Source organism: Vibrio sp. Vb1026, from assembly GCF_033338745.1.
In the GTDB taxonomy this organism is placed as follows: domain Bacteria; phylum Pseudomonadota; class Gammaproteobacteria; order Enterobacterales; family Vibrionaceae; genus Vibrio; species Vibrio alginolyticus.
Genome location: NZ_JAWOTH010000012.1, coordinates 1 through 115,343 on the forward strand (window position 1 = coordinate 1; position 115,343 = coordinate 115,343).

At 43.7% G+C, this 115,343-nt stretch carries 112 protein-coding genes (1 of these 112 running past the window's edge); 47 read left to right on the forward strand and 65 right to left on the reverse strand.

Annotated elements, in window-relative coordinates; genetic code table 11:
* A partial coding sequence (locus R7E47_RS16665) for a cadherin-like domain-containing protein (RefSeq protein ID WP_318084675.1) occupies positions 1–1,766 on the reverse strand: 1,766 nt, incomplete at its 3' end.
* Between the two features lie 400 nt (positions 1,767–2,166).
* Between R7E47_RS16665 and R7E47_RS16670 the strand changes: the two genes are divergently transcribed.
* The 6 genes from R7E47_RS16670 to R7E47_RS16695 all read left to right on the forward strand — a co-directional run bounded on the left by R7E47_RS16670 (position 2,167) and on the right by R7E47_RS16695 (position 8,366).
* Positions 2,167–3,477 (forward strand): TolC family outer membrane protein, encoded by a 1,311-nt coding sequence (locus R7E47_RS16670; RefSeq protein ID WP_017821962.1) that lies wholly within the window; start codon positions 2,167–2,169, stop codon positions 3,475–3,477.
* Between the two features lie 2 nt (positions 3,478–3,479).
* Positions 3,480–4,094 (forward strand): OmpA family protein, encoded by a 615-nt coding sequence (locus tag R7E47_RS16675; protein ID WP_005377354.1) that lies wholly within the window; start codon positions 3,480–3,482, stop codon positions 4,092–4,094.
* Positions 4,095–4,269: 175 nt separating this feature from the next.
* Complete coding sequence (locus R7E47_RS16680) at positions 4,270–4,623, forward strand: DUF2750 domain-containing protein (protein WP_005377352.1); 354 nt, start codon at positions 4,270–4,272, stop codon at positions 4,621–4,623.
* A 187-nt stretch (positions 4,624–4,810) separates the two neighbouring features.
* Positions 4,811–6,781 (forward strand): diguanylate cyclase, encoded by a 1,971-nt coding sequence (locus tag R7E47_RS16685; protein ID WP_258483978.1) that lies wholly within the window; start codon positions 4,811–4,813, stop codon positions 6,779–6,781.
* Between the two features lie 87 nt (positions 6,782–6,868).
* On the forward strand, positions 6,869–7,567 hold the full coding sequence (locus R7E47_RS16690) for an IclR family transcriptional regulator (RefSeq protein ID WP_017635969.1): 699 nt from the start codon (positions 6,869–6,871) through the stop codon (positions 7,565–7,567).
* Positions 7,568–7,673: 106 nt separating this feature from the next.
* Complete coding sequence (locus R7E47_RS16695; protein WP_258483977.1) at positions 7,674–8,366, forward strand: SDR family oxidoreductase; 693 nt, start codon at positions 7,674–7,676, stop codon at positions 8,364–8,366.
* Positions 8,367–8,564: 198 nt separating this feature from the next.
* Here R7E47_RS16695 and dkgB read toward each other — a convergent pair whose 3' ends face one another.
* Complete coding sequence (gene dkgB, locus R7E47_RS16700; protein ID WP_258483976.1) at positions 8,565–9,365, reverse strand: 2,5-didehydrogluconate reductase DkgB; 801 nt, start codon at positions 9,363–9,365, stop codon at positions 8,565–8,567.
* A 112-nt stretch (positions 9,366–9,477) separates the two neighbouring features.
* On the opposite strand from dkgB, the gene R7E47_RS16705 reads away from it, so the two are divergent.
* Together R7E47_RS16705 and R7E47_RS16710 are read left to right on the forward strand one after the other, a co-directional pair.
* Positions 9,478–10,383 (forward strand): LysR family transcriptional regulator, encoded by a 906-nt coding sequence (locus tag R7E47_RS16705; protein WP_225474023.1) that lies wholly within the window; start codon positions 9,478–9,480, stop codon positions 10,381–10,383.
* Between the two features lie 132 nt (positions 10,384–10,515).
* On the forward strand, positions 10,516–11,421 hold the full coding sequence (locus tag R7E47_RS16710) for a TIGR03571 family LLM class oxidoreductase (RefSeq protein ID WP_318084679.1): 906 nt from the start codon (positions 10,516–10,518) through the stop codon (positions 11,419–11,421).
* Positions 11,422–11,536: 115 nt separating this feature from the next.
* Here the strand turns inward: R7E47_RS16710 and R7E47_RS16715 are convergent, their stop codons facing one another.
* Entirely contained in the window at positions 11,537–12,421 is an 885-nt protein-coding gene (locus R7E47_RS16715) for a LysR family transcriptional regulator (protein WP_033906135.1), read from the reverse strand.
* Positions 12,422–12,580: 159 nt separating this feature from the next.
* Here R7E47_RS16715 and R7E47_RS16720 point away from each other — a divergent pair, with 159 nt between their 5' ends.
* From R7E47_RS16720 to R7E47_RS16730, 3 genes are all read left to right on the forward strand, one after another.
* Positions 12,581–13,762, forward strand: coding sequence for an MFS transporter (locus tag R7E47_RS16720; RefSeq protein ID WP_176310984.1), 1,182 nt, complete (start codon positions 12,581–12,583; stop codon positions 13,760–13,762).
* Between the two features lie 143 nt (positions 13,763–13,905).
* Positions 13,906–14,427, forward strand: a complete 522-nt coding sequence (locus R7E47_RS16725; RefSeq protein ID WP_258483980.1) for a TetR/AcrR family transcriptional regulator — start codon at positions 13,906–13,908, stop codon at positions 14,425–14,427.
* Positions 14,424–15,473, forward strand: coding sequence for an alcohol dehydrogenase family protein (locus R7E47_RS16730; RefSeq protein WP_258483974.1), 1,050 nt, complete (start codon positions 14,424–14,426; stop codon positions 15,471–15,473). The genes R7E47_RS16725 and R7E47_RS16730 overlap by 4 nt, the downstream gene beginning before the upstream one ends.
* A gap of 205 nt (positions 15,474–15,678) precedes the next feature.
* On the opposite strand, the gene R7E47_RS16735 is transcribed toward R7E47_RS16730, so the two are convergent.
* A complete protein-coding gene (locus tag R7E47_RS16735) occupies positions 15,679–16,590 on the reverse strand; it encodes a GlxA family transcriptional regulator (protein WP_033906137.1) in 912 nt (303 codons plus the stop codon).
* Positions 16,591–16,704: 114 nt separating this feature from the next.
* On the opposite strand from R7E47_RS16735, the gene R7E47_RS16740 reads away from it, so the two are divergent.
* Positions 16,705–17,223, forward strand: coding sequence for a cysteine hydrolase family protein (locus R7E47_RS16740; protein ID WP_033906138.1), 519 nt, complete (start codon positions 16,705–16,707; stop codon positions 17,221–17,223).
* Positions 17,224–17,343: 120 nt separating this feature from the next.
* On the forward strand, positions 17,344–18,105 hold the full coding sequence (locus R7E47_RS16745; protein WP_086046774.1) for a transporter substrate-binding domain-containing protein: 762 nt from the start codon (positions 17,344–17,346) through the stop codon (positions 18,103–18,105).
* Between the two features lie 98 nt (positions 18,106–18,203).
* Here R7E47_RS16745 and R7E47_RS16750 read toward each other — a convergent pair whose 3' ends face one another.
* Entirely contained in the window at positions 18,204–19,277 is a 1,074-nt protein-coding gene (locus R7E47_RS16750; RefSeq protein ID WP_240354742.1) for a permease, read from the reverse strand.
* A gap of 346 nt (positions 19,278–19,623) precedes the next feature.
* Here R7E47_RS16750 and R7E47_RS16755 point away from each other — a divergent pair, with 346 nt between their 5' ends.
* On the forward strand, positions 19,624–20,616 hold the full coding sequence (locus R7E47_RS16755) for a zinc-binding dehydrogenase (RefSeq protein ID WP_017635220.1): 993 nt from the start codon (positions 19,624–19,626) through the stop codon (positions 20,614–20,616).
* 151 nt (positions 20,617–20,767) lie between these two features.
* Here R7E47_RS16755 and R7E47_RS16760 read toward each other — a convergent pair whose 3' ends face one another.
* The 4 genes from R7E47_RS16760 to R7E47_RS16775 all read right to left on the reverse strand — a co-directional run bounded on the left by R7E47_RS16760 (position 20,768) and on the right by R7E47_RS16775 (position 24,566).
* The gene (locus tag R7E47_RS16760; protein ID WP_053307045.1) at positions 20,768–21,670 is read right to left on the reverse strand and encodes a homocysteine S-methyltransferase family protein; all 903 of its coding nucleotides are present in this window, start codon (positions 21,668–21,670) and stop codon (positions 20,768–20,770) included.
* A 275-nt stretch (positions 21,671–21,945) separates the two neighbouring features.
* On the reverse strand, positions 21,946–22,680 hold the full coding sequence (locus R7E47_RS16765) for an amino acid ABC transporter ATP-binding protein (RefSeq protein ID WP_005377326.1): 735 nt from the start codon (positions 22,678–22,680) through the stop codon (positions 21,946–21,948).
* Positions 22,681–22,694: 14 nt separating this feature from the next.
* On the reverse strand, positions 22,695–23,642 hold the full coding sequence (locus tag R7E47_RS16770; protein WP_149192494.1) for an amino acid ABC transporter permease: 948 nt from the start codon (positions 23,640–23,642) through the stop codon (positions 22,695–22,697).
* Positions 23,643–23,777: 135 nt separating this feature from the next.
* Positions 23,778–24,566 (reverse strand): transporter substrate-binding domain-containing protein, encoded by a 789-nt coding sequence (locus R7E47_RS16775; protein ID WP_005377324.1) that lies wholly within the window; start codon positions 24,564–24,566, stop codon positions 23,778–23,780.
* Positions 24,567–25,027: 461 nt separating this feature from the next.
* Here R7E47_RS16775 and R7E47_RS16780 point away from each other — a divergent pair, with 461 nt between their 5' ends.
* Complete coding sequence (locus tag R7E47_RS16780) at positions 25,028–25,372, forward strand: DUF3316 domain-containing protein (RefSeq protein WP_005377323.1); 345 nt, start codon at positions 25,028–25,030, stop codon at positions 25,370–25,372.
* A gap of 610 nt (positions 25,373–25,982) precedes the next feature.
* Here the strand turns inward: R7E47_RS16780 and R7E47_RS16785 are convergent.
* Complete coding sequence (locus R7E47_RS16785) at positions 25,983–26,957, reverse strand: porin (RefSeq protein ID WP_025768142.1); 975 nt, start codon at positions 26,955–26,957, stop codon at positions 25,983–25,985.
* A gap of 140 nt (positions 26,958–27,097) precedes the next feature.
* Positions 27,098–28,021, reverse strand: coding sequence for a LysR family transcriptional regulator (locus R7E47_RS16790; RefSeq protein ID WP_005377321.1), 924 nt, complete (start codon positions 28,019–28,021; stop codon positions 27,098–27,100).
* A 378-nt stretch (positions 28,022–28,399) separates the two neighbouring features.
* Between R7E47_RS16790 and R7E47_RS16795 the strand changes: the two genes are divergently transcribed.
* The 3 genes from R7E47_RS16795 (at position 28,400) to R7E47_RS16805 (ending at position 33,797) form a co-directional block, all read left to right on the forward strand.
* Positions 28,400–29,569 (forward strand): efflux RND transporter periplasmic adaptor subunit, encoded by a 1,170-nt coding sequence (locus R7E47_RS16795; RefSeq protein ID WP_005377315.1) that lies wholly within the window; start codon positions 28,400–28,402, stop codon positions 29,567–29,569.
* Positions 29,570–29,581: 12 nt separating this feature from the next.
* Positions 29,582–32,722 (forward strand): efflux RND transporter permease subunit, encoded by a 3,141-nt coding sequence (locus tag R7E47_RS16800; RefSeq protein ID WP_005377311.1) that lies wholly within the window; start codon positions 29,582–29,584, stop codon positions 32,720–32,722.
* 145 nt (positions 32,723–32,867) lie between these two features.
* Positions 32,868–33,797 carry a LysR family transcriptional regulator gene (locus R7E47_RS16805; RefSeq protein WP_033906145.1) on the forward strand — a complete coding sequence of 310 codons (930 nt, stop codon included), beginning with the start codon at positions 32,868–32,870 and terminating at the stop codon, positions 33,795–33,797.
* A gap of 1,232 nt (positions 33,798–35,029) precedes the next feature.
* Here the strand turns inward: R7E47_RS16805 and R7E47_RS16810 are convergent.
* Complete coding sequence (locus R7E47_RS16810) at positions 35,030–35,929, reverse strand: LysR family transcriptional regulator (RefSeq protein WP_033906147.1); 900 nt, start codon at positions 35,927–35,929, stop codon at positions 35,030–35,032.
* 112 nt (positions 35,930–36,041) lie between these two features.
* Here R7E47_RS16810 and eamB point away from each other — a divergent pair, with 112 nt between their 5' ends.
* The 3 genes from eamB (at position 36,042) to queC (ending at position 37,997) form a co-directional block, all read left to right on the forward strand.
* A complete protein-coding gene (gene eamB / locus R7E47_RS16815) occupies positions 36,042–36,626 on the forward strand; it encodes a cysteine/O-acetylserine transporter (protein ID WP_005388201.1) in 585 nt (194 codons plus the stop codon).
* A 308-nt stretch (positions 36,627–36,934) separates the two neighbouring features.
* Positions 36,935–37,273, forward strand: a complete 339-nt coding sequence (locus R7E47_RS16820; RefSeq protein ID WP_005388200.1) for a helix-turn-helix domain-containing protein — start codon at positions 36,935–36,937, stop codon at positions 37,271–37,273.
* 67 nt (positions 37,274–37,340) lie between these two features.
* Positions 37,341–37,997 carry a 7-cyano-7-deazaguanine synthase QueC gene (queC, locus tag R7E47_RS16825; RefSeq protein WP_005377298.1) on the forward strand — a complete coding sequence of 219 codons (657 nt, stop codon included), beginning with the start codon at positions 37,341–37,343 and terminating at the stop codon, positions 37,995–37,997.
* Positions 37,998–38,306: 309 nt separating this feature from the next.
* Here the strand turns inward: queC and queE are convergent, their stop codons facing one another.
* Complete coding sequence (gene queE, locus R7E47_RS16830) at positions 38,307–38,957, reverse strand: 7-carboxy-7-deazaguanine synthase QueE (RefSeq protein ID WP_005377296.1); 651 nt, start codon at positions 38,955–38,957, stop codon at positions 38,307–38,309.
* Between the two features lie 216 nt (positions 38,958–39,173).
* Here queE and R7E47_RS16835 point away from each other — a divergent pair, with 216 nt between their 5' ends.
* Positions 39,174–39,983 carry a Cof-type HAD-IIB family hydrolase gene (locus tag R7E47_RS16835; protein WP_017821691.1) on the forward strand — a complete coding sequence of 270 codons (810 nt, stop codon included), beginning with the start codon at positions 39,174–39,176 and terminating at the stop codon, positions 39,981–39,983.
* 160 nt (positions 39,984–40,143) lie between these two features.
* Here R7E47_RS16835 and R7E47_RS16840 read toward each other — a convergent pair whose 3' ends face one another.
* From R7E47_RS16840 to R7E47_RS16885, 10 genes are all read right to left on the reverse strand, one after another.
* Entirely contained in the window at positions 40,144–41,589 is a 1,446-nt protein-coding gene (locus R7E47_RS16840) for a bifunctional NUDIX hydrolase/phosphatase PAP2 family protein (RefSeq protein ID WP_033906149.1), read from the reverse strand.
* A gap of 385 nt (positions 41,590–41,974) precedes the next feature.
* Positions 41,975–43,306, reverse strand: coding sequence for a trypsin-like serine protease (locus R7E47_RS16845; RefSeq protein WP_031781180.1), 1,332 nt, complete (start codon positions 43,304–43,306; stop codon positions 41,975–41,977).
* Between the two features lie 191 nt (positions 43,307–43,497).
* On the reverse strand, positions 43,498–43,977 hold the full coding sequence (locus R7E47_RS16850; RefSeq protein ID WP_005377290.1) for a GNAT family N-acetyltransferase: 480 nt from the start codon (positions 43,975–43,977) through the stop codon (positions 43,498–43,500).
* 189 nt (positions 43,978–44,166) lie between these two features.
* The gene (locus R7E47_RS16855) at positions 44,167–46,044 is read right to left on the reverse strand and encodes a propionyl-CoA synthetase (protein WP_033906150.1); all 1,878 of its coding nucleotides are present in this window, start codon (positions 46,042–46,044) and stop codon (positions 44,167–44,169) included.
* Between the two features lie 77 nt (positions 46,045–46,121).
* On the reverse strand, positions 46,122–47,318 hold the full coding sequence (gene prpF / locus R7E47_RS16860; RefSeq protein WP_005377286.1) for a 2-methylaconitate cis-trans isomerase PrpF: 1,197 nt from the start codon (positions 47,316–47,318) through the stop codon (positions 46,122–46,124).
* A 9-nt stretch (positions 47,319–47,327) separates the two neighbouring features.
* Positions 47,328–49,919 carry a Fe/S-dependent 2-methylisocitrate dehydratase AcnD gene (acnD, locus tag R7E47_RS16865; RefSeq protein WP_017633775.1) on the reverse strand — a complete coding sequence of 864 codons (2,592 nt, stop codon included), beginning with the start codon at positions 49,917–49,919 and terminating at the stop codon, positions 47,328–47,330.
* A gap of 156 nt (positions 49,920–50,075) precedes the next feature.
* Positions 50,076–51,218 (reverse strand): 2-methylcitrate synthase, encoded by a 1,143-nt coding sequence (gene prpC / locus R7E47_RS16870; RefSeq protein WP_005377283.1) that lies wholly within the window; start codon positions 51,216–51,218, stop codon positions 50,076–50,078.
* 132 nt (positions 51,219–51,350) lie between these two features.
* Positions 51,351–52,247 carry a methylisocitrate lyase gene (gene prpB / locus R7E47_RS16875; protein WP_115386020.1) on the reverse strand — a complete coding sequence of 299 codons (897 nt, stop codon included), beginning with the start codon at positions 52,245–52,247 and terminating at the stop codon, positions 51,351–51,353.
* A gap of 12 nt (positions 52,248–52,259) precedes the next feature.
* Positions 52,260–52,973: a GntR family transcriptional regulator gene (locus R7E47_RS16880; RefSeq protein WP_005377279.1), complete on the reverse strand. Its 714-nt coding sequence runs from the start codon at positions 52,971–52,973 to the stop codon at positions 52,260–52,262.
* A gap of 264 nt (positions 52,974–53,237) precedes the next feature.
* Positions 53,238–53,636 (reverse strand): GFA family protein, encoded by a 399-nt coding sequence (locus tag R7E47_RS16885; protein WP_053304399.1) that lies wholly within the window; start codon positions 53,634–53,636, stop codon positions 53,238–53,240.
* A gap of 266 nt (positions 53,637–53,902) precedes the next feature.
* Here R7E47_RS16885 and R7E47_RS16890 point away from each other — a divergent pair, with 266 nt between their 5' ends.
* The 5 genes from R7E47_RS16890 (at position 53,903) to R7E47_RS16910 (ending at position 58,800) form a co-directional block, all read left to right on the forward strand.
* Positions 53,903–54,874: a tripartite tricarboxylate transporter substrate binding protein gene (locus R7E47_RS16890; RefSeq protein WP_005388181.1), complete on the forward strand. Its 972-nt coding sequence runs from the start codon at positions 53,903–53,905 to the stop codon at positions 54,872–54,874.
* Positions 54,875–55,112: 238 nt separating this feature from the next.
* Positions 55,113–55,607, forward strand: a complete 495-nt coding sequence (locus R7E47_RS16895) for a tripartite tricarboxylate transporter TctB family protein (RefSeq protein ID WP_005388179.1) — start codon at positions 55,113–55,115, stop codon at positions 55,605–55,607.
* A gap of 19 nt (positions 55,608–55,626) precedes the next feature.
* Positions 55,627–57,153 (forward strand): tripartite tricarboxylate transporter permease, encoded by a 1,527-nt coding sequence (locus tag R7E47_RS16900; RefSeq protein ID WP_005388177.1) that lies wholly within the window; start codon positions 55,627–55,629, stop codon positions 57,151–57,153.
* 279 nt (positions 57,154–57,432) lie between these two features.
* Positions 57,433–57,948 carry an adenylate kinase gene (locus R7E47_RS16905; protein ID WP_017633773.1) on the forward strand — a complete coding sequence of 172 codons (516 nt, stop codon included), beginning with the start codon at positions 57,433–57,435 and terminating at the stop codon, positions 57,946–57,948.
* 81 nt (positions 57,949–58,029) lie between these two features.
* Positions 58,030–58,800, forward strand: coding sequence for a sulfite exporter TauE/SafE family protein (locus R7E47_RS16910; RefSeq protein WP_017633772.1), 771 nt, complete (start codon positions 58,030–58,032; stop codon positions 58,798–58,800).
* A 293-nt stretch (positions 58,801–59,093) separates the two neighbouring features.
* Here R7E47_RS16910 and R7E47_RS16915 read toward each other — a convergent pair whose 3' ends face one another.
* From R7E47_RS16915 to sctW, 14 genes are all read right to left on the reverse strand, one after another.
* Positions 59,094–60,065, reverse strand: a complete 972-nt coding sequence (locus R7E47_RS16915; RefSeq protein ID WP_005388171.1) for a TAXI family TRAP transporter solute-binding subunit — start codon at positions 60,063–60,065, stop codon at positions 59,094–59,096.
* A 259-nt stretch (positions 60,066–60,324) separates the two neighbouring features.
* Positions 60,325–60,690, reverse strand: coding sequence for a hypothetical protein (locus tag R7E47_RS16920; RefSeq protein ID WP_017821699.1), 366 nt, complete (start codon positions 60,688–60,690; stop codon positions 60,325–60,327).
* Positions 60,691–61,043: 353 nt separating this feature from the next.
* Complete coding sequence (gene vopD / locus R7E47_RS16925) at positions 61,044–62,048, reverse strand: type III secretion system translocon subunit VopD (RefSeq protein WP_005377262.1); 1,005 nt, start codon at positions 62,046–62,048, stop codon at positions 61,044–61,046.
* Between the two features lie 10 nt (positions 62,049–62,058).
* Positions 62,059–63,258, reverse strand: a complete 1,200-nt coding sequence (gene vopB, locus R7E47_RS16930; RefSeq protein ID WP_005377260.1) for a type III secretion system translocon subunit VopB — start codon at positions 63,256–63,258, stop codon at positions 62,059–62,061.
* A gap of 7 nt (positions 63,259–63,265) precedes the next feature.
* Positions 63,266–63,751, reverse strand: coding sequence for a SycD/LcrH family type III secretion system chaperone VcrH (gene vcrH, locus R7E47_RS16935; RefSeq protein WP_005377258.1), 486 nt, complete (start codon positions 63,749–63,751; stop codon positions 63,266–63,268).
* Positions 63,752–63,763: 12 nt separating this feature from the next.
* Positions 63,764–65,587, reverse strand: coding sequence for a virulence-associated V antigen (locus R7E47_RS16940; protein WP_318084688.1), 1,824 nt, complete (start codon positions 65,585–65,587; stop codon positions 63,764–63,766).
* A 10-nt stretch (positions 65,588–65,597) separates the two neighbouring features.
* Positions 65,598–65,882 carry an LcrG family type III secretion system chaperone gene (locus R7E47_RS16945; protein ID WP_005377254.1) on the reverse strand — a complete coding sequence of 95 codons (285 nt, stop codon included), beginning with the start codon at positions 65,880–65,882 and terminating at the stop codon, positions 65,598–65,600.
* Between the two features lie 60 nt (positions 65,883–65,942).
* A complete protein-coding gene (locus tag R7E47_RS16950) occupies positions 65,943–66,356 on the reverse strand; it encodes an LcrR family type III secretion system chaperone (protein WP_005377252.1) in 414 nt (137 codons plus the stop codon).
* A complete protein-coding gene (gene vcrD / locus R7E47_RS16955; RefSeq protein WP_086013853.1) occupies positions 66,356–68,482 on the reverse strand; it encodes a SctV family type III secretion system export apparatus subunit VcrD in 2,127 nt (708 codons plus the stop codon). Before vcrD ends, R7E47_RS16950 begins: the two co-directional genes overlap by 1 nt.
* On the reverse strand, positions 68,466–68,807 hold the full coding sequence (gene vscY / locus R7E47_RS16960; RefSeq protein ID WP_005377248.1) for a type III secretion system chaperone VscY: 342 nt from the start codon (positions 68,805–68,807) through the stop codon (positions 68,466–68,468). Before vscY ends, vcrD begins: the two co-directional genes overlap by 17 nt.
* 5 nt (positions 68,808–68,812) lie before the next feature.
* Positions 68,813–69,190 carry a type III secretion system protein VscX gene (gene vscX, locus R7E47_RS16965; RefSeq protein WP_005377246.1) on the reverse strand — a complete coding sequence of 126 codons (378 nt, stop codon included), beginning with the start codon at positions 69,188–69,190 and terminating at the stop codon, positions 68,813–68,815.
* Entirely contained in the window at positions 69,187–69,561 is a 375-nt protein-coding gene (gene sycN / locus R7E47_RS16970) for a type III secretion chaperone SycN (protein ID WP_005377240.1), read from the reverse strand. The genes vscX and sycN overlap by 4 nt, the downstream gene beginning before the upstream one ends.
* Entirely contained in the window at positions 69,548–69,832 is a 285-nt protein-coding gene (locus R7E47_RS16975; protein WP_005377239.1) for a TyeA family type III secretion system gatekeeper subunit, read from the reverse strand. The genes sycN and R7E47_RS16975 overlap by 14 nt, the downstream gene beginning before the upstream one ends.
* A complete protein-coding gene (sctW, locus tag R7E47_RS16980; RefSeq protein WP_017821331.1) occupies positions 69,813–70,706 on the reverse strand; it encodes a type III secretion system gatekeeper subunit SctW in 894 nt (297 codons plus the stop codon). Before sctW ends, R7E47_RS16975 begins: the two co-directional genes overlap by 20 nt.
* A gap of 185 nt (positions 70,707–70,891) precedes the next feature.
* On the opposite strand from sctW, the gene vscN reads away from it, so the two are divergent.
* The 10 genes from vscN to R7E47_RS17030 all read left to right on the forward strand — a co-directional run bounded on the left by vscN (position 70,892) and on the right by R7E47_RS17030 (position 79,454).
* On the forward strand, positions 70,892–72,214 hold the full coding sequence (gene vscN, locus R7E47_RS16985; protein WP_318084690.1) for a SctN family type III secretion system ATPase VscN: 1,323 nt from the start codon (positions 70,892–70,894) through the stop codon (positions 72,212–72,214).
* Positions 72,211–72,672 carry a type III secretion protein gene (locus tag R7E47_RS16990; RefSeq protein ID WP_065274573.1) on the forward strand — a complete coding sequence of 154 codons (462 nt, stop codon included), beginning with the start codon at positions 72,211–72,213 and terminating at the stop codon, positions 72,670–72,672. The genes vscN and R7E47_RS16990 overlap by 4 nt, the downstream gene beginning before the upstream one ends.
* A gap of 9 nt (positions 72,673–72,681) precedes the next feature.
* On the forward strand, positions 72,682–73,893 hold the full coding sequence (locus R7E47_RS16995) for a type III secretion system needle length determinant (protein WP_318084693.1): 1,212 nt from the start codon (positions 72,682–72,684) through the stop codon (positions 73,891–73,893).
* Positions 73,890–74,858, forward strand: coding sequence for a SctQ family type III secretion system cytoplasmic ring protein VscQ (gene vscQ, locus R7E47_RS17000; protein WP_017634547.1), 969 nt, complete (start codon positions 73,890–73,892; stop codon positions 74,856–74,858). Before R7E47_RS16995 ends, vscQ begins: the two co-directional genes overlap by 4 nt.
* Complete coding sequence (gene vscR / locus R7E47_RS17005; protein WP_077281529.1) at positions 74,855–75,505, forward strand: SctR family type III secretion system export apparatus subunit VscR; 651 nt, start codon at positions 74,855–74,857, stop codon at positions 75,503–75,505. Before vscQ ends, vscR begins: the two co-directional genes overlap by 4 nt.
* A gap of 13 nt (positions 75,506–75,518) precedes the next feature.
* Complete coding sequence (vscS, locus tag R7E47_RS17010; protein ID WP_005377227.1) at positions 75,519–75,785, forward strand: SctS family type III secretion system export apparatus subunit VscS; 267 nt, start codon at positions 75,519–75,521, stop codon at positions 75,783–75,785.
* On the forward strand, positions 75,782–76,567 hold the full coding sequence (sctT, locus tag R7E47_RS17015) for a type III secretion system export apparatus subunit SctT (protein ID WP_171346037.1): 786 nt from the start codon (positions 75,782–75,784) through the stop codon (positions 76,565–76,567). Before vscS ends, sctT begins: the two co-directional genes overlap by 4 nt.
* Positions 76,568–76,582: 15 nt before the next feature.
* Positions 76,583–77,632 carry a SctU family type III secretion system export apparatus subunit VscU gene (gene vscU, locus R7E47_RS17020; RefSeq protein ID WP_005387129.1) on the forward strand — a complete coding sequence of 350 codons (1,050 nt, stop codon included), beginning with the start codon at positions 76,583–76,585 and terminating at the stop codon, positions 77,630–77,632.
* A gap of 102 nt (positions 77,633–77,734) precedes the next feature.
* Entirely contained in the window at positions 77,735–78,445 is a 711-nt protein-coding gene (locus R7E47_RS17025; RefSeq protein WP_021707757.1) for a helix-turn-helix domain-containing protein, read from the forward strand.
* Positions 78,446–78,551: 106 nt separating this feature from the next.
* A complete protein-coding gene (locus tag R7E47_RS17030) occupies positions 78,552–79,454 on the forward strand; it encodes a DMT family transporter (protein WP_411913451.1) in 903 nt (300 codons plus the stop codon).
* A gap of 89 nt (positions 79,455–79,543) precedes the next feature.
* Here the strand turns inward: R7E47_RS17030 and R7E47_RS17035 are convergent, their stop codons facing one another.
* From R7E47_RS17035 to R7E47_RS17130, 20 genes are all read right to left on the reverse strand, one after another.
* Entirely contained in the window at positions 79,544–81,022 is a 1,479-nt protein-coding gene (locus R7E47_RS17035) for a CesT family type III secretion system chaperone (protein ID WP_318084699.1), read from the reverse strand.
* Between the two features lie 9 nt (positions 81,023–81,031).
* Complete coding sequence (locus R7E47_RS17040) at positions 81,032–81,490, reverse strand: CesT family type III secretion system chaperone (RefSeq protein ID WP_318084701.1); 459 nt, start codon at positions 81,488–81,490, stop codon at positions 81,032–81,034.
* A gap of 230 nt (positions 81,491–81,720) precedes the next feature.
* The gene (vopR, locus tag R7E47_RS17045; protein WP_318084703.1) at positions 81,721–82,698 is read right to left on the reverse strand and encodes a type III secretion system effector VopR; all 978 of its coding nucleotides are present in this window, start codon (positions 82,696–82,698) and stop codon (positions 81,721–81,723) included.
* Between the two features lie 10 nt (positions 82,699–82,708).
* Positions 82,709–83,155 carry a type III secretion system chaperone gene (locus R7E47_RS17050; protein WP_054576980.1) on the reverse strand — a complete coding sequence of 149 codons (447 nt, stop codon included), beginning with the start codon at positions 83,153–83,155 and terminating at the stop codon, positions 82,709–82,711.
* Between the two features lie 255 nt (positions 83,156–83,410).
* Positions 83,411–84,574, reverse strand: coding sequence for a VopS family T3SS effector adenosine monophosphate-protein transferase (locus R7E47_RS17055; protein ID WP_318084705.1), 1,164 nt, complete (start codon positions 84,572–84,574; stop codon positions 83,411–83,413).
* 3 nt (positions 84,575–84,577) lie between these two features.
* On the reverse strand, positions 84,578–85,009 hold the full coding sequence (locus tag R7E47_RS17060; protein WP_005377206.1) for a type III secretion system chaperone: 432 nt from the start codon (positions 85,007–85,009) through the stop codon (positions 84,578–84,580).
* A 184-nt stretch (positions 85,010–85,193) separates the two neighbouring features.
* Positions 85,194–85,832, reverse strand: coding sequence for an HrpE/YscL family type III secretion apparatus protein (locus tag R7E47_RS17065; protein ID WP_005387146.1), 639 nt, complete (start codon positions 85,830–85,832; stop codon positions 85,194–85,196).
* The gene (vscK, locus tag R7E47_RS17070; RefSeq protein WP_054728547.1) at positions 85,811–86,476 is read right to left on the reverse strand and encodes a SctK family type III secretion system sorting platform protein VscK; all 666 of its coding nucleotides are present in this window, start codon (positions 86,474–86,476) and stop codon (positions 85,811–85,813) included. The genes R7E47_RS17065 and vscK overlap by 22 nt, the downstream gene beginning before the upstream one ends.
* Complete coding sequence (gene sctJ / locus R7E47_RS17075) at positions 86,469–87,215, reverse strand: type III secretion system inner membrane ring lipoprotein SctJ (RefSeq protein WP_086012989.1); 747 nt, start codon at positions 87,213–87,215, stop codon at positions 86,469–86,471. Before sctJ ends, vscK begins: the two co-directional genes overlap by 8 nt.
* Positions 87,215–87,559 carry a type III secretion system inner rod subunit SctI gene (sctI, locus tag R7E47_RS17080; protein WP_005387149.1) on the reverse strand — a complete coding sequence of 115 codons (345 nt, stop codon included), beginning with the start codon at positions 87,557–87,559 and terminating at the stop codon, positions 87,215–87,217. Before sctI ends, sctJ begins: the two co-directional genes overlap by 1 nt.
* A gap of 8 nt (positions 87,560–87,567) precedes the next feature.
* Positions 87,568–88,203, reverse strand: a complete 636-nt coding sequence (locus tag R7E47_RS17085; protein ID WP_017821342.1) for a YopR family T3SS polymerization control protein — start codon at positions 88,201–88,203, stop codon at positions 87,568–87,570.
* The gene (locus R7E47_RS17090; RefSeq protein WP_005377200.1) at positions 88,200–88,559 is read right to left on the reverse strand and encodes a YscG family type III secretion system chaperone; all 360 of its coding nucleotides are present in this window, start codon (positions 88,557–88,559) and stop codon (positions 88,200–88,202) included. The genes R7E47_RS17085 and R7E47_RS17090 overlap by 4 nt, the downstream gene beginning before the upstream one ends.
* Positions 88,560–88,562: 3 nt before the next feature.
* Positions 88,563–88,811 carry a type III secretion system needle filament subunit SctF gene (gene sctF, locus R7E47_RS17095; RefSeq protein ID WP_005377199.1) on the reverse strand — a complete coding sequence of 83 codons (249 nt, stop codon included), beginning with the start codon at positions 88,809–88,811 and terminating at the stop codon, positions 88,563–88,565.
* An 18-nt stretch (positions 88,812–88,829) separates the two neighbouring features.
* Positions 88,830–89,033, reverse strand: a complete 204-nt coding sequence (locus tag R7E47_RS17100) for an EscE/YscE/SsaE family type III secretion system needle protein co-chaperone (protein ID WP_005377198.1) — start codon at positions 89,031–89,033, stop codon at positions 88,830–88,832.
* Positions 89,020–90,321, reverse strand: coding sequence for a type III secretion system inner membrane ring subunit SctD (gene sctD, locus R7E47_RS17105; protein ID WP_017821344.1), 1,302 nt, complete (start codon positions 90,319–90,321; stop codon positions 89,020–89,022). Before sctD ends, R7E47_RS17100 begins: the two co-directional genes overlap by 14 nt.
* A 5-nt stretch (positions 90,322–90,326) precedes the next feature.
* Complete coding sequence (sctC, locus tag R7E47_RS17110) at positions 90,327–92,201, reverse strand: type III secretion system outer membrane ring subunit SctC (RefSeq protein WP_242542084.1); 1,875 nt, start codon at positions 92,199–92,201, stop codon at positions 90,327–90,329.
* Positions 92,198–92,626 (reverse strand): YscB family type III secretion system chaperone, encoded by a 429-nt coding sequence (locus tag R7E47_RS17115; RefSeq protein ID WP_017821346.1) that lies wholly within the window; start codon positions 92,624–92,626, stop codon positions 92,198–92,200. The genes sctC and R7E47_RS17115 overlap by 4 nt, the downstream gene beginning before the upstream one ends.
* A gap of 12 nt (positions 92,627–92,638) precedes the next feature.
* Positions 92,639–93,619 (reverse strand): T3SS regulon anti-activator ExsD domain-containing protein, encoded by a 981-nt coding sequence (locus tag R7E47_RS17120; RefSeq protein ID WP_318084708.1) that lies wholly within the window; start codon positions 93,617–93,619, stop codon positions 92,639–92,641.
* A 148-nt stretch (positions 93,620–93,767) separates the two neighbouring features.
* Positions 93,768–94,628: an AraC family transcriptional regulator gene (locus R7E47_RS17125; protein ID WP_005377191.1), complete on the reverse strand. Its 861-nt coding sequence runs from the start codon at positions 94,626–94,628 to the stop codon at positions 93,768–93,770.
* Between the two features lie 609 nt (positions 94,629–95,237).
* Positions 95,238–95,651, reverse strand: coding sequence for a YscW family type III secretion system pilotin (locus R7E47_RS17130; RefSeq protein WP_318084710.1), 414 nt, complete (start codon positions 95,649–95,651; stop codon positions 95,238–95,240).
* A gap of 388 nt (positions 95,652–96,039) precedes the next feature.
* Between R7E47_RS17130 and exsC the strand changes: the two genes are divergently transcribed.
* Both exsC and exsE2 read left to right on the forward strand, forming a co-directional pair.
* Complete coding sequence (gene exsC / locus R7E47_RS17135; RefSeq protein ID WP_005377174.1) at positions 96,040–96,486, forward strand: type III secretion system regulatory chaperone ExsC; 447 nt, start codon at positions 96,040–96,042, stop codon at positions 96,484–96,486.
* 8 nt (positions 96,487–96,494) lie between these two features.
* Positions 96,495–96,800, forward strand: coding sequence for a T3SS regulon translocated regulator ExsE2 (exsE2, locus tag R7E47_RS17140; RefSeq protein ID WP_005377171.1), 306 nt, complete (start codon positions 96,495–96,497; stop codon positions 96,798–96,800).
* Between the two features lie 126 nt (positions 96,801–96,926).
* Here exsE2 and R7E47_RS17145 read toward each other — a convergent pair whose 3' ends face one another.
* Positions 96,927–98,447 (reverse strand): aldehyde dehydrogenase family protein, encoded by a 1,521-nt coding sequence (locus R7E47_RS17145; RefSeq protein ID WP_005377169.1) that lies wholly within the window; start codon positions 98,445–98,447, stop codon positions 96,927–96,929.
* 239 nt (positions 98,448–98,686) lie between these two features.
* Between R7E47_RS17145 and R7E47_RS17150 the strand changes: the two genes are divergently transcribed.
* On the forward strand, positions 98,687–100,453 hold the full coding sequence (locus R7E47_RS17150; protein WP_258657490.1) for a sigma-54-dependent Fis family transcriptional regulator: 1,767 nt from the start codon (positions 98,687–98,689) through the stop codon (positions 100,451–100,453).
* Positions 100,454–100,514: 61 nt separating this feature from the next.
* On the opposite strand, the gene R7E47_RS17155 is transcribed toward R7E47_RS17150, so the two are convergent.
* The gene (locus R7E47_RS17155) at positions 100,515–100,652 is read right to left on the reverse strand and encodes a hypothetical protein (RefSeq protein WP_005377165.1); all 138 of its coding nucleotides are present in this window, start codon (positions 100,650–100,652) and stop codon (positions 100,515–100,517) included.
* A 577-nt stretch (positions 100,653–101,229) separates the two neighbouring features.
* Here R7E47_RS17155 and R7E47_RS17160 point away from each other — a divergent pair.
* Entirely contained in the window at positions 101,230–101,433 is a 204-nt protein-coding gene (locus R7E47_RS17160; RefSeq protein ID WP_318084712.1) for a hypothetical protein, read from the forward strand.
* 10 nt (positions 101,434–101,443) lie between these two features.
* Here the strand turns inward: R7E47_RS17160 and R7E47_RS17165 are convergent, their stop codons facing one another.
* The 4 genes from R7E47_RS17165 to zwf form a co-directional block, all read right to left on the reverse strand.
* A complete protein-coding gene (locus R7E47_RS17165) occupies positions 101,444–101,971 on the reverse strand; it encodes a hypothetical protein (RefSeq protein ID WP_033906174.1) in 528 nt (175 codons plus the stop codon).
* A 226-nt stretch (positions 101,972–102,197) separates the two neighbouring features.
* Positions 102,198–103,646, reverse strand: a complete 1,449-nt coding sequence (gene gnd / locus R7E47_RS17170) for a decarboxylating NADP(+)-dependent phosphogluconate dehydrogenase (RefSeq protein ID WP_005377160.1) — start codon at positions 103,644–103,646, stop codon at positions 102,198–102,200.
* Positions 103,647–103,684: 38 nt separating this feature from the next.
* On the reverse strand, positions 103,685–104,401 hold the full coding sequence (pgl, locus tag R7E47_RS17175; protein WP_005387158.1) for a 6-phosphogluconolactonase: 717 nt from the start codon (positions 104,399–104,401) through the stop codon (positions 103,685–103,687).
* On the reverse strand, positions 104,398–105,900 hold the full coding sequence (gene zwf, locus R7E47_RS17180; protein ID WP_017634563.1) for a glucose-6-phosphate dehydrogenase: 1,503 nt from the start codon (positions 105,898–105,900) through the stop codon (positions 104,398–104,400). Before zwf ends, pgl begins: the two co-directional genes overlap by 4 nt.
* A gap of 537 nt (positions 105,901–106,437) precedes the next feature.
* Here zwf and R7E47_RS17185 point away from each other — a divergent pair.
* Positions 106,438–107,403: a helix-turn-helix domain-containing protein gene (locus tag R7E47_RS17185; RefSeq protein WP_033906176.1), complete on the forward strand. Its 966-nt coding sequence runs from the start codon at positions 106,438–106,440 to the stop codon at positions 107,401–107,403.
* A gap of 99 nt (positions 107,404–107,502) precedes the next feature.
* Positions 107,503–109,638, forward strand: coding sequence for a TonB-dependent siderophore receptor (locus R7E47_RS17190; protein ID WP_318084714.1), 2,136 nt, complete (start codon positions 107,503–107,505; stop codon positions 109,636–109,638).
* Positions 109,639–109,729: 91 nt separating this feature from the next.
* Here R7E47_RS17190 and R7E47_RS17195 read toward each other — a convergent pair whose 3' ends face one another.
* Complete coding sequence (locus R7E47_RS17195; RefSeq protein WP_005377133.1) at positions 109,730–110,416, reverse strand: response regulator; 687 nt, start codon at positions 110,414–110,416, stop codon at positions 109,730–109,732.
* Entirely contained in the window at positions 110,413–112,032 is a 1,620-nt protein-coding gene (locus R7E47_RS17200; RefSeq protein WP_017634566.1) for a sensor histidine kinase, read from the reverse strand. Before R7E47_RS17200 ends, R7E47_RS17195 begins: the two co-directional genes overlap by 4 nt.
* Before the next feature lie 476 nt (positions 112,033–112,508).
* Here R7E47_RS17200 and R7E47_RS17205 point away from each other — a divergent pair, with 476 nt between their 5' ends.
* The 4 genes from R7E47_RS17205 to R7E47_RS17220 all read left to right on the forward strand — a co-directional run.
* Positions 112,509–112,736, forward strand: a complete 228-nt coding sequence (locus R7E47_RS17205) for a hypothetical protein (protein WP_005377125.1) — start codon at positions 112,509–112,511, stop codon at positions 112,734–112,736.
* A 130-nt stretch (positions 112,737–112,866) separates the two neighbouring features.
* Positions 112,867–114,282, forward strand: a complete 1,416-nt coding sequence (locus R7E47_RS17210; RefSeq protein WP_318084716.1) for a TolC family protein — start codon at positions 112,867–112,869, stop codon at positions 114,280–114,282.
* A gap of 3 nt (positions 114,283–114,285) precedes the next feature.
* The gene (locus R7E47_RS17215) at positions 114,286–115,266 is read left to right on the forward strand and encodes an HlyD family secretion protein (protein WP_005377122.1); all 981 of its coding nucleotides are present in this window, start codon (positions 114,286–114,288) and stop codon (positions 115,264–115,266) included.
* 22 nt (positions 115,267–115,288) lie between these two features.
* Positions 115,289–115,343 carry the beginning of an ABC transporter permease gene (locus tag R7E47_RS17220; RefSeq protein WP_262630398.1) on the forward strand. The gene runs 1,112 nt beyond the window's last position, so 55 of the gene's 1,167 nt are visible here — the first part of the coding sequence; the start codon lies at positions 115,289–115,291; its stop codon lies off the right edge, out of view.

The following is a 115,343-nucleotide window of genomic DNA, read 5'->3' on the forward strand; positions in this document are numbered from 1 at the left end:
TTGTCGTTTGGCGTGTAAGTGACGCTGCCGTCCGGGTTGACCGAGACCGTGCCGTTGGCTGGACCGTGATTGGTATCCAGCGACACCACTTTGTCGTCGCCTTCGAACGTGTCGTTACCTAAGACCTTGATGATGGTTGGCGTGTCTTCCACAACCGTCGCTTTATCTGCCACGATATCCGCCACTGGCGCAACCGTAAAGTTCACCGTTTGGCTAACGCTTTCGCCGCTTAGATCGGTGGCCGTAAAGGTTAACGCTTCTGAGCCGTTCCAGTCTGCGGTTGGAGTGAACGTAGCAATACCGTTGACGATCGCCACTTGAATGTTGCTATTACCAGAGACGCTAAACGTTAACTCACCATCCACATTATCCACATCGCTGAAAGCGGTATTTAGATCGATGCTGTATGGCGTGAAATCTTCCGCCAAGGTTTGGTCTGCAATGCTACTTTCAACCACAGGCGTGTCGTTCACCGCATTCACGGTGACGTTGACCGTCGCTTGGTCAGTCAGCGAGCCATCGGTAACGGTGTAAGTGATTTCAGCATCACCATGGAAGTTCTCGGCCGGTATGAAGACCAATTTACCATCAACAATCTCGACTGTGCCTTGCGCTTCAGGTACGGACGCTGATTGGATAGACAGCGTATCGCCATCAATGTCAGTATCGTTTGGTAGGACATCAATCGTTACTGAGCTATCTTCCTCTGTAATTGTTGTATCATTAGAGGCAATAGGCGCATCGTTAACTGAGTTTACTGTTACCGAAACTTGAGCTTCATCCTCTAACTCACCATCTGAGATGGTGTAGCTAATCGTTGCATTACCGTTGAAATTTTCAGCCGGAGTGAAAACAAGCTTACCATCGATAATCTCAACGATACCTTGCTCTTCTGGTACAGAAGCAGAGGTAATGATTAAATCATCACCTTCAATATCACTGTCGTTAGCGAGCACATCAATTACAACCTGGGAATCCTCGTCAGTTTGAATCGCATCATTAGTTGCTATTGGCGCGTCATTAACAGGCGTAATATCTAAGTTAGCAGTGCCATTAATAACACCGCCATCGTTATCAATAATGTCATAGGAGAATGACACTTCAGTGTCATCGTCAGCCTCTGGAATGTAAGTCCAAGATCCATCGCTGTTATCAATTAAGGTGCCATTCCCACTCTCAATAGTGACGTTTGTAATGACAAGAGTATCGGCATCATCAATATTGACGTTCGATAGTAATTCATCAGTAGTTATCGTGATTGGATCGCTATCTTCCTCAACAGCGCTTAATGTCACTGGAGAATTAGTAAGTGGCTTACTTGAGCCATCCCCACTTGTCTCGATACCTGTTGTGAAGAAGTCATTTAAGGTCAACGCTTGAGTTTCAGATAAGCCGAGGGATTCTAAGCCAATAGTTTCAAAGTTTGTTGAGGCTAGCACTTCAGTACCATCTCGTACAATCGTGGCACTATTTTGCAAACTGGAGCCACTATTTTCACCCGCTGCAGGTGCGAGTTCTTCATCAATAGCAGAAGGGTCTTGACCTTGCTCAATAGCACTAATAATCTGTGCTACATCGTCTGAAATATCTTTTAAACCTTGCTCTTGAGCAAGCTGAATTTTCAGGTCTTGAGGCGCAGCATCTGTCATTGCCACTATCACTTCACCTGGTAGAGGCTGCTGTCCTTCTGCAAGGACTCTCAGCTGCCCATCCAAACCTATTACGACGACTTGATTACCGAGTGGCACTAATGCTGTACGATCCATATAAACCTTAACCCTAAATAACTGTCAAGTTTTTGACTAACAATACTAATTTGCTATATATTGCCCGAATATATAGTGCAATAACAGCAATTTGATGCTCAATAAGGTAATTATGTGTCATACATCAATAAGAATCCAGACGCATAAGTGTTTTATTTTATTAAAACCTGGACACTCGTTTCTAGCCATTACCTCCATCTTTAATTTGAGATCTTAATTCAAGTTTTAGGCAGATTTAGTAGGTTGATTTATCAAAATTGAAACAAATGAACAGTGAATCAACAGGTTACTTCATCGCATATTAATGTTATTGTGCGCTAAATTATTGACGCCCTTATAAGTATTCCACTTATAAGCCCTATCACCTCGAGAATTTTTACCATTATCTAGGAGAATCACAGTGAAGTGGACTCGTGCCAACGCCTTTTGTATTGGTATGTTCACCGCTAGTCATGCTTTTGGGCAAACGCTAGAGCAAGCGGTTGAAAACACATTAAAAACCAATCCTGACATCAAAAGTGCGTTCAATGAATTCGTTAGCAAGCAGTATGTGAATGAAGCATCTGGTGGTGCTTACCTCCCATCCGTAGACTTAGATGCCGGTATCGGTTACGAAGGAATCAAACCTGCAGAGTCAGGGCGAGATTCAACCGATCTGACAAGAAAAGAAGCCACCGTGACACTAACCCAGCTAATATGGGATGGTTCAGCGACACTTAATGATATGGATCGAACAGCAGCTGATGCTGAATCGGTCCGTTATCAACTTCTAGCTGATGCCCAAGACACCGCTCTAGAGGTCGCGAAAGTTTATTTAGACTCAGTAAAAGCTTATGAAATTCTTACACTTTCCGAGAATAACTTGAAAGTGCATAAGAAGATCTATGAAGACATTAAAAAGCGAGTTAACTCAGGTATCGGTTCTACAGCAGACCTAACCCAGGTAGAGGCTCGTTTAGCAAAGGCTCACGGTAACTTGGTGGCAGCTCAGAACAACTTATATGACAGCCACACCACCTTTACACGCCTTGTCGGACAGTCACCACAAGGATTGATTTTCCCAAGAGCGGACCAAAACTTTATTCCCTACACCATCGATGAAGCGATTGACTTGGCATTCGAGTCACACCCAGTAATCAAAATCTCGGTAGCTGATGTGGACTCTGCAAAGTTCCAATACAAGCAATCTAAGGGAGCTTACTACCCAACGATATCGGTAGAAGCGGCTCAAACATGGCGTGATGATGCAAGCGGTATTGAAGGAAGCAGCGAAGAGACAACAGCGATGTTGCGCATGCGTTACAACCTCTTTAACGGTGGTAGTGACGTAGCCAACGCCGAAAGTTTTGCCTACCAACTAAACAAAGCAAAAGACCTAAGAGAACGTGCATACCGCCAAGTAGAAGAAGGCCTTCGTCTATCTTGGAGTGCGTTAGATTTAACACTTCAACAAAAAGAGTTCCTAGCGGATCACGTAGATTCGGCCTCTGAAACTGTCATCGCCTACGAAAAGCAGTATCGCATTGGAAAACGCACTCTGCTGGACTTGTTAAATACTGAAAACGAACTTTTCGAAGCGAGAAAGAACTACTTGGATGCTCGATACTCAGAGCAGTACGCCAAGTACCGCGTTATGAACGCGACTGGCCAATTGTTAAATGCCTTGCGTGTCGATGTACCTACAGAATGGAATGAAAAGGTGGAGTACTGATCATGAAACCAGTGAAGATTCTATTTGCATTGGGTATGCTCGCCATCACTCAACACGTTGTTGCTGAAGACGAATATGAGTATCGTCCTGTACCAAATGCAGAACAAATAGCAGATTTGCAAGATGACGATAACGATGGTGTCATCAATGCTCGAGATATGTGCCCAGGTACACCTGAAGGCTCAGAGGTCGACAACGACGGTTGTGGAGAATACATTAAAGCATCAGATAACATGCAAGTGCGGATACTTTTTGCTAACGACTCTGATGAGATCAATCCAGTCTTCAGAAGACAAGTCCGAGAGCTTTCCGACTTTTTAAAAGAGTACCCTACTACTTCGATAGAGCTGCACGGCTATGCTAGTAAAGTTGGTGGTTCAAAGCATAACCAAGATCTTTCTGAAAGACGAGCACGCAATGTCCGTGAAGCCCTACTAAGCTACGACATCGAACCGAGTAGAGTCCGCATTGTTGGTTTTGGTGACACTCACTTAGCACAGCAAGGGACCGATGAAGTCAGCCATGCTTTAAATCGTCGAGTAACCGCATCAGTCGTTGGTTACAAAGGCGAGATAAAAAGAGAGTGGACAATATTCACAACTCTTCCAGAAAGGTAAAGTACCTGTTTTTGTTTGCTCTGCAAGCACAAAGCAAACAAAAACGAGTGAATACTTAACCTCAGAAAAGGAGCTTCGGCTCCTTTATTTTTACTCATTTCGACAACCGTATTATGCTTTAGGAATCGGCACTTTAGTGTTACTCTAGCCACGTCATAACAACGAGAGTTTTGAAATGAGCAAACTTACATCAGATATCCAAGCGAACCTTGACCTTTTTGTTGCAGAAACGAAAGAAAACCAATTGGTTTGGGGTCTACGCAATGAAGAAGGTTGGCTATCTTGCGATTCAACTGAATTCGAAAACAGCGAAGTCATGCCTTTCTGGTCTTCTAAAGAAGATGCAGAAGCACATAATGTTGAAGAATGGGCAGATTTTACTGTACTAGAAATCCCATTAGATATCTTTGTTGAAGATTGGCTTTTGACTCTTGCTGAAGATGGTGTTCTTGTTGGAACTAACTGGAACGATCAGTTAGAAGGCAAAGAAATGGAGCCTCAAGATCTAGCAAAGCTTTACATTGATTAAAGATTTCTGACCTCAACTTTATGTTGAGGTCTTTCTTTTTTATGCCTCTTCTTTCAATATCTCGACCAAGTGCATAGTTTTACTACTCTTTTTCTTAGTACACCCAACTCAATCACAACGCTGATGCGTTAAAAGCGCTATGATAACTCAACTTTAAAGGCACCTTAAATTAAAGGCTCGTTTAAACATGCGCGTGCTCTATCCCTTGCTTGCGTCACTTTTGCTCACTCCAGTATATGCAAGCGACACTCAAGATATTGAACCAAACCAAAATATCACACAGTGGCACTCTGTCTACCAAACCACACTACGAAGCAACCCTGAGTCGGCATTGAGCATGCTTCAAGATCGCTACCATACAGCGAAATCGGACAGCGAAAAGCTCTACGTAAGTGGATTGATTTATGAATATATGTCAAACATAAATCAGCCTTACTACGGCAGCAGTCAAGTCTTAGACAACCCTTTTTCTCAATTAGAATCAGAATATATTCTTGCCTTAAATGAACGTAAGCATGGTAGTTACGAGGCCTCAGTAGATAGCTTTTCTTCTTTGCGACAGACAATGAAGAAAATATCCGATTCCGAAGGCAAGGCTCTGATGAACTATCAACTTTGTTATACGCTGAATCAACAAGGTCGTTATCACAAAGCAAACTTTTATTGCTCATCCTTAGAGAGCCACTTAAATCATAAGCATCAAGAAAACTTCCCTGTTGATCTCGCTTTGCGCGTGGTAGCAAATAACTACAATTACCGCGGTGACTATGAAAAAGCCTTAAGTTTGTATCGACAGTTGATGGCCAACATGTCGACGCAAAGCGATCCTTCAGGGATTTACAATGACGTCGGCAATTTACTTGCAGAGCTGGGGCAATTTGAACAATCAGAGCAATATCTCATTCAAGCCTTACTGGTTCGCCAAGATGAAGGGACACCTCTTGAAGTTGCGCAAGTCGAACATAGTCTAGGAGCGATGTACAGAAAATCCAAAGAACTCGATAAGTCCATCAGCCACTACAAAAATGCATTAACGATTCTCGAACAACTTCATTATCCATACGGGCAAGGGTTGACCTATTTAGGGTTATCTGCTGCTTTGGCCGATTCTGGGCAATTGGATACCGCGGTAGATTACATTGGAAGAGCATTAAACATTGCCCAAACTTATGAGAATACGCACCTTGAAACAGAGGGTCATTTGGCTGCTGGATTGGCATATTTAAAGAACCATACACCCGAAAAATCGATTGAACACGGTACAATTGCGTTAAGATTAGCGGTAAAAAACGCTAGGCCCTTATTGCAAGCGCAAGCCCAATTACTCCTCTCAAAAGCATACCAAGCTCAAAATGATTACAAAAAGGCACTGGAGCATCACAAGGCCTACTCGACGATTGAACTAACGAACCGAGACGCGAGTAATATCAAGGCGTTAGAGGCACTAGATCTCTCTAAAAAAGAGTATGAATATGATCTACAAGTCGCGCAGTTGAACAACGAAACTCTTCTAAGTCAGTACCAGTTTGAAAAACTCACAGACCAACAACGCACTTATAATTTTGTTGTTTTCTGTTTATTGATTCTCCTCGCTCTGGCATTGATGGTTCAGCGACAAACACGCTTAAAAGCCAAAATAGACAGCTTAACGTGTGCATTAAACAGAGCGGCAATTATAGAGACGATTAAAAGCCAAACCTCCAAAGCGGAAGGAGACTTCCGCTACGTTCTAGCATTAATCGATCTAGATGACTTTAAGGCGATTAATGATCAGTACGGTCATCCGACTGGCGACTTAGTACTACAACAGGTATGCAAAGCGCTTAAAGCTAAACTTAATAAGGGAGATTACTTGGGTCGTTTAGGTGGAGAAGAGTTTATCTTGCTATTGAAAAACGTCGATGAGATTGACGTTCCCTTTAGAATACAAAGTCTGCATAAAACAATTTCAGAAAAGAGTGTACATTCGCTTAATGACCATCAATTGAATATATCTGCGAGTCTGGCCTATCTATCAACCTCAATGCCACTAACCAACTTTGATGAGCTCTATTCGATATTAGACCAAGCGTTATACAATGCTAAGAAGCAAGGAAAAAACTCCCTTGTGGACGCATACAACGAGCCGATCAGTTTAAGTGCTGAGTATATTCTCTAATAAAACCAAACCACCAGCGTAGTGGTTTGTTATAGGTGGAAGCATCAGTAAGCCATTCAGATGCAACACCATCATCAAGGAGTCTTTGTGCCCAAGGCAAGAAAAAACATTCAGTCTCTAGAGCGAGGTTTTCTAATCCTCGAGTTGCTCTCGATGAGTGAGTCTCCCCTATCATTACAGACGATCAGTAATGCGATCCAGTTAAATAAGACGACTGTTCACGGGTTACTTGCGACTCTACACTCTCTTGGATATGTATCCAAACACAACCATAGCTACAGCCTAGGGTTTAGATGCTATGAACTGTCTAAGCCGATTGAACAAAAAAACGAAGCTATCCGACAACATTTTGTTCCATTGCTGAAAAAAATGGCCCAAATGACTAACAACACTGCTTACCTCGCTGTACAAAGTGGCGCTAAAGAGTACTTGTATATCGATGCTATAGAGCAGGATAACCCTCTTACTATCCGTAGCCCGAGAGGGAAACGAGAAGGACTCACAACATCTGCGATCGGCAAGGTTTTTCTTAGTTTTGATGATGAGCTTCGCCGAACATTGCGCCTTGAAAGCCAAATATCCCCCACGTTAGAAACTGAACTTAATCAGGTTGTATTATCAGGTTACGCACTCGATTTAGAAGAGGCAGAGCCAAACCTCAATTGCTTAGCGATCCCCCTTTACTTGGATGGTAAGGTCGTTGCTGTTGCAGGTGTCAGCGGTGCTGCCTCCGAACTGACGGTCACTAGGCTAAAACACTTTGCCAGCATCTTTCTCAAACTTTAAGATTTGACAATGTCGAATTCTAGGCCATTTTTATACTGTTTTGATTACATGCTTATACGTCGCCTCTAATATGGTCGTTGTTCAACTCAACAACGTAGGAGAAGCGATGTCTACTGTATTAATCACTGGCGCTAACCGTGGCTTAGGCTTGCAATTTGTCCGCCACTACCTTGGAAAAGGTTGGCAAGTTATCGCAACTTGTCGTTCACCAGAAAATGCTAAGCAGCTCAATGAACTAGTAACCCAATCTAATCAACTTCAACTGATGGCTCTAGACGTCACTAACCAACAAGATATCGATCAGTTAGCCACTCGATTAGCGGATCGTCCGCTCGATCATTTAATTCTGAATGCAGGTGTATTAGGCGAAGAGTGTGCAACGCTTGGCGAAATGACCCAGAAAAAATGGCTAGAAGTACTAAACATAAATACCGTCGCACCTGCCCTGCTAATTCAAGCACTACAAGACAACGTTGCGAAAAGTCAGCACAAAACCATCGTGGGAATCTCAACCCGAGTTGCGAGTTTAAGCGATAACAGTTCAGGTAACATGTACAGTTATCGAGCATCTAAAGCAGCGCTTAATCAGGTTCTAGTATCAGCAGCACGCAATCTCGAATCGCGAGGAGTAAAAACTGTCGCAGTTCATCCCGGCTGGGTAAAAACCGATATGGGCGGTGAGGACGCAACCTTTTCTGCCGAGGAAAGTGTTGCAGGCATTGTTTCGGTCGCAGAACAGCTAACACTTAAGCTATCCGGAAGCTTCCGCGTATTTGATGGCTCTACAATCGAATGGTAACTGTTCTCTAAATGACGTCTCCCGGCCAAATTGAAGGCCGGGAGAATACAGTAAACTAATAGGCCAAAAAGATAAAAGCTCGCACTATCGTCAGACAAGCGAGCCGTTATCGTCTATGGTGTTGTACTACCGTCAAACGCTGAGGAAGTCAGCGATTGCAGAGGTGTCATTTAGACAATGATTTCCCGTGAAACTCACTCAATCATCCCACTCAGGCGCTAGCCCTTCAGGGTTTACTTCGCGGCCATTTCTTTCCAACGCATCTATCTTTGCAATCGTCTCTTCACCCAGATTAAGTTCAAGTGCTTTCAGGTTACTTGCTAAATTCTCTCGTTTAGTTGAAGACGGGATCACCGCGTAACCTTTTGACAAAGCCCAAGCAAGCGCGACTTGAGCTGGCGTGGCCTGATAGTCCTCAGCAATACCTGCAATAGTTGGGTCCCCAAGTACTTTCCCATATGCCAAGGTCATGTAAGACGTTACCTGAATATCGTTTTCCTGCATGAAGCTGACCAACTTACGATTTTGCAAATAAGGGCTAAGCTCGATTTGGTTAGTAACAATATTCTCTTTACCGACCACTTCTATCGCTTGTTGCAACAAGTCAATATTAAAGTTGGATACGCCAATATTACGGGTTAACCCTTGCGATTTAGCTTCAAGTAATGAAGCCATGTATTCGTTCAAGTTATTGTTATTGCCAGGCCAATGGATCAAGGTCAAATCCACATAATCTGTATTTAGCTTTTCTAAGCTCTCTTTTAGACTTGGAATGAGTTGTTCCGTGTTCATGTTATCAACCCAGATCTTGGTCGTAATGAATAGCTCATCACGTGCAATACCGGACTGTGTCAATACTTCACCGATTTCTACCTCATTACCGTAAATCTGTGCAGTATCAATTACGCGGTAACCCACTTCTAACGCATTACGGACTGAATCCTTAACTACTTCACCCTCTAAACGAAACGTGCCGACGCCAAATGATGGTACTTTCATCTAAATCTCCTGAATTATCGATTTTATAGTTGATTCGAAGCAAAACTTTACGCCGCAAGAAACTTTCCGTAAAGTTAACAATACTCAAATCTAATTTGAAATATATTCAACAATGAAAGCTACTCTAGATGAAATGCGCACCTTTATGGCCGTGGTCGATACGGGTTCAATCAGCTCTGCGGCTGAACTGTTATCGATGACCGTCTCGGCGGTGAGTCGATCGGTATCTCGGCTAGAAGCCAAACTCGAAACGACCTTGTTAAATCGCACAACCCGTAAGTTAGATGTTACTAATGAAGGAACGATATACCTCGATAAAGTCAGACATATTGTAGAAGCAGTAGAGAATGCCGAAGCACAACTGAAAAGCCAGAAATATAAGCCTTCTGGCCTCCTACGAATAAACGCAGCTACCCCGTTCTTACTGCACGTACTAACGCCGCACATTGCTAAATATCAGAGCTTCTATCCAGAAGTCGAAATCGATCTCAATTCCAATGAGGAAAATATTAGCCTTTTGGGAACAAAAACCGATATTGCTTTTCGTATCGGTGAGCTACAAAACTCAACCATGCGCGCGATATTTCTTGGTAAAAGTCGGATTCGAATCGTCGCGAGTCCAGAGTATTTAAGACAACATGGTACTCCAACCTCAATAGATCAGTTACTCAATCACAAGCTACTTGGATTCAACAAGCCGGAGTATCTTAAGGAATGGCCGATCATGGATGATAAGAACAAACTTCTGCGTATTATGAGTAGCCTAAGATCTGATAATGGCGAGACGCTAAGATGTTTAGCCTTACATGGTGCGGGGATAGCTTGCCTGTCTGACTTTATGACCTACTCTGACCGACAAGCTGGTCGCTTAGTGGGCGTGCTTAGTGAACACACGCATAATGTCGAACAGCCCGTTCATGCGGTGTATTACAAAAATGCCAGCACCTCACGCCGGATCAGCTCTTTTATTGACTTCATCAAGCAAGAAATCAAGGTAGAGAACCACCAGTTCCTTTAAAGACCACCGCTGTTTGTGGCAAAACACTTTTGTCTTTTAGCCGCTTTTTCTCACAACAAAAATCTCATAGTGTCCTGAATATCAGGGAGGCACCTTGCCTCCTAGTACTCAAAGTAATAGTCAGGCTTCATAATGCATAAAGATTTAAGTAACAGATTCACCATCGGTGTTGAGCTCCCCCTAGATAATGACTGGACCCAAGAAGGCCAGAAAAAACGGCTGCTCCAACGAAAACCGTTCGGCGTACCAGACATGAGTGCACATAAACAGCGTATTATGTTAGCCGATAAGTTAGGCTTTAACGTAGCGTGGGTGAGAGATGTCCCGTTGTACGACCCTAACTTTGGAGACGCGGCACAAATTTATGAACCGTTCAGTTATCTTGGCTATCTCTCTGCGTGCACCGACAACATTCTACTAGGGACAGCTGCGATAGTATTACCGTTAAGACAATCTTGGCTAGTGAAAAAAGCCGCTGCGACCATCAACGAGTTAAGTGGTGACCGCCTGATACTCGGTGTGGCTAGTGGAGACCGTCCTAGTGAATATCCCGTTTTTAACGCCAACTTTGACAGCCGTGGCTCAGCTTTTCGAGAAAGTGTAGAGATTTTGAAAGATACGCAAAATGATAAGCTGGGTAACGATCTACAGTTATTACCCGAGTTTGCTGATATTCCTATCTATGTCGCAGGGTTAGCGCAGCAAAGTCCACAATGGATAGGAGAAAACCTAGACGGCTGGCTCGCCTACCCAGGCACACCTGATGATCATGAACACCGCGTTGCACTTTGGCGCTCCGTAGCGGGAAACAAACCCTACGCCAGCTTTATTCATCTTGATTTAGTCGATAACCCAAATGCACCAGTCGTTCGGCATCATTTTGGTATCCGGGCCGGAGTCAATGGCTTGAGCGATGAGCTAGAAAAAGTGCAAGAAGCAGGAGTCAATCACATCGGGTTGCATTTCCGTCGTAATAGCCAACCAATTGAGAAATCAATGGAACAGATCGCTCAGTACGTGTTGCCACGCTTTAACTAAGATCAAATAAAAATATGTGCCACCTTACTAAGGGGTGGCACGCTAGGCTTGGCACTTGGAAAAACAAAAGCTGCAATAACGACAAAACTCTTTTGTTAAAACAACAATAATAGAGTTATTTTAAAGTAAGTCTTGGTTGAATAAAGTCGATGAACGCGGAAATACGTTTAGAGACTGAAGAAGATTTGTAGAAGACAGCATTGACCTGTTCTCGTCCAGTATTTGTGATTTTTTCCGATTCAAACAATGCCACTAACCGTCCAGAATCAAGATCATCTTTCACCATAAAGCCAGATAAACATGCAATGCCGTTCCCTGCCAGCACTAACTGTCTAACCGTTTCACCACTGCTGGATAGGGTATCAGGCTCTATCATCTCAAACCCTCGTAATGGCCACTGATTTAACACTTTAGCGCCAGAAAAACCGATCAAGTTATGACTGCGCAAATCGCTCACCGCTTCAGGGAAACCTCGTTTAGATAAATAACCAGGCGTGGCAACGATAAATAGTGGGCTTGTTCCTAAAGGTTTAGCATGCAGTGTTGAATCCGATAATCGTCCAATACGTATCGCCACATCGGTTCTTTTTTCCAATAGATCCACAAAACCCTCATTAGAGGTAAGATCGAGTTGAATATCAGGATAAGCCTCTTTAAATGGCTGAATTAACGGCACGAGTTGATGTAAAACAAATGGGCTAGCGGCATCAACTCTTAAGCGCCCCTTGGGTAATTCACCTCGTGTGATGATCTCTTCTTCAGCTTGCTGTATTTGTAGTAAACCTAACCGAACCGCTTCAACAAACTGATGCCCTTCCTCAGTAACTTCCACTCTGCGCGTCGTGCGATTCAGCAAGGTTACCCCCAACTGTGATTCAACTTTACTAACCGCACGAGACACCCTAGCGACTTGAATACCTAGTGCATCAGCAGCGGAAGAAAATCCACCACTATCCACAACTGCCATAAGAATCTCTAATTCATCTGATCGGGTTAACATTTCATCCCCTTTCTTAACTGCGCATTTTCATCATTTATAGCAAAAGTATTTTGTAATAAACACCATTTTTCGCAACGAATAACTCTTTAATAATACACGGCATGGAAACGGGCTATTCGTTTATCCATTCATATTCAATGATTATAAGAGAGAGTTGTTATGCCTTTAGCTTTACTTGCATTGACGCTTAGCGCCTTTGCTATTGGAACCACGGAGTTTGTAATTGTCGGTCTGATACCGACTATGGCCTCCGACCTCAACGTATCATTACCTTCAGCGGGTCTTTTAGTTAGCCTGTACGCACTTGGTGTCGCGGTTGGTGCTCCCGTTTTAACAGCGCTGACTGGTAACTGGAAAAGAAAGTACGTTCTGCTTTCTGTTATGGCACTGTTTGTTCTTGGCAATCTGTTAGCCTGGCAAGCACCTGGATACAACACACTAGTTACAGCAAGGATACTGACCGGGCTTGCACACGGTGTGTTCTTTTCGATCGGCTCGACTATCGCCACTGGCCTAGTGTCAAAAGAAAAAGCAGCTAGCGCAATTGCTATTATGTTTACCGGTCTCACCGTAGCTCTAGTGACGGGCGTGCCACTTGGCACCTGGATTGGCCAGACATTTGGTTGGCAGGCAACCTTCCTAATCGTCGCGATCCTTGGAATCATCGCACTGATAGGAAGCGCTCTGCTAGTGCCGAGTAATCTGAAACAACCACCAGCAACCAAGCTGTCATCGCAAGTAAAAGTCTTGACTCAACCTCGTCTACTTTTGGTGTACGCAATCACCGCGCTCGGTTACGGTGGTACGTTCACAGCCTTCACTTACTTGGCTCCTATTTTGGAAGAAGTTTCGGGGTTTGGCTCTAGCGCTATCAGCCTAATTATGTTGGTTTATGGTGTATCAGTCGCATTCGGCAACATCTGGGGCGGAAAGATGGCCGACTCTATGGGGCCAATCAAAGCTCTGACAGCGATTTTCTCGGGCCTAATTGTGGTATTGCTCGTGTTTAGTGTCACAGCATTTAATCCAATTTCTGCAGTAGTGACCATTCTTGTCTGGGGTGCCTTTGCCTTTGGTAACGTTCCAGGACTTCAAGTTTATGTTGTCAAACTAGCAGAGAAATATTCACCTGATGCAGTCGACGTCGCTTCTGGTCTCAACATTGCTGCATTTAACGTAGGTATTGCACTGGGTTCTTGGGGCGGTGGCCTTATCGTGGCCAATGCTGGGCTGATGCACACACCTTGGATTGGCGCGATCGTAGTATTAGGTGCTCTACTACTAACCCGTTTCAGCGGAATGCTAGACAAGCGTGGAGAGCAGCCCGCAACGGCACACTGATTCACGTTCCAAATCGATAAAAATCACTTAAATTAGCCCGGCATTACGTCGGGCTTTCAATACAGAGTTTAAATACACCATTGACTGAGGTAGAAAGTTTATTCTACCCTTAGGTAAAACAAACGTTCTACCTGGTGTATCAAATAGTGAAAGAAAAAATCGCAGCAAGCCTAGAAAAAGCATTCAGTCAGTATGGCTTCGCCGAGCCTAGCGTACCCCAACTCAAAAACGCCTGCGAAGTCAGCCTGAGAACCCTGTACAAATACTACCCCTCCAAGGAAGCGATGATTGTTGCAGCTCTCGAGCATCGCCATCAAAGGTATTTGAGGTTTTTGCTCGAAGACGCCCCTGCCAATGGAGCACCGGCTGTATTACACCTATTCACTCGCCTCGAGGATTGGATGAAGAAGTTTGCACCGAATGGCTGCATGTCCATCAATGCATTAGCAGCCTATCCAGAAAATCTATCGATTAATCAAGCAGTAAAACAACACAAATTGGCGGTCCGTCAGCTTATGGGCCAACTAAGTCAGCGAGAAGACCTCGCAACCACACTCTTCTTGTTACATGAAGGTCTATCCAACGCATGGCCGGTTCTCGGTCACGCTGCCTTTGCATCCGCTGAACGCACTCTGCTAGAACTAATGAAGGAGAACAATCAATGACCACAATCCCGAAAGTCATGAAAGGCGTCCAACTTATCGGTCATGGTGGGCCAGATATGCTTCGTTACCGCGATGATCTACCTGTGCCAGTCCCCTCGCCTGATGATGTATTGATCCAAGTAGCCGCCGCCGGAGTCAATAACACCGACATCAATACCCGAACAGCATGGTATTCTAAAAACGACGCCAATAGCATGGATGCAAGTTGGTCAGGAGACGCGCTATCTCTCCCTCGAATCCAAGGTGCAGATGTATGCGGTACCATCGTCGCTGTTGGTGAGAATATCTGCCCATCACGAGTCGGCCAGCGCGTGCTCATCGAACCATGTATTACGCGCTTCAACAGTCAAGCACTTAGCTTGCCTTGGTACTTCGGTTCAGAATGTGATGGTGGCTTTGCTCAGTTCACTGTTGTTGACAGTAAACATGCATATGCAGTGAATAGTAGTTTATCGGATATCGACTTGGCCTCCTTCCCTTGTTCTTATTCAACTGCAGAGAACATGCTTGTCCGCTCTAATGTCACAGCGAGCGATACCGTACTGATTTCAGGGGCATCCGGTGGTGTTGGCTCTGCCGCAATCCAACTGGCGAAGGCGCGTGGAGCATACGTCATTGCTATCGCCAGCCCAGAAAAGAAAGAACAGATCACGGCATTAGGAGCAAACCAAGTTATCCCTCGCGATGCAAATTTAACAGCGACTCTCGGAGAAAACAGCGTTGACGTAGTGATTGATTTGGTCGCAGGAGAGCAGTGGCCACAATTTCTTCAGGTACTAAAGCCAGGATCAAGATACGCTGTTTCCGGCGCCATAGGCGGCCCAATTGTCGAGCTGGATGTAAGAACTCTTTACCTTAAAGACCTAGCGTTATTTGGTTGTACCGTTTTGGCACCAGAAGTATTCGGTAACTTGGTTCGCTATATCGAACAGAACGCAATTCGTCCCTTAGTCGCGGAGTCATTTCCCTTGAACCAGATAGGTCAAGCGCAAGAAGTATTTTCACGCAAGCAACATATTGGGAAACTGGTTTTGGAAATCACATAGCTTTTGTGATTAACAACGACCTATACAAGTCATTGTAATTTGAGAACCCTTTAAGCATTCTACAAAATGTTCAGTAATTAGGAGTACGCTACGGTTGGCTTAGCTTGTTATCCCTTTTCATCACGCTAAGCCAGCTTGTAAAAATATGCGGTGTTTGCTTCTGAGTTATAAATGTTTAATACCAACATTATCTTACTTCTGGCGTTCATGAACAGAACCGAGATCTGAACGACTTCGGTGTTAAACCTACGATTCTATTAAATATTTTCCTGAACGCGCTCACATCTTGGTAACCCACTCTAAATGATATTGCGTCAAATGTTAGGGTTGTCGACTCAAGTAAATCACAAGCTTTTTGTACTCTTAAGCTTTGTATGTATTGGTTAACATTGAAACCTGTCGCCTTTTTAAAGCGTCGCTGCAATGTCCTTTCTGTTAAACAACTCAACTCTGCAAGCTCTTTATTGCTCAGTTTTCCTTGATAATGATCGTTTATATAGTGCTGTAGTTGAACAATTACCCCATCACCATGTTGGAAGTTTGGAGTAAACTGTTGATAAAAGCGTTGCTCTCTCGGACCAGTATCAATAACCAACATTTTTCCTAGCAGGCGCATTACTGCCGGTGACGCAAATAAGGAAACCAATTCCAAACCTAAATCCACCCATGACATCATACCCCCAGCCGTAATGATCGTTCCTTCGTTAATAAGGATGGCTTCTTGTCTTACGTGGATATCGGGAAACTGACTCGCTAATGAAGGAGCCAAGCCCCAGTGTGTTGTACAAGACTTATTGGTCAACAACTGGGTTTGAGCAAGAATAAAAGTACCGGCGCAGGCGGAGGCTAAAATCGCACCTTTACTATGTTGGACATTTAACCAGTCGAGTAGCTCTGGCTCTGGTTCTAAGTAATATTGACCAGTGCCGCTAGGCGGAATCATTACCGCTGTTTTCACATCGAAGTGCGTGTTTGGCCAGTGATCCAATATCTCTACTTCAAAGTGCACATCAACGCCCAATTTAGCCGCCGCACGGTTTGCCATCTCGAAGAGTTCGCTTAAACCATATACGGAGGCTTGCGAGCTATCTGGGTAATTAACGAGTGCTATTTTCATTTATCTTCAAGTGTCGCTTTTTGACTCTTTTGTGTCATTTTAGACTCTAAAGAAGGTGGCTAAAAGTCTTTATATTATTCGTACCGCAATGATCCTCAATAAAAGGAAAAGAAAATGACTCAAAAAGCCCTACTTGTAATTGATTTGCAAAACGACTATTTCCCGGAAGGAAAGTTTCCTTTATGGAATACAGAATCGACTTTAGACAATGTTAAGAGAGCAATAACTAAAGCCAATGAGCAAGACATTCCTGTGATTCATATTCAGCATATTGCCGACCCTGCCATGGGTATTGCCCCATTCTTCAATGAAGGCAGCGACGGTGCCAATATTCACCCAGAAGTTCTTGCTTTAGCGCCGAATTCCGAAATCGTGGTAAAGCACTTCGCAGATAGCTTTGAAGGAACACGTTTAGAAGAAGTATTGGCAAGCAAAAATGTAACGGAGTTACTTGTATGCGGAATGATGACACAAAACTGCGTGACACATACTGCTATTTCAAAATCTGCGGACAAGTATGATGTTTCGATCTTAATGGATAGCTGTACCACGGTCGATGAAATGATTCACAACATTGCACTTCACGCTGTCTCAACGAGAGTTCCCCTCGTAACTATTGAAGATAAGCTGTAATACACGCAAAACCTTTCGCTCACACAATGCGGGCGAAAGGTCACACATATATGCACTTCCATTGATATTTGCTTACTTTGTGTTAAACATTGGTTTCCAAATAGTTACAAGGAAACGTTTATGAAATGGATAGTCGTATTGTTTATTAGCTTATTTTCAGTTTTCAGCCATGCGAAAGAGTGGAAACAAATTCGCTTCACTGTTGAAGGGGCTTACCCCCCATTTAGCTGGACGACAAAAGAGGGAAAGCTAGAAGGGTTTGAAGTCGACCTCGCTAACGCGTTATGCAAAGAGTTAGAAGTAAAGTGCGTTATCTCAAAAATGGATTGGGATGGCATCATCCCTTCTCTCCTTAGTCGCAAGAACGATGCGATTATTGCTGCAATGACAATCACAGAAGAACGAGAAAAGAAAGTCGATTTCACCGTCCCTTATGCAAAAGTACCGACTCGTTTTGTAATGAAAAATGATAGAGAAATCAACATGGATGACGGCAGCCTAAATCGTTTATCTATTGGAGTTCAAAGAGCCACAATTGGTGATAAGTACCTTTCTGCCTTGTATCCAGATATTGATATTCGTCGTTATGGTACGTTCGATGAGGCATTTACCGATCTACTCAATGGACGGTTAGATGCTGTATTTGGCGGCTCAATCGGTTTAAGTGCTGGTTTTCTTGAAACTGCACAAGGTAAAGGCTATCACTTTACTGGACCAGCGTTTACAGAGGAAAAGTGGTTCGGCCGTGGCATTGGCGTAGCAGTGAGAAAACAAGACAAAGAATTAAAAGCATTACTCGATAGCGGAATACAAAAATTGATCCAGAGCGGTAAGCATAAAACCATCGCCAGCAAGTATTTCTCCTATAGTATTTACGAGTAACCTCGTTATTTTTTTATAGTCTGCGCGGTATAGGAAACTTCCCTTTCCCTATATGGCGACAAAAACAGAGCCCTCGAGCAATCGCCCGAGGGTTATTTTTATAAAAAAGCCCAGCTATATAAGTAACCCGCTCCCATGGCCATCGTTAAGATAACGATTAGGAAGGCAGCGATCATTTGGTTCTTAAAAATTGATTTCAACAAAATCACTTCTGTAAGACTTGCGCCAGCACTACCAATAATAAGCGCCATAACAGATCCAAGAGCCATACCTTTTTGTACTAGTGCCGCGCTAAGTGGAATGACCGCCTCTGCACGGATGTACAATGGAATACCAATGATTGCTGCGACCGGAATCGCGTACCACTTCGCTTCACCAGCGAACTCCGCAATGAACTCCGTCGGGATGAAGCCATAGATAAATGAACCAATCGCAATGCCCATCATGAGATAAGGGAACACTTGCTTAAAGTCTTTCCAAGTTGATTGCCAAATACGTGCCCAGCGGCTAGGTTCTTTCTCTTCCAAGACTGTCGCTGTTGCACTACCGTCTGATGAGCAGCAAGACACTTCCACTTTAGGTTCAGGTTTTGGTGCATCACCACAACAAGATGTTTTCGCCGCAACTGGCGTAGGTTCATTGCAGGCGCTGGTACCACAGATTGATGCTGGTCTCGCTTCTTCTTTTTTCTTGCTTGAATCGCCACAAGAAGTACCGCACGAAGAAGAACCTACCGCTTGATATGCTTCTGGTTTGACGTAACGTTCAAACCCTAGTTTTTCAAGTACATAGCCTGCTACCACTGATACTGACATCGCGATAGCAAAGTAAAATACCGCAACTTTCCAACCAAAAGTCACCACAAATAAGCCAATAATCACTGGGTTAAGCAACGGGCTTGCAAATAGGAACACCATCATAGGTCCAAAACCTGCTCTTGCACGCAACAAGCCTTTTAAGAAAGGAATGGTCGAACACGAACAGAAAGGCGTAATCGAACCTAGCAACGCAGCAATGAAGTAACCTTTACCCTTTTTCGAGCTGAGAATAGATTGAATTTTTTCTGGCGTTAGAAAATCTTGCAACACACCGACAATGTAGCTAATTGCCAGAAATAAGATGATAAGTTCGGTTGCTAGAAACGCAAACATATCCAGCGCTTCTTTAGCCATAGTTATAATTTCTGTATTCACATTTACTCTCCTCGTCATTTTTCGCTAACAAGCTTACCTGATAGACAAACCTTTATTTCGACACTTCTGGAAGTATAGAATCATAAAACAAAAGATCAACAAAATATTTCCATAAAAATGGAATAATAAAACTAGTCAATACTTATCATAAAGTTACATGTCGTTAGCTATGCAGACTGGTTGTCGATGATAATTTCAGAGCATCTCGAATCCTTTTTATCAAACATAACCTAAAATTATCAAAATAAGAAAAAACCATAATTATTTCAGCAGCACCCTCTGAGTTAGTATGACTTTCGACCATTCTTAATAATAAGGAAAACCTATGAGAGCGATAACTTACCAACGAGATAACGATACTTTCTCTTTATCCGAATTACCTACACCAAAACTAGAAACCCAATTTGATGTATTGGTTAAAGTTAACGCTGTTGGTTTGAACCCTGTCGATGCAAAAATTCATTATTGGTCAGACATGGTCACTAACATGGATAACAATTTTGTTGGCGGGTTAGACGTATCAGGAGAAATAGTCTCTGTAGGCGATGCGGTCGTTGATTGGAAGGTTGGCGATAAAGTGTTGTATCACGGAAACATGAGGCGCCATCACGGTGGATTCGCTGAATTTGCTATCCATGATTCAAGAACGCTCATAAAGCACCCTCAGGTTCCGGTTGAAGTGGCAGCATCTACACCTTGCGCAGCCTGGACCGCATATCGCGCTTTGGTAGACAAGCTCGATATTTCAAATCGAAGCAGCATTTTTATCGCCGGAGGTGCTGGCGGCGTTGGAAGCTTTGCTATTCAGTTAGCAAAGACATTTGGTGTTGAACAGATCATTGCTACTAGTTCAGAAGCTAATCACGCATATTTGTCCTCGTTAGGAGCAACCCATATGATTGATTATCATCATGAAGATGTAGTTCAACGAGTAATGGACATTACCGGAAATCATGGCGTTGAGGTTGCACTCGATTGTGTAGGCGGTGATAACGACCGAATTGCAGCCTCGGTATTAACCTTTGAGGGCGAAATGGTGGAGCTCGTCAAGACTGTCGACCCTTCTCAATATCCAGATGCCTTCTTAAAAGGCTTGGGCTTCCACCAAATAAGTTTGGGCTCTGGTCATGTCTTTGGCGAGAGAGGGTTTGCAAGTATCGTTAATGCCGGAAAGGAAGTGTCTGAGCTATTAGAAAATGGAGAATTGGAAGTACCGAAACTGAAGATCATCGGCTTAGAAGATGTAGGTAACGCACTCTTGGACATGCGAAATCAGAGAACAGTTGGAAAGATTGTCGTTAATCTGAACCAAAAATAATTAATAAAAATCTCGAGGCAAACTGGCAAGGTAATGAATGAGCAAGTTAAAGCATCTTGTTACTTTGCCAGATATGAAAGGCCTTTATTTTATCTATAACGATGAATAAAAAACAAAATCTCTTGTCATACTTCCCTGCGCTTCACCAAAATTAGGCGTTTTCGAGAGTGTCTCTCCAAGTCGCTAGCAATTTAATATGACGTGGTTCAATCCCACAGCAACCACCAATAATGCTCGCTCCCTGCGCATGCCACTTTTTAGCATACTCAAGATATTCAGTCGGAGAGAAATGACGAACTTCCTGAATGGTCTCGTTGGCTTGGTGCGCTTGCTTTATCGGAGCAAAGCTATTTGCGAAAACACCTATCGTCAATTCTCTACCTGACTCACACAATACTGCTTGTGTATCAATGATCGCTTGCTCGACAACTTCAGGAATAGAGCAATTGAAAAAGATACCTGAAACATTTGTTTTCAACAGCGTATTGACCGCGGCTTTGAGAGATTCCCCTGAGCGAAGGCGAGGCAAAGAGTTAGGCTCATCCATTAAGGTGAAAGCAAGATAATTGGGCTTATCTGTTTTGGCTAAAATTATTGATAGAACTTCAACTTCAGCGAGGCTAGACACGGTCTCAGCTAACCAAATATCAACATATTGATCTTGAGCTTCAAATAACTCAGAAGCCACTTCCAGTGCCCTTTTCGGCTCGAATAATTCAGGCCTGTAAGACCCCATGACAGGAGGAAGAGACCCCGCAACGAGCACTCTATCGTTAGAGCTGGTGACTACATCTCTGGCAATTTTGGCTGCAGATTTTGCTAACTCAATCCCTCGCTTCGCATAGAGTTCCTCTCCTAAGTGAAATGGAACACATGCATAACTGTTAACAGTGATAATCTCAGCGCCAGCGTCTATGAAATTCTCATGGGCCATTTTTACATATTGTGGTGATTCAATTAGCGCTTGTGCACTCCAAAGCGGCTGAGAAAAAGGGGCGCCAATACGTTTTAACTCTCGCCCCATGCCACCATCTAAAATTGTTACTTTCTTCATTTAGACATCCATACCGCCAAACATCCATAAGCTCTATTCAAACACAATTTTTATCAATTCAAAATGAAATTGTTATGTTTAAAGTGAACAAAACTTAATGGCTGATTAAACACTCTAGTATTTACCAGACCTTTCATTCGGACCAAGATAATGTTATCGCCATTAACTTCGAGTAAAAAGCCCATTATCTATGTCTCTCGGCGAGGCGGGCGTTACGAGCCACAATAGTGCATGAAGTGATTGAGGGACTAACCCTCAATCAAATTTTCTTTTTATTATAAGACCTTAGATAAAAACTTCTGTAATCTAGGATTGGAGGGGTTATCAAAAAATCGCTCAGGAGAGTCAGAAACCAAAAGCTCACCATCTTCCATAAACAACACCCTATCAGCGACCTCTTTTGCGAAACCCATTTCATGAGTAACCACGACCATGGTCATTCCGTCCTTGGCCAAATCTTTCATCACATCAAGAACTTCTCCAACCATTTCAGGGTCTAGTGCTGATGTGGGTTCATCAAACAACATAATGTTGGGCTTCATTGCTAACGCACGAGCGATTGCGACGCGCTGCTGCTGTCCGCCTGATAAATGATTAGGATAATTATCCATTCTCTCCGACAGACCAACTTTATAAAGCAAATCTTTTGCTTCTTTCTTCACCGATTCAGGGTCACGTTTAGAAACCTTTAAAGGTGCTAACATGACGTTCTCTATCGCCGTTTTATGTGGAAAAAGGTTGAAGCCTTGAAATACCATGCCCACATCAGCGCGTAGTTTATTAATATCCGTAGATTTGTGGTACATATCGATACCATCTACGATAATAGACCCACTATTTATTGTCTCTAATTGATTGATCGTCCGTAAGAATGTTGACTTACCAGAACCTGACGGTCCTACGATGACAATCACTTCCCCTTTTTCTACATTTACCGATACGTCCTTGAGCGCATGGCAGCCATTAGGGTAAATTTTATTAATTGTTTTTGCTGAAATAATGTATTCCATTAATGACTCCACCATTAATCACTTGCTGCCAATTTCTTTTCTAACGTTTGTATTGCCCAAGATAAGGTACTAGTCAGAAGCAAATAAAGGGCCGCTACGGTAAACCAAACTTCAAATGGGGCAAAACTACCACTTACGACTTCCCTGCCCGCTTTTGTCAGATCAGTAATCGAAATCACGGAGACAAGTGAGGAATCTTTTATCAGGTTGATAAACTGCCCGGCTAAGGGAGGTAATGTCTGCTTAAACGCTTGAGGTAAAATGACATAAATCATCGCTTTGGGATAATTCATTCCTAGTGAACGCGCCGCTTCCATTTGTCCTCTTGGGATTGACTGGATTCCTGACCGCACAATTTCTGCGACGTAAGCGGCGGTAAACACGGAGAGCGCTATCACTCCCGCAGTAAAACGCTCAAGGTCAAGCACAGTACCAATAAAGAAGTAAACGATAAAAATCTGTACTAAAAGAGGCGTTCCACGAATGACCTCGACATAAACAAGCGCCAGCTTTTTTAATGCCGGATTGCTGGATATGCGCATTAGTCCAACAACTAAGCCCAACGCTAGAGCAATGATAAGTGACCAGAGCGAGATTTTAATGGTCGTCACAACACCATCTAAAATTGGGCCAGAGCGCCACTCTTTTATAGTTGCTAAGGTATCTCCTTCAAAAATAAGATCACCTTCATAGACATCCAAAGACTTATATTGGCTTAGTTCAAGAACAATATCACCATGAATACTCTCCAGAGCCAGTTGGTTATTCTCGTCGAGAATGATGTTCCCATCGACAGGCGCGGTAATGGATGAAGCAGCGTTAGTGGCAATATAAGGAAGGACACGCTCCCAATTCCAGCTGTAATCGATTCGCTTACCTGACAGATAGACAAGGCCGCAAATTGATAGCAAAACAAGAACAAAAACAGCGTTCCACAATAGGGATTTAAAGTTATTTTGCATGTGATTCCGAGAATGACTTTGATTAAAGTTGGTTGGGTATTTGAATAAAGAAAAGCGTTAGCTTCACAGCACGAACCGTTTGGTTGGCGATGAACCGAGCCAGAAGCTAACCGCTCCTCTACAATAACAATATGATTACTTGACTTGCTTTAACCATTTATCGTCGTTAAACCACTTATCGTAAATGCGGTCGTAAGTTCCATCGCCCTTAATTTGACGTAAATAGTTGTTTAAGAAGTTAAGCGTGTCTGGATTTCCTTGCGGCACAGCCCAACCCAAAGGCTCGTAAGTAAACGGTTTAGCCAAGTGCATTAACTGCCCTTTGTTTTCCGCCACATAAATAGAGTTGTATGGAAAGTCATAAACAAACGCATCTACCTTTCCGTTGGCAACCTCAAGTACCGCTTCAGACTGAGTTTCGTATAGATTTATCTTAGCTTTCGGAAGGTATCGTTTTACCGCTTGCTCACCCGTTGTCCCAAGCTTAGTTGCAACAACATATTCTGGACTATTGAGATCACGGTAACTAGACACTTTACCTTCATGTTTGAGATCTACGAGAATAGATTGACCAATAACCACATAGGGATCAGCGAAATTCACCTGAGTATTTCGCATAGGTGTGATAGTCATCCCGCCCATAATCATGTGACACTTACCAGTCAACAGTGTTGGGATAATGCCATCCCATGAAGTGTTTACCGGCACAAACTTAACATCCATGGCACGCGCCATTTGCTTACCCAAATCGATATCAAACCCAATGTACTGCCCATTTTTTGCTGTCATTTCAAAAGGCATATACCCAGAATCAAAGCAGACTTTTAGCTCCCCTGTACTTTTGATGTCGTCTAAAATTGGGTCTGCATTAACCGTCGTCGAAACAGCTAACCCCAGTGCAGCAAAACACAATAACTTTTTCATGGATATTCCTTTATCATTTGTTGTAAAGTTTTTTTATACACGACAATAGAATAAAAAACCACAAACAATGACTTTTTAATCACTAGAATTTGTAGGGTCGTTACTAAGCTGGAAGATCTGAATGAAAATCTATACCAAGCCATTGCAATTGAATTGCATGCATTAAGTGATTAAGTTGTAGGCAGGTCACTATAACGACAAGAAACATACGCTTTGACTGAATAGTCAGCGTTTCCGAGAGTGGTTTAATTATTAACGAAACCATACAGATATTCGCTTTTTCATATTGACCGTAATGTCAAAAGTGCTTGAGTTTTATTGTTGACAATTCTTCCATAGTCAATGGCCACAAATGTGATGTACAGCACATTTCTATAATGGCACTATCACCTTTGTCGAGAGATATTAACAAGGATTCGTTGGACATCTTGACTTTGTAATACAAATAAAAAGGTGACTATATGAAAAAACTAATGACGCTCTCATCACTATTATTATTCAGTTTATCTGCTACTGCTGGTATTCATGTCGAACACTCTACAAACAAAGTTGTTCTCAATGACTTTACGACAAAAGATGCCGCTTATAGCTCTGCGTTTGATCTTGTCGATGAATACCAAACGCTATCAAAACATGAACTTAGAAATCGTCTAAACATCATTGGAAGCGGTTTCCCTCGTGATATTGCAATCGATGATAGTAAGGTGAGAGTTGAAGAATACGCACTTAACCGTGATGAAGTTAAATATCGTGCAATCATAAACTTCGATTATCACTTCAGAACAAGTGACGGCGGTAAAAACTAAAAAATCATCTGCACCTTTACTTTCTTAGAGCCCTTCCTATTTTAGGAAAGTAAAGGTGTCTAATCACATTGAAACGACTGCTTTTCATAAATCGCTCTCTCCTTACATAAACAGTATCAATCCGTACCTCTATCGTTTACATAAAAATAATTTTTCCAATCTTCATTGAGATACATTTCGTCGTTTGGCGCTTTATCATTCACTTGGTTCGCCATATGGATTCCACATCACTTAAATGAAAAAGACCCTTGAAATTGAGTTCACTTTTTTATGAAGATTAACTCAACCTAAGATTGACAATTGTCGTTATATTTTTCTCGTTTATAGCAATATATAGAAAACTCTTTTTGTTTTAATTAACCATAAGGTGTAAAAATAAAAAAAGGCAACAAGATACTTCTTGTTGCCAAAGAAAAAAATCATCATTCAAAAAATATAAAAATGAAAACTAGCAGTGGACTAGCTAACAAAACAATTATATCCAAAACACTTTAACAAGTAACGATCAATATAATCCATTATATATGGATGAAAATCAGCACTTATAAAATTACACCGATAAATAAAAAAGCCTGAAAATAGTTTCAGGCTTTTTATATTTATTAATTTTTTAGAATGAATATCTCGCAGCTATTGCAAGAATATCGTCTTCATTGTCTACATCTGTAATTCTGTATTCTGCTAGTGCTTTAAAATTAGAAGTCAAATCGTACTCTGCACCTAGTGAGTAGTAATCGACGACGTCTTCATCATCACGCTCTAGATTGTTATAGCCAACAAGTGCCCAAAGCTTATCTGTTATTTCATAAGTGGCAACTGCTTCAATACCGGTGTAATCAATATTACTTTCAGAACCATCTTTAGCCCAGTTTTCACCATCACTGTATAAAACAGAGGCATAAAACTTGTCGTATTCAAATGCAATAGCACCCGTTAGCAGCTCTGCATCTTCTGCACCCGATTGCCCTTCACCTTCGTTGTAACCAAGCGCAACTTTGAAGCCATATGGCAACTTGTAGTCAGCCGCCGCACCATAAGAGGCTGCATCTGTTGACACTTCATCGTTTTCAGCCTGATAGCTAACATGAATATTCAAACCTTCATAGCTTGTCGTTAGCTTAAATACTGAATCGGAGCGACCGGTACCATATAGATCCGCACTTACGCCAGCAGCTTCATTACCAAACTCCGGGAAAATATCCGTGTAGTCAGATACTAAAGTGACCGCACCGTATTGACGTCCATAACTTACTGTTCCGTAATCTGCACCAACTCCTACATAGCCTTTTCGGATATCAAATTCATCATCTTCAATCCCATCAGCATCTCTGCGATTAGACTTAAATTCCAACTCATATAAGCCGAAGGCATAAAGATCTTCATTTATTTTAGACTCACCTGCAAGTCCTACACGAATGTAGCTATTATCTCCGTCTGCATTTTTATCATCAGAGAAATAATACATCCCTTGCGCTCGGCCATGAATATTTAATACTGATTCTTGATCTTCATAAACTACGGCTGAATTTGCAGCACTTGCAGAAAAAAGTGCTGCGATTGCGATCGACGTTCTTGTCATTTTCATTTAATTACCACTACTTGTGTTGTTTGAATCGAGTGAAATTATGAACAGTGGCAATTATTTTTAAAGTGCAAATTCAACCATATTCTATGGATAAATATAAACAAGCCCTCAATCTAAAACATTATGTCCTAGTACTCATATTAGTTGAGATAATCCATCCAAACAGGAGGCGTCCCTATTATTTTTTGAACAGTATCAATGAATAGTTTGGCTAATGGTTGTTGATTTCGGTGAGTATACATTGCATATATTTCCCCTATTGCGGGAAGATTATAATCAGGAAGCAACTGGACAAGATCTTGTTTACTCAAACTCTCCTGAAGAAAGAACTGCCCTATTAAAGCATACCCTAGATCAGATTTTACGGCATCGAGCATTAACTCAGTTTCATTCACGAAGTACTGCCCGTTGATATTATACGTTCTAACGTCGCTTGATGACTGGCTTGGCGCTATACGTAGCTTATCCGCCTTAAAGTTAGCATTAGAGTATATTACTGCTGGCATTTTTATAAGCTCTTCTGGAGAGCTCGGGGTTCCATACTTGTCAATAAAACTCTTCGATGCAACCAGTGCCATATTATTGCTTGCCAACTTACGCACTATCATGTTGGACTCTCGGATTGGTCCGATACGAAACACAACATCAAAACCTTCGTGGATAACGTCGACTCGATTATCATCGAGCAGCAGCTCTACAGTAATGTTTGGGTACTGTTTTATAAACTCTTTAACTGCCTGATTTAAGTATGCTCTGCCAAAGAAAGTGGAGCTTGATATTTTCAAGTTACCCTTCGGTTCATCCTGAAATGTAGCAGCAATACTACGAGTTTCGGTTAGAACCTCTCTTACTTTCTTGGCTTGCGCCACCATCTCAACACCTGCATTGGTCAGGGATAGCGAACGCGTGGAACGGTTTAACAGCCGTAAGCCCAATTCATCCTCTAGCTTTTTGATCTGTTTTGACAAAGCTGAACGATCTATATGATTTCTGTCAGCAGCCTTAGCAAAAGTTCCGTATTCAGAGACATCCAGTAGTAATTCAAGTTGGCTTGCGAGATCCACTGCACAATTCCTTATTTAGTTTTTATTCTTTATGTGATGGGAAATGGATTTTACAAAATTAATTTCAACTTTTTATGGTTCAAATTGCATCAGTGAATTGCAAATAATGCACGAATTAAAAACGCTTTAATTTTCGTCGCTATCTTTAGCTTCTGTTTAGTTATTCCTATCTATTATGGCTTATTACATTTAACAATACTCCACGTCTTTAAAACCCTAAACTGACCTTTTTCAAACCAAAATGCGAGCATTTTGACCAATATTTAATCGTGCATTTTTATCACTACTCTATGTTCGCTGAGGGCCTATTTACCCATAGGTACAATGAATACAATGCCGTTCCTTTTAGTATGAACAGAATCATTTAGGGCGCGACAAATGTTAAAGAAAGTTTTCGGCATTGGCCTTTTATCCGTTTTAGCTGCTTGTGCAGACGAAGAGATAACCAAACAACCTAATACTCCCTTACCTACGATAGACGTCTCCAAAGTCATCTATGAGCCCGTTCAATCGTGGTTCACCTTTACAACAAGGCTTCAAGCCCCAGAGAAAGTTTCTTTAATGCCACGCGTTTCCGGAGTTATTGAAACGGTAGAATTCAAAGACGGACAGAGTGTCAACAAAGGTGACTTACTCGTCACTCTTGATGATCGAACCTTCAAAGCTCAGGTCTCACGACTTGAAGCGCAAGTTAAGAGTGCTCGAGCTGCGCTAGAGCAAGCAGCAAACGAACAAAAGAGAGCCGCCCAACTGGTTAAGCGAAAAGCCATCTCAGCGGAACAAGCAGAGGCCCGAGATACCGCAGTAAAGCAACGCTCTGCAGAACTAATGGCCTTGCGTGCTCAGTTAGAATCCGCAAAGTTAGATCTTGAGTTTACGAAGATATATGCCCCTATTAGCGGCACTATTTCAAGAGCATTCATTACTAAAGGAAACAATGTAAACGCAAATCAAAGCGTTATATCAAACATTGTCTCTAACGATCAGGTATATGCATACTTTGATGTCGATGAGCGAACTTGGAACCGTTACTTCTCGACAATCAATGCCGACTCTAACTTACCTACTCGTCTTGAACTATCTGGACAAAATGGGCAGGTGTTTTTTGGACGCGTTGACTTTGTCGACAACTCCATCAACGAAAACACCGGTACTTTGCAGGTTCGAGCGGTATTCGATGCAACAAAATCAAACTTAAAAGTGGGATCGTTTGGCCGAGTTCAGATATCAACAACCAAACCAGTTGAACGAGTTCTCGTTCCAGAGCGTTCTATTGGCACAGATCTAGAAAACCGCTTTGTATTAACACTCAATGAAGAGAATACGTTGCAATACAGCATCGTAACCTTAGGCGAACGTTACGGAACATTTCGTGCTATCGAGAATGGCTTGAACGCCGACTCAATTATTGCGGTAAATGGCCCAGCAAAAGTTGGCCCAAATAGCAAAGTCAAACCAAAAAATGTCACGCTAGATATTAGCAATACTTCATTGATTATGGCTTCAAACTCAACATCGTTGCCAAACAAACGTTTAGCTCAAGACTAAGAAGACAACCGAATGAAATTTGCACACTTTTTTATTCAAAGACCCATATTTGCCTCTATGTTATCGCTATTGATATTAATAGTAGGCGCAATTTCACTTTTACAGTTGCCTGTGAGTGAATATCCAGAGGTTGTCCCTCCTACAGTCGTAGTTACAGCAAACTATCCTGGTGCGAACCCAAAAGTAATCGCAGAAACAGTTGCTACGCCTCTGGAGCAAGAAATTAATGGTACAGAAAACATGTTATATATGTTTTCGCAGGCAACCAGTGACGGCAGAATGACATTGACCGTAACCTTTGCTTTAGGTACGGACTTGGACAAAGCTCAGGTTCAAATTCAAAACCGCGTCACTACAGCTCTGCCCCGATTACCAGAAGCCGTCCAACGGTTAGGAGTTGTTGCCGAAAAAGCCTCTCCTGATCTCACTATGGTTGTGCATATATATTCTCCAGATTCTAGCCGTGAAGTCAGTTATTTAGCTAACTACGCTAATTTAAACTTGAAAGATGAGATAGCTCGACTCGGAGGCGTTGGTGATGTGCGCCTTTTCGGTGGTGATGAGTACTCAATGCGCTTGTGGTTAAATCCAGATGAGCTCGCTTCTAGAAATCTAACCGTAATGGACGTTGTCTCCGCCGTCCGATCTCAAAACCAACAGGTGGCAGCAGGCTCATTAGGTGCGCAACCAGCCGCTAATGAAAACCAATTCCAAGTTTTGTTGAACGTAAAGGGCCGTTTGGAGAATATTGATGAATTCAACGACATTGTAGTAAAAGTTGACGAAACAGGGGCTTTGACACGTCTTAAAGACGTTGCACGCGTAGAGCTAGGTCAAAACTCTTATGCACTGCGCGCCTTGTTAAATGGTAAACCAGCGGTGGCGATGCCCGTATTCCAGCGCCCTGGTGCTAATGCTATTGAGCTATCTAATCAGGTTCGCTCAACCATGGACCGTTTACAAGCAGCCTTTCCAGCTGGAGTTTCATATGAAATAGCCTACGACCCGACCGTCTTTGTTCGTGGATCGATAGACGCAGTGGTTCATACTCTGCTAGAGGCAATTGTACTAGTTGTTGTTGTAGTCATTTTGTTTTTGCAAACATGGCGCGCGTCTATCATCCCTATCATTGCGGTGCCTGTTTCATTAATCGGTACGTTCGCCGTAATGCAAATGCTTGGAGTATCGATTAACACGCTTTCGTTGTTTGGGCTTGTTCTCGCCATAGGCATCGTCGTCGATGACGCCATTGTCGTCGTCGAAAACGTGGAACGGAACATCCATAATGGTCTTGCACCACTAGAAGCAACGAAACAAGCAATGACCGAAGTTACCGGGCCAATTATTGCAATTGCTTTAGTGTTATGTGCGGTGTTCATCCCGACGACCTTTATTACAGGGTTATCCGGTCAGTTTTATAAGCAGTTCGCACTAACAATTACGATCTCGACGATTATTTCAGCAATTAACTCGTTGACGTTATCGCCTGCTTTATCAGCACTGCTATTACAAGATAAGAACGCAAAACCCGATCGGCTAACCAAGCTATTGGATGCGGTTTTTGGTAAGTATGTTTTTGCGCCATTCAATAGAATTTTTGAGTACAGCTCGAACCAATATCAAGCTCTGGTCAAGAAGCTGATTCGCTTTAGCCTTGTTGTTGTGGTGGTATACATTGCGTTACTCGGGGGAACGGTTTCTCTATTCAAAGCGGTTCCTGGAGGATTCATTCCTCAACAAGATAAGCAGTATTTAGTTGCGATCGCCCAACTTCCAGATGCAGCAAGTTTAGATAGAACAGAGTCCGTTATTAAAGAAATGGAAAACCTCGCGCTGGCAACACCTGGCGTAGCACAAACCATTTCTTTCCCAGGCTTATCGGTCAATGGTTTTACTAACAGTCCGAATAGTGGCATCGTTTTTGTTACGCTTGAGGACTTCGATAAACGAAATGATCCAACTCTCGGAGCAAATGCGATTGTTGCATCTTTGAATAAGAGCTTTTCAATCATTGATGAAGCCTTCGTTGCGATTTTTCCACCACCACCAATCCAAGGACTTGGCTCTACTGGCGGCTTTAAACTTCAAATCGAAGACCGTGCGAACAAGGGGTTTGATGAGCTCTTCAAGCAATTGAACTTGGTAATAAGTGAGGCATCAACAAGACCCGAGCTGATGGGATTATATTCCACATTTCGTATACAAGTGCCGCAGATGGACATCCAAATAGATCGTGAACAAGCGATGCTGCAAGGTGTTCCTCTAGAGCAGGTTTTTGATGCGCTTCAAGTTTATTTAGGATCATTATACGTCAATGACTTCAATATGTTTGGTAGAACATACAAAGTGAATGCCCAGGCAGACATGAACTATCGTCTCGAACCTGACCAAATACTTAACTACAAAGTAAGAAATGCTGCCGGACAAATGGTTCCTCTCGGCGCTGTACTGGAGATCATACCCACGATTGGGCCTGACCGCGTGATGCACTATAACGGCTACCCTAGTGCAGAACTAAACGGCAGTCCTGCTTTTGGTTACAGTTCTGACCAAGCCCAAACGGCTATTGAGGAAGTACTGGATCAAAACCTAGCAGAGGGAATGGTTTATGAATGGACTGATGTAACCTACCAGCAGATTTTGGCTGGTAACACGATGGTGTATATATTCCCACTTGTTGTTTTGTTAGTTTTCATGGTGCTAGCTTCGCAGTACGAGAGTTTAAAACTACCATTCGCTATCATTTTGATCGTTCCTATGACCATTTTTTCTGCACTAGCAGGTGTTTGGTTCATTGGTGGTGACAACAATATATTCACACAAATTGCTTTGATTGTCCTTGTGGCTCTAGCGTGTAAAAATGCCATCTTGATGGTGGAGTTCGCTAAAGAACTTAAAGACAATGGCCAAGATACCTTATCAGCGATTTTGGAAGCATGTCGTTTACGTCTTCGACCGATTCTAATGACATCAATTGCATTTACCGCTGGTGTTATTCCATTAATGATTGGTACAGGGGCCGGAGCGGAAATGCGACAAGCAATGGGTATTGCCGTATTCTCGGGTATGGTAGGCGTAACGGTATTTGGATTACTACTCACACCTGTTTTTTACATGTTAGTGAGTCGAAACAAAAAACGTCAAACACTATAACCATAATATAAATACTCATTTAAATTCATACTAAAGGGAGCTATTGCTCCCTTTTCTTTTGGTTATTAAGTATATTAATAATTTCTAGACAGAGCAGCAGTTATACATGAAACTAATACGCTAATATCTAACGTGGATAAACATTGTGGATTTAGCAAATAAACTACACCTGCTTTTAGAAGTCTCTAAAGCTGGATCTTTTGCAAAAGCAGCAGATGGGATGAATATCGACCGCTCTGTTTTGTCTAAACACATCAAGCAGTTAGAAGAGCACTTAGGCGTTAGGCTATTAAACAGAACGACTCGCTCTCTTTCATTAACACAAGTCGGCCAGCAAATAGTTGAAAAAGCAGACCAAATATCTCAACTCCTTGATGATACTCAACAAATAGCGGAGAACTTTCAGACTGAGCCTTCAGGGAAAGTACGAATTTCAAGCTCAACATTATTTGGAAAACTCTATCTACAACCTTCGATAGAGAAGTTTTTACATAAGTACCCAAAAGCAAGTGTTGAACTAATGCTAGATGATCTTCATGTAGACGTGATTAGAAGTAATTTTGATATTGCTTTTCGAATCGGACCTATGAGGGATTCATCAATGGTAGCAAGAAAATTAGCAAAAAATACGACTGCAATCATTGCTTCTCGAAATTTAATTGAAAAACATGGTAACCCAGAAACGCCTGATGAGTTAGTTAAGCTACCTTTTATTATTTATTCAAATGGTAATTTTATTGTCGATAAACTTAAATTCTACGACAAAGCAAAATCAGATGGTTTAGATACATATCCAATATCAGGGTCATACATGGTAAATGAAGCTGAGCTAATAATTGAAAGCGTAAAGTCAGGTCTGGGCGCAGCACTTATAGGTCAATTTATGCTCCCTAACAACCTAGAGTCTTCTAATTTAGTTCAACTTTTACCAGAATATGAAACTCAAGATTTTGGTGATATTTATGCCATGTACTCACACCGTCAGCAATCACCATTGGTTAGGGCATTCATTGATATCGTTCAAGAAGAAATTGGCATACCACCAATATGGGAAAAGCATTTCAATAAAAGCTAGGTGATTCTATTTAACCAAAATTAACAGCAAATAAAACATCAAATAAAATCAATAAGTTAAAACAGGAAAATTTAAGATTCATAGAAGTTTAATGTTAGGTGAATTAAGTTCCATTCTAAATGGCGCTTAATTCACTAAATATAAAACATTCTTGATTTATAATACTAACAAATCCATCACCTATACAAGTTACGATGTATATTAAAGAAAAACACACCTCGGTCACTAGTTTGTTAGTATATAAAATATCATATCTTATTTTTTTGGTTATTTACACGTTAGCAACGATTTATTTTAGCGTACAAATGGACAAAAGCACATCGGAGAACTCTCTTATAGAAATTACTCAAATAGCATTTGTGCTTTTTTCATCGTTAATGTGTTTGTATAAATCTAAGGAATATCTTGAACTCAAACACATATTAGTAATAATGTCTTCATTTTTTATGGTTATATTCGTTAGAGAAATGGACTACCACATAGAGCAGTATTTCTCTCACGGTTCATGGAAGTACCCTGCGTGGATTATAATAGTATCGGTCTGTTATTTTTGTTTTAACAACATAGTCAACATAAAAAATGAGGTCAAACTTTTCATTTCTCATTCTAGCTTCACGACATTAACGATTGGCTTTTTCATTGTTTTCTTATTCTCACGCTTTGCAGGGTATGGTGATTTTTGGGTCGAGTTTATGGGGAACTCATACAATAGAGACGTGAAAAACTTGGTCGAAGAAAGCTTAGAGTTACTAGGTTACGCGATACTTTTAAACGGTGTTTTACTTATTAAAGTAGAAAACCACTAAGTATAAATAAAAGTTCATAGCTTGTAGTTCAAGCTTTGAACTTTTTTGGCTAAAAAAAAGCAGCAAATTATATTTGCTGCAAATGATGAAAAAAACAATATGCGTAAGTTAACTTCCTAGCAATGGATGCGTTAACGAGTTAATAATAACGAACCGTAACAATTAAGTCTCGTTGAAAATAATCCATAAAGAATGGAATTTATTACACTGTTAATTATGTAACCTTATCTAATCTAGTTATCACACGCCGTCGTTTTTATATCTTATCTCTTTCCGTCAATAAATAGCTCTTCGCATCAGATCCCATTTATCATCCCACAACAGTCGGATTCAAAATAAAGCAATAAAAATCAATAAATTAGAAGTAGCCACTTAAAAATAAAAAGGAGTAAAAACGAAACTATGTCAGATAGAACATATTAAAGATCACCGACTCTGAGTAGAAAGCCGTTCATACTCGTTACGCATACAATCAATAAAGACTTCCATCGCCGGCGTCACACACTTCCCAGCATGATAAGCACAGAGTGGCTTGATCATCTGTGAAAACTCGGTGAACTCAAGCTCTTGTAAACTGCCCTCTTGCAACTCTTTTTCAACCGTAAAACGAGGTAAGTAAGAGATACCAATATTACTCTCAACGCAATTTTTGATCGTATTAATACTGCTAAGTTCGATCATGTTGTCGATGCTAATATCACGCTCTTGAATAATGCTCTCAAACATCTGTCGAAAAAGGCACTTAGGGCCATTGCTTATAAACCCTAAATCAATATGTTGCTCTCTCTTCTTTAAATCTAGCCCTTTTAAAAGCGGCGAAGCAACCAATACCAGTGGCTCCTGCTCAAACTCGTGGACCTTGAGCGTATCGTCATTACCTACTCGATAAAACACACCTAAATCAGCTTTATCCGCTATCAACTCATCTCGAATCTGATAGCAATTTTGTGATTGCAGAGAGAGTCTGACATTGGGCGCTCTGATCCTGAACTCTTTTAAAACATTAGCCATCTTATAAGCAAGTTGAGTCTCAGCAACCAGCACTTTCAATTCACCGGTCGGCTCCGAGTTTTCTTGCTGTGCTGTTCCCTCAATATTTTCCATCACTCGCGCCAGTTCATAGACGTAAGGCAGTATCTTTTCTCCTGCTTGAGTCAAAACCATCTTACGCCCTATTTTTTCGAACAGCTGCAAAGACAGATCTTGTTCCAACTGCTTGATTTGAAAGGTGACGGTTGATTGCGTGCAATAAAGCTTCTGTGACGCTTTTAGAAACGATCCTTCTTCAACAATAGCTTTAAAAGTAAGAAAGCGTTTTAGATTCATGACTAGACTCCACAACCAACAGTTCAATAAATTAAAAGTCTAAGTTTTAATTTATTCAATTTTTTAATCAATTGTAGCGAAGTATAGTGCAGTAAAAACAGGAGAGATAGAGATGACCGCCATCTACACCGCATTTTTTACTTACGTAATCATTACTTCAATTACACCAGGGCCAAACAACATTTTATCGCTCAGCATCGCGACGCAATATGGACTAAAACGCTCAACAAAAGTGATTTCGGGGATGTTTTGTGGCTATGTTGTTTTGATGCTACTTTGTGGCGCTTTCACGTATAACATGATCAGCCTCTTGCCCGTGATTACACCTTGGCTAACATGGATTGGAGCAGCTTATATTGTTTGGTTGGCTTGGGGGCTTGCTACGAGTGAGATCAAAACTTCATCGGATAATTCTAAAGGTATCAGTTTCTTAACAGGTTTCGGTTTGCAGTTCGTTAATGTGAAAATCATTCTTTATGGAATTACCTCTATTTCTACGTTCGTACTGCCCCACACTCAGAATATCTACTGGATCTTAGCGACTAGCCTCATTCTTGCTTTGATCGCACTTCTTAGCAACGTAGTTTGGGCCGTTGCAGGAAAGCTACTTCAATCGCAATTCCAGAGATATGGCAAAGTCATCAATATGAGCTTAGCAGCAGCTCTGATCTATTGTGCGACACAGTTATTTACTTAAGTATATAGTTGATCATCAAGAACAATATTGCTCTTCAACTTAGACGACTACGTTTATGTGAAGAGCAAATTCTGCTCTACAAATCGCTGCGGTTTCTCCTGCCCTTACTCGTTCCTCCCGCGCCTCCATACGGCAGTTTTTGAAGAAGTAGATTCAACGTCACTTAATCAACCTAAAGAGACGAAATCTTTTTTAGTTATACAGACACGGCCTTGGCGACCTCGGTAATAACTAAGTATTACTTAGTATACACAAATCAGAAAAACTAAGATAATCTTAGTCATCCAAGTCCTTCGTATGAACTTTAAGTGTTGTTTAATAATCCACTCCCAGCCCGCCTTAAGCATGCGCGTAAACAAGCGAATCTGTCCCAAAAAGCACTGGGCATCCGTATCGGCATGGATGATAGTTCTGCAAGTGCAAGGATGAATCAATACGAAAGGGAGCGCCATACTCCCGACGTAAAAACGCTCAAACTTATCGCAGATGAGCTAAACGTGCCTCTAAACTATTTTTTTTGTGAAGATGAAATCACCGCTGAACTTGCTGTGAATCTCCACAAGCTGTCAAATGATGACAAGCAAAGAGTGCTTGAGAGCACAGCCCAGCTGATTGCGGACGCAATCGCCACGAAGTCGAGTACGTAATTGGGATTAAACGCCTAAGAATACGTATCAATACCAAAGAATCAAAGAGCATAACTAAGGGTTCAACATGGCTACAACAAAAGCACTTGTGGTTTTTTCCGGTGGGCAGGACTCTACGACCTGCTTAATCGATGCATTAAATACATATGATGAAGTTCATGCTATAACGTTTGATTATGGCCAGCGCCATTCAGATGAAATAGATATCGCTATCGAATTAGGTAAGCAACTTAACATCAAAAGCCACAAAGTCCTGGATGTAAAATCAATTAATGAGTTAGCGATAAGCTCGCTGACAAGAGACAACATTCCGGTATCTAATGACTTAAGCGACGCTAACGTACCCAATACATTCGTTCCAGGGAGAAACATTCTCTTTCTTACTTACGCATGTATCCATGCTTACCAGCTTGGCATTCAAGACATCATTACGGGAGTCTGCGAAACAGACTTTAGTGGTTACCCTGACTGCCGAGACAACTTTATTCGCTCTCTAAATCTCTCTTGCAATTTAGGTATGGATAAAGCCTTCAATATTAAGACTCCTTTGATGTGGCTTACTAAAGCCGAGACCTGGGCTCTAGCTGATAAGCACAATATGTTGGAGTTTGTCCAAAACAATACTTTAACATGTTACAACGGAATCGTTGGTAAAGGCTGTGGTGAATGCCCAGCGTGCCTACTGCGACAAAGCGGCTTAGAAGAATACTTAGCGAGCAAATAGTCTTTGTTAGCGGTAATAGCGGTGGATAAAACCTTTTGCGTTAGCTTCTAAACGTTTTATCTCAGCGTGAAACTCCAGCCAACAGAGCTTCATTTTGATGCCGCCAGATTGGTGGCATCAATTAAATGCGAAACGATTGTCGAACCAAAGATAGCACCACACCACAACAGCCAACACTTCTTAGCTTTTACAACGCTATAAACTGTTTAGATATATCGACAATGTTTCGATAGCAAAGCTACCAACGGCATTACTCGCGAAACCGGGATTAGATAGAAAAGCCACTTCGAATGATGACGAGCCTCTCGTCTAAGCAATACTCAAATATTTATGAGTTTGAACAGACAAACGCCAATTGCGAGCAATGCACGTATCAATACACAATTGCGTAGCACGAGGCTTCTGGCTAATTGGTTGTAGTGCAATGATAGTCTCAGCCGCTACGTTCGCATTTGCTAAAAGGTCATCAAGGTGGTCGATGTCTTTCTGGGTGCCGACTGGATGCTTAATCTCATTTGCCCGCTCTAACGCGCTATTAAGCACTGGCAGTTTACCTTTCATTGCTACTTTTGGTGACACTGTCACCCACGTATTTTCTGAAGTAATCACTTCTGATGTGCCACTGGTTTCAATTTGGCATTGGCACCCCATATCTTCAAACGCCTTTGTTAAAGGGCGCAGATCATAAATACAAGGCTCTCCACCAGTAATCACGATATGCTTAGCATTAAAGCCTTGCTGTTGATATTGCTCTACGATGTTCTCGGCAGATGCAACACACCACGTCGGAGAATCTTCCGTTTTCACCAGAATATCGCCTATTTGACGTTGATCATTCTCATCTGCATACCACGTTTGTTTGGTATCGCACCATGAGCAACCAACCGGACACTCTTGAAGCCGAACAAAAACAGCAGGGACTCCAGTGAAAACCCCTTCCCCTTGGATGGTTTCAAACATCTCATTTAGCTTATACAACGCAGAACTCACTCAACTCATAACATTTCGAGGCGAAGACCATAATGGACACGCGTGTCTAGGTCAATTTAAACCAAAAATTAATTGTTAAAATAGACCATTTTGTAGTTTCATAGCGTAATGAATATAGGTTTCTGGTTAACGTTAAACCAAGCCTTTTTCACTGACAGATCCCAAAAAACTTTAAGGTAAGAAATGATGTATAAACTGATCGCACTAGATATGGATGGCACGCTACTCAATAGTGATAAAGCCATTTCTGAAGAAAACAAACAAGCGATCGCAAAAGCTCGAGAAGCAGGCGTTACTGTCGTTCTCGCTTCTGGTCGCCCATTAGAAGGAATGCAAGACAAGCTCGACGAACTGAATATCCATTCCGATCGAGATTTTGTTCTTTACTACAACGGTTCGATGGTCAAGAACGTAGGCACAAACGACATCATCCACCAGCAAATCATAGATGGTAAAGCTGCAAAATTGGTGGCGCGAAAAGCCGAAGAGCTAGGTGCGTACGTCCATGCTTTTAGTCAAGTTCATGGTTTAATCACCAACGAACACAACCCTTACACCGATATTGAAGCAAAGATAAATGGCTTAAATGTCACCGAGATGAACTTCGAATCACTAGAAGACGATCATCCAATCATCAAAGCTATGATGGTTGCAGAGCCAAGCAAACTAACAGAAGTTATAGCAGCACTGCCAGCTGAAATGCGCGAAGCGTTTACGGTTGTTCAAAGCGCTCCGTTTTTCCTTGAGTTTCTTAACCCTGCGAGCAACAAAGGTATTGGTGTTGCCGCAATTGCCGAGTATCTGGGAATTAAACCGGAAGAAGTTATCTGTATGGGTGACGCAGAAAATGACCACCACATGCTGAAATACGCTGGCCTTGGTATCGCGATGGCAAATGCAATGGAAGAAACCAAGCAAATCGCTGACTACATTACGGCAAGTAATGATGAGCACGGTGTCGCTAAAGCTATAGAAAAGTTCGTGCTCAATGCATAGCCCTTTCCGCCATGTCTGTTGCGTTAAGCCTCTTACGTTTAACACCCCTAGCCGTCCAAGATAGGCAAGCGGCGTTGTTCGTGGACTAAACGTGTAAAAGCCTTGCTGTAATGCAAGGCTTTGTTTTTACTCAAATACTAATAGATAACAAATACAGCCATCAATCTAGCAACGTTTTGCTCGGTTGGTTTTCACAAGTCAGCTTCCTTGCAAGCAGCATAAATAACAACATTAATAATGGATAATGTAACGTCGACAAGACTAATGACCACAAACCGCTAAACGATACGATATTAGCCGAGTACAAATAGAGTTGATCAACAAGCAACAATGCCAGCGTCACAAAGATCATCTGCCGAGTATCTAAATGTGCTTTCGACTCTTTAAATGTCATGACCAACGCTGATGCAGTGATTAAAATTGCTAGCCAGCGACCAAACACAGGTAATGGCCAGATGACGGAGATGACCGCTGTTGCCGCAGTCATAACGAACCAGACGCCTTTTGAGCTTAGAACTTGATCAACGTTCACATCTTGATTTGTCTCCAGTCGAAGAACATGCCAAGCCACCAAGCTGCCTAACAGCGCGCCAAATAACATATCTAAAATAAAGGCACTGCCGAGGAAAAACTTACCTAACACCACAGTAAGAGTGATGAACACGAAGACTGCCGTTGTTCCATTCAAACCAAAATACTGGGTTCTATGAAACAAGAACGTCAGCACACAAAACCACACAGCGATAGGCAAGCTAGGAAAACTAAAGCCAAAGCTGTGCGTTAACTCCATCATTGGTATATAGACATGTGGGCGCGGTAGCGAAAAGCCTTGTTGAGCGACAAGCACCATAAGCGACGTTGCACTAATTGCGAAAAAGAGTCGGTACACAAACCGGCTACCAAAGCGCATCATGGCAAAAGGAAATAGAAAGAGTAGTACCGTTGGTTCTGTCAGATCTATAACCAGTTTCGAGAGCTGACTAGCTACCTCGTAACTCGTTTCTGACAACGCCCCTACCCAACTCTGTAAATCTATCAGCCACGCCAATTCAACCTGACGAAATGAAGGCGCGGATTCGATCAGCTGAGTAACATAAGATACTGATTGCTTGGTAGCTTGATCAAAAAACTGAGTGACTTGTGGCCATTGCTCAGGATAACGATACAAAGATGATGGTAATTCAGATGGGCTAAGCAGCATCGCTGACGCAACTTCTACTCCATAATGAGGGGCAAACCAAATAGGCAGTTCATTTCCACCTAAAGAATTATTCATAGAAAAAGCGATAATGTCAGAGTCTGATATACAGTCGTAAAAAACCGCAGTGTCCGTTCTGCCAAGCTCCTCTCCAACCGTAACCACTATACCGGTTTCTTCCCACGTTTCTCGTTGAGCAGCAACTTGTGGAGACTCACCATCAATAATGGTTCCGCCAGGTAGAGAAATCTTATCCGTTAATACTTCATGAACTAGCACTAACTTGTCATCAGCGCGAACAATACAGAGCGCTCCTTTAACTTCGCTCGCAGTGGCTTTAGCCGTAGAGATCGGTGAAACAGGTAACAAAATAAAACAAAGGATGAGTAATAACAGCTGTCTCAACACAAAATATGACCTTAAATAAACATAATGATAACCAATGAATCATGGCAGTTAATCTTATCTTTTTCGACAAAAATTAAGTAACGAGTTATGCCAAACTGAGTTGATCGCGTAAAACCTGAGCTCAACGCTCACTGGAGAATAATTTAATGCAAACCTGACAAAAATCAGACAAAACATAAAATGTTGATCGCAATTCTGCCAGTTATATAAAGATAACGTCAGGAAAAAGTCATACACATTTTGTGGGTTCTCATAGTTGACACAATAAAAAAGGGCTTATTATTCGCAAACAATAAACCCCAGTTATAATAACTATGTACTGATCGTTGAAACCAAGAATGAATCTTATCTCATGGTCAACGAATCAAGTTCACTGGCCCGATAGTTAGTTAGACTTGCAATTCGCATCGCCTACTTTTTGCCAAACACCCCAAGGCCCTGAGTCTGCTGGATTATCACCTTGAGTCCACCACTGCGCTTGCCAAACTTTACCATTCCAAGTAACCGTATCTCCTTTGAGATACACTAAGCTGGCTTGCCATACAGTTGTACAGCTATCTGTGGGAGGCGTTGTCACCGTTTTCGCTTGAGCGGATACTAACGCTTGGTATTGTGTGCTGGTCTTATCAACGTTGAAGTTCAAAGCCACTCTTGCTTCTCCGCTCTGAGTAGCACCAAATTCAACATCAACACGACAACTTGCATTCATTGCTAACGTCGCCTGAGAGCACTGATCATTGGCAATAACAGCTGCATCAGTAACACCCGAAGCAAACGCGCGAACATTTTCCACAGTGAAGGTGGTGCTCCCTGAATTCTGGATAACAAAGCTATGTTGCTGTAACTCCCCAACATTAAATGATGCCAGTGTCTGTTCGGTGGTGTATCCAACAGAAACATTTTCTTTTGGTGGTGTTGCTGTTCCGATAACACCATCGACAAAATTGCGCATAGCAGCGATATCGCTATAAACCCCATACATACCAGGACGAGCACAACCTATTCCCCAACTGACCACACCAAGTTGAGTAATTACACCACTGCGATTAATAACGATTGGACCACCACTATCTCCCTGACAAGAATCTATCCCACCTTGAGGAATACCCGCACAGAATGACACTTCTCCAACCGTTGTGTAGTTGCCACCGGCTTGACGGCAAGTCATATCCGACACAAGTGGGACGTCAACCTCTTGCAATCGAGACGGAGAGCTTCCTCCTTCAGAAGTTCGCCCTAAGCCAGCAACACTAAGCCAATCTCCGATGCTCGCGTATTGCGTTAGACTGCCATTCGCAATCTCAACTGAAGAAACACCTTGAGGCACAGAGTCGAGCTTCAATACCGCGAGGTCATGAGAAAGCGTCGCGCGGCGATATGCCGGGTGCATATGGATCTCACTGACGTTTGCACGAACACCGTCACTACCGTTATAAACAACGCCACCGATTTTAACCGCTATCTGATTCGGAGAATCACCCTCAACACAATGCGCAGCAGTCAGGACGTAACCATTCCCGATATAACTGGCCCCACAATATGATCGGTTACCATAACGACTAACAATTTGGGTGTAGAATTTCCAGTCACGTGGGTCGGCAGTTACTCCGCCTACGATCTGGGGTTGGATAGTATGATTTTGCGTCTGTGACAAATCATCAGCACTTGCGAACATTGGCAAAACGGCTAAAGCAAGTAACGATTTTGTTAGTTTCAAAATATTGTCCTCTTGTTTTTGTAAGCACGATCCTCGTGCTACTAATAAACAAGCAGACAAAAACGCCGATACCAATGTGGGTGCATATCAATTTGTTAACATTGCGAGCAACTTATAGAGAAAAGTCTATTGACGAACTGAATGATTTCAATTCGATAGAACCTAAATCACAATATTAAAGTTAAATACGATTATTCGTTCAGCGGTTTTCTTAAATAGTGGATATGATGTGCAAATCCTTGTTTTTCATACAAAGATATTGCGCCCTGGTTAAAATGCCATACTTCAACAAACATCTGTTTTGCACCGTAATCAGAGAACGTTGACTCAATTTTATTAATCAATGCCTGCGCCGTACCTTGTTTTCGATATTCAGGCAGCACATAGAGCTCATCCACACTTCCCATCATAACTGGCTGGCTGACGGTAGAAATAAGTTCACAGAAGTGACCAGAGATAAAGCCAATAATTTCATCTCCTTGTTTTGCTACGTAAACAAGGCACTCAGGGTCGTCAATATATCGAGCAATGCTTTTTTCTTGTTCTATCTCCTCTGCCGTTTTGAAAAGCTCAGGAGATTGAAGATGATGCTCATCATGAAGCTCGAACATAAGATCGTTGAGCAACTCTAGGTCGCTAAAACACGCAGGTTTAATCGCAAACGTGGTCATACAAAGGGTCACTAAAAATGGAATGGCTGTAGTTTGTGAGGAAAACGTCGTATTGGCAAGTCACAAATGCTTTCACGATACGTTTGTACTGTTTGAACAACAAAAAGGCCCCTGTACTTAATAAACGTACAGAGGCAGAACCAACCTACAGAGTTCGAGGATCAGGGGTTAGTTAGAATTGAGTTTTTATCAGCGTCGTAGCACTCGCTCAATTTCGTTCAAGCTACTTGGGTCATCAATCGTTGACGGAACGGTGTATTTTTCACCATCAGCTATTTGACGTATAGTTCGACGCAAAATTTTACCTGAACGTGTTTTCGGTAAACGGTCTACAACCAACGCATGCTTGAAGCAAGCAACTGCACCTATCTCACTACGCACTTTGCCAACAAGCTCACCTTCAAGGTCTAGCTCATCCACTTTGACGCCGTCTTTCAGTACAACAAAACCAAGTGGAAGCTGACCTTTTAGATCATCGTGGATACCGACCACCGCACATTCTGCAATCGCTGGGTGGCCTCCTACTATTTCTTCCATTTCACCTGTCGACAATCGGTGTCCCGCGACATTAATCACGTCATCAATACGTCCCATAATAAACAGGTAACCGTCTTCATCCAGATAGCCACCATCACCTGACACGTAGTAGCCTGGGAATTGGCTAAGATAACCAGTTTCAAAACGGTCATGATTACGCCAAACCGTTGGCAGACAACTTGGTGGTAGCGGACGTTTTAATGCGACAAAGCCTTGTTGGTTAGGCCCGACAGCCTCTCCAAGTTCATTCAGAATCTCGACCTGATAACCCGGAATGGGCTTCGTCGAAGAACCAGCTTTAACTGGCATCATTTCGACACCTGTCGGGTTGCCAGCGATGGCCCAGCCCGTCTCGGTTTGCCACCAGTGGTCAATAACGGGCTTGTCCGCTTTGCTCTGAACCCACTCCAGTGTCGGAGGGTCAAGGCGTTCTCCCGCCATAAAGATGGTTTTCAGATTCGACAAGTCGTGCTGTTTTAAGTGCTCGCCTTCCGGGTCCTCTTTCTTAATCGCACGAAACGCCGTTGGTGCAGAGAACAACGCATCTACTTTATATTCATCACACACTCGCCAAAATGCGCCAGGATCCGGTGTTCGAACAGGCTTGCCTTCGAATAGGATAGTAGTGCAACCGTGAATCAGTGGAGCGTAAACAATGTAAGAGTGCCCTACTACCCAGCCCACATCAGATGCCGCCCAAAAGACGCCATCTTGAGGAATGTTATAGATTGCGCTCATGGAGTACTTCATCGCGACAGCATGGCCACCGTTATCACGCACAACGCCTTTCGGCTTACCTGTCGTGCCCGATGTATAAAGTATGTAGAGCGGATCGGTTGCTAACACCGGAACACAACCATGTGGCAGCGCTTGTTTGTACTCTCGCTGCCAATCTAAGTCTCTTTCTTGGTTTAGCTCAGCGTCGCACTCTGGACGTTGGAAAACAAACACTTTCTCAGGCTTCCAACGGCTGTCCATAATGGCTTTGTCTACCATTGGTTTGTATGGAATGACTTTGTTGATCTCAATCCCGCACGACGCCGTCATGATCACTTTCGGCTCTGCATCTTCAATTCGTACAGCAAGCTCATTAGGTGCAAAACCGCCGAATACTACGGAATGAATAGCCCCCAAACGCGCGCAGGCAAGCATCGCCATTGCGGCTTCTGGGATCATCGGCATGTAAATGACGACTCGGTCGCCTTTTTCAACACCTTGAGCAGACAGCATGCCAGCAATTTTGGCTACTTGGTCACATAGATCGCTATAGGTGTACGTGGCTTTACGACCTGTCACTGGCGAGTCATAAATGAGTGCAGTATTATCACCGCGTCCTTGCTCGCAATGGTAATCTAATGCTAACCAGCACGTATTCATTACACCATCTGGAAACCAACGTTCTATGCCGTTTTCATCAGATTTCAAGATAGTTTTAGGAGATTCGAACCAATCGATATTCTCCGCTTGAGCGCGCCAAAAACTCTCCGGTTCATTCTTCGCCCATAAGTATTCTTTTTCGTATGAAGACATATTGCTTCCTCCAGTATGTCCTGACATTGCTCTCGTTCTACTCAAAGATCGCTCTTTTAATCCAAAGATCGTCTCTTTTAATCGAAGACATAGAAGGGTACACGCACAAATCCCTCCATCAGTATTCTCGCACTTCGGCTCATAATGGCTTTTTGCACCACCCAGCCCTGCTCAGTTTGCTTCGCTTGTGCCCCAACTTTTAACGTTCCTGACGGGTGACCAAAAGTCACGGACTCTTTTTCACCGCCACCAGCGGCTAAATTCACTAACGTTCCGGGCACACACGCAGCAGAAGCAATAGCAACGGCTGCTGTTCCCATCATTGCATGATGTAGCTTGCCCATCGACAGCGCGCGAACGAGCACATCAATATCCGACTCATTAACGGCTTTACCACTTGAAGACAGGTAACTTTTCGGTTTAGAAACAAACGCTATTTTCGGCGTATGTTGGCGTGTTTGAGCTTCTTCTAAATCAGAAATCAGGCCCATTTTTAACGCGCCATATGCACGGATGGATTCGAACATTGCTAATGCTGTGTCATCGTTGTTGATATCGTCTTGCAGCTCGGTGCCCTGATATCCTATCGATTCAGCATCAATAAAAATGGTTGGTATGCCCGCGTTAATAAAGGTCGCGTTGAACGTACCCACATCCGGCACCACCAAATCATCAACTAAGTTGCCCGTTGGGAACATACTTCCTTCGCCATCGGAAGGATCAACAAAATCCACTTGAATCTCTGCCGCTGGAAACGTAACACCATCGAGTTCAAACTCTCCGGTTTCTTGGACGAAACCATTGACGATTGGCACGTGAATCAAAATCGTTTTGCTTATGTTCACTTGCCAAACACGCACCGTCACAATGCCATTTTCTGGAATACGGTCTTGTGGGATCAGACCAGCATGAATGGCGAAAGGACCGACAGCGGCAGACAAGTTGCCGCAGTTACCACTCCAATCGACGAATGGTTTGTCGATCGACACTTGGCCAAATAAGTAGTCAACATCGTGATCGGCTCTGCTGCTGCGCGAAACAATCACTGTTTTACTGGTGCTTGACGTCGCGCCCCCCATGCCATCAATTTGCTTCGCGTAAGGATCAGGGCTGCCAATAACGCGTAGCAACAGTTTGTCACGTGCGGCTCCAGCCACTTGCGCTTCTTGAGGTAAATCCTCTAGGTTGAAAAAGACACCTTTACTCGTGCCGCCACGCATGTACGTCGCGGGCACTTTTATTTGGCTTGTTTGATTCGGAGTATTATTTGACATACGCACTCCTTATTGTGCCAAGAAATCTTGCGCGAAACGCTGCAGAACACCGCCTGCGTTGTACACGTGAACTTCGTCAGCGGTATCTAAGCGACAAGTAACCGGAACATCGACTTTATCGCCGTTGCTGCGTGTGATAACCAGCGCTAAATCAGCGCCCGGCTTGATTTCTCCAACCACGTCGTAAAGTTCCGTACCATCCAGCTCTAGCGTATTGCGGTTAACGCCTGACTTAAATTGCAGTGGTAGTACGCCCATGCCAACCAAGTTAGTACGGTGAATACGCTCAAAGCCTTCAGCAACAATGGCTTCTACGCCTGCCAGTCGAACGCCTTTTGCTGCCCAGTCACGGGATGACCCCTGACCGTAATCCGCGCCAGCCACCACGATCAATGGTTGTTTACGATTCATGTAGGTTTCAATCGCTTCCCACATACGAACCACCTGCCCTTCTGGCTCTACACGCGCCAGAGATCCCTGCACGACTTCGCCGTTTTCCTTCACCATTTCATTGAACAACTTTGGATTAGCGAAGGTCGCGCGTTGCGCCGTTAAGTGGTCACCACGGTGAGTCGCGTAAGAGTTGAAATCTTCTTCTGGCACACCCATTTTCGCTAAGTATTCACCTGCTGCGCTGCTTGCGAGAATCGCGTTGGATGGTGATAAGTGATCAGTGGTGATGTTGTCGCCCAGAATCGCCAATGGACGCATGCCAGACAATGTTCTTTCTCCCGCTAGCGCACCTTCCCAGTACGGTGGTCGGCGGATATAGGTACTCATCGGACGCCAGTCGTACAGCGGATTGGGATTTTGCTCTTGATCATTCAGCTTAAACATCTGAATGTAAACTTGCTTAAACTGCTCAGGTTTAACATGAGTACCGACAACTGCATCGATCTCTTCATCGCTTGGCCACAAATCATTGAGATAAATTGGTTTGCCGTTTTGGTCCGTGCCCAATGCATCGCGCTCGATATCAAAACGAATCGTACCCGCTAGCGCATAAGCGACAACCAATGGTGGTGAAGCCAAAAAAGCTTGTTTGGCGTACGGATGGATTCGACCATCAAAGTTACGGTTACCAGAAAGCACCGCTGTCGCATATAAATCACGGTCGATGATCTCTTGTTGGATTTTTGGATCCAGCGCACCACTCATACCGTTACAAGTTGTACATGCGTAACCAACAATGCCAAAGCCAAGCTTCTCTAGCTCTGGTAATAAGCCCGCTTCTTCCAGATACAAGCGTGCAACTTTAGAACCCGGAGCAAAAGACGATTTCACCCAAGGTTTACGTACAAGACCAAGTTCGTTGGCTTTCTTCGCCACAAGGCCAGCAGCAACCACGTTTCTTGGGTTACTAGTATTCGTACATGAGGTAATAGCAGCGATGATCACTGCACCATCTGGCAACTCGCCTTCTTTCTCTTCCCACGCTCCAGAAATGCCGCGCTGTGCCAACTCAGAAGTTGGTAAACGACGATGAGGGTTTGACGGACCAGCCAAGTTACGGCTAACTGATGATAAATCGAACTCAAGTACGCGCTCGTAAACGGCGCTATCAAGATCGTCTGCCCAAAGACCGGTTTGTTTTGCGTAATTTTCTACTAAAGCAACTTGTTCTTCATCTCGACCAGTTAGTTTCAAGTAATTGATGGTCTGCTCATCAATATAAAACATGCCAGCTGTTGCGCCGTATTCTGGTGTCATGTTTGAAATCGTTGCGCGGTCTCCGATCGTTAGATCACGTGCGCCTTCTCCGAAGAATTCAAGATATGAAGATACCACACGCTCATTACGCAGAAACTCAGTAATCGCAAGGACAATATCCGTTGCGGTAATGCCCGGTTGACGTTTACCCGTCAGTTTGACACCGACAATATCTGGTAGACGCATCATTGATGGACGGCCAAGCATGACGGTTTCTGCTTCCAGACCACCGACACCTATCGCAATAACACCAAGAGCGTCTACGTGAGGCGTGTGACTGTCCGTACCCACACAGGTGTCTGGGTAGGCAATGCCCTGCTTTGCTTGTACCACAGGAGACATTTTTTCCAAGTTGATTTGGTGCATGATGCCATTCCCAGCTGGAATCACGCTGACGTTTTCAAACGCTGTTTTACACCACTCAATAAAGTGGAATCGGTCTTCATTACGGCGCTCTTCAATCGCGCGGTTTTTGTCGAAGGCATCAGGGTCAAAGCCCGCATGTTCAACCGCTAAAGAGTGGTCAACGATCAATTGTGTCTCAACCACTGGGTTCACTTTTGCAGGATCACCGCCCTGATCTGAAATGGCATCGCGCAGACCCGCTAAATCGACTAGAGCGGTCTGACCAAGAATGTCATGACAAACAACGCGTGCTGGATACCAAGGAAAATCAAGATCGCGTTTGCGTTCAATTAACTGTTTCAGGCTATCTGTCAATGTGTTCGGGTCACAGCGGCGGACCAGTTGCTCAGCTAGCACGCGAGAGGTATAAGGGAGTGTTTCATAGGCTCCAGGAGAAATGGCATTGACGGCTTCGCGTGCATCAAAATAATCCAGTTGAGTTCCCGGAAGCGGCTTACGATATTGAGTATTAATATTTGTGTTCATGGTTTGCTTCCATTCAGTCTTTACATCTTGCCTTCATCAAGGTTTTCCATTGCTCCAGAAACACAGTGATGAGAGGATCTCCTTCCTCTGTTAGAGAGAATGACAAAGGAAGGAGGTGGTCAACCAAAGCATATAATGCCCTCGTTGACCTTCGCGCTAGCGATTCTCGATAGGCACCCATTCTTGATGATCTGGGCCCGTATAATCGGCACTTGGGCGAATAATACGGTTATTGGCACGCTGTTCATAAACGTGTGCAGCCCAGCCCGTTAAACGACTCATCACAAAGATTGGGGTAAATAGTTTGGTTGGAATGTCCATGAAGTGGTAAGCCGATGCATGGAAGAAGTCCGCATTACAGAACAGACCTTTCTCTCGCTTCATCACTGATTCAACACGCTCAGAAACCGCATATAGATGAGTATCACCAACTTGTTTCGATAGCTCTTTGGACCATCGTTTTATTAAGGCGTTGCGAGGGTCACTTTCACGATAAATCGCGTGACCGAAGCCCATGATCTTGTCTTTATTGGCTAGCATTTTCATGATGTTCGCTTCCGCCTCGTCGGGCGTTTGCCAATCTTCAATCATTTCCATCGCCGCTTCGTTCGCACCACCGTGAAGTGGCCCACGAAGCGTACCGATTGCTGCCGTGATACAAGAATGGATGTCTGACAACGTTGATGCACAAACGCGTGCTGCGAATGTAGAAGCATTAAACTCATGTTCAGCATAAAGAATGAGCGAGCAATGCATCACTTGTTTGTGCAGCGCAGATGGCGCTTTGTCTGTAAGTAATCGTAAGAAGTAACCACCGATGCAATCTTCAGTCTGATCCTCGGTGTTGATACGCACGCCATCATGACTAAAGCGGTACCAGTAACAGATGATGGCAGGGAACAAGGCAAGCATACGTTCGGTTGCTTTCAGTTGCTCCTCGAAGCTCATTTCCTGCTCTAGGTTACCCAATACAGAACAACCCGTGCGCATTACGTCCATTGGGTGTGCGCTTGCAGGAATCAACTCTAAAGCTTGTTTTAGCTCGGCTGGCAAACCTCTAAGGCTGAGTAGATGTGTCTTGTACGCATCAAGTTCTTGTTGATTCGGCAAGTGACCGCGTAACAGAAGGTGAGCCACTTCTTCAAACTGTGCGTTGTTCGCAAGATCAGTAATATCGTATCCACGATAAGTTAGACCAGTTCCCGTTTTTCCGACAGTACATAAAGCTGTGCTTCCTGCGCTTTGACCACGAAGGCCTGCGCCACCTAATTCTGCTTTCTTTTCTGCAGTTTGAGACATTGTTTGAACTCCTTTTCTGTCTGACTTTTCCCTCTCTGGGGTGTTTTTAGCCAAACGAATTTCACGTTATTAGATGAGATAAATTCCGATTATCTTTTTCTTGGGCTTCCGTTTATTTTTGCTTTTCCCCCGCTATTTCCCTTCAGAGAATAACTGGTCAAGTTTGTCTTCATAGTCGTGGTAATTCAGGTGCTGATACAACTCTTTACGTGTTTGCATCGAATCAACCAGTGCTTCCTGATTACCCACTTCTAGCAAATGTTTGTAGACCGTTTCAGCAGCTTTGTTCATGGCACGGAACGCACTTAACGGATAAAGCACCATGTCCACTTTTGCTTTCGCTAGCTCATCGCAGCCATACAGCGGTGTCGCGCCAAACTCTGTAATATTCGCCAGAATAGGAACGTGCTTTCCGGTCGCTTGCTCAAGCGCATTTGAAAACTGAAGGTACTGGTCCAGATTGTTCATCGCTTCGGGGAAGATCATGTCTGCGCCAGCTTCCACACACGCAATCGCACGCTCGATTGCGCTGTCCATGCCTTCAACAGCTAGCGCATCAGTACGAGCCATAATCACGAAACTTTCATCATTGCGTGCATCAACCGCGGCTTTTACACGATCAACCATCTCTTGCTGGCTGACTATTGCTTTGTTCGGACGATGACCACAACGTTTCTGTGCGACTTGGTCTTCCATGTGCACCGCTGCCGCGCCCGCTTTTTCCATCGCTTTGATCGTGCGAGCAATGTTAAATGCACCGCCAAAGCCCGTGTCGATATCAACCAAAAGAGGCAAATCACATGCGTTAGTAATACGGTCAACATCAACCAAAACGTCGTTTAATGTTGTGATACCGAGATCCGGCAATCCGTATGAAGCATTTGCGATACCGCCACCAGACAAGTAAATCGCTTGGTGACCCAAGTTTTTTGCCATCATGGCGCAATACGGGTTTATAGTGCCGACAATTTGTAGTGGATTATTTTGTTCAATGGCGAGTCTGAATTTCGCTCCCGGTGTTAAGCTCATGACGAATTCCTTCTAGTCTTTGTCTAAACTTTCTGTATGTATAATTTGAGATTGGATGAGCTTTCGACTTCCTGATATGTGTCTTCTCATCAACATTTCTGCAAGCTCTTCATCGCGATTGCGAATGGCTTCCAAAATGAATTTGTGTTCGGTGAGCGCCTCATTCGGGCGAGATTGCGCACGTGGCGACTGGTAACGATACATCCGTAATAAGTGATAGAGTTCATCACACAGCAGAGATATTAACTTACTGTTTCTGCTCGCTTGGATGATGCGATAGTGAAAATCAAAGTCACCATGTTGATGGAAGTAAGACGCGCCTTCCATTTGGTCTATATGCTTGGAATGTGTCGACAATAGCATTTCCAAGCTTAAGAGCTCTTCTTGCGTAATGTGTCGCGCAGCTAACCTTGCCGCCATGCCTTCCAATGCTTCTCGAACGGCATAAAGTTCTATCAGCTTTTCCGGAGAAAAAGTGGTCACTCTAGCCCCAACATGAGGAATTCGCTCGATGAGCCCTAGCCCCTCTAAGCGCATCAATGCTTCACGCAAAGGCCCACGACTGACTTGATATTTCTTTGCTAGCTCAGGCTCTGATATCTTATGGCCAGGCTTCACGTCGCCATTAACAATGACTTCAATGAGTGTTTCGGTCAGCGTTTCGGATTTGGTGTGTTCTTTCTCAGAACCCAGCACTTTATAACGAGCTTTCAACTCAGAGTTCATATTCAGATACTCTTGTTACCGACATCGAAATGTCTACAATTTCTTAACCTGAATATAAAGTAGTCGATCAAAGTGTCGACAATCAAGTAAATTGTCGACAATTTAGACTAAGGTCGTAATTTAAATGGGCCTAAAATGCCTATTAAGTGCCGTTTTTAGCAGAAATAAAGAATGGTGAGTTCACATTGTCGACAACTTATAAACCTTTAAGCTTATGATCTAAAAACTAAAAGCTCAGCTGTCGAACAATAATCGGATAAAAAACTATTCTTTAGGTACAAATTGATCAAAGACTTGTTGCGAAGTCATCTTTTGTGAAGCGGAATTGAGGTCATAATAAGCTGGCTTTTCATCGGTAAAAATCTCTAAAGTGAGTTTGAAATCTGGGTTATCGAACAAACCAGCGGAAAGAATGTACTCACCTGTCGGCAACAAATGATAGAAAAGGTTTGTGCCGCATTCGCCACAAAAACCTCTCACCGCCCAGTCTGACGACTGATAACGTTTAGGTTCGCCACCTTTAAACGTCACGTTAGGCCCACAATGCACCGCATGAAGTGCGCCACTCGACCATTTTCGACACATAGAGCAATGGCACAGGCTAACCTCATTTTTAACCTCAGCGATGACTTCAATTGCGCCGCACAAACACGTCCCTTTCATTCTCTTTTCCTCGTTCATTTTCCGTCATTTTATTATGGCCTACCAAAGCGTAAAGCCGCGTGACCTAACACCAACTTCTCGCCGTGAACTTTATGAACAAAATAACCGAAATGCTCAATATTCTCTTTATATCTCTTTTACAGACAGATATTTAACACTTAATTAACCTTTACACCAAGTTCAGCTTTAACGCTTACAAGGCATGACAACTGAGCAAAAACAATAAGGCTCAACTAAATAGAGTCGCTAACATAAGGAACGTGAACATGTTAAAGGTACTCAAACCAACGCTCGCCGCTTCAATCATCGCAGCTTCATTTTCATTCAACGCTCTTGCTGCAGATATTGAAAAAATGCACTTTCTTATCCCTGGAGGTGCCGGTGGCGGTTGGGACATGACCGCCCGAGGTACTGGTGATGTATTAATAAAGTCGGACATCGTCGAAACCGTATCATTTCAAAACCTATCTGGTGGTGGCGGTGGCAAAGCAATCGCACATTTGATTGAAACGGCTGATCGTCAAGAAGATACACTCATGGTGAACTCAACACCGATCGTCGTTCGTTCGCTCAGTGGGATCTTCCCACAATCTTTCCGCGACTTGACTCCTGTTGCCGCAACGGTTGCCGATTATGGCGCCATTGTTACATCAGCCGATTCTCCTTACAGCTCTTGGGAAGATGTCGTTAAAGCTTTTAAAGAAAACCCACGTAAGGTGAAGGTTGCTGGTGGCTCTGCTCGTGGTTCTATGGATCATTTGGTTATAGCAGCAGCTTTCAAAGGTGAAGGTTTTGATGCGCGCAAAGTTCGTTACATTGCCTATGATGCAGGTGGAAAAGCCATGGCTGCCCTACTTTCAGGCGAAACACAACTGCTCTCTACAGGGCTAGGTGAAGTACTCGAAATGTCTAAGTCTGGGCAAGTGAAAGTGTTAGCGATTACAGCACCAAAACGTTTAGAAGCTGCGCCTAACATTCCAACTCTCACCGAATATGGTAATGAAACTGTCTTTGCTAACTGGCGTGGATTCTTTGCAGCACCAGGCACAAGCCAAGAAAAGCTAGATGAATGGAATGCCGCATTTACTAAAATGTATAACACCGACGAATGGCAAGTCGTTCGAGACCGCAATGGTTGGATCGACAACTATAAAGCGGATAAAGCATTCTTCGCGTTTCTTGAAGATCAAGAGCAACAGATGGGTGACTTAATGCGCGAGTTAGGCTTCCTGAAGTAACAGTCGAATTGGGGTCCCTCAGATACCAACCTCAATGAATAACGTAGGTTGGTATTTCCCCATTGTATTTGCACTCTAAGTTTCACCGCATATGGACATTGTCGACAATCGGCATGCACACTCCTTTGTTTATATACCCAAAGCGGCTCGACTAGCAGCGAAATGCTTAATTGTTAATGGTTTAGTTTATTCATTGACGTCCATATGCGGTCTTTTTTACTTTTGTTAGGAGTTGAATATGCCTCGTTCAACCAACTTTTTCACCAAAGAGTATTTGCTCTGTCGTGACCGCGTCGGCGCAATGATCTTTCTACTCTTCTGTCTTTGCTACGGTTATCAAACCTCGCAGATTCCATTATTTCCAGGTGATGAGTATGAACCATTCACCGCACGTACTCTGCCAACCATCTTGACTTACGTTGGTGTCGGCCTTTCTTTGCTATTGCTGGTGACAGGACAACCAGATAAACAAAGTGGCGCAGTGCTGACCTTCAATTGGAAGTTACTGATTGCCTTTTTAATTTTAATGGCGCTCTACGGCGTGGGCCTGACTTACTTAGGTTTTGTGATAGCTACTGGCTTCTTTTTATTGGCTGGCTTTTATCTGCTCGGGGAAAGACGTAAACCCGTTCTGTTTGGCGCGTCGTTTCCATTCGTGATCGCGTTCTACTTATTACTCACTCAAGGTTTGGACATCTATCTCGAACCGGGTTTGATTTTCACCATCTGGTAGTCAAAGAAAGGACTGAATTATGTTAGATGGAATTCTACAAGGTTTATCCACCGCAGTAATGCCAATGAACATTATGATGGTGATCGTTGGTTGCTTCGTCGGTACATTTATCGGCATGTTACCTGGACTTGGGCCGATCTCAGCCATTGCTTTGATGATCCCAATTACTTATGGCCTAGAGCCCTCCTCTGGCCTTATTTTAATGGCGGGTGTTTATTACGGTGCGGTATTTGGTGGCTCTACATCGTCGATTTTAATTAACGCGCCGGGTTGTTCTTCAACCGTGGTCACAGCATTCGACGGCTACCCAATGGCTCAAAAAGGCCAGGCAGGTAAAGCATTAGCTTTGGCAGCTTATTCGTCTTTCACTGGCGGTACGCTATCTGCCATTATGTTGCTTGTTGCCGCACCAGCATTGGCTAGCGTCTCCCTTAGCTTCCAATCGTCGGACTATTTTGCGTTGATGCTACTTGGGTTATCAGCAGTCGCGGCTTTTGCGGGGAAAGGTCAGGTAATCAAAGCGTGGATGATGACCATTCTTGGTTTGATGCTATCTACAGTTGGAATCGATAAAGGCGTAGGCGTTGAACGCTTTACCTTCGGTTTAACGGATTTAATGGATGGCTTTAGCTTCTTGTTGCTTGCAATGGCGACATTCGCACTGGGTGAGACACTGATGGGCATCCTTAAACCATCAAAAGACACCAGCGATGAAGAACAAGAAAAGCTGAGCAACATTGGCTCAATGAAAGTGACCAAGGAAGAAATCAAAGATGTTGCGCCTGTTTCAATTCGCTCTTCAATATTAGGTTTCTTCACTGGCGTTCTTCCTGGCGCAGGGGCAACCATTGCTGCTTTTTTAAGCTACGGTATGGAGCGCAACCTCGCACCTAAAGAGAAAAAGGATGAGTTCGGTAAAGGCAGTATCCGTGGTTTGGTTGCGCCAGAGTCTGCGAACAATGCAGCATCTAGTGGTTCATTTGTACCGCTATTAACGCTTGGTATTCCGGGCTCTGGTACAACAGCAATAATGCTCGGTGCGCTGATCGCTTATGGTATTCAACCTGGCCCTCGCCTATTTGTTGAACACCCAGATGTGTTCTGGTCAGTGATCATTTCCATGTACTTCGGCAACATCGTACTTGTGATCCTGAACTTACCATTGATTCCGTACATTTCAAAGCTTTTGGCGGTTCCAAGAACGGTGCTTCTACCGATGATTTTATTCTTCTCAATCACCGGGGTTTATTTGGTCTCTTTTAACACTATGGATGTGTTCGTGATGCTGATTGTGGCTATGGCTGCCATTGCACTTCGGCTCGCTAACTTCCCGCTCGCACCTTTATTGCTGGGCTTCATCCTTGGAGGATTAATGGAAGAGAACTTACGCCGCGCATTAATGATTTCAGATGGAGAACTGAGTTTCCTATGGGAGCGTCCTATTACCCTTACCTTTACTGTTTTAGCTGTATTGGTATTGGCAAGTCCACTAATCGTAAAGCTGATTCAAAAGTTTAAAGCACAGCCAGTCAGCGTTGAGCAGTAATCGCTGTCTCTTTCAACCTAGATAAAGCCATCCATCGTGATGGCTTTATCTTCCCCCTTCCAAATCGTTCGCTTGTTGTACAGATGGTATTGACAAATCACTGTCGTTATATGAAGGTGATTGTATGAACACACACTTAGCGCAACTTAACCAACGAATTATCATCATTCCATAGGAATGGTGGGATTTTTTGATGCGCTCAGTATTTATCGAACCCACCCATAGCGGTGGGTTTTCTGTCTCTACCGTATGGGAAAAGCTCTCTTGGAGGCGGTCACAATGCAAAAAATAGCAGTTTTTGGTAAACCCGGCAGTGGAAAATCGACGGTAAGTAAAGTAATCGCGTCGGCTACCGGTCTTCCTCTTCATCAATTAGATTCAATAGTCTATAAACCAAACGGTGATCCCGTTGAGCGTAGCGTTTTTGATGAAGCTCATAGCAATATACTAAGCTCAGATCGTTGGATTATAGATGGCCTTGGACCGATCAGCTCTTTCAACGCTCGTTTAGATGCAGCCGATACTCTCATTTATATTGATCTACCATACTCAGTAAGCTATTGGTTTGTGACGAAACGTCTCCTTAAAGGACTATTCATTAAACCTGAAGGATGGCCTGATGGTAGTTCGGTACTGAAAGGAACGTTACAAAGCTACAAAGTTCTTCAGCAATGCCCTGCATTCTGGAATGATGACTTTATGTCTCGCCTCGAGGGGTACTCTCAAACTAAAGCCGTTCATGTCATCAAAAACGTTACAGAACTGAACAATTTTGTTTTAGAGCGGGTAAAGTAAACCTCATATCAGAACGTTAGAGCATGTGGGTTAGATCATCTGAAGCTCTAACAATGAAAAAGAACATAACAAGGATTGCTTATGCTTTTAGAACTAGCACTTTTATTCGTTGCTGGCGTAATTGGTGGGATCATTAACTCCATAGCGGGAGGCGGAAGCTTTATTACTTTTCCGGCTCTATTGGCAGTTGGTGTTCCTCCTATTATGGCTAACGCAACAAACACATATGCTTCATGTGCGGGTTACATTAGTGGAGCCGTCGGGTTCAGAGAAGAGATCATGAAGAACAAGCATGAACTGCTGTTCACAGTCTCATTCAGTTTAGTCGGCGGCGCTGTCGGAGCATATCTGTTGCTCAACACGCCAGAATCGCTATTTATGGAAGCCATCCCTTGGTTACTCTTATTTGCCACCGTGCTTTTTCTCATCGGTTCTCGTTTAACAATGCTAATCAAAACTGTCGCGAAAGAGCACAAACATGCTGGCATACTCGGAGCAATCGCGTTGGGTTTACTACTTGTTGGTGTCTCTGCTTACGGTGGTTTTTTCAACGCAGGTTTAGGGGTTATTGTTCTGAGCTATCTGGTAGTAGCTGGCCACCAAGACATTAATTTAATGAACGGTTTGAAATTGCTCGTATCTACGTGTGTTTCACTCATTGCTATCGTGATTTTTGTTGCCAATGGCTCCATTGACTGGCACACAGGTAGTGTTGTTTTGGTCGGTACGTTGGTAGGTGGGTATCTTGCAGCTCGTGTCTCTCGTCAACTGAATCCTAATCATGTTAAAGGGTTTGTTGCTCTTTCTTCTATTCTCATCACTATCTACTTTTTCATTGATGTTTATGTTTAAGCAAAACTTGTACAAGTGGATAACACTCCTACAAAAACGCCAGCGCGAAAGATTAATGCAGATGGCTTAACGATTTTTTGTGTCACTCCAGCGAGGTTAGGAATCTAATAGCACTACACTGAGCGGCTAATGAAACCATTTTGATCACAAAGTGCTCGGATGGAAGATCCTGTATCACGCTCCTTCGTCGCTGTACAGGATGACGAGAAATAGAAATATGCCACTCGCGGTTAAACGAGTGGCATTGATCGAGAAAGATGGCGTTTTACATCAATAATAAGAGAAAGTAACGCTTACTTAATCAGCCCTACTTCTTTGTAGTATTTTAGCGCACCTGGGTGAAGAGGCGCAGATAAACCGTCTTTTACCATTTCCTCTTTCTTCAAGTTTGCAAACGCTGGGTGGAGACGGCGGAAATCATCGAAGTTTTCAAATACCGCTTTAACCACGTTATAAACCACATCTTCTGGTACCGCAGTAGAAGAAACAAACGTCGCGCCCACACCAAAGGTTTGAACATCACTATCTGTGCCACGATACATACCACCTGGGACATTTGCGACACGATAGAAGCTGTTGTCTGCAACCAGTTTTTCTACATTAGGTCCAGCTACCGTTACGATATTACTATCACACGACGTAGTGGCTTCTTTAATCGCTCCACTTGGGTGACCAACGGTATAAATCATCGCATCAATTTTGTTATCACAAAGTGCTTTTGATTGCTCTGCTGCTTTTAACTCAGAGACAAGCTTAAAGTCGTCGTTACTCCAACCATACTGGTTCATTAGCACTTCCATAGTACCTCGCTGACCAGAACCAGGATTACCGATGTTAACGCGCTTACCTTTCAAATCATCAAAAGTTTTGATGTTCGCGTCTTTACGTGCAACGACAGTAAACGGTTCTGGATGAACGGAGAATACGGCGCGTAGCTCTTTAAAAGGCCCGCTTTCTTCAAACTTACTGGTTCCTTTGTAAGCATGATACTGCCAGTCTGATTGCGCGATACCGAGGTCCAATTCACCAGCACGAATAGTGTTGATGTTATAAATCGATCCCCCAGTACTTTCTACCGAACAACGGATACCGTGATCTTCTCGCGATTTGTTAACCAAGCGACAAATAGCGCCACCAGTCGGATAATAAACCCCTGTTACGCCACCGGTACCAATCGTGACAAACGTTTCCTCCGCAGACGCAGAAAAGCCTGTTGTGAGTGCCGCCAAAGAAGCCGCAAGTGCGATTTGCTTAAACTTAAACATTGAACATCCCTTTTACTTGTGTTGATGACCGTTTAAGTATAGCAACCGTTAACAATTTGATAACGTTTGAGTTCTCATCCTTGGCGGTTAGCTTAGTAATCACCATTTTATTGGCATATTCTGCCGTTATATAATGGCTCTATATAAGCGTAAACCGTATAGTCTAGAAAATTAAATCTTTAGACTGATATGTCCATTCTAAATTATCTATTAAATAGAAATACTCAGGTCAAATTACTATAATCTTGTTAAATAACCTTTATTCTATATAAATATGATGAGTTATAACTCCAGCCAGAAGACATGATGTACTTGAAATAAATAATACGAATGAGAGAACAAACAATCGTTGAATATGAATTGGAACCTTATCCCTCTTCTCTAACATTTTATATCGTTTCGCATGAAAAGTGCTCAGAAAAACAGTTCCATATTGTAATACTCCGTGACCTGATAAGAATATATTCAGAGTGTAGTATCGAACTCCATTATCAAGAGCATCTTCAAGATACTTCAACCACTTGGATTTCAAATAAATAACAAACAAAAACCAAGCAAATATACCTAAAATTCCAACCGTAGTCAGATAAATCACTAAATCTGATGCTAAACTGATATCTTCCATCTTCGACTACTTATTAAGTTGAGTTTTATATAATTCTGTTCCCAAATACTCACCAGTCGAACTACCATATTTTGTTATTGAGTATCTAATTACACCCTTCACTACAAAAAATTCTTAAACACACTTTTTGTGAATAATAATGGCACTTTAACTTAATTTTACGCAACAAGGCTACTATGAAGTTGTTAGCTTTGAGCTGAGTTCAACAAAAACAGTAACTTTTATGCAATGTAACTCACTACGTTATATTGCTTTACAAACAAATCACCCAGTAAATATCCGTATCTAGTTTAGATAGCTGAAATAAAAAAAGCGTTGTATAAACAACGCTTTGTAGTTAGTGAAACGGATGGTTACACCGTTGGGACTGACGCTCGCCACGCTTGGTTCTGGCTATCTGAGATAGATCGGAACAAGTCACGTAGCTCTTTCAATAAGCCTTCTTGGAAACCAATGTTTTCATCGGCTTTCTGTTTGGCTGCTTGTGCGCGAGTCGCTTGTACTTCATCATCTTTGCTGCGCGCTTGCGCTTTGGTTTGCTCTACATTCGATGCTGAGTTTGCCATCTGGCCCAAAGCTTGAAGAATCGCGTTCTTCGCTTGGTTTGAGCTCATCAACTTATCGAACTTACGGCCACCACTTGTCAGCTGCGCTGTCGTGTCTGCGATATTGTCTTTCGCTAGTGAGTGCGCACGCTTAACCTGATCTTGCTGCGTTTTAGACAAGCTATTGTTATTTAATAACTCTTCTGCTTGATCGAAGCCAGCTTTTTGCGTTTTAAGTACATTATTGCTCGCCATTTCATTCTTGATTTCTTTCCCTGCTTTGAAAGAACCAAGGGCACCAATAATTGCGGTAGCACCCGCTAGTACACCCGAAACGACTGCCATCGCGATCATCGCGCTTGCCGAGTTGTTGAGTTCTGCCGCTTGGCTTTCTAAACTCGCGACGTTTGCTTCAACAGCAATTTCACGTTGTAGCACTTGCTGCTCACGGCTCAGCTTTGATACTTGATACAACAATGTTAATAGCGTCAACGATTGTGATACCGCATCTGATGGTGACTTGATCACCTCCTCACCGTTAAGCGCTTTCATCGTTGTGCTCATTAATGAGCTCACCGTCGGTGCAAGAGCGCTCATTAGGTTTGCAACAACTTGAGCTTGGTTACTCACTGTAGGAGCTTTAGGTGTCTCTAACTGGTAGCGTGCTGCACCAGAAACACCTGATTCACTTTGGCTTTTAACGGCGCCCGCTTCAAGCTTTGTTTCCGGCGCTTTTTCTGCTTTGTTGGTTTTAATGGTGTCGCCTAAACCGTATAGTTCACCACGACCCGTTCCGCCTACTTTATCTAGCATAATAAACTCCTTATACCGTTGCAGGACGGCTTAACACCGTTTGCATAGTTTCACTTTTCGCTTGAATCATTTGCATGATGAGACTCATCAGCTCTTGGAAGTCTTCCATCAACTTACCAATCTCTTCTTTGAGCTTATCAATGACAGCCTGGCTTAACGTCATTTTGGCTCGAAGGTCTGTGATATCAGCCTGAATCTCTGTCACGTGAGCATTGTTAGCAGCGTGGACACTGTCCGTTGCGCCTTTACCCACGTTGACGGCAAGATCGACGGTTTCTGCGCCATAACGAATCGCTTTCGCTGTTGTTGTCGCAGCTTTTGTGCCCATATCCGCCACTTTCGCCATGTTTGCAGCGGCTTTCGTAGCGATTTCCGTGACCTTTTGAGCTACCTTACCAGCACCTTTTGCTGCAAGTTTCGCGATACCGCCAGCAGCTGCACCACCAAACGTCACAACAGCTCCGATAACCGCGACGGCGATTTCTAATGCCATTACGACTTTGTTTAGCACATCGACATTTACGCCCGCTTCTTTTAGCGCATCTTGAACGGCTGGCTCTTGCAACGCCATGCTCACTGCTCCCATGACGCCACCAGCGATCATAAGTGCACCGGCTGCTGCACCAACACCCGTTGCCACCATTACGGCACCAACAACAATAGAAACCACCGCACTGATCCAACCAAAGATCTTCGCTGCTAAGCCTGATTTTTGGGCTTCTTTTGCAGCGGCTTCCGATTCTTTGATTTTGTCTTGGTTTTCCACCATCTCTTTTTCGTGCTTAGCTTTTGCGACCTTCACTTCCTGAATTTTCAGCTCGTTTTGAGCACTTTTCAGTTTATCCGTGATAGCAGCAAGCTCTACTTCAAAATCATCAGCAGATCCTGCGATGATTTTGACGGCAATCGAACCTGTTTGGTCTGCAACTGCATGGAGAGATTTTGCAATGGTATCGACGATCTTTTGCAGCTGTGCCATGGCTTTTAGCGTCAAATCATTCACTTTGTCACTAACAGCTGCGTTAGGTGCATCTAACTGAACTTTTACTTTTCCGGTGTTCAGTACATCTGCATCTTTACTCTTCACGTTTTCTACCGTCACAGAAGGCGTCGCTGTAGACGCCGTTTTCTGCACGTTATCTAACGTGGCTTGGCCAGATTCAGGGCTATAAACCTGTGTCTGGATGCGGTCAAGTGCAATAGAACTCATAGTCTAATTACTCCTTTTTATTTCTCACCGCTTCTAACATGATGCCTGCACGCTCATGCAAATCTGCATATTGTGATTTTCCGGCAGACATCTCCTTCGCGCTGTAAAACCCACTCTCTGCTTCTGTCAGTTGTTCCAGTTTAAGGTGACATTCAGCAGAGTGAAAAGGTGGGCGTGGATCATTTACGTCCACTAGCGCTGCGTAGCTGTAGGCGTCTATTGCCTGCAGATACTCACCCAACTCCTGACGAGCCGCGCCAAGGCCAATGAAAAATCGCGCCTGATAATGATCAAGCATGCTGAGTAATTGAAATACTTTCGCTGCTTGCTCAATCTTTCCCGATTGGAAAAAGTTGTAACCTACGGCATAAATGTGTTCGATGGTGTCCTGAGACACATCGTGCAACATTTTTAGCGTGCCTCCCTCTTCCAAAAAAGACAGCAGTTCTTCTGCTTGCATTTGAGATGGATCGGTCGCGTTTGTTTTAGTCATGGTTGGTTATCCTTAAATGGCTCGTAGGATTTCTTGTAAAATACTGTGGTACTTCTGAACAAACTTGTTCATCGCTTCAACGGTCGAGTTGTATTGAGAACTGGTGTCGTTCAGCTCAGTGGTTTTGATTTGCACTTCATCGTTAAGCAACTTGGATTTAGCACTGACAGAACTAGAAAAATTAGACAGCTTTTTCGACTTCTCTTCGTCTTGGTACGAAGCACCATCACCGATAGTAATACCTTGTGTTTGAAGGAAGTCTCGATGGTTTGTTATCTTATTATCCGTCAAATACTTGTACTCAGGTGAAGCTTCAAAATCCGTTTGATTGCTGTAGTTAAAGTCACTCGCTTTGAAGTTACTTTCTGGATATCCCGGTTTATAAACCCCATCAACACTTTGCGTAGAGTGAATTTTTGATTGCACAACACCAAAAACTTTAAGCTGTATTGTGAGATCCTCTAATGCCTCTTTCTGGTCATTACGTTTCTCTAAACGGTTAACACGACGCTCATTTAGTGCAAGCAGCACTTGCTCATCAAAACGGTCTCCAATGCTGGACTCAACAACGGCCAACAAATCATGAGCCGTTAGAGAGTGCTCTGCTCTCACCTCGCGATCCGCTTTCTCTTTATCGGTGATATTGAGTAGACGCTCTTTCAATGCCCCTAAGTTTTTGCGCAATGCCTCGTATCGCTCAGTAAATGAAGCCCCGGTAGATTCACCTTTTACTATTTTTTCAAACTGTAATCGGATATCTCGTTCGGTGTTTTCTTTGATCAAATTAACTTGAGCTGCCGTTATTTGTGTCTTTTGGACATCGGCTATCGCGCTGTCCTGGTAAAAGTCATCGATTTCTATATTTGTTAAACTCACCGCGAAGTTGGCGAACAGACTAGAAAGGGTCAAAGGCTCAGTTCCACCAATGACAGTATTAAGTGTTGCTTTTAGATTGTTCGTTCCACTCGCCTCACCATAAGCTGCGCTATATTGGCCTTTCACTTGAGCGGCCATTTCATCTAACGCTTCTTTAAGCTGCTGTTTAGAAATACCAGGAGTCCAGGTAATTCTGCTAGCTAGCGCACTTGCGTCATCGGTGCTTAAAGTAATACCAATGCCTTGAAAACTACTTTTTAATTGAGCTGAGACTTGAAGGGCGAAACTCTCTTTAGTCAACAGAAAGTCCGAGCTCTTCAGTTGCGCGAGATTAACGGAACCTAAGCTACTAAAGGCATTGCGAAGAAAAGAAATAGAAGCATCTCTCACTTCACGGGAGCCCATTTGATTAGCAAGCTCTGCAACAAAAAGAGAAATTTCTTTGGTGGCATTAGCCAGTTCTGTCTCGGAGAGGTTGGCGATCTGCTCCGCTTGGTTACTCTGGGTGCCCAGATTAAATTGACTAACAAACTCAGTAGATAACGAGCTATCTACGTTTTCCGTCAGTAGCTTACTAAACCAAGCCTGAAACTGATTTGATAGCGTTTGGTTTGTTTGAGCATTAAACTCGGCTGCGGTTAATTCGCCATCTGAGTTAGCACTTTGTAGCGACTTTATCCAAACAGATGCAGTGTCGGTCAATGATATACCAGCAAACGCGTTATTTTTCGCTTTTAGGTTTTCAAGCGTATCAACATAAAGCGCGATGCTTTGTGATTCCGTTTGTCCCGAGATAGTTGGCAATGAAGAGATTATCGAGGCAAGTTGCTGAGTCTCTGCTTCACCCAGTACAGGGGTAAATGCCTCTATCAAGTTTTGTTGGAAAGTGGGTAATGGTGCACTACTCGCAGCTGTGTCTGTTGCTCCTGTCGTAGAGCCAGTCGTTTTCATATTCGTCATTTCCAAACCTCTAAATCATCATGCCGCGCATCACTGTGGGACGCTTTCTGCGTTTACCTGACGTACCTTGTAGCTGAGTTTGTTGCTGCCGGCGGCGCTGGACTTCGTCTATTAGCTCTTGCTCTGCACGTTTCATGGTATCTACTGGCGCTTTTATGCCGCCAAGTAAAACATCCCCCGCAACAGGACCAACACCTAAGCCTTCCAATAGCTCGTTAAAAATATCGGTTCTGTCTTCAGCTTTTCTAATGGCAAGCTCAGCGTTCTCAATCGCATCGGTAAACGGTTGCTTCATCTTGATTCCTATCTTAAAGCGGGTCATCTCATCGGTGCTGTCAGTAACAGTCGTGAGTTTTTACTTTTTCAACTTTTTCAAAGGTCTATAATCTGCTAGGCGTAAACAGTACCAGTCTTCTAGCTCATCATGGCTTGCACCGCATGCTTTTAGATAGAACTGTGCCAATCGCTGGCTGCTCATGTTGCTACCACGTAACACATCGACGTTGCCGCGAATGACCCAATCGGAGGGATAAAGTTGAATGGCATGTTCAGCCAAGAGAAATAAGCCGGCAAAGGGGTTACTCAACCCCAATTTTGGACGAACGCGTTTCAGAAGAACGATGATGATTTCACCGTCCTCCACCCGAAAAACGAGCTCTAAGCCCTCAACTTCAATTCGATAACCAAGTTGAATTTCACTTTGTTGCCAAAAGTATGGCGTCACTTCGATCCCCGCTTGCGCCAGCGAGAGTATTAGTTTTGTTTTCATTACATCCCCACCCTTCCAAGTGGCTGAATATTGATTTGCTGGGTTAGTTCTTGAAATGACAAAACGGGCAGATCGTAGTATTCCGATTCAATAAGCTTTCGCACATATCGGCGTACATCCATAGACACAACTAGCACAGGTTTATTCGGCATGCGGCTTAAGTCACCAATGGTCTGTTTCACATCACTGACAAATTGTTGCGTTACTGACGGATCTAACGCCAAGTAACTCCCTGCTGAGGTTTGACGAATACCGCTGCGTATTGTGTCTTCGAGATTTTGATCCAATAAGTAAGCGGGCAACATGTTTTGTCCGCTCGCGTATTTGTAGCAAATGTAACGTTTTAAGCTGGAACGAATGTACTCCGTCAGCTGTACAACATCTTTCTCTTTTTGGCCCCACTCAACCATCGCTTCCAAGATCACGCGAAGGTTTCGGATAGAAATGTCTTCAGAAACCAAGCGTTGCAAGATTTCCGTCATTTTTTGCAACGGAACAATACGCTGGGCCTCTTTGACTAGCTCCGAATAACTGCCTTCCATCTGCTCCAACAGATAACGCGTCTCCTGAATACCAATAAAGTCTTGTGCGTACTCCTTAAGAACATGAGACAAGTGGTACGTTAAAATCCTGTCGGGTGTGAGAAAACCGACATGACTGGCTACGAGTTTTTGCTCATAACTCTGTGCCACCCAAATGCTAGAAATACCGGGTAGAAAATCTTCATCTTGCTCATAAGGCACGCCTAATAAATCGATCTGTTCATTCCCTTCTGTCACCAAGAGTTGATCTTTAACAATTCGTCCTCGTGCAACCGGGACTTCTTGTAACTGAATTAAGTACTCGCCATTTTGCATCCCCTCGTTAAAGCGCAGGTGGATGCCTGGGAAAGGCACGCCTAGGTCGAGATATAGTGCGCGTCTAACCCTTGCTAGCTCTTCATTTAATGCGACCGCTTCCAAGCTTTCCTGAAGGCTCGCGTCAAGATCGATCAAGAGTGGGACCGTCATGGCAAACTCTTCTTGCTCACCTAATTTGCCTTTACTGTTTCTAGATGGAGTGGGTTTGTTTGGCTTCGCTGCTGGCGAACCGGCCCCTTGCGAAACAAAGCTTGATAAGTCGGTGCTATCTGATTCAGCTTGTTTTTTCTGTTGATAGAAAAGGAAGAAACCACCACCACCAACCACGGCGGCCAAGACCAGAAAAGTGATTTTTGGAAACCCAGGGATGAGTGCGAACAGCACCAAAAGCACACCACCAATAAGAAGCGCACGTGGCTGAGCAATGACCTGCCCACCAATGTCCGACCCAAGATCAGAAGAATCTTCATGAGAAACACGCGTCACGATAATACCGGCGGTAATCGCGATAAAGAGTGCCGGGATCTGCGATACCAAACCATCGCCAACGGTCAAAATCGCAAACAATTCAAGTGCTTCAGAAGCACTCATGCCTTTTTGCGTTACCCCGATCGTGACGCCACCTAAGATGTTGACCACAATGATGACCAGACCCGCAATGGAGTCGCCTTTAACGAACTTCATCGCGCCATCCATCGAGCCATACATTTGGCTTTCTTTTTCAATCAGTGATCGTCGGTGCCTAGCTTCGTGTACGTCAATTACTCCGGCACGCATGTCACCGTCAATACTCATCTGCTTACCAGGCATCGCATCGAGTGAGAAGCGCGCACTAACTTCTGCTACCCTTTCTGAGCCTTTGGTGATCACCATAAACTGAACAATGGTAATGATCAGGAACACAACGATACCGACCACTAAGTTACCGCCCACAACGAAGTTACCGAATGTATAAACGATTTGACCAGCATCGCCTTGTAGCAAGATCAAGCGGGTTGTCGTGATAGATAAAGACAGACGAAACAATGTCGTGATCAATAGCACCGCAGGAAATGCAGAGAACTCAAGTGGCGTGGTGATGTAAATCGCTAACATAAGCAGCACCACCGCAATGCTCATGTTGGTGCCAATCAGCACATCCACCAGTGCGGTAGGAAGTGGCAATATCATCATAAAGACGATCGCGAGTAACATCACCGCAAGCATGATGTCTTTGCGTTGCCCTACTTTGTTTAGAATATCGATCAACTTATTCATGTGATTCACTATTTAAAGATTGCAGATAGCGTCGGTGCGCTTGGCGTGCCCCATCGACGTCATTTTGTTTCCAACGCGCTTGGCTTAAACAAAACCAGAGTCCTGCCGAGTCAGGATGAAGGTCAGATTTTAATAAGTGCTCACACACCTCAATCGCCCGGGTATATCGACCACTTTGTAAACACGCCACAGCAAGTGTTTGCATCGCCTCTTTGTGCTGCGGTTCTATTTCTAGAACCGCATCGAGAATAGAAATGGCATGCTCTGGCTTTTGGTATTGAACTTGTAGCGCAGCGTGAACAAGTAAGAGTTCAATGTCTTTGGATCTCAACATGTTGGTTAGACCTGAATAAGGAGATTGAGCGCCATAGTGAGGTAACGCTGATCTAGTTGCGTACTTTGTAGCGTTTCAGATGCTTTGATAAAAGAAGCGGAGCCTGAATCCTGTGCAAGAACTTGCAGCTGAGCTAACGTTTCATCAAATTGTTGACGGTATTTTTCTGGACGCAACAACTCTGAGTGCAGCAGCTTGGGCTTAGTTAACGCGATGAGATATTGGTCTGAAGGCCTGAGATCATAGAGCTTCTCTAAATGTGTAGCGACCGCCTGACCATCAGGAAGCAATTGAAATCGCTCTGGGAAATCGGCCTTAACTTCACTATGAGTAACATGCGTAAAGGCTTCGATGCCTACGTTTAAAGTGCTGACTCGAGTCATGAGCCTGCCACATCGTTATGTAGACGAGCCAAAAGCGTAAACGCTTGCTCTAAGGTCGGAAGTGTTACTTCTTCTCCTTTTAGCCTTGCTGAAAAAACCAGAGTTTGTTCATCTAACAAGCCGGTTTTAATTTCGAAAGGCCAGCCTTGATCGGCATGACACAAACACAGTGCACTTTGAATAATGTCACTGGTTTGATGCCAAGATAACGCTCGAGACAACATCAAGAATAACTGCTCACCCTGTCGCTCAATATGCAGCGTACCACTTTGCTCAAAATCCAGCTGCACCCGTCCAGCTGATGAGAAATCGACGGCATCGAGCCCCATTCCTCGGCAAAATTCATCGACGGATGCATCAATCCAACTCATCTTCCCACGCTTCCTCTTCTTCTATATCAATGGCTTCGTCTAGCGCCTTTTGTACCGCTTGGATTAAATTCTGTCGTTGTTCTTCATCGGCGAATACGTCAATTGGGATTGCGCGAACTAACTTATGGAACTCTCGAAAAAAATCGATTTTTTGTTCTACCGCCGTCAATTCCATTGCGTTGGCGACTTTCCATATCTCATCACTGCTTACCCATCGCTGCTCTACCAACGCAATCACATCAGCCATCAAATTAGAAACTTGATAAGCCATAATTCGTCCTTTCCGGTTTAAACATTTGGAACAGCTGACTCACACGATCTTGCAACGTATTTAGAGTTTTGAGTTTTTGCATATCGGACATCAACCACTGCAACTTAACCGAATCGATACTGCTACCTTGAACACTAAGATCTGCACTCATGCCTTGCAGCATAAAGTCAACAGCGGTCGATACCTCCTGCTCACCAAAGCGCGCCACCACATCTTGATAAGCAGCGCCGAGCCCTTGATAACTATGAACGGTATCGCGGTAGAAGCCGCGCAGCTGATGCAAAGAGCTAAACTCTTGCTCTTGGCTATATTCATCAGCAAAATTTGAGACACGGATTTCCGTATCAATTTGAGACCATGTATCTGGGTTTTGCTCGATTCTTAGAAGTGCTTGGTCAATCAGCGCTAGTAGGTGTTTACTTTCTGGACTCGCACTCAAAAACTTTTTAACGGCTTTTAGCGCGAGGTATTGATGGCTTTTCTCCTCGGAAAACCCATTCAAGTAGGCTTGTAATTGCGCGATGGTCGAGATATTTCCTCCCGCCATTTTTGTAGCCAAATCTTTGATCTTTTGATTCTTTTCAAGATCAGGGACTTTTCTTAAATAGTCCGAAACGAGTTCATGTGCTTCATTAACTCGAACACCACTGTCTTTCACTTTGCGCTTAGTCAGATCTTTCTCTGCTTTTTCGGAACCGAGTGAAGTGAGTTCTTCCATCGCATCAAAAAGTGATTGTGTAGCATTGTGAACACGGACGGTTTCACCGCGATAATTGCCTTTTTGTGAAACGTCGGGGCGAGACGATTCCAACCCGTTTTGGATAGACGCATCAAACTTTGGATTTGTTGCGATATGATTGTTGATAATACTCATTCACTTGCACTCCTTCCGCACAATACAGGCGAATTATAGAAAGTGCGCTTTGTTGAAGCTGTCAAAATCAGACGTGTTTTTTTAGTGCGCTTTCAGTTTTCTAAAAACTCCCGACTGATATTCACTATAAATTGATTCTTATACTTTCTATCCTCTCAGCATCAATCATTGCGCATATTTTTACCTTGAACGATTTCTCATACATCACTGATATCCAACAATCTGCGATTAAACACACGCGTTTGATCCAAATTCGCGGGCGCGTTACACAAGTCACCGGCACCATTATCAAAGCTGTCGTCCCTGGCGTTCGTGTAGGTGAACTGTGTGAGTTGCGCAATCCCGATCAAACTCTGTCTTTGTTAGCGGAAGTGGTTGGCTTCCAGCAGCATCACGCTTTGCTCACCCCGTTAGGAAATATGTTTGGGATTTCCTCAAATACAGAAGTAAGCCCAATGGGCAAAATGCACGAAGTGGGTGTTGGCGACCACCTGTTAGGTACAACGCTTGACGGGCTTGGACGTCCTTTCGATGGTACGCAGAGTCAGGAACCAAGTGCTTGGTATCCTGTTTATCGCGATGCGCCACCACCAATGCAACGTAAACTAATTGAAAAGCCAATCTCTCTTGGCGTTCGATCCATTGATGGGCTACTGACCTGTGGTGAAGGTCAGCGCATGGGTATTTTTGCAGCGGCTGGCGGGGGTAAAAGTACCCTACTGGCAAAACTGATTCGCTCCGCAGAAGTTGACGTGACCGTTCTCGCCTTAATTGGTGAACGCGGACGCGAAGTGCGCGAGTTTATTGAGCATGACCTAGGCGAAGAAGGAATGGCCAAATCGGTTTTAGTGGTCGCTACCTCTGATCGCCCAGCAATGGAGCGCGCCAAAGCCGCTTTTGTTGCCACTTCTATCGCAGAATATTTTCGTGACCAAGGTAAACGCGTGCTACTGCTGATGGATTCTGTAACGCGTTTCGCCCGCGCACAGAGGGAGATTGGACTAGCCGCAGGCGAGCCACCAACACGACGTGGCTATCCGCCTTCCGTTTTTGCCGCTTTGCCAAAGCTGATGGAACGAGCTGGACAATCAGACAAAGGATCAATTACAGCACTGTACTCCGTGTTGGTGGAAGGTGACGACATGACAGAGCCTGTCGCGGATGAAACTCGCTCAATTTTAGACGGGCACATTATTCTCTCGCGTAAACTTGCGGCAATGAACCACTACCCTGCGATTGATGTACTTCGGTCAGCAAGCCGAGTGATGAATCAAATCGTTGAATCCGATCATCAGGCGTCTGCTGCTCATATTCGCGAAATGTTAGCTAAGTATGAAGAAGTTGAACTGCTAATCAAAATTGGCGAATACCAACATGGTGCAGATAGCCGAGCGGATATGGCCATTGCACAAAGTGATGATATACGCGCCTTTTTACGCCAAGGCACGCATGAACTAAGCGATCTTGATGGCGCTATCGCTCAACTTAAAGGGATGGTGAAACAATGATAGAACGCTTATTAGAAATCAAAAAAATTCGCGCTGACCGTGCGGATAAAGCCGTCAAGCGTCAAGAATACCGCGTGTCAAACGCCACAGCACAGGTTCAAAAGGCCGAACGTTCTGTCGCGGACTATCACGTTTGGCGCCAGGAAGAAGAAGAGCGACGTTTTGCTAAAGCAAAACAACAAACGCTCGTTCTCAAAGAGCTGGAAACATTAAGACAAGAAATCGCGTTGTTAAGAGAGAGAGAAGCCGAACTTAAACAGCGTGTGGCCGAGTCAAAAAAAGCGCTTGAAATCGAACGCTCGGCACTTAAAGAAAAGCAAAAAGAGGCGCGACAAGCCCATAAAACCAAAGAAAAATTCGTTCAGTTGCAGCAACAAGAAGTCGCGGAAAAATCGCGAGAAAGGCAATACCAAGAAGAACTCGAACAGGAAGAGTTTCGCACTGTCGACATTATCTAAAGGTTCACTATGCGCATTACCCCAACAACTGAAGCATCGAATACGCTGCACAAATCAACGCCAGAACAAGCGCCTCTCGAGAAGGAGGCCGAGCTTCAATCACAATTCGAGCATGCAATGACGAAGAAGCCTAGCAAGGGAAAGGAGTCTATCGTTGCGAATCCCCAAAAGAATCATACTGGCGAAGAAGACATACCGCTAAGGCATAAGACATCTCAAGGTCTAGATAAGAAACCTAACTCATCGAACCAAGAAGCCAACGCTGACAAAAACATCTCCACCTTAAACGGTCAAAGTGACGTCGTCACTAAGAGAGACGTAGAGAAACCGCAAGACGACGCAGCAAATAGCGAAGAAATAATTAGCGAAAACAATAAATTGCTTAAAAATGATGGAAAAAGCGATGGCGACACAGTTCTAAGCTCCCCTTCTACCGAGCGTGTTGATCCTCACTTTCAAGCTCAAGCTCATTTGAAAGATGATAAACCGACGCCGATGGATAAACATACCTCGCCGGATTGTCTCTCTACGCTTGAATCTGGCTTGCTCCCCCAAAGTGCGACAGCGACAGAGCTCGCTCAAGATGGGATTAACATTGTTGGCTTAACGAAAAAGCAAACTGAAACAGCGCACAATAAGCGTGCAACTCCGCCGCTACAGAATACAGGCAAACGATCAGACCAAACTGATGGCCTGCCTGAAACCAAGCCCCTTGAAAAAATCGAGACGAAAAGCGCACTAGTCGCCGTGAAAACGGATGAAGAAAAAGTACCTTCTCAACCCTTTGCAAGTGCGGTAACACAAGGCGATGTCATCCTAAAAAGTGTTGCTTCGCAGGCTCAACCAAGCCCAACGCGAGACGTAAACCAATTACTCCAGCAATTGGTGGATAAAATCTATGTTGCTCTGCCAACCGCATCGGACAACAAAGAGGTTCGGCTGTTTCTAAGTGAAGGACAATTAAAAGGTGGCGAAATCCACATCAAGTTGGACGCTCAAGGGTATAGCGTGACGATTCGACAAGAGCATGCCCTTTCCATTATTAGCCAGCAAGCTAGACAAGATCTTGCTGAACGGCTAAACCGATTCGGTGGTGAGCAGCCACTTCGCTTAGCGATCAGCGAACAAACTCAACAGCTCGATCAACAACAACATGAACAACAACACTCACGCCAACAACGCAGCGTGTATGAAGAATGGCAAGCGGAGAATGACCTATGACACCGTTAATAATACCCAAAGTGGATGCAGAAAGTATCGCGCTCAGCAATCAACTTTGTGCAAAACAGTGCCACTTCCAAGGGACTGATGGTCAGAGCGTATCGATTACTGTTGCTCAAATCCCTTCATTTGAAGGGTTCCGTTTAACCACGTTGATTGGAGGGCAAACCCTACAAGTAGACTTTTCTCGTGCGCAGCTCCAACATTGGCTGAAATCGACCTTAAATGCTACTGCGTTTGAGTCCCTGCCTAACTCCCTCCAGTTAGCACTTTTGAGCTCACAGATAGAACCGCATAGTGAGGCAATCAAAGCGCTATTTGGTCAGTTACCCATTCTTAGTCAACTACAGCCGTTAGAGGCGAGCCAGGCCCAAGAGCATACTTTAATGTTAACCCTCAATAAGCCTAACGGCTCTCTTTGTTTGTGGGTTAGCGAAGGATCAGACGTGTTGTTGGATGCGCTACCAAACAGCGCTGCTCTACAAGCTCGACACCTCGCTTTACCTGTGTGGTTAAGTCTTGGAAGGACCCATTTGACGTTAAGCGAATTTAATTCGCTCGAGCTGGGAGATGTCATCTTTTTTGACGATGGTTACATCGCCAAGCAACAAGCCATTTTTCAAGTATCTAACCAGAATCTCTGGCGCTGCCAACTGGATGACCAAACTCTTCACATTATGGAAAAAGAAACCAATATGAATGACGTAAACACTTCAGAAATGTTAACCGACCACCAGCAACTGCCTGTGGAACTCACGTTTGATATCGGCCATCAAACCATCACGCTAGAGCAGCTTAACCAGCTTCAGCCAGGGTACGTATTCGAGCTAAACCAGCCTGTATCTAAGCCGGTAACATTGCGTGCCAACGGCAAAATCATTGGTGAGTGTGAACTGGTTAATGTTAACGAACATTTAGGTGTGCGCGTACTGGAGCTGTTCGGTGGCACGCAGGAGCCAGCATGATCCAGTTACCCGACGAGCTCAATCTCATTGTCAGCTTAGCACTGCTGGCACTGCTCCCATTTATCGCCATGATGGCGACGTCGTTTGTGAAACTGGCCGTTGTATTCTCACTGCTGCGTAACGCTCTCGGTGTACAGCAAATTCCGCCGAATATGGCGCTTTACGGATTGGCCATCATTCTGTCAATTTTCATCATGGCTCCCGTCGGGTTTGAAACCTACGACTACGTAAAGCAGCATGATATCTCCCTTGAAGATTCTGCAAGTGTAGAAGGCCTCATTGAAAGCGGTTTACAGCCTTATCGAGAATTTTTGAAAAAGCATATTCGGGAAACCGAAGCCATATTCTTCACTGATGCTGCACGCACATTGTGGCCACAGAAGTACGTAGACCGTTTAGAGTCGGACAGTTTATTGCTCTTACTGCCCGCATTTACCGTCAGCGAGCTTACTCGCGCTTTTGAAATTGGCTTTCTGTTGTACTTACCGTTCATCGCTATTGACCTAATTGTGTCGAATATCCTACTCGCAATGGGGATGATGATGGTATCGCCAATGACGATTTCCCTCCCCTTCAAATTGTTGCTTTTTGTCTTGCTTGACGGCTGGACAAAGCTCACCCACGGCTTAGTGTTGAGTTACGGTTAATCACGGAGAAAGTATGCATTCTGCTGAAATCATTCATTTCACGACTCAAGCATTAACCCTAGTGTTGTACTTGTCATTACCGCCGATTTTAGTCGCAGCATTGGTTGGTACATTGGTGTCGCTTATTCAGGCGTTAACTCAGGTCCAAGAACAAACGTTAGGCTTTGTGGTCAAGCTTATCGCGGTCATTATTACACTGTTCGTCACAACGCAATGGCTAGGGGCAGAGCTCCACGCCTTCGCCTCGCTTGCTATGGATAAAATTCCTCAAATACGATGAGTTATCACGACTTACACCAGGTTTTATTTTTGTACAGTCTGACGTTACCTCGGTTAATGGCATGCTTCATCTTTTTGCCTATTTTGAGCAAGCAAATTCTAGGCGGCACCATGGTGAGAAATGGTGTGCTTTGCTCACTCGCGCTGTTTATATTTCCGATGATTAATCAGCAAAGCTTGCCCGCAGAAACCGACGGCATTTGGCTGATAGTGATTTTGGGTAAGGAGGTATTAATTGGGCTATTGATAGGGTTTGTTGCTGCTATCCCCTTTTGGGCGATAGAAGCGGCCGGTTTTCTGGTCGACAACCAACGTGGTGCTGCCATGGCAAGTATGTTTAACCCAACGCTAGGCTCACAATCCACACCAACAGCCGTGTTGCTGACCCAAACGTTGATTACCCTGTTCTTCTCTGGCGGGGGCTTTGTCACTTTTATCTATGCGTTATTCAAAAGCTATACATCTTGGCCGATCGTGGACTTTTTCCCAACCGTTAGCGACGCATGGGTTAGCTTCTTCTACGCGCAATTTGAACAGCTTATGTGGCTTGGTGTGTTGATGTCCGCTCCACTAGTGTTGGCAATGTTTCTTGCTGAGTTTGGTCTGGCGCTTATCAGTCGTTTTGCACCGCAATTGAATGTTTTTTTCCTTGCCATGCCAATAAAAAGTGCCATCGCGAGTGTTTTACTGATCGTGTATCTCGGAATAATGATGGATCACTTTGAAGTACAGTTTTACGGCATTACCCGATTCGCAGAACAACTCAATACCATTTGGCAATAACGCTTAGGATTCTTTATGAGTGCAGAAAAAACTGAGCAACCCACCGCAAAAAAGTTACGCGATGCTCGACAGAAAGGTCAGGTTGCCAAAAGCCAAGAAATCGTATCGTCTGCATTAATTTTGGCGCTCATAATTGTACTGTTTGCGTTCGCCGATTATTACATGTCGCACATCTCAGCGCTTATTCTCCTACCAAGTAAGCTTGCTTATCAGGGTTTCCAAGATGCGCTAGTCGATGTCGCTATCGCCATCGCAAAAGAAATTGCCTATCTACTCGCTCCGATTATTCTGGTTGCTGCACTCGTCGCCATCTTTTCCAATATGGGGCAGTTCGGGTTCCTATTTAGTGGTGAATCCGTTAAACCCGACATCAAAAAGATCAATCCCGTCGAAGGTGCCAAACGCATTTTTTCCCTCAAGAGTGTGATTGAGTTTATCAAGTCGATCCTTAAAGTCTCTCTTCTTTCCTGCATTATCTGGGTGACATTACGCGGTAACATCAACGCTTTAATGCAAATTCCAACTTGTGGGCTAGAATGTGTCCCGACCATTACTGGCGTCATGATTAAACAATTAATGATTATCTCTTCGGTAGGCTTCATCGTCATCGCTGCCGCAGATTTTGCGTACCAGAAGTTTGATCACACGAAAAAGCTCAAAATGAGCAAGGACGAAGTGAAGCGCGAATACAAAGAGATGGAAGGCAGTCCAGAAATAAAAAGCAAACGTCGTCAGTTACACCAAGAGCTACAAGCCTCTAATCAACGTGAAAACGTTAAACGTTCTAATGTATTAGTTACAAACCCAACACATATCGCGGTTGGCCTTTATTACAAGAAAGGCGAAACGCCCCTGCCCGTCATCACTTTGATGGAAACCGATGCGGTAGCCAAACGTATGGTCGCAATCGCTAAAGAGGAAGGCGTGCCTGTGATGCAAAAAGTCCCTCTTGCTCGTGCACTATACGCCGACGGTAACGTCGACCAGTACATCCCAAGCGATCTTATTGAGGCAACTGCGGAAGTGCTTCGTTGGTTGGCTTCGTTAGAGTCCGAGGCGGACTAACAAACCACACCCCATTCAAGATCTGGGCTTACAACTGCCCAGCTTTCAACCTCGATACTTTCAACGCTATAATGCGGTATCCTTTAACTGTATGTTGTTTTTATGAAATCTAGCTTAAGCATTCGCTCCTACACGAAACGTATGAGCCGACATACTCATAGTGATTATCATCAACTGGTGCTTCCTCTCCAGGGCAACATACATATTGATATGGATAGCTATGTCGGAAAGGTGGCGGTTGGCGACTGCATAGTCATCCCCAAAAGTTGTGCTCACGGGTTTAATGCCGAAGAGTCATCACGCTTTATTGTTGCGGATATGACCACTTTGCCCACTCATTTGATGGATAATAGTGTGGCTGTGTTTTCGATTAGCCCGCCTCTACTGAGCTTTATCCAGTTTGTCGAAAAGCAACTTGAGTATCAGGTTAATGATGAAATTGAAAACTCAATGGTTGCAACCTTCTATCTGTTGCTGGAGCAGCAAAAGCGGTCTCGCTCCGTGGATTTGCGTATTCGAGATGTACAGGTTGTGATCGCGGAGCAGCTTGATCAGCCACTCACCATTGCCTCATTAGCGAATGCCGCTTGCTTGAGTCCGACGCAGTTTAAAAAGCTTTTTAAAGAGCAGCTAAAAGTGAGCGTCCATAAGTACATTACACTACAACGTATGGAAAAAGCCAAAGCACTACTGACTCATACAGACCTTCCAGTTCAGTTGATAGCTGAACGAGTTGGTTATAGTGACCTTTCCGCGTTTAGTCGACGGTTTTCAATGCATTTTGGTATGTCTCCTAGAGAGTTTTCCCGATAGTCACTAAAATAGTCTTCTGGAACAAGTATTCCGTCTTTTCAGCACAAAAATCTCTATCGCTTTCTTTTATTCTTTCTACCCTAAAACAGCCATTCACTAGGTAGAAATTACAGTGTTAAAAAAACATTTCACCGACTATCAATTAGGAACTTTATCCATACTTTTTGCTTCAACCCTGTGGGGAACGACGGGCACCGCTGCCAGCTTGGCACCGGATGTCAGTGCTCTCGCCATTGGCGCATTTTCTATGGGTATTGGTGGGTTTATGCAAGCATGTCTATCTGCGAAGTCACTTAAGAGAGATTTTCGAAAAGTCGTACATAAGAAGAAAACGTTACTGATTAGTATTATCGCCTTAGCCACCTACCCACTGGCTTTTTATTCATCAATGCGATTCGCTGGTGTGGCTATTGGTACGGTTATTTCTATCTCCACTGCTCCTTTCTTTTCTGCTTTGTTAGAGTGTCTCTTTAGCCGAAATCAGACCATAACCAAGCGCTGGATGATGAGTTTCGCAATCGGGGTCATTGGCATTACCTTGTTGCTGGCTTCTGAGTCATCCGCAAATAGCTTATTTGATCAGGATATGAAGCATTGGGGTGTATTACTTGGCCTATTGGCAGGTTTGACGTACGCCATTTACTCATGGGGAGTAAAGGCTATGATTGACCACGGCATTGAATCGCAAACGGCCATGGGAAGTGTTTTTGGTATTGGTGGAGTTTTGCTTCTACCAACACTTTTCATCACGGGTGATAATCTATTTGCATCGTCAACTAATACGACGGTCATGCTCTACATGGCCTTGATTCCAATGGGGTTAGGTTACGTCGCTTTTGGGTTTGGGCTACGGTTTGTTACAGCCAGTGGAGCTAGCATACTCACGCTATTTGAACCTGTTATCGCAGCAGCACTAGCAGTTGCGATTGTTGGGGAAGAAATTTCTCTCATTGGTTGGGTTGGTATAACGTTGACACTTGTGTGTTTGTTTCTTCAGTCGAAAAATTAAATTCAATGGCGATGAGCCAGCCCCAAAAAGTAACGCTGACGGTAGATAAAGTAAGGAGCAGCACCTACTCCCTACTTTACCATTTGAAATTACACCCAGCCTTCTGCCAAGTACATCAATCGCAATTGACTTGGTGAGCCTAATTTTTCTAGCGCACCTAACTGGACGTCACTCAGGTTTGGGCATTTATCAAGATAAACTCGTCCGTTTGCTGCATCTAGGGGGAGCTTGTAGGTGAGCTTTTCGTTTATTTTACTTGCTTCCCCTTTATCAATCGCTCGAACAGCTGGCATGAGCCAACCCCAATCTTCTCCTAACAGTTTTTTAAACGCCCCGTTAGCAATAGACTCGGTTTTACTTGGTGCATCCTCTGGGCTTAGCTTCAAGATAGAGTCTACGTCAGGAACCAAGTGCTCACTTGGCTCTGAACCCAACATCTTTTTCAGTGTTAATCGAGCGGTTTCCATCTCTTGTGCCTCTTTAGGCGCTTGAGGAGAAGTCATTGCAGTATTCTCCTTAGGACCAAGGTACGCCATTAATGCGCGGACAGAAGCCGGATCTTGCATACTGAAGGTAAAGTCTCCTTTAGCATTAGAAACTTCAAGCCTTGGTAAAACACCAGACATCTCACCTTGCATGAGTTGTTCTTTGACTTCTGTATTTAGTCCGTATGCTCCAGCTTGGTTCGCCACAAAACCACCGCCGCTCATGATAGCAGTCGTTGCCGCAGAACCGATTGCCTCTTTTGCTATCGGTGTGACGCCCACCGTTGCTACAGAGCTAACACCGAACGTGCCCAGGCTCCCCGTCGCCATACCTAACGTAGCTCCAATGCCACCTTCAGCCGACAGTATCGCATGACCTTGAGCCAAGGTTTGCTGCATCGGCATAGAAAGACGTTGATCTCGCCCTGGCAGCTGTGAAATTTGTTCTAACTGATGATGGTAAGCCTCAGCATCACCATTTACGGCCGCTTTGTGCAACTCTCTACCTGTAGAAATCAATAAGCCAACGCCAGGTAATGCCAAGTTAATAACGGCGTTCACACCAGAACCTTTTAGCTTTTCTTTGCCCATCTGTAACAGTTCAGCAGCGAAGCCATCCATTTTTCCTGGATACTGGGCTTCTAAACTCACCTGCATACGCGGATCTTTGCTGATCGCATCAAACGTATTTTTAAGCTGCTGGTACGTATCGCTGCTCACTTTTATTTCATCCAATAGGCTGACAACTTCTAAGATTTTACGCTCAGTAAGTGGCTCACCGCGATAGCCTGAAGGACTCACTAGGGAGTAAGCCAACAGCGCAACCTCAGGTTTTTCTTGCTTAAGTAGCGCCTGCTTTAAATCAAGGTGAGTTTTGATGTTTTCTTGGAAAAACTTAGTGTATTTGCTTCTCAATACGCCTTCGTGAATAGAAGCAAACTTATGACCTTTGTGGAATGTGGAAGGTTCTTTTACTTCACCTCTTTTACTGATCACTCGATCATCTTTTTGCGCAGCAACTGCACGAAACTGTTCTAGATCAGGTACTGGGCTTTGGCTGATTTTTTGTGTTGTATTAACCATTTTTCTCTCCTACACACGAAGTGATTGAACATGAGCTTGTTCATGATTAGAGGTGGTTGGAATCGCTTGATCCAACATTGCGAAACGCGCTTGCCACAGCTCGGCATGTTCAATAACTTCGTGAAACCAAGCGGTAAGGTTCGTCGTATTTAGATGCTCAACGGGTTTACGTCCTGCTAAGACAAGCTGTCGACCGTTTGGAGCCAAAGCAAGTGCGAGGCTGCCACTACCTATTCCTTGATAGTTAGCATGAGCAAGAAGCTCTAAACCTTTTAGTCGTTGTTCACCGGATTTTTCTAACCCTCCGAACGTTACAGACAGCATCAAATCATCCGTATCTGTAGCGATGAAATACAACATGTAGCGATCATCGACCAGTAGCTGACAACGTTCATTTTCTTCAAAATTCAGTTCGGGCAACTCATTGAGTTGGCAAAACTCCAAGAGCAGTTGTTGAATCGTGTTCATAACTTTTTCCTTTTGTTTCAATAACTCTATTGAACAACGATTGCAGATTGAACGATGTCGGTAATGGCTTTATTTTTGTCACTTTTTCGCCTTCATTGTGAGGTTTTCCGCAGAAATCTCGCTCTAAAATCGAGTTGCCAGAGTAATAAAAAAGAGCAGCTCAGAGCTGCTCTTTCAATAAAGGTTAGATGCTTAGCATGATGTATTTGCTCACTTCTTTTGCAGAGTGACTAACCCAGTTTATGGCTATCAAAAATGACTTCTGTTGGCGGGAACATATTCGAAACAGGTGGTCGTTGTGCATCTCCAAACATTGGTGCACCGAATGCAGATGTCGCCCACGGGTCAACAATTTTCACATCCTTACTCCACGTTGATGGATCTTTTATGTCGCTCTCCTCTTGTCGACCAACCAGTACATAAAGGTGTGTACCTGAATGACCCTTTTTAAACGCAACCACTTCTACTTTGGGTTCACTTTCAGGTGTTCCTGACATGCCTTGAATCATCTCAGCGGCGGCAGCAAAGGCAAGTGTAGTACAGCAGCCGGCTTTCGCGGTTTGTACTGCCTTAGCAATGTTCTGTAGAGTGCTTAATTGCGGTGCGGTTCCTCTTTGTGCTGCAGCTTGAACTCCGTTTGCGGACATCGTCGCTCTGTGATCTTGCATGATTCGCGCTTGATCCGCGTGAAGCTCTTTTAGTCGTGGCTTTCCTTTTGTTTCATAAAACTGTGACCCCTTAACACCGAACGTATTTAAGTCCGTACAGGCAAAATCACCAAGCTTTTGAAGGTTGGCTTTATGTTCGTTGATAAGCGCGACACTCGATGAAGCTTTATTGGTTTTGGAAGAAGAGGCTGCCGTTTGTGCAGTTGGCCAATTTGAGCTAGGACCAGACGACAATCTCTCAAGATTTTTCAGACTCCCAAGCGTTAACTTGTTTTCACCATTCAACACATTTTTCAGCATGAGCTTCGCAACATCTTTAGGAATACCCTGCTTAGTAAGCAGGCTCACTACAATATCTTTCGCTTTATTCTGGTGGCTAATACGCGCGCTGATACTTTTATTTTTTGGTGCACCCTCTTTAACAAAAATATCTTTGCCGTTATGTGCTCGAACCTCTTTGTCGTCAGCTTGATTTTGTGTCGCCAAATGTGACGTTAACTGACTCAACGAGTGCATGTGCGATGTATTAATATTGACCATGTGTGATGCCTTAAACTTGAATAAATGCGTGTACGTCTGTTTGGCTAAAATCTACAACCGTGTTGTTTTGAAATAACTGTACCCAAGTATCAACTAATTCATTCAACTGAATGATTAAGTTAGCAATGTTGGTGAGTTCACTTCCAGCCGCGATAGCAACTTGAAGAACAACGTCTTTGCGTGTTGGATTCACACAAAACTGCACACCACCTGTTTCTCGATACAAGAAGTTGTATTCAAGTAAAACTTGAAGTTTATCTAGCGTAATATCATCTTGTTCTATAAGCAGGTTTTTGGAAATCAATAACTCGCCTTTTTCCTCTACGAGCAGAACATCGACACTGTTGTTTTCAGCAAAATGCAGTGACCACATTTGATCGTCATACGCTGTCACGCGCTCAAGGTTCAGCACTTCTCCTAGCTCAGAGAGAAGCATATTAATCTTTCCTGTATCCATGTTGTGTCCTGTCTAATTTATTATAACTAAGTGACATCGATATATTTATTGCAGCGAAGCCACTTGGGTATAACGGCTCGTTTAAATAAGCGAATAAGGATAAAAGAGATTTTATGGCGAGATAGAAACCGACACTTTATTTCAACGTCTCATTTTTATTGCTATTAGCCGTTTTATTGAGAAGAAAAATTAAGGTCAAGCTGGAAAATAAAAGAGCGGCAATCGCCGCTCCGAAAATTAAATAGAAGTAGAAAATCACTTAATACCGTGAAGGCTATTTTCTGCATCCATAGCTAAAGGATTGAACGAGTCGTTACGAAGTTCTGCTATCGCGTATAGCATGCGCCCCATGCGACCATTTCCATCGGTAAAGCCATGGTACCCGATAACTCCGGCGAACAAATGTTTACCTAAGTCTTTATCTTCTACAGGGTTCTCTTTCAAAAAGCCTTCAATGTGCTGCTTTAACATGCCCTCACCGCCAATACTTGAAGGCAAAGTACCACCCGAAATATTTGGCCCTCGGTAATCACGCTCAACATTAGGCACCAATCGAGCGTGTAGCTCTTTTAGGTTTTCCATATTCAATAAATCTTTACCATTAGACGCGTATTCTTTCAGTAAAGACGTAATATTTTCGGCATCGTTTCCTTTAGAGTTAGAAGCATTAATGATCCACGCCGCAGCTCTTTCAACATTATTGGTTACGCCACTTTTGTTAAACGCGTCCTCTGCCAGTCCTTCAGCGTATACACCTTGGCTTAGATCGGTGCTTGCTAGACCTTCGATATGACGTTGCGCCGATTTAAGATGCATCACCTCCATATCAAACACCGCTTGCATTTGATTAATGCTACCTGCAGGGTTTTTCTTCGCTGCAGATACACCACCGCCGAAGTCTTTTACTACACGTCCAGCAAGCGACTTCGCTGCACTTTCGCCAATCAGTGATGTGAGGTTTTTACCAGAATCGGTTTCTAACATTGCCTCTGTCATCGCTCGCTCTGCTAACTGGTTTAGCTCAGCAGAGTTCGACTGAACTGATTTACTGTCTAACTTCGCAAAGGCATTTAAGACATCTGATGCGGTTTTTATGCTTCCATCTTTGAAGAACATTTGTCCATGCTCAACAGAAGAAGCAGCTTGTAAACGCTGAGCTTGTCCTTGCTCATTATCAAATACGGCTTTTGTAAGGGCTTTCGCTACCGATTGTGGGCTACCTTCGCGAAACAGTTTTCCTGTCGCTTCAAAAAATCGCGCTACTGCACCATTCATAGGATTGGCGCGAGTAAATTCTTGGGTCGCTGCGTTGATTTGGTATTCTTTGCCACCAATACTCAGCTTACCTTCGTTAAGTATCTCGTTACGAGCTTGCGGCATGGCGGCCTGCAACGCGCTAACACTTCCAAAACTGATCATGTTTTAAACCCTTAATGTGGAAAAATGAGTGGTATTCGTTTCCGGTACTTCGGTTGTTTTATTGGTTACTTCTTGTGTATTCGCACTTTTTAACCACTCGATGAAATTCGCAAATGACTCATCGAAAAAAGATGCAGTTAGCAGTTGCTGAGGCAGGTGTATGAAACCGATATATCCGGTCTCTTCCTCCCAGCATACCGCTGGAGAGCCTTGCGTTAAGGCATCTTTCATATGTTGATGCAAAATATCAGCACTCGGTTTATTACCTGAAATCAGCCCGATAAGCGTCACACGATCTTCTTGTGCACGAATTGTGATTGCTGTGTTTTGCTCAACGAGTAGATGGCAACAATCATCCTCATCAAAAACCAACGGCTCCAATTGGCAGCGGCTGGCAAAATCTGTCAGTAAAGAAGTTATAAATCCATTAGCCATTCGACTAAATAATCCTATTTTGTTGTTTTAGAGGCGCTGCTTAGTTGCAACACTTATCAACTAAGCAGCTTTCTTAGGTGTATTCTTAAGGATTTATGGCAGTGAATATTTTAGAAATGGTCGGATTTTTTTTGTTTAAAGGCATTAAAATGAAAAAACTCAGCAAGTGCTGAGTTTTTGAGGTTCATTCATGAATCGTAATTTTACGCTCGCTGAGCTGCTTCACCATGGCTTGCTTTAATGCATGCAGCTGTCCATCAATACTAGCGTCGATGATCCCAACTTCTGTTTCCAAAATGCAGCCTCCATTTTTCAAGCGCGCATCTGCTACCACGTCAACGTAACCGACTTCAGGGAAGTCACTTAATACACCAGCCACCTTTTCTCTCACCTCAACAACCTGCTCTGGGTGGACATGTAAAATGACCTGCTTTTGGTTACTCACCAGTTGCAACGCTTCTCGAACTACACTCACCGTGGTATCGACATCATCGAAGGTATCGATGATCTTACGTACTGCTTCTAACACCACACCTGTCATTTTTTCTTCGACTTGCTGATAGTAGTCATTACAACGTGCTAAGGTTTCAACCATCGTTTGCGCATTTTCAATCTTGGCTTGTGCAAGGCCATCTTGATAACCACGTTGTTTTTCGGTTTCGTAGGCTTGTTGGGCATTAGCAATGATGCTTTCAGCTTTGGAGTTCGCGGCTTCAACTAAGTGTTGCGAATCCAGATAACTGGCATAATCTTTCGCTTTCAGCACCTTTAAGCCAGGTGCCAGCTGCAAATTGTCTGTTTTTATTTCAACAAATGAAACCATTGAGGAATAACCTGTTTTGCGATTTTTTTTGTGAGTCGATACGCCAGATCTCGTTGATCCGCTTCCAACCAGTTAGCTGTTTCCGCGTTTTCGCTAAGTTGCTTTTCCAATTTGAATTGCCAACGAAGAACAACATCTTCCGGTGAGTTAATCAAAATAAACCTCATCCAAAAATATCCCAGCGCCCTCATGCTTGCTTCAACAGACCTTTCATCCAGTAGTTCTGGTAACGAACGCTGCCAGCCTTGCGGCCAGCTGGATAACAGCATCGGCCCGTTTTGAATTAAGAACCGAGCGCCTTCCAAACCAAAAACGTTGTTCAGAACCTGTTTCGGGTGTTTTAAGACAACGCTTCGCATCGCAACACAATGCAAAGCTCCACCCACCATCAATACGAGTTGATTCAACGCGTCTGTCGGGAGCAATGCCAAACTATGACAAGGTCTGTTAAAAGCCGTCTCAGGAACGGGAGATAACGCCCACTCATTGATACACCATTGGTTGAACATGGGGTTATCTCTCCAGCCTTCGATATTTAGTAACCAAGGCTGCTTTTGCTCTATCCAACTTCTATGGATGTACTGGCAAGGCGCATAGTTAAACTGGTGTTGTACCTGCGCGAGTGGTGTTTCTGGTTTAACCACGCTTCGTGTTCCTACGACACCATGTAAAGGTAGCGATATTCGAGCCGATGAGTGCCGCTACCAAGAACACCAAAATGGCGATAAGATTATTCGCCGTCTCTTTGGTGACCTGAACCGACAAAATGCTTTTAAATTGATTGTTTTGAGTAGCAACTCGAACCTCTGATGAGGGTACCATCACTACGCTGATTCGATCGTAGTTCAGCCCCTCAATACTGTTGTTCACTAATAATTTGATCTGCGGAACATATGAATCAAGCGCAATATCTGCCGCGTGTTTAATAAATACGGAGGCAGAAGCTGGAGTTGGACGCTCTCCTGGACGCAGATCTTGATCTTCCAAAACAACATGAACACGTGCCACCAGCACGCCATCAATCTGAGATAAGGTTGACGAGAGCTCTTGAGATTTCGCGTACACCAAACGTGCTCGTTCTGCTAATGGTGACGAGATCAAATCGTCTTTAGGAAACACCTCTTTCAGTGTAGAAAACTGCTCTCTTGGATAACCTTTTCGCTTTAGCGCATCTACCGCGAAGGCGATTTGAGAACTGTCTACCATTAACTTGACGGTGTTGTCTTTGTCAGGCTCTTTTGTTGCAACGACACCTTCGGATAGTAAGATCGACAACATCTCATTACCCTCTTTCTGAGTAACGTTGGTGTATAACTCGGTCTGACAACCTACCAGAAACAACGTGAGCATGATGAAAACTGCTCTCATTTTATTCATCATCACTATTGTGCCTTCAATAAGGTTTCTACGTTTTGTGTGGTTTTACCCACGGTTTTCGCGATCAGCTCTTCTTGAAAAGTAATGCGTGTCAGCGCCCACTGCATTTGCAGTAATTGCGCCGGATCATCACCCACCATCTTCATGTTGTCTTGCAGGTTACTTTTCGCGTTATCGATAGTGTTTTTCAACTCGCTGATGTTTTCTAGCAAACCGCCCTCCAGGCCATTACTTGCCTCGGGAACCGACATGGCTTGCTCAAAACGTTCGCTTAAACCGTCTTCGACTTGCGCATCCTGTAACTTATCAATGTTGGTTTGCATCACCTCGGTGTACTGCGTATTTATCATATGTACTCCTAAGATAAATCTAACTTGTGACTGTGAGTCATGATGTTTTTCACCATCGCATTTTTTTGGATCATGAAGCTAAGTTCATCACGAACCATGTCCAGTGTTGATGCCATATCAGGTAACGACTTCAACTCTGCCCAGCAATGCCATAAGGCTTGTTCTTTCTGGGCACCCAGTGGAAAATGCTGCGCTAGCATTGCTTTTAGTGCTGTTTTATCAGCAGGTGGTTCGGCAATAAGCTGTCCCGAAAAACTCCCTAGTAACTCCTGCTTCAACACCTTTAACAAATCAGATTGTGGCTGCTCGTTGCCTTTTGCACTCTTCGCCTCATGAAAGGCGTACCACATTGCCTCTCGTTTAACTTGAGGGTCGGAAAACGCTTCATTTAACGATGATAAGACACTTTGCTTACTGACAACCTCTGCGTCTTTTAATGATTCGTACCACGCTTTAATCTCCGCCAGTTTCGCTTCTGTTTTCTCTAGCGTCTCTTTTGGAGAAACATGTGAAACTTGCTCTTGCTTGTCACTTCGCTCCATGAGTGCTTTCATCTTGTCTTCATCGCTCCGCTCATAATGGCGCGACTCCGACTGACGCAAAGATTGGTGTTGAAGACTTAGGTTGCTTGAATCAATGATCATCCAAGATTCCTAATGTCCTGAGAAAAGCTCGCAGCAAATGCTTGGCTTTCTTCGCTTCCTTGTGACGCAAGTTCTACCCAGCTTTCCGCTTTGCTCAGTAAACCGGCTTTGGCAGAAGCAAGAGCCGCTAAGCTGATCAGATCTGGATAGGCATTACAAAGTGGTTCGAGTAATTGATGAGCCTCTTCATACAAGCCTTTATTCATGAGGCTCATTGCACGAATCATCGCAACGGTCTCTTCAGAACCTGAGCTTGCTTCAAGGCCATCTGCAATCGTGTTGGCTTCTTGATGACGATGCATACCTGTTGCCATCAGCGCGATTTCAGCCAGCAGTTGGCGCGTTTCTCGTTCCATGCTTTACACCTTCTGGAGAATCGACTGCATCACATCTTTAATCGCACGAGTGGTGGTCGCATTGATATTGTAAACAACAGACCATTTGTTGATCGCGTGCTGAAGCTCGGCAAGCTTTGATGGATCATCGGCATTGGTTTCTAGGTTCTTGATGGCTGCCGTCACTTCTGTGTTGGCATCTTTCGCTTGTTGTTCTAACTTAGCTTTAACATCATCAAGGTTTACACTGTTACTAGCATCGTAAAATGACATAAGACTTCCTCGTATTTTTTAGTTAGCTTCGTATGATTCAACGACCGCATGGGCGGCTGTGTAAGCTTCATACTGTTTGAGTAGCAATTGGTACTGCTGTGGTGAGCACCCTAAATCCAACTGACGTTTCACCACCGCTTGTGCTTCTAAGAGCTTGCTCTTAATCTTGTGCACTTCCGCACCGTTTGTGTCGTTATTTAAAATTTGTTCAAGATTTGTCATTGTTCGTCTCACCTTCATATCCAAGTTCTATTGTTATCACCCGCCCGCCTTTAACCAACTCAATACCAGCAGGTGTAACACTGGATATTCGGTAGCCCTGAGGCGTTCTTGCACCGACCATATAGCGAACATTATCGGTCAGAATCACATATGGAACCTGGCCAAAGTTAACGCTACGAAACGGGAAATCGATGTTGGTGCCTTTACTCACCTTAGGTATGGATTTCAAAACCAAGTACGGTTTCTCACCATATTGTTCCCGGAAGTCTCGGGTCACACCGTAAAATCGAGTCGTTTCGATATCATCAAGCTCACCACGAACTTCGATGCGATCACCGCTGGTGACCAACTGGACTTTTTTCAGTAGCTCCGCATCCGTCAATAACGCTTTTAGCGTATCCATGTAGGCACCAGCTCGCTGCAGTTCAACCTTCCACGCAACAAGACCAGGCACGTCTCGCTCCAAGATTTGTTCAACTTGGTTCCAGCGGCTTGCATCATCGATATAGCCCGTCAGCAGCAGTGTGCCGGTCTCATCGCCATTTTCGACTTTCACTTGGTGATAGCCGAGGTTGCGCAAAATAAATCGAACCCCGCGACGAATTTCTTCCATCGTTCTTAAGTCACTTTTGTAATTGATGCCCAAGACATCAATTCGACCAAGCAGATCGAGTTTCTGTGTTCGGTCTTCAACATAACCCTCTAGGACTGCTTGGCGTGCGGCGGCATTCCATTCCACGCGAACGTCGCTAAGTTTGAGCTCGCCTAAGATGTTACGTACCAAAACAATGGGTTCTGCTTCTGTAACAATTTCATTGTTGTTTCCGTTAGCTTGGCTGTACCACATACCGGCAAAAATGACACTCGGGACAAAACTACAAAGCAAAGCGATGAGCGTTGTTTTTTTCCAGCTAGAGCGTTGCACAGCAACCACAGGTGTATTCTGTTGGCTAGATTCGTCGCTGACGTTACTCACAATTAACGCATCTTCCGCGTATCCCAGAGCGAACTTCACAACGCCGACCGAGACAACAGCATGGCGTGACAACTCGATACCATCACCTGCAACAGCGATGTCTTCACTGTTAATATTTGCCTCTTCGCAGCCTCGTAAAATGACCGAGTCTTGCTGGCAAACGAGGGTGAAATGGTTCGCTTCGACCCCAGCATCAGACAGTACAAGATCAGCAATAAAGTCGTCACTGCCAAGCACGAGAGCACCTTCAGGTAAGGTGACTTCTACTCCGGTATGCACGCCTGATAAAATACGAATTTTCCATTGCTGCATCGCGGTTAAGACTCCTCTGAAGGGCGCACACACTCACTTTGTGAGTCATCACATTCCAATACTTTCACCCGCCAACCCTTTTGCCCTGTTGGTAATTGGCACTGCGTTAATTGAGACGACTTTTTCTGTGACAATAAGTCTTGTTGATAGCGCTCGGCCTGAACCCTCGATGTGCAGCTATATACTTCCACTACCGATTTAAATTCAGCGCTATTGTTGGAGATGTTGTTAAGCCTGCCTATACTTGGTCGCAAGTCATATTCGTTGCCAATCAACACACTATCGCCAATACCATCCACAACAATTCGAGGTTCTAAAATAAACATTCGTACTGTGCGGCGCTTAGTATTGGTATTACTTCTAAACAGCGCGCCTAAATATGGGATGTCTCCTAGCAATGGCACTTTACGTAACTGATGGCTCACTTCATCTCGGTACACACCACCGATAAGTAAGCTTTGCCCTTGTTTAACCGTCGCTAAGGTGCTGATTTCAGTTTTACGAACGGAAGGAAGATCATCGACACCACCATCAGCGATCTTTGCACCGTCTTCGAGATGAAGGCTCAGGTTAATTTCAGGTCGTGCAGCAAATCTATCACCAACGATACGTGGGACAATTCTCAGTAACGTGCCATACGTCACCTCTTCCAGCGCTGCGGTTTCTTTACCAACCAACTTGACGTAAAACGTGCTGCTGTTGTTCAGTACCGCTTCGACATTTTCCTGAGTTAACAATGTTGGTCTTGAAACCACTTGAGCACTGCCTTTGGATTCCAATAAACGAATTTGAGCCAGCAAGTAATTTAGGTTGGTTGAATCAAGCAAGGACTTAAAGTTCTGTCCACTGCCGAGCGTCACATCCCCCGAATTCACATCACCTGTTGTTTTGATATCGACAATGCGGTTGTTTCCGACAGACACTCCCGCTCGCCAATCCACGCCTAACTGACTTAAATCGTTGGCACTGATATCGACAATCGATAGCGCGACTTCAATTCTTGATTGCGGCTGGTCTAATTGCGCGACCAGTTTACGATAGAGCGGTAATCGTGCTTGAGTATCACGAACGATAATCGCATTAAGACCCGGCTCTGCTTCAACTGTTGCGCCACCATGAACTGAGGCGGTTTTATTACTTTTTACAGGCTTATCTGAACTGGTAACTTCTTTGCTAGACGCACTCGTCACTTGAGTTTGAACACCAGACACGACCCGTTTTAACACCGATGCGATGCCAGGGACCGTAATTGTCTGATCGCGATATGCAATTTCTCTATCCGTTGCAGAAGCGTACTTCAAAGGAATTATCTCAACGAATAATTCGTCGGTTGAATTCGATTTCTGCAGCAAGCGCGTTTCCAATGCCTCCGCCGTTTGTACCACTAAGTCGACATAACGTGGAGGACCCGCAAGATAGACTAACCCTTTGCTCTCAGCAGCTCTCCAACCATAACGAGAATCCCAAACGCCGGTGGAAATTAACGTACTGCGTAGCTCTCTAGCCGTAAGTAATTCCAATTGAAGTAAACGTGAGCGAGTTTCTGTCGCCTTATAGACATGTAAGACGGCTCCATCGAAATACCACATCAAGTTGTACACTTGCGATAAGTAATCGAGGAATTCCGCCGGATCTTCAGGGGTAAAACGCCCATTCACTCGATCGTTGACTTTGTCACTAACAGAAACCGAGACACGATAATTTGCACCGAAGTTATTCAACAACTCTTTTAATGAGTCGTTATCTGCATAGTAGCGGAACGGTTGTTCGGGCCAGTGTAAGTCTGTTGCTTGCGCGTATCCCAAAGGAACAACACTCACTGCGCATAACAATGCCTTTGTTGCAGCACGCCTAATGTTGGGAAAGATTTTTAGCATCATGGTAACCACACTGTATGGTTGATTGTGTGGTTCACGCGTGCTTGTTCCAATAATGCAATGTAACGTTCGCATAGATTGACGTGCTTAGAAAGCAAAGCAGAGAACCGTTCCACCGAACAGTCCTCAACCCTTACTTTACTTTGCAAAATCAATTGCTGATCATCATTGGTTGTCAGTACGCCGCCATCCTCACGAATGGTTTTTAATGAGAGCTGCATGCAACGTTGTAACGCTTGTTCTTGTTGATAATCTAGATGCTCTTTAAACTGGAAGGGTAACGTCGCTTCCCATAAAATCCATGACGCATGTTGCTTGATGGTCAGTGATAACTGGTCAACCTCGATGTTGTAAGAACCATTTTCTGAGGCAATAAAATCCCCTACCTTTAGCGCTTCCGCTAAAGATTTCATCATCTTATCTAACATTTAACGCCCTATTTAGATCTGGCTGAGGTGATTGCAAGCCTGGCCGCACTGACCACTTTGAGTATCAAAATAGTAGTGATCGATATCATCAACAGTTTGCATGTTCTTGAACCATTGCCATACTTTCGCAACCGCATTTTGGTCGTTGTAAACCACATCGCATGCATCCCAAACTTCGTTCAGCTCAGGGGCTTCAAGTCGCACTTCCGAACACCAATTTTTCCACTCAGAAATAAATTGTTCGGTTGTAGAGGTGTACTCCGCGAACCCTTTCAGCTCGTCTAAAGACGGTTGCCACTTCTCAATTAACGAACGATGACATTCAATCACTTGCAACTGTTGTTCGCTTAACGAACCAAGTTGCTTTTTAAGTTGATGCTGCTGGCTCTTAATAAGATCGAGTTGCTGTTGAACAAAGACGGCACTGGTGTCTTCCCCTGATAGCTTCGACCAATATTCCTTCTGAATATCGAGTTGATTGATAAGTTGTTCAACTTTAATCGAAGCATGAAGAGCACTTTGATCGACTTGTCGGTTAATCCACTCGTTGAGTGATAAATGGAAACAAAGCATCAACGTTTTTGGGACAGCCAAATTAAAGCGAAAGCCCAGACGAGAGTTGATGTAGTCCAGCCTTTGTTCGAACGTTGTGATTGTGCTGCTATCACTGAGCTGCGATCCAATTTCCAAAAATAAACGCATGGCAAACCGGTCTATCGAAGCACCAAGTTTTTGATACGTTTTAACTAACTGGCTAGCGCATAGGCTATCGACGACATTTCTATCCAACAAGCGTTGAAGTAAAGATAACTGCTCATAATTTATGACGCCTTCACTCAACAATTGTCGGTGATTGACGTGCACAACATTGAGATCCTGCGTAGGTTTCGAGGCGCTTTCATAACGAGCTCCTCTTTGTAAAACAGTCACTTTCCGCTGTGTCACTATGCTGTCTGGAAAAAGCGAACGGCGTCGCCAATGCTGCTTTTTCATTTATGTTCGTCTCCGCACCCCTTTCGAACAATCCAGAAAGAAAGAGATGTAATAATTTTTAATCGTTCGTTGTTACACGATACATAATAGAATTTACACTGGTGAGTGACTTTCAAAATTAGTCAGAAAATTTTAGTCCCAAGTCATTTCATTTCGCGATAGCCACTTGATCGTCTCCCGAACGTACGCGGCTTGGGGTCGTTCCAAAACGACGACGGTAACTCTGCGTAAAGTAAGACTGGCTGGAAAACCCTGCCTCCATCGCCACATCTACGATGCTCATCTTGCTCGTCAACAGCAGTTTATGAGCATGCAGTAGTCGACGCTCACTGATCCAAGCTCTTGGAGAAATGCCATAGTGCTCATTAAAAAGCTCTTTAAAAGTGGTTAAGCTGGCACCAAACTCCTGCGCGTAGTCTGTCAACTTCCATTCTTTTAAGTAATGCTGTTCCATAAATCGACGTAACCGTTCCGAAGTACGGTTTGTTTGTTGTGACAGCAACGCATACAGTGATTCTCCTCCTTTGCTGTGTAGCAAGAGAATGAGTAGTTCTTCGTATTTTAGGCACATAATGGCATCAGGGTACGCTTGTTGCTCAAGCGTCTGCATGCTAGAAAGCACTTGTTCAACGAGTATGTTCAAACCAAAAGTAAACAAACCAGAACAAACTTTGTCTACCTTAGGCAGCATCATCAAGAGATCACTGTGTTTTTGCAGCAACTGACTAACGAGTTCATTGTCGTAAGCAATAATCGACGCTTTGTATGCCCCATCTAGCGGAGAGTACTCTAACAAGTAATCCCCTTGAGATAGAAATACCCCATTTTCTGCAGCAACATCGATTGTGCAATCACCTGTTTGAACTCGAAGCTGACCATTGTGAACGACAACAATGTGAGACTGGTCTGAGTGAAATACTTCGTCAGATTTTTCATAGCAGGAAAAACTACGAATTTTTCGTGAACTCGAGTCGACCCTTTCTGAGTTTAGTTGGCCTGACACATCCATTTTCTACCCTTCATTATTTTGAGTTTCTCAGTGCAAATGTTGAGAAACTTTCAAAGCACTACTTTGATTGTTGTTATTTCTAAGTACTGCTGTATGAATTAAAGAAGCAAAGAAAAGAGCATAGAAGTTCTATCACTTACCATACCCCCCGAATAATTAGCGAATAACCCAAGCATTACCTTTACCTAAAGGTAAAAGTTTGACTTAGTAAATTTCTGCTGTCCGTCTTTATTATTTTTATCAGATAGCGTTTATCATTAGCCAAAACTTAAATATCATTTCGTTATTTAAGTTTGGTTGTTTTGTTATACATTAGAATACAATTAAATAGATTTCGGCATCGTTTCGAGAACAAAATTAAATTTCCAAAATCATAAAAATGTATGTTTTATAGCCTAAAACGCCAAGCCAACGTGTTCAAGGAGCGAGATATAATCATAAAAAATACTGTTTTTGCAACAAGTATGAGTCTAAAAAACAACTGACCCGATGACTTCAAAGTCATGTAATTAATGTTTATAAAAGACAACAAATCTTTCACAAAAAGAAAGATATGATCTTTATTTTTATAAATTAGAAAATTCTAATAAAAATGTAGTACTTAAAATTTTATCTGTTTATTTTTGGAACAAGAATCAAGTTTTCTTGTTTATTTCCCTCTAAAAATAAATAGTTCTTTTCTTTTTCCGCAACGAGCTCACCGTTTGAATAAAGCTTTCCAATAATCTTCATTTTTCCTTCACCAGCTTGAATTGGTGCAATTAAAAACGAATACTGCACAGGCAACTGAACGCCTTGGTAGCTCTGAGATGCCGATTTAAGACATTGATTATCAATAACTTTACATATTTCCACTTCAAGAGAAGTAATCGAAGGTAGAAAGTAGCCGTCGACAGAAACCCAACCATAGACTGATGCCTGACTCTGTGTATCAAAGCCATCCACCCCATTGACGGACACAGTCTGACTGCACCCACTCAGTATGAATAACCCAATAAAACCAGCCCATATAGAATTGTTCATTATGACCCCATAAACGTATTTTATATAATCTAGCTCATTTGAAATTCACACAATTCTTTATGTAAAAATATAAAAGATCAACTTATATTTATACTACAAGCGGACAATAAATCGCATTTTTCAACAACACGTAGTTAACATGGACTGTAATTTCAAAAACAGTTTCTGCTCTCTTTCATGCCTTCCTTAATTGAAGTTTATTAGAGAAAAGTGATATTCATATATATCATTACCATCGAGATATGCATCTGAACACATTTACTTTTGCCTTTCTATTTCTCTCAACACATTTAAAAGCCAAAATATAATAACAACCGACTAATATTGATAAACATGAAGAGATACATCTAATATTTTCCTTGATAAAATTTCAAAAGGGACTATTCCTATGTCAGCACGCCAAACTATCGATGAGATTTTGCTAAAGTTTGCTCATCAAATAGGCTTGCCTGCACTGCATCTAACGGAAAATGAAGTAAGCTTAGCCTTTGATGATAATCTAAGGGTGCATATCATCTTTCATCCTGAATCGACAACTCTGCAGCTCGAAGCTGAGATTGTTGGCCTTCAAATTGTAAATTCCGATCTCTATCGCTCTTTCTTGGCTTTTAATTATCACTGGCCTGAGCACCAGTTATTTTTTAGTTTAGATAACCACCGACATGTCCTATGTTTAAACCGACTCATTAACATTAGGCGACTGGATTACGAATATTTTGAAACAGCTTTAGCAGAATTGCTGACGCACAGCGAGTCGTGGGAAGCGTTATTGTCTTCTCATGTAACTATTGATGAGGCACCACCGATGCCACAAACTTTAGACTTGAGAGTTTAGGTGTCTTTATGTCCAATGACATCCAATCCACATACACCAATTCATCGGTTCATGACGTTCAACAAGCGCAGCAAAGTGATGCAGTGCCGCAAGGAACGTTTCATGGCCGTAAAGTCACCCTACTCTCCTCATCAGAAAGCAGTATGACGCGAACAAGCTCTAAAAGAGAGCTTGGTGAATGTTTAAATCAATTTGCCAGTCTCGAATCTTGCAATCGCGTTTTGGACTTTGATCCGCAACTCAATATTGACAAGCAAAACGCCGCCGTAGAAAAGCTTATGGAACGAAAAGTGGCGATAATTCAACGTTCCTGATATCACAATATAAGCAGGTTAAACATCTAAGTTAACCTTCAGCCGACAAGCTCACGCTAATAAAAATCCCCGAAGATTCGGGGTTTTGATTCATACTGCTTTTTCTTTATTAATTACTTAGTTTCACTAGAAGAAGCCTAACGGGTCGATGCTGTAGCTAATCAGCAAGTTCTTAGTATTCTGGTAGTGATCCAGCATCATCTTGTGCGTTTCGCGCCCGATACCCGATTTTTTGTAACCACCGAACGCTGCGTGTGCAGGGTAAGCGTGGTAACAGTTAATCCAGATTCGACCAGCTTCAATATTACGGCCCATACGATATGCGACGTTCGCATCACGTGTCCAAACACCTGCGCCTAAGCCATATTCAGTGTCGTTTGCGATTTCCAACGCTTCAGCCTCATCTTTGAATTTGGTGATAGCAATCACTGGGCCAAAGATTTCTTCTTGGAAGATTCGCATCTTGTTGTGGCCTTCCAACATGGTTGGCTGAATGTAGTACCCCTGGTTGATAGACTCTGGCTGTTCTGACACTCCACCACCAAAGACCACTTTTGCGCCTTCTTCACGGCCGATTTCCAGATAACTTAAAATCTTATCAAACTGTTCTTGAGAAGCCTGAGCACCAACTTGAGTATCGGTATCGAGCGGATTACCTTGTTTAATCAGTTGTGCACGTTCCGTCAGTTTCTCTACAAACTTGTCATAAATCGCTTCATGAACCAGTACGCGAGATGGACAAGTACAAACTTCACCTTGGTTGAAGAAACCAAGTAACGTACCTTCGATACACTTATCAAGATACTCATCTTCGTAATCGAAGATATCTGAGAAGTAGATGTTTGGAGATTTACCACCTAACTCAACTGTCGATGGGATCAAGTTGTCTGCTGCACATTTCAGAATGTGGTTGCCAACTTGCGTAGACCCGGTAAACGCGAGTTTCGCAATGCGGTTGCTGGTTGCTAATGCTTGACCCGCTTCAGAACCATATCCGTTTACAACGTTGATGACACCAGGAGGAAGAAGGTCACCGATTTTTTCCATCAGAACCAGAATGGATGTTGGGGTTTGCTCTGCTGGCTTCAATACCACACAGCAACCCGCCGCTAGTGCCGGTGCTAGTTTCCAAGCCGCCATCAACATTGGGAAGTTCCACGGAATAATTTGACCAACCACACCAATCGGTTCTGGGAAGTGGTAGCTTGCGGTGTGCTCATCCAGTTCTGCCGCACTGCCTTCTTGTGCGCGAATACAGCCAGCGAAGTAACGGAAGTGATCCACTACTAAAGGTAAATCTGCCGCCAAGGTTTCGCGAACTGGTTTGCCGTTTTCCCAAGTTTCTGCAACTGCAAGCTCTTCTAGATGCTGCTCAATACGGTCAGCAATTTTCAGCAAGATGTTCGAACGTTCTGTCACGCTGGTTTTGGCCCATTTTGCTCTGATGTTATGCGCGGCATCCAGTGCTAAATTAATATCTTCCTCGCCGGAGCGAGCAACTTTACAATACGCTTGTCCGTTGATTGGTGAGATATTGTCAAAGTACTCACCACCCGTTGGTTTTACCCATTCCCCACCGATAAAGTTATCGTAATGCGATTTAAAGTTAACAATGGCATTTTCACTACCTGGCTGTGCATAGATCATAACTCTTCCTTTTGTTTCTCGTTCAATGTGTTATTGCAGTGTCGTATCGCACTGTTCACAAAGAGCATTACGCAAGTCACACGCCAACTACACCATACTTGTTGTTAATTAAATGTAAAACTATGATTACCAAGCGATAACAAACCAAGTGAGCGACGTTTGAGCGGATGTATGGTGTAAACACCAATGTTCAAGTGTTCCAAAATGGCACACCCTCACTGTGACAAAATGGTACAGTCATGGAACTTCAACACATTAGCGATAACAATTGGCTTTCAACTTCATGGGTCAGAAGTGAACAAGCGGGTTTAAAACAGCGTCGACGCCCTGAAGATATTCGAGTAACGCCAGCAACGCTCCAAGATAGGCGTCACCAACTCAACTTTTTGCTAGAGGCAGTCACTCAATTTGCGCTCCCTTTGTTTAATCAGCTATTTGCTCATAGCGACAGTCGCTTAATTTTGACGGATTCAGATGGTGTCATCATCGGCAGTTGGGGACAGCCTAGATTTCGTGAGAAGTTGACGGAAATCTCGCTAAGCTCTGGAGCATGCTGGCAAGAAAAGGTCAAAGGCACCAACGCGATTGGTACAGCTTTGGTTGAAGCAAAGCCCGTTTCTGTTATTGGTGATCAGCACTTTATCCAACACCATCGTTTTATTAGCTGTTCGGCTAATCCTATTTTCGATCATCTTGGTAACCTCATTGGCGTATTAGATATTACAAGCGAGCAAAAGAGACATGACTTCTCAACGCAAGTACTAGTACAAAACATGGTCCAGCAAGTGGAGAATCAACTACTTAACTTGATTCCACAAGGGCATATTCGTGTGGATTTAGCGTGCGAAAAAGGTTTACTGAATAGTGGTTGGCAAGGAATTATCATTGCAAATGAAGACGGACAAGTTTTGGCTCACAATCAAGTAGCCTCTCAACTTTTTGCGCAAAAAAGTATCATTGGGCAATCCTTAGACGACATTCTATCCACTCGGGGAAATGAGCACCCTTTCGTTTTCAAAACAAAACCGCTTACCGATAAAGATAGCAAGGTCAAGTCTCGTGCTGTAGCGGCGTCCAATGATCTTCATTATGGCGACTCCGCTGTTGAGCACTGTTGGCAGCAAGCCAATCGCGTCATCGATAAAGACATCAGTTTGTTGATTCTCGGAGAGACTGGTGTTGGCAAAAACGAGTTTGTAAAAGCACTCCATAAAAACAGCCAGAGAAAAACGGGACCGTTAGTTTCCGTCAACTGCGGAGCGCTACCAAAAGATCTGGTTGAATCTGAATTATTTGGCTACGTAGCCGGTGCCTTTACTGGCGCAAACAGCAAAGGCTATCAGGGAAAAATTCGCCAAGCACACAAAGGGATTTTGTTTCTGGATGAAATCGCAGATTTACCCTTGGAAGCTCAAAGCCGCTTGCTCCATGTATTGCAAGATAAAACCGTGCTTCCCGTGGGTTCAAACCAAAGTATTCAAGTCGATACGCAAATCATTGCAGCCACGCATAAAGATCTGGAACATTTGGTCAGCGAAGGATTGTTCCGCCAAGATTTGTATTATCGCCTTAATGGCTTGATCATTGAGCTACCTCGCTTTGAGGAGCGTGAAGATAAACGACAACTGATTGAGAACATTCATCGGCGTCACGCCGAATCTGAACAACAGCTTTGCCCTCACCTACTTTCTCTGATGCTGTCTTACTCATGGCCAGGAAATTTGCGTGAACTCGATAGTTTAATCAAAGTATCCGCCTTAATGGCGCAAGGTGAAGAAATATTGGAACTCACACACGTCCCAGCCCACCTAAGTAAGAAACTCAGCCAAGCTCAAGAAGGGGCAGCATCCGCTGAACCAACTTCAGGACTGCGTGCAACCGTCGAAGATAAGTTGCTCAAAACATATCAAGCCAACCAGGGGAACATTAGCAAAACGTCTCGTATGCTTGGTGTGAGCCGAAATACCATTTACAGAAAGTTGAAAAGCCTTGGCATATTAAGTTAATTCTACGACCTCAGATACAAAAAGAGCACCGTTGCGGTGCTCTTTCTCTTTGAAACCTAGCTTACAGGCCGCCTTGTTGTTGTGCCTGTTTTACTAATGCCTGACGTTGAGTTTCCTTCTCAGAGATCACTTGATTGTCCTTGTGCATTTCCTGTTCCAATTCTGCTGGAATGAAAACAAAGTACTTGTTAAGAGTCATCTTAGAACCTCAATTTGCTGTGTTAATTACCTTCTTGGTCGACGTAAACAAAACCAGAAAAACATGTTTTACTGGATCCTTGTTGCTAGTTTCAAAAAATAAAGGATGTTCATATAGTAAACATCCTCCATGTGGGCGCTAATTATAGGCGTAGTTTAAAGGCTTACCTAGCACTCTTTTTCACCTTTTATGCAATCTGAGTTTCGATCGAAAAACGGGTTTAATTGCCCGTAGTTACTAAGGTATTGTTAAACAGAGAAAAAAGCTTTTACTGTAACTGACGACAGGGATGAGCTTACGAGTGTAGGTTCACTTGCAATTGTGTATCGTAGAGTTCGAATACGATAATAACAGCGCTACATGCCCTTAATCTGCGTAGTTAAAAACTTTGAAGTGATAGACAACCGAAGTCATATCTGTGCAACTCAGTTTAACGATTTGTCTACCAGTTCAATATTTCACCTTTTTTGAGAAATCTTTAGCCACTTTTTTGTGTGAAACGTCCCAAAAGAGCAGACAATTAAAGTGTGGTATATGACCTCAATTGTCTATTCCCACTTAGCTTCGGGAGGCGTTTATGAAAAGTAACAAACTTGGCCATGTAATGTCTTTCAGCAGGATGTTTTCCTTCATTGCATTCTTGACGGCCACATTCGCATGGATTCTCAGCATGTACGCCCTATTTACTGTTTCTTTAGTGACTCTTGTGGTCAGTGCAATTCTCTACCTAAAAGACAGGTTTTATCAAAACAAGAAAACGACCACTGAAAAGAGCGCCTAGGCGCTCTTTTCTATTGGATGTCATTTCCGTGTGACTTGATATAGTTATCAATCCGTTCGAGTTCGTGAAAATAACCATACATACCAATACGATTAATTTCTGGTTCTATACAGTATTTTTCTTCTTTTACCATAGCTTCTACAAACATTCCGCTTGATGCAATTGTGAAAGGTGGACACGCTGAGTAACCATTACTTTCTGCAATATACTTCAATCGCCCAAATTCAAAAATTTGACCTGGAATAGCAACGATAAGGGACAAGACAATTGTTATAGTTATCACTTTAATCGGCACTTTGACTAACTGAGTCATTCGATCAAATAAAATATAGACCAATAATGTAGGGCATAAGAGTAAGCTTGCGATACTTAAAACATATGACGCATCAATGTAGAGCACTTGAAAACCACTACTGAGCTGAAGCGGTAGAGATTCGAAAACGAAATGATGATAAAGGCGATAGATAGAGTAAGTAATCAGTAATATGAACATAAGCAACACGAAAGCTGTGTGAAATGGATGCTTCTGTTGTGTCATTTCTATTACCTTATAGTTGAGGAGACGGCAGAGAGCTGCTTAGCTTCACTCTTCGAAGAGAAATATTAAACTGCTAGCAAATGCATGCTCTCCCATTTCTGAGAAGTGCGTGACGAATCAACGTTTAATGTAACTTTTAAATCTACCAATATCTTACAGACACAAAAAAGGATGCCACTTGGGCATCCCTTTATATCTTTATATTTAGTCGGTTTACTTAAAACGATTACACGTCGTAAGTTGTAGACGCTGTGTCGCCGCCTGTACCAGTCCAGTTAGTGTGGAAGAATTCACCACGTGGACGGTCAATACGCTCATAAGTGTGAGCACCGAAGTAGTCACGTTGAGCTTGAAGCAGGTTCGCTGGTAGACGAGCTGTTGTGTAACCGTCTAGGAAAGATAGCGCAGAAATCGTACATGGCATTGGGATACCAGATTCTAGAGATTTCGCTGCTACTTTACGCCATGCTGCTAGGCTGCCTTGTAGGATGTTTTTGAAGTACTCATCAGAACCTAGGAATGCGATGTCTGGGTTCGCTTCGTACGCATCACGGATGTTGCCTAGGAACGCAGAGCGGATGATACAACCACCACGCCACATTAGGGCTACGTTACCGTAGTTTAGGTCCCAACCGTTCTCGTTCGATGCTTCGCGCATTAGCATGAAGCCTTGAGCGTAAGAGATGATCTTAGAAGCTAGTAGCGCTTGACGTAGTGCATCAACCCACTCTTGCTTGTCGCCTTCAACAGGAGTGATTGTCTTACCGAATAGAGATTCAGCTTCAACACGTTGGTCTTTCAGTGCAGATAGACAACGAGAGAATACAGACTCAGAGATAAGTGTTAGTGGAATACCTAGGTCTAGTGCGTTAATACCAGTCCATTTACCAGTACCTTTTTGGCCTGCTGTGTCTAGGATCTTCTCAACTAGAGGCTCACCGTCTTCATCTTTGTAGCCAAGGATGTCAGCCGTGATTTCAACAAGGTAGCTGTCTAGTTCAGTCTTGTTCCAATCAGCGAATACTGCTTGCATCTCGTCAGCAGACATACCAAGACCGTCTTTCATGAACTGGTAAGCTTCTGTGATAAGCTGCATGTCACCGTATTCGATGCCGTTGTGTACCATCTTAACGAAGTGACCAGCACCATCGTTACCAACCCAGTCACAACATGGCTCACCAGCGTCAGTTTTCGCAGCGATACCTTGGAAGATAGGCTTAACCGCTTCCCATGCTTCAGCAGCACCGCCAGGCATGATAGATGGACCGAAGCGCGCACCTTCTTCACCACCAGATACACCAGTACCGATGAAGTGGATACCTTTTTCACGTAGTGCAGCAACACGACGGTTTGTATCTGGGTAGTTAGTGTTACCACCGTCAATAATGATGTCGCCTTTGTCTAGCAGAGGTACTAGCGCTTCGATGAACTTGTCTACAACGTCACCAGCGCGAACCATCAACATTACTTTACGCGGCGTTTCTAGCTTCTCTACTAGTTCTTCTAGAGAGTATGCACCGATGATGTTCGTGCCTTTTGCTGGACCTTCCAGGAACTCGTCTACTTTAGCAGCAGTACGGTTGTGAGCAACCACTTTAAAGCCGTGATCGTTCATGTTTAGGATAAGGTTTTGACCCATTACTGCTAGGCCAATTACACCGATATCACCTTTCATTGTTTCTCTCCAATTTTATTTCATCGACGAGCAGCGTCTTAAGCAATTTTTGCTGCCGCGTCTAAATCTAAATACCATTCAGTTAGGCCCGATTTCGCTTGAATCTTAGCCGCTGGGTATGGCAGTGCGTGTGCTGGTGAACTGTTAATTTCTTCAACAATGTCCGCTTTTCCTGCACCAAGCACTAAGTAACTAATGCGTTTCGCTGCTTCTAATACGCGTGCGGTTTTCGACACACGAAGTTGGCCCGATTCAGGATGCGACGCCACAAGAGATAGGTTCGCATCATCATAATTCGTTTGGCCAGGGAACAGAGAAGCTGTATGACCATCTGCACCAACGCCTAATAAGATCCAGTCAAACACAGGTGTGCCGTTTTCATTCGGGATTACCTCTGCCATCTCTTTTGCAAAGCGCTCGGCTTCTGCTTTAGGCTCATCTTCGCCACGGATGCGGTGAATGTTTTCTGCAGGAATATTTACTTGGCTAAACAACAATGTGTTCGCTTCACCGTAGTTGCTTTCTGCATCGTCAGGGGCAACACAACGTTCGTCACCCCACCAAAAGTGGAGGTTTTCCCATTGAATGGAGGTTGCGTAAGCCTCTGAAGCCAGTAGTTTAAACAGCATTTTAGGAGTGCTGCCGCCAGAAAGAGAGATGTGAACAGGTCTGCCCATTTCGCTAAACGCTTTCATATCGTTAGCTAGGCTTTCAACTACCTGTTCTGCTGTTTGGTAGATCTTATGGTTGATCATAGTTCACAGTAATCCGTATCTGTTAAGTTTTTACATGGGAAACGCCAAGCGCGGCCATCACGCTGTAACAAGTCATCTGACTCTTTAGGTCCCCAAGTGCCGCATGCGTACCCGAAGAGGGATTGTGGATCTTGCTTAAAATCTAAGATTGGCTGTACGTATTGCCAGCACGCTTCCACCGCATCACTACGTGCAAATAGCGTAGCATCACCATTCAAAGCATCAAGTAGAAGACGCTCGTATGCCGTTAGCATTTGCGTTTCTTGCAGGTCAGCGTAATGGAAGTTCATTTTCACTTCCTTCGCTTCAAAGCCTGCGCCTGGCTCTTTCAAGCCAAAGCTCATTTGAATGCCTTCGTCTGGTTGAATACGAATGATCAGCTTGTTTTCTGGTGCGTTTTGACCAAACACAGGATGCGGTGTTTGTTTAAAGTGGATAACCACCTCAGTAACGCGTGTTGGAAGACGCTTACCAGTACGCACGTAAAATGGCACGCCATTCCAACGCCAGTTGTTGATGTACGCTTTCAAACCGATGTAAGTCTCTGTACGAGAATCGTCTGCAACTCCCGGCTCTTCACGGTAGCCGCGTAGGCTTTGCCCACGGACTTCAGACGCCGTGTATTGGCCTAATACTAGGTCATTGCGCAGAGCGTTTTCGTCTAATGGCTTTAGGCATTGAAGCACTTTTACCACTTCATCACGCATCGAGTCTGCATTGATTTGCGCTGGTGGTTCCATACCTACCATTGCTAATACTTGTAGCAAGTGGTTTTGGAACATGTCGCGCACAGCGCCAGAGTTGTCGTAGTAACCACCACGCTCCTCTACGCCAAGGAATTCTGCGCCTGTGATTTCAACGTAATCAATGAAGTTACGGTTCCAAAGTGGCTCAAACATCGCATTAGAGAAACGAAGCACAAGTAGGTTTTGTACCGTTTCTTTACCTAAGTAATGGTCAATTCGGTAGATTTGATGCTCTTGGAAGTGCTCGTGAATTTCTTTGTCCAGAATACGCGCCGATTCAAGATCATAGCCGAATGGTTTCTCAATGATCAGGCGTTTCCAGCCATCCTCTTCACTGTTAAGACCATGTGCTGCAAGACTTGCAGGGATCACACTGTATAAACTTGGTGGGGTTGCTAAGTAAAAAAGCGTATTGCGTTGCTCGAATTGATATTCGTCCGCAAGTTGGTCTAAGCGAGAAGATAGCTTACCGTAATCTTGTGTGTCAGAAGTATTAATTGCTTGGTAGTGCAGATGGTTAATAAATGCATCAAGCGTTTCTGGCTCAGTCTTTTCCATTTCCTGAAGCGATTTTTTCAGCTTCGCGCGGTAAGACTCATCACTGTATTCAGTGCGACTTACACCCAGAATGGCAAAATTCTCTGGAAGCTGCTTGTTCGCGTAGAGGTGGTATAAAGCAGGAATGAGCTTACGGTACGTAAGGTCACCTGAAGCACCAAAAATAACGATGCTGCTGTTTTCTGGTATTACCATCATCTTTCCCTTAAAAACGAGGTACTTATTGTGTGCCCGGATACGGCTAGAGAATGAGCCAACCCTATCAATGGCACCTCAAAATAGAAAATTGGTCTTACCTATTACGTTGATAGGTAAAGTCTATGGGCCCAAAGAACCTCAAGAAGTTGCATTTCCGATTCTTGGAAACACGACGTATTGAGGTCATTTAAGTCACTTATGTCTCAAAAGTACACACTGTACTCGCTGGAGGAGAGTCCGACACGGGGCAATATTGTCTACGACTATTTGATTTACATCAACACTTGCCAGTGCAAACGTTTAAATAAGTTGCACAAAACGTCATAAGCGATTGTATTTTATTGATAAAAAAAGTTTCATCTGAACGCTCCAAAATTTAAGCAAAAACTCTAATATGGACAATAATTACTCATCCTTGCAATCCATTACAGTTTTATCGTGATCTGTGTTACTTACTTTTTATTTCATCATCCTATTGATAATGATACTCAATTAAAGATAATGAAATCACTATTAATGTGAAAGTAGAACGCCATGAAATCAAGCGCCATTAACCCACATCCCATAAACCGAATACAATCGGTGCTTGACTACATTCACACCAACTTAGACAGCACTCTGAGCGTAGATGAAATATCGAAAGCAAGTTGTTGGTCGCGCTGGCAACTGCAACGCGTATTTCAACAACACACTGGCGTATCCGTCGCTCACTACATCAGAGAGCTTAAACTTAGCCTTGCGGCTGAGCGCTTAATCCATACTTCTGACCGCTCGTTAGATATAGCGATAGAAATGGGATTTACATCTGAACACGCATTTAGCCGTGCGTTCAGGAATATGTTTTCAAAAAGCCCCCGCGAATATCGAAAAACGCAACAACTCTCCGGGTTGAGGCAACCTTTGACGCTGCGTAAGACACCAGAAGAAGAGAAAAAACATCAGCGCTTTATTGAAGTTCGAATAGAAACAAAACCGGCTTTTGAACTTGCTGGTTATCATGAACCTATTCACGGATTGTTTTCCGCTACGCCCGATTTCCAATCCAAAGTACCGTCACTTTGGTCACGTCTTTATTCATCTGAAAACCTTAACAATTCGGAAAGTAGTTACTTTGGCGTGATTGATGTGACTCAAGCGTATTCAAACAACCAACAACTTGAGTATTGGGCAGGTTATGAGTGCAGTCCAACAGCAAACGCACCAAGATCAACGAACTCTTCCAACTCGGGGTTAGACCTCTTGGCTGTTCCTGAGCAAACCTACGCCGTCATTACACACATAGGCAAAGCATCAGAGCTCGCCTCAACGCTAGAATGGTTTATTTTACATTGGCTACCCTACTCTAATTATCATGCTATCGATGGTTATGAGTTAGAGCTTTATCCAGAAGGTTATGATGTTGATAGCGAACAAGCACAAATGCAGTATTGGATTCCTGTCGAGCCAAACGACGCGCTATCTTTAAAACCTAAGAACAGAAGAATAAGTTCCAAAGATTAGTGTTTTGCACCAAATTGTTAACTTTTCCTATTTCTTTGAATATAGAATACAAATAACAATCATTATCAATAAATAGAAAAAGTAGTGGAATTTATAAATATGGAAAGTCCGATTCGATTTCATCGTTCAGCGGTTGCTATCGTCGTATCCGCATTGCTCGCTGGCCACGCCAATGCAACTGAGAGCATATCCCAACACGAAACGATTACGGTGCTAGGAGAAACATACCGAAACACCGCAACTAAAACCGTTTTAGAACCGGAGGAAACACCGCAAGCGATCACGGTAATCACTAAAGATGACATGGACCTACGCGGCGTAAACTCGGTGAGCGAAGCATTGCGTTATGCGCCTGGCGTAAATACAGAATTGCGTGGTGGTGCCGTTTCCCGACTTGACCTATTCAATATTCGTGGTTTTATTAACTACACCAACTTTTATGATGGTCTTCCTTTGCTGTACAACGGTTGGAACCTTCAACCGCAGGTCGATTCCGTTGCTCTTGAGCAAATCGAGGTTTTTAAAGGGCCAACGTCTGTTCTTTACGGCAATATTCCACCAGGAGGTATGGTCAACATTATCGCCAAGGCGCCTCAGTCAACACCCTCGCACTCTGTCTCGATTAGTACAGGGACTAACAGCCTAAAAGAACTGACGTTCGACACCACAGGACAAATTGGTGATTCTAATGTTGATTACCGTATCGTCGGCCTGGCAAAACAGCGAGATGGTCAAGCCGATACGTCTGAAGACGAACGTTATGTACTCGCCCCATCTTTCAATTGGCAAGCGACAGAAAGCACATTAGTGAACGTGAATGTTTACTATCAAAATGATCCATCAGCAGGTATCTACACGACTGTGCCTGCATCTGGCTCAGTGATTAAAAACCCACTTGGCTCGATGTCACCAAGCACCTATTTGGGGGATGAGGACTGGAACACTTACGAACGCGAAGTTCTGATGATGGGTTACAAAGTCCAACACGACTTTAACAACAATTGGCAATTTCTACAGAATGCCCGCTACATGACCGCCGATGCCTATCAGGAAAACACATATAACGGTGCACTTGAAGCGGATAACCGTACCGTTGGTCGAAATGCCTATTTAACCGATGAAAAGTCCAAATCCTTTGTGATTGACAACCAACTATCGGGCTACGTTAAAACAGGAAATTTTGAACATAACTTATTGTTCGGGCTTGATTATCAGTATCTAGATTCAGATGTAAAATACAAAGACACGCTTGGGTATTCGCTAACTCAGGACATTTTTAATCCTGACCACAACAGCATTGATCGTAATGCACTGAATTTCCAATACAAACAAAACTTGGATATCAAAACGAAGCAGATTGGCGTTTATTTCCAAGATCAAGTTCGTTACGACCAACTTGTAATGATTGCAGGTCTTCGTTGGGATAAATACGATTCAAATACAGACGCCGTTAGCGATTATCTAGGAACAGTATCCAAGAGCAAGGAAGAGTTAGACGATACCAACGTATCTTTCCGAGTCGGTGGTTTGTATGAGCTAGACTTTGGTCTCTCGCCATACCTTACTTACTCGGAAAGTTTTGAGCCAATTGCGGGTGCCGACTCTTCTGGTAAAGCATTTGAGCCATCAACCGGTCATCAATGGGAGTTAGGCTTTAAATACGCACCATTATCTGGTGATATCTCAGGTAGCTTAGCACTCTTCCATATTACGAAGAAAAACGCGATCTTGACCGATCCGAATAATCCATATGCACCGAACTATCAAGCGGGCGAAGTGGTATCACAAGGTATTGAACTTGAGGCAAAATGGCAAGCCACAGCACAAGCTGATTTCACTCTAGGCTATACATATACCGATATGGAGATTACCGAGGACAGTTATTACAACCAAGAAGGTAAAACGCCGGTTTGGGTACCTGAGCAAACGGCCTCTCTATGGGCAAATTACTTCTTTGAAGGAAATCTTTCAGGCCTTCGTACCAGTGCTGGCGTTCGCTATGTCGGAGAAGCACAAATTGATGCACAGAATAGTCAAAAAGTACCGGACTACACCTTGTTTGATTTGGCAGCAAGTTACGATTTCTCAACGGTATCTGAATCAATGAAAGGGGCTAGCGTCACGCTTTCTGCAAGCAATCTATTCGATAAAGAATACTATTCTTGTTACGACAAAAATAACTGTTGGTTTGGCGCTGAGCGCTCTATCGAAGCGAAGTTAGAATACAACTTCTAACCTCTTAGAGCGGAACAGCCGTAATTTGTAAAGCGATGGTTTCTACAATAAGCCATCGCTTTTTATTTTGCATAGAGCATCAATATAAACGCTACCGTGTCACTTTTTTATAGCACCTTTCCGGCCTACCTACCGACCCATAGTTTAAATCAGCCTCTAGTTCACCTGTGCTGATCAGATACTCCAAATAGCGCCTCGCCGTTGTTCGGCTCGCGCCGATCTTTTCGCCTGCCTCATCAGCGGTCAGCGCACTGCCATTTGGGAACAACTCTCTGATCTTGTCTAGGGTTACACCATCAATCCCTTTTGGTAATCGGTTCGGCAAGTTGTCTTGATTGGCATGAGACTGCAGCATTTTATCAACGAGGTTCTGATCCAAACTCTCTACGATGTCTAGTTGTTGGCGTTGGGACACATACTTTTTCAGTGCGGCATCTAAGCGTGGAAACATCACTGGTTTTAACAGGTAATCGACAACGCCACCCCTCATCGCCTGTTGTAATGTATCGACATCCCTTGCGGCTGTAATCAAAATGACATCACACGTTTGGTTACTTGCACGCAGTGTATTTAGTATCTCAAGCCCTGTGCCATCGGGAAGATAGACATCCATCAATAGTAAATCTGGCTTAAGAATGTCGAGTTGCATTTCTGCTTCCATTCTCGTGGTCGCAATTCCAACCACTTCCAAACCTGTCAGTTGGCTTAAGTATTTGTGGTGCAGCTCAGCAATAGCCAGATCATCTTCAATGATCATTACGCGAGTCGCCATACTCATAATTGTTCTTCCTTGGGTAAGTACACCGTTATTCTTGTCCCATAATTTGTATTGGGTATCATCTCAACATGGCCGTGATATCGAGTAGCAAGCTGATTGACAAGGTGTAACCCAACACCTCGATTTTGACGAGATTTCGTCGAAACGCCTTTTGTAAATAATGTTTGTGGATCCATTGTTTTTGGGAGGCCACAGCCATGATCTATCACCTCAAGTATCACTTCATTTCCGTAATCGCTAACGGACACATCAATGTTTCTGCGTTCTGACGCAACATTTGATTCATCGCGAATTGAAGTTAACGTGGCATCGAAAGCGTTATCAATCAAATTACCCAAAATTGTGACTAGGTCTTCCGAATTTAGCCACTCAGGCAGGGGCTCCAGACGACTGCCTTCCTCAACCACCAGTTGTAAGCCTAACTCGCGAGCACGTTCAGTTTTTCCAAGCAACATACCTGCAATTAGCGGGTCCTTAACGGTATCTCTTAAAAACTCAATCATTGCTTGATAGTGTGCGGTTTCTTGTCCAATTAACTTTTGCACCGCATCAAGTTCACCCATTTGTACTAGCCCACTAATGGTGTTGAGCTTATTGCGATGCTCATGGGTCTGCGAACGTAACAAATCTGCATATTCCTTGGTTTGTGATAGCTGCTCGGTTAGATCATTGATTTCATCCCTTAAACGGAAACTCGATACCGCCCCCACGATTTTTCCATCAACATAAATTGGAGAGCGATTTGCAATCAGGCGCTTATGATTAAGGAATATTTCAATATCATGATCTTCCTGCCCGCTTTCTAACACTGTATATAGATCGCTATCACGCAGCGTATCAGTCAAAGGTTTATTGAGCGCTGATTCTCTATCAATACCGAGAATCTGGCAGGCACTACGATTTATCGAGCGAAGTATCCCTTGGGCATCAATGCTTAACACGCCCTCTTTGATAGTGCTCATCGTCACTTCTAATTCGCCGTACAACCGCCCTATCTCTTCAGGCTCAAAGCCTAAAATGGCGCGCTGAAACTTTCTCGACGCATAATTGGATACAACGGCATTAGCGACGACAACTACGATGACCATTAAAATCAAAAAGGCCAAAAATGGTTCGATGCGGTCTTGCAGTCGGTCGAGCAAATAGCCAACTGAAACCACACCAATAATGTTCCCTTGCTCGTCAAAAATCGCAGCTTTACCACGAACTGAATAACCTAACGAGCCCTGTGCCGTCGAAACATAAGACAACCCCTGTTCTAGCGCTCGACGATTGTCGCCACCTCTCATTGGCTTGCCCAACCGCTCATCAACAGGGTGGATTAAGCGTACTCCCTTATGGTCGCCAATAACGATGAATGCAGCACCTATGGCTTCGGTTAATTCTCTAAAGCGAAGTTGGTATGGCTGGGGGTTTTGGGTTTCGATCATTTCACGAACAACCGCTGAGTCCGCTAAAAAACGGGCAACACCCAGTGCTTTTTCTCCCATTTCTTGCTCTTGATTGATTTTGAGATAAGTGAACCCTGCGGCGACAAGCAATAACAGCTCTATCAACCCCGATAGCGTCATGATAATGAGCATCCGCTTACGAAAGCTGATGGTTTTCCAACTCATTGATACATCCTTGTGATTCACTCTTGAGCGTAACGTTAACACTCAGTTAACAGCATGACGTTGTCGCGGTGATAAATCTGTGAGGAAGGCAAGCAAACCGCAGAGTTTACGGTTAATTAATCGACGAGCTGAAACATAAAATTACAACCATTCACCAAATTTAGCATTCCTCTCTGATACTCAATTCCATACATAAATTGCCCTTAAAATCATGATCGTGATCACATCGATTTTAGCGGTTTTTGAGGCGTTTTTAGACTTTACAACGTATAATTTTTAATCAACGAAACCAATGAGAGTTTCGGTTTGAAAGCAGTGAAGCTGGAAGTCTATTAAAAGCTCAACATTGATGTCAGTGGTTTGGACACAAATAAAACAAAATACAAATACTGACTATATGACAAACACTTAGACACCATCTGAAAACTGGAAAACTATAAACAGAGGTGCATTTATAGTTAGAAGGAACACCAAACATGGAACGCGATACCTTTGGAATATGCCTGAATAAGGCGATGCTGTCAGAGAATATGTATTCAACATTTACACACGTCAGGGCTTATGAAAAAAACGGAGGCGGTACTTCTGATCTCAAAGTCCTGTTATCGTTCCCTCAAATGAGTGGAAAAGATCTATTGAATACGATGCGAGGTTCTCGTCAGCTCGAGTGGAGAGCGGAGTTTCACTGTCCATATACGAAATAAATTTGTAACATCTCCCGCGCCCAGCACAAATATAACTGGGCGCATACTACTGCCCAATTTTCCCTCCTACTTAACACGCAGTTACGAATCCTTTATATTAGAGCTAATACTCTACGACAAAGCAGCCATTATGAAAAAAACAGGAAAGTTTTGGATACTGGGCTTACTTAGCAGCTCGATTTCCCTTACCTGTCATGCGGCACCGGTCACTTTTGATACCGCATGGCAGCTATTGCTAGAAAACAACTATTCTCTTAAAGCTCAACGCTCAAACGTCGAGAACTACCAATACCAAGAGAGTGCCACCAGCAATCTCAACTTACCTCAGGTTACTATTGGCGCGAATTACACGCGTTTAGATACCGATATCACGCTGTCGGGAAAACAGATCCTAGACAGCACAGAAGCACACATTAACGTACCTCCTGCTTTTCAGCCTATTTTTGGTGCCTTAGCTAATACCACTTCGACCATAACCGAGCGCGATATTTTCTCTTCGTCTATTCGTGCCATTTGGCCAATTTTTACTGGTGGTCGAATTTCTGCGGCTCAATCAGCAGCAGAAGGCAAAACGGATGAGGCGAAAAGTCAGCTTTTAATGGAACAACAAGCGCGTTTTGAAGATTTATCGAAGTACTACTTTTCTGTCGTACTGGCAAAGGAAGTACTCGCAACGCGGCAAGCGGTTGAAGCAGGGCTAAAAAAGCATCGAGATTTTGCCATTAAGCTTGAAGAGCAAGGACAAATCGCGCACGTTGAGCGCCTGCAAGCCGAGGCTTCTTTAGATAAAGCATCCGTAGAAACACGTAAAGCTGCCAGCGATTTGAGTATCGCTCAGGCTGCATTAGGTAAATTACTCGCACAAGATGATGCCGTAGAGCCCGCTGAATCTTTGTTTATCAACGACAGTCTTCCCCCTCTTAGCGCTTTTGTCGATCAAACGTTGCTTACCTATCCGGGGTTAGAACTTCTGAGCGCTAAACACAAACAAGCCTCTAGCTTAATCAAAGCAGAAAAAGGGAAATACTACCCTGAAGTTTATCTTTACGGCGACTACAGCTTGTATGAAGACGATTCTCTCGCAAGCCAAATGAAGCCAGACTGGTTAGTTGGTGTTGGTGTCAGCATTCCACTGATTGAATCATCAGGGCGAAGCGAAAAAGTCAAAGCCGCTCAAAGCGTCGTCTCGCAGGTCGACTCATTAAAGTCCCAAGCCAAACAAGACTTATCGCTGTTAGTCCAAAAGACATACTTGGAGGCTCAGCAAGCCATTGATGAAGTACAAGGGCTCGCATCTAGCATTGAACTCGCTAACGAAAACCTGCGCTTGCGTGAAAAAGCATTTACTCAGGGTCTGTCGTCTTCTCTGGATGTTGTGGATGCACAACTTTATGTCGCGAGTATAGAAACACAACGTTCAGCGGCGCGTTTCCGCTATTTAATATCTTTAACCAAGCTACTCGCATTGAGCAGTGAAATAAACAGCTTCGAACAATATCAAAATACCGCTTATATCCCTGCTTCAACATCCAAAGAGGTGAAATAAATCATGGCAGCTAAATCACTAAAACCCGTTTTACTCTCACTTTGTGCTTTGGGTGTTGCCTCTTGGGTTGGGTATCAATTTTACCAAGCCTATCAACCAGAACCGATCCGCTTACAGGGATTAATTGAAGCCCAGCAATACAGCATTTCCTCAAAAGTCCCAGGGCGTATTGATGAGGTAATGGTACGTAAAGGCGACGATGTAGAGAAAGGTCAGCTTATTTTTACCCTTCATAGTCCTGAAATTGAAGCGAAGTTAGAACAAGCAAAAGCAGGTGAAAAAGCGGCGGACGCCTTAGCTCAAGAAGCTGAGAAAGGCGCACGTGAGCAACAAATCCAAGCAGCAAAAGATCAGTGGATGAAAGCCAAAGCCGCTGCGAATTTAATGGAAAAAACCTACAATCGTGTGAATAACCTTTATAACGATGGCGTGGTTGCAGAACAAAAACGCGATGAAGCTTTAACTCAATGGCAAGCAGCGAAATACACAGAAAGTGCCGCGTTTCAAATGTACGAAATGGCAAAAGAAGGCGCTAGAAGTGAAACCAAAGTGGCTGCGGCGGAAAAAGCGCGCATGGCATCAGGTGCCGTAGCCGAAGTAGAAGCGTACGCGAAAGATACTCAGATCTACAGCTGGTTCGACGGCGAAGTCTCTCAAGTTCTACTTCAAAGTGGTGAATTAGCACCTCAGGGCTTCCCGGTTGTTACTGTGATAGATACAGAAGATGCCTGGGCGACACTTAATGTGCGTGAAGATTACCTTCAACACTTTAAAAAAGGAGCAACCTTTGATGCCTATTTGCCTGCCTTAAACAAAAATGTTGAGTTCAAAGTAACGCATGTTGCCGTTATGGGTGACTTTGCAACGTGGAGAGCAACCGATGCTTCTCAAGGTTTTGATCTTCGTACCTTTGAAGTAGAAGCTCGTCCAGCTCAACCCGAACCTGAACTGCGTATGGGAATGAGTGTTGTCGTTGAACTTTAATCACAACCACTAGGTTAATGCTATGACGATTAAGATTTCACAGCGGCATATCTTACGACGAGACAAGTGGTTGCTTT

What these genes read in the sequence shown, in the direction of transcription:
- eamB (WP_005388201.1), top strand. Translation starts at nt 36,042, where the DNA reads ATGACCGCCATCTACACCGCATTTTTTACTTACGTAATCATTACTTCA.
- R7E47_RS16760 (WP_053307045.1), bottom strand. Translation starts at nt 21,670, where the DNA reads ATGAAGAAAGTAACAATTTTAGATGGTGGCATGGGGCGAGAGTTAAAA.
- R7E47_RS17145 (WP_005377169.1), bottom strand. Translation starts at nt 98,447, where the DNA reads ATGATCTATGCACAGCCAGGTAGTGAAAATGCCATTGTTAACTTTAAA.
- R7E47_RS16910 (WP_017633772.1), top strand. Translation starts at nt 58,030, where the DNA reads ATGCTTTTAGAACTAGCACTTTTATTCGTTGCTGGCGTAATTGGTGGG.
- R7E47_RS16920 (WP_017821699.1), bottom strand. Translation starts at nt 60,690, where the DNA reads ATGGAAGATATCAGTTTAGCATCAGATTTAGTGATTTATCTGACTACG.
- R7E47_RS16995 (WP_318084693.1), top strand. Translation starts at nt 72,682, where the DNA reads ATGCGCATTACCCCAACAACTGAAGCATCGAATACGCTGCACAAATCA.
- prpB (WP_115386020.1), bottom strand. Translation starts at nt 52,247, where the DNA reads ATGAGCTTAACACCGGGAGCGAAATTCAGACTCGCCATTGAACAAAAT.
- R7E47_RS16855 (WP_033906150.1), bottom strand. Translation starts at nt 46,044, where the DNA reads ATGTCTTCATACGAAAAAGAATACTTATGGGCGAAGAATGAACCGGAG.
- sctC (WP_242542084.1), bottom strand. Translation starts at nt 92,201, where the DNA reads ATGATGCTAAAAATCTTTCCCAACATTAGGCGTGCTGCAACAAAGGCA.
- R7E47_RS17060 (WP_005377206.1), bottom strand. Translation starts at nt 85,009, where the DNA reads ATGGCTAATGGATTTATAACTTCTTTACTGACAGATTTTGCCAGCCGC.
- vopB (WP_005377260.1), bottom strand. Translation starts at nt 63,258, where the DNA reads ATGAGTTCTATTGCACTTGACCGCATCCAGACACAGGTTTATAGCCCT.
- R7E47_RS16715 (WP_033906135.1), bottom strand. Translation starts at nt 12,421, where the DNA reads ATGTTAACCCGATCAGATGAATTAGAGATTCTTATGGCAGTTGTGGAT.
- R7E47_RS16705 (WP_225474023.1), top strand. Translation starts at nt 9,478, where the DNA reads ATGAAAGCTACTCTAGATGAAATGCGCACCTTTATGGCCGTGGTCGAT.
- vscR (WP_077281529.1), top strand. Translation starts at nt 74,855, where the DNA reads ATGATCCAGTTACCCGACGAGCTCAATCTCATTGTCAGCTTAGCACTG.
- R7E47_RS17160 (WP_318084712.1), top strand. Translation starts at nt 101,230, where the DNA reads ATGAAAAGTAACAAACTTGGCCATGTAATGTCTTTCAGCAGGATGTTT.
- acnD (WP_017633775.1), bottom strand. Translation starts at nt 49,919, where the DNA reads ATGAACACAAATATTAATACTCAATATCGTAAGCCGCTTCCGGGAACT.
- prpC (WP_005377283.1), bottom strand. Translation starts at nt 51,218, where the DNA reads ATGTCTCAAACTGCAGAAAAGAAAGCAGAATTAGGTGGCGCAGGCCTT.
- R7E47_RS16905 (WP_017633773.1), top strand. Translation starts at nt 57,433, where the DNA reads ATGCAAAAAATAGCAGTTTTTGGTAAACCCGGCAGTGGAAAATCGACG.
- R7E47_RS16795 (WP_005377315.1), top strand. Translation starts at nt 28,400, where the DNA reads ATGTTAAAGAAAGTTTTCGGCATTGGCCTTTTATCCGTTTTAGCTGCT.
- dkgB (WP_258483976.1), bottom strand. Translation starts at nt 9,365, where the DNA reads ATGAAAGTACCATCATTTGGCGTCGGCACGTTTCGTTTAGAGGGTGAA.
- R7E47_RS17150 (WP_258657490.1), top strand. Translation starts at nt 98,687, where the DNA reads ATGGAACTTCAACACATTAGCGATAACAATTGGCTTTCAACTTCATGG.
- R7E47_RS17050 (WP_054576980.1), bottom strand. Translation starts at nt 83,155, where the DNA reads ATGGATACAGGAAAGATTAATATGCTTCTCTCTGAGCTAGGAGAAGTG.
- R7E47_RS16890 (WP_005388181.1), top strand. Translation starts at nt 53,903, where the DNA reads ATGTTAAAGGTACTCAAACCAACGCTCGCCGCTTCAATCATCGCAGCT.
- R7E47_RS16915 (WP_005388171.1), bottom strand. Translation starts at nt 60,065, where the DNA reads ATGTTTAAGTTTAAGCAAATCGCACTTGCGGCTTCTTTGGCGGCACTC.
- gnd (WP_005377160.1), bottom strand. Translation starts at nt 103,646, where the DNA reads ATGAAAGGTGATATCGGTGTAATTGGCCTAGCAGTAATGGGTCAAAAC.
- R7E47_RS17210 (WP_318084716.1), top strand. Translation starts at nt 112,867, where the DNA reads ATGAAAAAAACAGGAAAGTTTTGGATACTGGGCTTACTTAGCAGCTCG.
- R7E47_RS17035 (WP_318084699.1), bottom strand. Translation starts at nt 81,022, where the DNA reads ATGGTTAATACAACACAAAAAATCAGCCAAAGCCCAGTACCTGATCTA.
- R7E47_RS16740 (WP_033906138.1), top strand. Translation starts at nt 16,705, where the DNA reads ATGACTCAAAAAGCCCTACTTGTAATTGATTTGCAAAACGACTATTTC.
- pgl (WP_005387158.1), bottom strand. Translation starts at nt 104,401, where the DNA reads ATGATCAACCATAAGATCTACCAAACAGCAGAACAGGTAGTTGAAAGC.
- R7E47_RS16900 (WP_005388177.1), top strand. Translation starts at nt 55,627, where the DNA reads ATGTTAGATGGAATTCTACAAGGTTTATCCACCGCAGTAATGCCAATG.
- R7E47_RS16750 (WP_240354742.1), bottom strand. Translation starts at nt 19,277, where the DNA reads ATGGCTAAAGAAGCGCTGGATATGTTTGCGTTTCTAGCAACCGAACTT.
- R7E47_RS16675 (WP_005377354.1), top strand. Translation starts at nt 3,480, where the DNA reads ATGAAACCAGTGAAGATTCTATTTGCATTGGGTATGCTCGCCATCACT.
- R7E47_RS17165 (WP_033906174.1), bottom strand. Translation starts at nt 101,971, where the DNA reads ATGACACAACAGAAGCATCCATTTCACACAGCTTTCGTGTTGCTTATG.
- R7E47_RS17120 (WP_318084708.1), bottom strand. Translation starts at nt 93,619, where the DNA reads ATGAAAAAGCAGCATTGGCGACGCCGTTCGCTTTTTCCAGACAGCATA.
- R7E47_RS16800 (WP_005377311.1), top strand. Translation starts at nt 29,582, where the DNA reads ATGAAATTTGCACACTTTTTTATTCAAAGACCCATATTTGCCTCTATG.
- R7E47_RS16730 (WP_258483974.1), top strand. Translation starts at nt 14,424, where the DNA reads ATGACCACAATCCCGAAAGTCATGAAAGGCGTCCAACTTATCGGTCAT.
- sctI (WP_005387149.1), bottom strand. Translation starts at nt 87,559, where the DNA reads ATGATAAATACGCAGTACACCGAGGTGATGCAAACCAACATTGATAAG.
- sctD (WP_017821344.1), bottom strand. Translation starts at nt 90,321, where the DNA reads ATGCAGCAATGGAAAATTCGTATTTTATCAGGCGTGCATACCGGAGTA.
- vscQ (WP_017634547.1), top strand. Translation starts at nt 73,890, where the DNA reads ATGACACCGTTAATAATACCCAAAGTGGATGCAGAAAGTATCGCGCTC.
- R7E47_RS17215 (WP_005377122.1), top strand. Translation starts at nt 114,286, where the DNA reads ATGGCAGCTAAATCACTAAAACCCGTTTTACTCTCACTTTGTGCTTTG.
- R7E47_RS16695 (WP_258483977.1), top strand. Translation starts at nt 7,674, where the DNA reads ATGTCTACTGTATTAATCACTGGCGCTAACCGTGGCTTAGGCTTGCAA.
- R7E47_RS17115 (WP_017821346.1), bottom strand. Translation starts at nt 92,626, where the DNA reads ATGTTAGATAAGATGATGAAATCTTTAGCGGAAGCGCTAAAGGTAGGG.
- zwf (WP_017634563.1), bottom strand. Translation starts at nt 105,900, where the DNA reads ATGGTAATACCAGAAAACAGCAGCATCGTTATTTTTGGTGCTTCAGGT.
- vopR (WP_318084703.1), bottom strand. Translation starts at nt 82,698, where the DNA reads ATGGTCAATATTAATACATCGCACATGCACTCGTTGAGTCAGTTAACG.
- R7E47_RS16680 (WP_005377352.1), top strand. Translation starts at nt 4,270, where the DNA reads ATGAGCAAACTTACATCAGATATCCAAGCGAACCTTGACCTTTTTGTT.
- R7E47_RS16810 (WP_033906147.1), bottom strand. Translation starts at nt 35,929, where the DNA reads ATGAATCTAAAACGCTTTCTTACTTTTAAAGCTATTGTTGAAGAAGGA.
- R7E47_RS16850 (WP_005377290.1), bottom strand. Translation starts at nt 43,977, where the DNA reads ATGACCACGTTTGCGATTAAACCTGCGTGTTTTAGCGACCTAGAGTTG.
- R7E47_RS17155 (WP_005377165.1), bottom strand. Translation starts at nt 100,652, where the DNA reads ATGACTCTTAACAAGTACTTTGTTTTCATTCCAGCAGAATTGGAACAG.
- R7E47_RS16780 (WP_005377323.1), top strand. Translation starts at nt 25,028, where the DNA reads ATGAAAAAACTAATGACGCTCTCATCACTATTATTATTCAGTTTATCT.
- R7E47_RS16710 (WP_318084679.1), top strand. Translation starts at nt 10,516, where the DNA reads ATGCATAAAGATTTAAGTAACAGATTCACCATCGGTGTTGAGCTCCCC.
- queE (WP_005377296.1), bottom strand. Translation starts at nt 38,957, where the DNA reads ATGTTTGAAACCATCCAAGGGGAAGGGGTTTTCACTGGAGTCCCTGCT.
- R7E47_RS17195 (WP_005377133.1), bottom strand. Translation starts at nt 110,416, where the DNA reads ATGAGTATGGCGACTCGCGTAATGATCATTGAAGATGATCTGGCTATT.
- R7E47_RS17040 (WP_318084701.1), bottom strand. Translation starts at nt 81,490, where the DNA reads ATGAACACGATTCAACAACTGCTCTTGGAGTTTTGCCAACTCAATGAG.
- vcrH (WP_005377258.1), bottom strand. Translation starts at nt 63,751, where the DNA reads ATGACTAAAACAAACGCGACCGATCCATCTCAAATGCAAGCAGAAGAA.
- R7E47_RS17055 (WP_318084705.1), bottom strand. Translation starts at nt 84,574, where the DNA reads ATGATCAGTTTTGGAAGTGTTAGCGCGTTGCAGGCCGCCATGCCGCAA.
- vscX (WP_005377246.1), bottom strand. Translation starts at nt 69,190, where the DNA reads ATGACTCGAGTCAGCACTTTAAACGTAGGCATCGAAGCCTTTACGCAT.
- R7E47_RS17025 (WP_021707757.1), top strand. Translation starts at nt 77,735, where the DNA reads ATGAAATCTAGCTTAAGCATTCGCTCCTACACGAAACGTATGAGCCGA.
- R7E47_RS16720 (WP_176310984.1), top strand. Translation starts at nt 12,581, where the DNA reads ATGCCTTTAGCTTTACTTGCATTGACGCTTAGCGCCTTTGCTATTGGA.
- vopD (WP_005377262.1), bottom strand. Translation starts at nt 62,048, where the DNA reads ATGCTAGATAAAGTAGGCGGAACGGGTCGTGGTGAACTATACGGTTTA.
- R7E47_RS16755 (WP_017635220.1), top strand. Translation starts at nt 19,624, where the DNA reads ATGAGAGCGATAACTTACCAACGAGATAACGATACTTTCTCTTTATCC.
- exsC (WP_005377174.1), top strand. Translation starts at nt 96,040, where the DNA reads ATGTCAGCACGCCAAACTATCGATGAGATTTTGCTAAAGTTTGCTCAT.
- sycN (WP_005377240.1), bottom strand. Translation starts at nt 69,561, where the DNA reads ATGAGTTGGATTGATGCATCCGTCGATGAATTTTGCCGAGGAATGGGG.
- vscY (WP_005377248.1), bottom strand. Translation starts at nt 68,807, where the DNA reads ATGTTGAGATCCAAAGACATTGAACTCTTACTTGTTCACGCTGCGCTA.
- R7E47_RS16770 (WP_149192494.1), bottom strand. Translation starts at nt 23,642, where the DNA reads ATGCAAAATAACTTTAAATCCCTATTGTGGAACGCTGTTTTTGTTCTT.
- sctF (WP_005377199.1), bottom strand. Translation starts at nt 88,811, where the DNA reads ATGTCATTTTACGATGCTAGTAACAGTGTAAACCTTGATGATGTTAAA.
- R7E47_RS17200 (WP_017634566.1), bottom strand. Translation starts at nt 112,032, where the DNA reads ATGAGTTGGAAAACCATCAGCTTTCGTAAGCGGATGCTCATTATCATG.
- R7E47_RS16775 (WP_005377324.1), bottom strand. Translation starts at nt 24,566, where the DNA reads ATGAAAAAGTTATTGTGTTTTGCTGCACTGGGGTTAGCTGTTTCGACG.
- vscU (WP_005387129.1), top strand. Translation starts at nt 76,583, where the DNA reads ATGAGTGCAGAAAAAACTGAGCAACCCACCGCAAAAAAGTTACGCGAT.
- R7E47_RS17065 (WP_005387146.1), bottom strand. Translation starts at nt 85,832, where the DNA reads ATGGTTTCATTTGTTGAAATAAAAACAGACAATTTGCAGCTGGCACCT.
- R7E47_RS17085 (WP_017821342.1), bottom strand. Translation starts at nt 88,203, where the DNA reads ATGATCATTGATTCAAGCAACCTAAGTCTTCAACACCAATCTTTGCGT.
- R7E47_RS16880 (WP_005377279.1), bottom strand. Translation starts at nt 52,973, where the DNA reads ATGAACTCTGAGTTGAAAGCTCGTTATAAAGTGCTGGGTTCTGAGAAA.
- R7E47_RS16950 (WP_005377252.1), bottom strand. Translation starts at nt 66,356, where the DNA reads ATGAAAACAAAACTAATACTCTCGCTGGCGCAAGCGGGGATCGAAGTG.
- sctW (WP_017821331.1), bottom strand. Translation starts at nt 70,706, where the DNA reads ATGAGTATTATCAACAATCATATCGCAACAAATCCAAAGTTTGATGCG.
- R7E47_RS17130 (WP_318084710.1), bottom strand. Translation starts at nt 95,651, where the DNA reads ATGAACAATTCTATATGGGCTGGTTTTATTGGGTTATTCATACTGAGT.
- R7E47_RS16745 (WP_086046774.1), top strand. Translation starts at nt 17,344, where the DNA reads ATGAAATGGATAGTCGTATTGTTTATTAGCTTATTTTCAGTTTTCAGC.
- sctT (WP_171346037.1), top strand. Translation starts at nt 75,782, where the DNA reads ATGAGTTATCACGACTTACACCAGGTTTTATTTTTGTACAGTCTGACG.
- R7E47_RS17090 (WP_005377200.1), bottom strand. Translation starts at nt 88,559, where the DNA reads ATGGAACGAGAAACGCGCCAACTGCTGGCTGAAATCGCGCTGATGGCA.
- R7E47_RS17100 (WP_005377198.1), bottom strand. Translation starts at nt 89,033, where the DNA reads ATGACAAATCTTGAACAAATTTTAAATAACGACACAAACGGTGCGGAA.
- R7E47_RS16940 (WP_318084688.1), bottom strand. Translation starts at nt 65,587, where the DNA reads ATGACGAATATGAAAACGACTGGCTCTACGACAGGAGCAACAGACACA.
- R7E47_RS17190 (WP_318084714.1), top strand. Translation starts at nt 107,503, where the DNA reads ATGGAAAGTCCGATTCGATTTCATCGTTCAGCGGTTGCTATCGTCGTA.
- R7E47_RS16975 (WP_005377239.1), bottom strand. Translation starts at nt 69,832, where the DNA reads ATGGCTTATCAAGTTTCTAATTTGATGGCTGATGTGATTGCGTTGGTA.
- R7E47_RS16990 (WP_065274573.1), top strand. Translation starts at nt 72,211, where the DNA reads ATGATAGAACGCTTATTAGAAATCAAAAAAATTCGCGCTGACCGTGCG.
- R7E47_RS16895 (WP_005388179.1), top strand. Translation starts at nt 55,113, where the DNA reads ATGCCTCGTTCAACCAACTTTTTCACCAAAGAGTATTTGCTCTGTCGT.
- exsE2 (WP_005377171.1), top strand. Translation starts at nt 96,495, where the DNA reads ATGTCCAATGACATCCAATCCACATACACCAATTCATCGGTTCATGAC.
- R7E47_RS16765 (WP_005377326.1), bottom strand. Translation starts at nt 22,680, where the DNA reads ATGGAATACATTATTTCAGCAAAAACAATTAATAAAATTTACCCTAAT.
- R7E47_RS16685 (WP_258483978.1), top strand. Translation starts at nt 4,811, where the DNA reads ATGCGCGTGCTCTATCCCTTGCTTGCGTCACTTTTGCTCACTCCAGTA.
- vscS (WP_005377227.1), top strand. Translation starts at nt 75,519, where the DNA reads ATGCATTCTGCTGAAATCATTCATTTCACGACTCAAGCATTAACCCTA.
- R7E47_RS16735 (WP_033906137.1), bottom strand. Translation starts at nt 16,590, where the DNA reads ATGAAAATAGCACTCGTTAATTACCCAGATAGCTCGCAAGCCTCCGTA.
- R7E47_RS16885 (WP_053304399.1), bottom strand. Translation starts at nt 53,636, where the DNA reads ATGAAAGGGACGTGTTTGTGCGGCGCAATTGAAGTCATCGCTGAGGTT.
- R7E47_RS17185 (WP_033906176.1), top strand. Translation starts at nt 106,438, where the DNA reads ATGAAATCAAGCGCCATTAACCCACATCCCATAAACCGAATACAATCG.
- R7E47_RS17205 (WP_005377125.1), top strand. Translation starts at nt 112,509, where the DNA reads ATGGAACGCGATACCTTTGGAATATGCCTGAATAAGGCGATGCTGTCA.
- R7E47_RS16945 (WP_005377254.1), bottom strand. Translation starts at nt 65,882, where the DNA reads ATGAAGCAACCGTTTACCGATGCGATTGAGAACGCTGAGCTTGCCATT.
- R7E47_RS16785 (WP_025768142.1), bottom strand. Translation starts at nt 26,957, where the DNA reads ATGAAAATGACAAGAACGTCGATCGCAATCGCAGCACTTTTTTCTGCA.
- prpF (WP_005377286.1), bottom strand. Translation starts at nt 47,318, where the DNA reads ATGTCAAATAATACTCCGAATCAAACAAGCCAAATAAAAGTGCCCGCG.
- queC (WP_005377298.1), top strand. Translation starts at nt 37,341, where the DNA reads ATGGCTACAACAAAAGCACTTGTGGTTTTTTCCGGTGGGCAGGACTCT.
- R7E47_RS16835 (WP_017821691.1), top strand. Translation starts at nt 39,174, where the DNA reads ATGTATAAACTGATCGCACTAGATATGGATGGCACGCTACTCAATAGT.
- R7E47_RS17125 (WP_005377191.1), bottom strand. Translation starts at nt 94,628, where the DNA reads ATGGATGTGTCAGGCCAACTAAACTCAGAAAGGGTCGACTCGAGTTCA.